The organism is Propionigenium maris DSM 9537, assembly GCF_027925155.1.
Classification (GTDB): domain Bacteria; phylum Fusobacteriota; class Fusobacteriia; order Fusobacteriales; family Fusobacteriaceae; genus Propionigenium; species Propionigenium maris.
The window spans coordinates 115344-230686 of the sequence record NZ_BSDY01000004.1; the positions used below are offsets into that span (position 1 = coordinate 115344).

Annotated in this window: 116 protein-coding genes (2 of these 116 cut by a window edge); 20 read left to right on the plus strand and 96 right to left on the minus strand. The window is 42.0% G+C overall.

Annotated elements, in window-relative coordinates; translation table 11 throughout:
• Positions 1–230, plus strand: the 3' portion of a protein-coding gene (locus QMG11_RS05245; protein ID WP_281834064.1) for a hypothetical protein. 148 nt of this gene lie to the left of the window's left edge; only the last 230 of its 378 coding nucleotides appear in the window; its start codon lies beyond the left edge, outside the window; the stop codon is at positions 228–230.
• Positions 231–409: 179 nt separating this feature from the next.
• Here QMG11_RS05245 and rbsB read toward each other — a convergent pair whose 3' ends face one another.
• The 6 genes from rbsB to QMG11_RS05275 are packed head-to-tail and all read right to left on the minus strand — an operon-like array spanning position 410 to position 6154.
• The gene (gene rbsB / locus QMG11_RS05250; protein WP_281834066.1) at positions 410–1291 is read right to left on the minus strand and encodes a ribose ABC transporter substrate-binding protein RbsB; all 882 of its coding nucleotides are present in this window, start codon (positions 1289–1291) and stop codon (positions 410–412) included.
• Between the two features lie 17 nt (positions 1292–1308).
• Positions 1309–2277 carry a ribose ABC transporter permease gene (rbsC, locus tag QMG11_RS05255; protein WP_281834068.1) on the minus strand — a complete coding sequence of 323 codons (969 nt, stop codon included), beginning with the start codon at positions 2275–2277 and terminating at the stop codon, positions 1309–1311.
• Positions 2270–3772, minus strand: a complete 1503-nt coding sequence (gene rbsA / locus QMG11_RS05260) for a ribose ABC transporter ATP-binding protein RbsA (RefSeq protein WP_281834072.1) — start codon at positions 3770–3772, stop codon at positions 2270–2272. The genes rbsC and rbsA overlap by 8 nt, the downstream gene beginning before the upstream one ends.
• 16 nt (positions 3773–3788) lie before the next feature.
• Entirely contained in the window at positions 3789–4196 is a 408-nt protein-coding gene (rbsD, locus tag QMG11_RS05265; protein ID WP_281834076.1) for a D-ribose pyranase, read from the minus strand.
• Positions 4196–5113, minus strand: coding sequence for a ribokinase (gene rbsK, locus QMG11_RS05270; RefSeq protein ID WP_281834078.1), 918 nt, complete (start codon positions 5111–5113; stop codon positions 4196–4198). The genes rbsD and rbsK overlap by 1 nt, the downstream gene beginning before the upstream one ends.
• A gap of 12 nt (positions 5114–5125) precedes the next feature.
• Complete coding sequence (locus QMG11_RS05275; RefSeq protein WP_281834079.1) at positions 5126–6154, minus strand: LacI family DNA-binding transcriptional regulator; 1029 nt, start codon at positions 6152–6154, stop codon at positions 5126–5128.
• A gap of 480 nt (positions 6155–6634) precedes the next feature.
• On the opposite strand from QMG11_RS05275, the gene QMG11_RS05280 reads away from it, so the two are divergent.
• The gene (locus tag QMG11_RS05280; protein WP_281834081.1) at positions 6635–7432 is read left to right on the plus strand and encodes a Cof-type HAD-IIB family hydrolase; all 798 of its coding nucleotides are present in this window, start codon (positions 6635–6637) and stop codon (positions 7430–7432) included.
• A gap of 40 nt (positions 7433–7472) precedes the next feature.
• Here QMG11_RS05280 and QMG11_RS05285 read toward each other — a convergent pair whose 3' ends face one another.
• On the minus strand, positions 7473–8312 hold the full coding sequence (locus QMG11_RS05285) for a PhzF family phenazine biosynthesis protein (protein WP_281834083.1): 840 nt from the start codon (positions 8310–8312) through the stop codon (positions 7473–7475).
• 143 nt (positions 8313–8455) lie between these two features.
• Here QMG11_RS05285 and ppdK point away from each other — a divergent pair, with 143 nt between their 5' ends.
• Positions 8456–11149 carry a pyruvate, phosphate dikinase gene (gene ppdK, locus QMG11_RS05290; protein ID WP_281834085.1) on the plus strand — a complete coding sequence of 898 codons (2694 nt, stop codon included), beginning with the start codon at positions 8456–8458 and terminating at the stop codon, positions 11147–11149.
• A gap of 52 nt (positions 11150–11201) precedes the next feature.
• Here the strand turns inward: ppdK and QMG11_RS05295 are convergent, their stop codons facing one another.
• From QMG11_RS05295 to QMG11_RS05305, 3 genes are read right to left on the minus strand one after another with little or no spacing between them, the layout of a single operon-like run.
• Positions 11202–11582: a hypothetical protein gene (locus QMG11_RS05295; protein ID WP_281834087.1), complete on the minus strand. Its 381-nt coding sequence runs from the start codon at positions 11580–11582 to the stop codon at positions 11202–11204.
• A gap of 27 nt (positions 11583–11609) precedes the next feature.
• Positions 11610–12110: a peptide-methionine (R)-S-oxide reductase MsrB gene (msrB, locus tag QMG11_RS05300; protein ID WP_309302083.1), complete on the minus strand. Its 501-nt coding sequence runs from the start codon at positions 12108–12110 to the stop codon at positions 11610–11612.
• Positions 12110–12577: a hypothetical protein gene (locus QMG11_RS05305; protein ID WP_281834088.1), complete on the minus strand. Its 468-nt coding sequence runs from the start codon at positions 12575–12577 to the stop codon at positions 12110–12112. Before QMG11_RS05305 ends, msrB begins: the two co-directional genes overlap by 1 nt.
• A gap of 150 nt (positions 12578–12727) precedes the next feature.
• On the opposite strand from QMG11_RS05305, the gene QMG11_RS05310 reads away from it, so the two are divergent.
• The gene (locus tag QMG11_RS05310; protein ID WP_281834089.1) at positions 12728–13039 is read left to right on the plus strand and encodes a DUF496 family protein; all 312 of its coding nucleotides are present in this window, start codon (positions 12728–12730) and stop codon (positions 13037–13039) included.
• Between the two features lie 45 nt (positions 13040–13084).
• Positions 13085–13678 (plus strand): recombination mediator RecR, encoded by a 594-nt coding sequence (gene recR / locus QMG11_RS05315; protein ID WP_281834091.1) that lies wholly within the window; start codon positions 13085–13087, stop codon positions 13676–13678.
• 55 nt (positions 13679–13733) lie between these two features.
• Here recR and QMG11_RS05320 read toward each other — a convergent pair whose 3' ends face one another.
• From QMG11_RS05320 to QMG11_RS05365, 10 genes are all read right to left on the minus strand, one after another.
• The gene (locus tag QMG11_RS05320; RefSeq protein ID WP_281834093.1) at positions 13734–13895 is read right to left on the minus strand and encodes a hypothetical protein; all 162 of its coding nucleotides are present in this window, start codon (positions 13893–13895) and stop codon (positions 13734–13736) included.
• Between the two features lie 79 nt (positions 13896–13974).
• Positions 13975–14628 carry an N-glycosylase/DNA lyase gene (locus QMG11_RS05325; RefSeq protein ID WP_281834095.1) on the minus strand — a complete coding sequence of 218 codons (654 nt, stop codon included), beginning with the start codon at positions 14626–14628 and terminating at the stop codon, positions 13975–13977.
• A gap of 140 nt (positions 14629–14768) precedes the next feature.
• The gene (locus QMG11_RS05330) at positions 14769–15506 is read right to left on the minus strand and encodes a sulfite exporter TauE/SafE family protein (RefSeq protein ID WP_281834098.1); all 738 of its coding nucleotides are present in this window, start codon (positions 15504–15506) and stop codon (positions 14769–14771) included.
• Between the two features lie 151 nt (positions 15507–15657).
• A complete protein-coding gene (locus tag QMG11_RS05335) occupies positions 15658–16005 on the minus strand; it encodes a RidA family protein (RefSeq protein ID WP_281834100.1) in 348 nt (115 codons plus the stop codon).
• Between the two features lie 23 nt (positions 16006–16028).
• A complete protein-coding gene (gene cdd / locus QMG11_RS05340) occupies positions 16029–16427 on the minus strand; it encodes a cytidine deaminase (RefSeq protein ID WP_281834101.1) in 399 nt (132 codons plus the stop codon).
• A 63-nt stretch (positions 16428–16490) separates the two neighbouring features.
• Positions 16491–17195 carry a purine-nucleoside phosphorylase gene (gene deoD / locus QMG11_RS05345; RefSeq protein WP_281834102.1) on the minus strand — a complete coding sequence of 235 codons (705 nt, stop codon included), beginning with the start codon at positions 17193–17195 and terminating at the stop codon, positions 16491–16493.
• Positions 17196–17246: 51 nt separating this feature from the next.
• The gene (locus QMG11_RS05350) at positions 17247–18422 is read right to left on the minus strand and encodes a phosphopentomutase (RefSeq protein WP_281834104.1); all 1176 of its coding nucleotides are present in this window, start codon (positions 18420–18422) and stop codon (positions 17247–17249) included.
• 52 nt (positions 18423–18474) lie between these two features.
• Positions 18475–19140 carry a deoxyribose-phosphate aldolase gene (deoC, locus tag QMG11_RS05355; protein WP_281834106.1) on the minus strand — a complete coding sequence of 222 codons (666 nt, stop codon included), beginning with the start codon at positions 19138–19140 and terminating at the stop codon, positions 18475–18477.
• 19 nt (positions 19141–19159) lie between these two features.
• Positions 19160–20146 (minus strand): adenosine deaminase, encoded by a 987-nt coding sequence (add, locus tag QMG11_RS05360; RefSeq protein WP_281834107.1) that lies wholly within the window; start codon positions 20144–20146, stop codon positions 19160–19162.
• Positions 20147–20160: 14 nt separating this feature from the next.
• Positions 20161–21474: a thymidine phosphorylase gene (locus tag QMG11_RS05365; protein WP_281834109.1), complete on the minus strand. Its 1314-nt coding sequence runs from the start codon at positions 21472–21474 to the stop codon at positions 20161–20163.
• Positions 21475–21618: 144 nt separating this feature from the next.
• On the opposite strand from QMG11_RS05365, the gene QMG11_RS05370 reads away from it, so the two are divergent.
• Together QMG11_RS05370 and QMG11_RS05375 are read left to right on the plus strand one after the other, a co-directional pair.
• Positions 21619–22272, plus strand: a complete 654-nt coding sequence (locus QMG11_RS05370; RefSeq protein ID WP_281834111.1) for a Crp/Fnr family transcriptional regulator — start codon at positions 21619–21621, stop codon at positions 22270–22272.
• 124 nt (positions 22273–22396) lie between these two features.
• Positions 22397–22936 (plus strand): type II secretion system protein, encoded by a 540-nt coding sequence (locus QMG11_RS05375; RefSeq protein WP_281834113.1) that lies wholly within the window; start codon positions 22397–22399, stop codon positions 22934–22936.
• A 128-nt stretch (positions 22937–23064) separates the two neighbouring features.
• On the opposite strand, the gene QMG11_RS05380 is transcribed toward QMG11_RS05375, so the two are convergent.
• The 6 genes from QMG11_RS05380 to accD form a co-directional block, all read right to left on the minus strand.
• Positions 23065–23997, minus strand: a complete 933-nt coding sequence (locus tag QMG11_RS05380; RefSeq protein ID WP_281834114.1) for a TRM11 family SAM-dependent methyltransferase — start codon at positions 23995–23997, stop codon at positions 23065–23067.
• 210 nt (positions 23998–24207) lie between these two features.
• Entirely contained in the window at positions 24208–24855 is a 648-nt protein-coding gene (gene fsa / locus QMG11_RS05385) for a fructose-6-phosphate aldolase (RefSeq protein WP_281834116.1), read from the minus strand.
• A 484-nt stretch (positions 24856–25339) separates the two neighbouring features.
• On the minus strand, positions 25340–26752 hold the full coding sequence (gene pykF, locus QMG11_RS05390) for a pyruvate kinase PykF (protein WP_281834118.1): 1413 nt from the start codon (positions 26750–26752) through the stop codon (positions 25340–25342).
• An 83-nt stretch (positions 26753–26835) separates the two neighbouring features.
• Entirely contained in the window at positions 26836–27801 is a 966-nt protein-coding gene (gene pfkA / locus QMG11_RS05395; RefSeq protein WP_281834123.1) for a 6-phosphofructokinase, read from the minus strand.
• A 30-nt stretch (positions 27802–27831) separates the two neighbouring features.
• Positions 27832–28773, minus strand: a complete 942-nt coding sequence (locus QMG11_RS05400) for an acetyl-CoA carboxylase carboxyltransferase subunit alpha (protein WP_281834125.1) — start codon at positions 28771–28773, stop codon at positions 27832–27834.
• 36 nt (positions 28774–28809) lie between these two features.
• Entirely contained in the window at positions 28810–29670 is an 861-nt protein-coding gene (gene accD, locus QMG11_RS05405; protein ID WP_281834341.1) for an acetyl-CoA carboxylase, carboxyltransferase subunit beta, read from the minus strand.
• Positions 29671–30019: 349 nt separating this feature from the next.
• Between accD and QMG11_RS05410 the strand changes: the two genes are divergently transcribed.
• Complete coding sequence (locus tag QMG11_RS05410; protein ID WP_281834127.1) at positions 30020–30727, plus strand: hypothetical protein; 708 nt, start codon at positions 30020–30022, stop codon at positions 30725–30727.
• Positions 30728–30757: 30 nt separating this feature from the next.
• On the opposite strand, the gene QMG11_RS05415 is transcribed toward QMG11_RS05410, so the two are convergent.
• The 18 genes from QMG11_RS05415 to QMG11_RS05500 all read right to left on the minus strand — a co-directional run bounded on the left by QMG11_RS05415 (position 30758) and on the right by QMG11_RS05500 (position 52832).
• Positions 30758–31624, minus strand: a complete 867-nt coding sequence (locus QMG11_RS05415; RefSeq protein WP_281834129.1) for an RluA family pseudouridine synthase — start codon at positions 31622–31624, stop codon at positions 30758–30760.
• Positions 31625–31632: 8 nt separating this feature from the next.
• Positions 31633–32739, minus strand: a complete 1107-nt coding sequence (rodA, locus tag QMG11_RS05420; RefSeq protein WP_281834131.1) for a rod shape-determining protein RodA — start codon at positions 32737–32739, stop codon at positions 31633–31635.
• A gap of 14 nt (positions 32740–32753) precedes the next feature.
• Positions 32754–33194 (minus strand): dUTP diphosphatase, encoded by a 441-nt coding sequence (gene dut, locus QMG11_RS05425; RefSeq protein WP_281834133.1) that lies wholly within the window; start codon positions 33192–33194, stop codon positions 32754–32756.
• Positions 33195–34421, minus strand: a complete 1227-nt coding sequence (locus QMG11_RS05430; RefSeq protein ID WP_281834136.1) for a M16 family metallopeptidase — start codon at positions 34419–34421, stop codon at positions 33195–33197.
• Between the two features lie 16 nt (positions 34422–34437).
• The gene (locus QMG11_RS05435; protein WP_281834138.1) at positions 34438–35514 is read right to left on the minus strand and encodes an LptF/LptG family permease; all 1077 of its coding nucleotides are present in this window, start codon (positions 35512–35514) and stop codon (positions 34438–34440) included.
• On the minus strand, positions 35515–36591 hold the full coding sequence (locus QMG11_RS05440) for an LptF/LptG family permease (RefSeq protein ID WP_281834139.1): 1077 nt from the start codon (positions 36589–36591) through the stop codon (positions 35515–35517).
• Positions 36588–37136, minus strand: coding sequence for a CvpA family protein (locus QMG11_RS05445; RefSeq protein ID WP_281834140.1), 549 nt, complete (start codon positions 37134–37136; stop codon positions 36588–36590). Before QMG11_RS05445 ends, QMG11_RS05440 begins: the two co-directional genes overlap by 4 nt.
• Positions 37137–37154: 18 nt before the next feature.
• Positions 37155–38336, minus strand: coding sequence for a class I SAM-dependent rRNA methyltransferase (locus QMG11_RS05450; RefSeq protein WP_281834142.1), 1182 nt, complete (start codon positions 38334–38336; stop codon positions 37155–37157).
• A 215-nt stretch (positions 38337–38551) separates the two neighbouring features.
• Positions 38552–39673, minus strand: coding sequence for an alanine racemase (alr, locus tag QMG11_RS05455; protein ID WP_281834143.1), 1122 nt, complete (start codon positions 39671–39673; stop codon positions 38552–38554).
• Between the two features lie 160 nt (positions 39674–39833).
• Positions 39834–40727 carry a protein translocase subunit SecF gene (gene secF / locus QMG11_RS05460; RefSeq protein ID WP_281834145.1) on the minus strand — a complete coding sequence of 298 codons (894 nt, stop codon included), beginning with the start codon at positions 40725–40727 and terminating at the stop codon, positions 39834–39836.
• A 2-nt stretch (positions 40728–40729) separates the two neighbouring features.
• Positions 40730–41950 (minus strand): protein translocase subunit SecD, encoded by a 1221-nt coding sequence (gene secD / locus QMG11_RS05465; protein WP_281834147.1) that lies wholly within the window; start codon positions 41948–41950, stop codon positions 40730–40732.
• Between the two features lie 30 nt (positions 41951–41980).
• Positions 41981–42400, minus strand: coding sequence for a Holliday junction resolvase RuvX (gene ruvX, locus QMG11_RS05470; protein WP_281834148.1), 420 nt, complete (start codon positions 42398–42400; stop codon positions 41981–41983).
• 152 nt (positions 42401–42552) lie between these two features.
• A complete protein-coding gene (gene alaS, locus QMG11_RS05475; protein WP_281834150.1) occupies positions 42553–45165 on the minus strand; it encodes an alanine--tRNA ligase in 2613 nt (870 codons plus the stop codon).
• Positions 45166–45313: 148 nt separating this feature from the next.
• Complete coding sequence (gene lptB, locus QMG11_RS05480; RefSeq protein ID WP_281834152.1) at positions 45314–46039, minus strand: LPS export ABC transporter ATP-binding protein; 726 nt, start codon at positions 46037–46039, stop codon at positions 45314–45316.
• A gap of 11 nt (positions 46040–46050) precedes the next feature.
• Positions 46051–48747 carry an OstA-like protein gene (locus tag QMG11_RS05485; protein WP_281834154.1) on the minus strand — a complete coding sequence of 899 codons (2697 nt, stop codon included), beginning with the start codon at positions 48745–48747 and terminating at the stop codon, positions 46051–46053.
• Between the two features lie 10 nt (positions 48748–48757).
• Positions 48758–51343, minus strand: coding sequence for a DNA mismatch repair protein MutS (gene mutS / locus QMG11_RS05490; protein WP_281834343.1), 2586 nt, complete (start codon positions 51341–51343; stop codon positions 48758–48760).
• 49 nt (positions 51344–51392) lie between these two features.
• On the minus strand, positions 51393–52331 hold the full coding sequence (gene dusB / locus QMG11_RS05495; protein WP_281834156.1) for a tRNA dihydrouridine synthase DusB: 939 nt from the start codon (positions 52329–52331) through the stop codon (positions 51393–51395).
• A 324-nt stretch (positions 52332–52655) separates the two neighbouring features.
• The gene (locus QMG11_RS05500) at positions 52656–52832 is read right to left on the minus strand and encodes a YqaE/Pmp3 family membrane protein (protein ID WP_281834158.1); all 177 of its coding nucleotides are present in this window, start codon (positions 52830–52832) and stop codon (positions 52656–52658) included.
• Between the two features lie 201 nt (positions 52833–53033).
• Between QMG11_RS05500 and QMG11_RS05505 the strand changes: the two genes are divergently transcribed.
• Entirely contained in the window at positions 53034–53516 is a 483-nt protein-coding gene (locus QMG11_RS05505; RefSeq protein WP_281834159.1) for a GNAT family N-acetyltransferase, read from the plus strand.
• Between the two features lie 77 nt (positions 53517–53593).
• On the opposite strand, the gene thrS is transcribed toward QMG11_RS05505, so the two are convergent.
• The 4 genes from thrS to trxA all read right to left on the minus strand — a co-directional run bounded on the left by thrS (position 53594) and on the right by trxA (position 63356).
• The gene (gene thrS, locus QMG11_RS05510; RefSeq protein ID WP_281834161.1) at positions 53594–55510 is read right to left on the minus strand and encodes a threonine--tRNA ligase; all 1917 of its coding nucleotides are present in this window, start codon (positions 55508–55510) and stop codon (positions 53594–53596) included.
• Positions 55511–55821: 311 nt separating this feature from the next.
• Positions 55822–58917 carry a diguanylate cyclase gene (locus tag QMG11_RS05515; RefSeq protein WP_281834162.1) on the minus strand — a complete coding sequence of 1032 codons (3096 nt, stop codon included), beginning with the start codon at positions 58915–58917 and terminating at the stop codon, positions 55822–55824.
• Positions 58918–58945: 28 nt separating this feature from the next.
• Positions 58946–62632 (minus strand): LPS-assembly protein LptD, encoded by a 3687-nt coding sequence (locus QMG11_RS05520; protein ID WP_281834163.1) that lies wholly within the window; start codon positions 62630–62632, stop codon positions 58946–58948.
• A 409-nt stretch (positions 62633–63041) separates the two neighbouring features.
• Positions 63042–63356, minus strand: coding sequence for a thioredoxin (gene trxA / locus QMG11_RS05525; RefSeq protein WP_373877214.1), 315 nt, complete (start codon positions 63354–63356; stop codon positions 63042–63044).
• Between the two features lie 210 nt (positions 63357–63566).
• Between trxA and QMG11_RS05530 the strand changes: the two genes are divergently transcribed.
• The 3 genes from QMG11_RS05530 (at position 63567) to QMG11_RS05540 (ending at position 65215) form a co-directional block, all read left to right on the plus strand.
• The gene (locus tag QMG11_RS05530; RefSeq protein ID WP_281834165.1) at positions 63567–64277 is read left to right on the plus strand and encodes a tRNA threonylcarbamoyladenosine dehydratase; all 711 of its coding nucleotides are present in this window, start codon (positions 63567–63569) and stop codon (positions 64275–64277) included.
• Between the two features lie 31 nt (positions 64278–64308).
• Positions 64309–64809 carry a flavodoxin gene (locus tag QMG11_RS05535; protein WP_281834166.1) on the plus strand — a complete coding sequence of 167 codons (501 nt, stop codon included), beginning with the start codon at positions 64309–64311 and terminating at the stop codon, positions 64807–64809.
• A gap of 253 nt (positions 64810–65062) precedes the next feature.
• Positions 65063–65215: a hypothetical protein gene (locus QMG11_RS05540; RefSeq protein WP_281834167.1), complete on the plus strand. Its 153-nt coding sequence runs from the start codon at positions 65063–65065 to the stop codon at positions 65213–65215.
• A gap of 56 nt (positions 65216–65271) precedes the next feature.
• Here QMG11_RS05540 and QMG11_RS05545 read toward each other — a convergent pair whose 3' ends face one another.
• From QMG11_RS05545 to QMG11_RS05585, 9 genes are all read right to left on the minus strand, one after another.
• Positions 65272–66990 carry a proline--tRNA ligase gene (locus QMG11_RS05545; protein WP_281834168.1) on the minus strand — a complete coding sequence of 573 codons (1719 nt, stop codon included), beginning with the start codon at positions 66988–66990 and terminating at the stop codon, positions 65272–65274.
• A gap of 140 nt (positions 66991–67130) precedes the next feature.
• Positions 67131–68234 carry a type IV pilus twitching motility protein PilT gene (locus tag QMG11_RS05550; RefSeq protein ID WP_281834169.1) on the minus strand — a complete coding sequence of 368 codons (1104 nt, stop codon included), beginning with the start codon at positions 68232–68234 and terminating at the stop codon, positions 67131–67133.
• Between the two features lie 9 nt (positions 68235–68243).
• Complete coding sequence (recG, locus tag QMG11_RS05555; protein WP_373877215.1) at positions 68244–70304, minus strand: ATP-dependent DNA helicase RecG; 2061 nt, start codon at positions 70302–70304, stop codon at positions 68244–68246.
• Between the two features lie 181 nt (positions 70305–70485).
• A complete protein-coding gene (locus tag QMG11_RS05560; RefSeq protein ID WP_281834170.1) occupies positions 70486–70686 on the minus strand; it encodes a cold-shock protein in 201 nt (66 codons plus the stop codon).
• Between the two features lie 238 nt (positions 70687–70924).
• Positions 70925–71677 (minus strand): YebC/PmpR family DNA-binding transcriptional regulator, encoded by a 753-nt coding sequence (locus QMG11_RS05565; protein ID WP_281834171.1) that lies wholly within the window; start codon positions 71675–71677, stop codon positions 70925–70927.
• 277 nt (positions 71678–71954) lie between these two features.
• Positions 71955–73427: a mechanosensitive ion channel gene (locus QMG11_RS05570; protein ID WP_281834172.1), complete on the minus strand. Its 1473-nt coding sequence runs from the start codon at positions 73425–73427 to the stop codon at positions 71955–71957.
• 201 nt (positions 73428–73628) lie between these two features.
• Complete coding sequence (locus tag QMG11_RS05575) at positions 73629–74216, minus strand: uracil-DNA glycosylase (protein WP_281834173.1); 588 nt, start codon at positions 74214–74216, stop codon at positions 73629–73631.
• A 5-nt stretch (positions 74217–74221) separates the two neighbouring features.
• Positions 74222–74998, minus strand: a complete 777-nt coding sequence (locus tag QMG11_RS05580; RefSeq protein ID WP_281834174.1) for an MBL fold metallo-hydrolase — start codon at positions 74996–74998, stop codon at positions 74222–74224.
• Positions 74999–75158: 160 nt separating this feature from the next.
• Positions 75159–75365, minus strand: a complete 207-nt coding sequence (locus QMG11_RS05585) for a hypothetical protein (RefSeq protein ID WP_281834175.1) — start codon at positions 75363–75365, stop codon at positions 75159–75161.
• Between the two features lie 173 nt (positions 75366–75538).
• Between QMG11_RS05585 and QMG11_RS05590 the strand changes: the two genes are divergently transcribed.
• The gene (locus QMG11_RS05590) at positions 75539–76240 is read left to right on the plus strand and encodes a helix-turn-helix domain-containing protein (RefSeq protein WP_281834177.1); all 702 of its coding nucleotides are present in this window, start codon (positions 75539–75541) and stop codon (positions 76238–76240) included.
• A gap of 91 nt (positions 76241–76331) precedes the next feature.
• Here QMG11_RS05590 and QMG11_RS05595 read toward each other — a convergent pair whose 3' ends face one another.
• Both QMG11_RS05595 and QMG11_RS05600 read right to left on the minus strand, forming a co-directional pair.
• Positions 76332–76742, minus strand: coding sequence for a VOC family protein (locus QMG11_RS05595; RefSeq protein ID WP_281834179.1), 411 nt, complete (start codon positions 76740–76742; stop codon positions 76332–76334).
• A gap of 88 nt (positions 76743–76830) precedes the next feature.
• Positions 76831–77394, minus strand: a complete 564-nt coding sequence (locus QMG11_RS05600; protein ID WP_281834181.1) for a (2Fe-2S)-binding protein — start codon at positions 77392–77394, stop codon at positions 76831–76833.
• Positions 77395–77787: 393 nt separating this feature from the next.
• On the opposite strand from QMG11_RS05600, the gene QMG11_RS05605 reads away from it, so the two are divergent.
• Both QMG11_RS05605 and QMG11_RS05610 read left to right on the plus strand, forming a co-directional pair.
• On the plus strand, positions 77788–78219 hold the full coding sequence (locus QMG11_RS05605) for a MarR family winged helix-turn-helix transcriptional regulator (RefSeq protein ID WP_281834182.1): 432 nt from the start codon (positions 77788–77790) through the stop codon (positions 78217–78219).
• A gap of 426 nt (positions 78220–78645) precedes the next feature.
• Positions 78646–79551, plus strand: coding sequence for a hypothetical protein (locus QMG11_RS05610; protein ID WP_281834183.1), 906 nt, complete (start codon positions 78646–78648; stop codon positions 79549–79551).
• 139 nt (positions 79552–79690) lie between these two features.
• Here QMG11_RS05610 and QMG11_RS05615 read toward each other — a convergent pair whose 3' ends face one another.
• The 11 genes from QMG11_RS05615 to QMG11_RS05665 all read right to left on the minus strand — a co-directional run bounded on the left by QMG11_RS05615 (position 79691) and on the right by QMG11_RS05665 (position 89839).
• Positions 79691–80122, minus strand: coding sequence for a winged helix DNA-binding protein (locus QMG11_RS05615; protein WP_281834184.1), 432 nt, complete (start codon positions 80120–80122; stop codon positions 79691–79693).
• 102 nt (positions 80123–80224) lie between these two features.
• A complete protein-coding gene (locus QMG11_RS05620) occupies positions 80225–80953 on the minus strand; it encodes a basic amino acid ABC transporter substrate-binding protein (RefSeq protein WP_281834185.1) in 729 nt (242 codons plus the stop codon).
• A gap of 2 nt (positions 80954–80955) precedes the next feature.
• A complete protein-coding gene (locus QMG11_RS05625) occupies positions 80956–81066 on the minus strand; it encodes a hypothetical protein (RefSeq protein ID WP_281834186.1) in 111 nt (36 codons plus the stop codon).
• A 75-nt stretch (positions 81067–81141) separates the two neighbouring features.
• The gene (locus QMG11_RS05630) at positions 81142–82350 is read right to left on the minus strand and encodes an argininosuccinate synthase (RefSeq protein ID WP_281834187.1); all 1209 of its coding nucleotides are present in this window, start codon (positions 82348–82350) and stop codon (positions 81142–81144) included.
• A gap of 3 nt (positions 82351–82353) precedes the next feature.
• Entirely contained in the window at positions 82354–83736 is a 1383-nt protein-coding gene (argH, locus tag QMG11_RS05635) for an argininosuccinate lyase (protein ID WP_281834188.1), read from the minus strand.
• Between the two features lie 27 nt (positions 83737–83763).
• The gene (locus QMG11_RS05640) at positions 83764–84873 is read right to left on the minus strand and encodes an NAD/NADP octopine/nopaline dehydrogenase family protein (RefSeq protein ID WP_281834189.1); all 1110 of its coding nucleotides are present in this window, start codon (positions 84871–84873) and stop codon (positions 83764–83766) included.
• A gap of 3 nt (positions 84874–84876) precedes the next feature.
• Positions 84877–85623: a basic amino acid ABC transporter substrate-binding protein gene (locus tag QMG11_RS05645; protein ID WP_281834191.1), complete on the minus strand. Its 747-nt coding sequence runs from the start codon at positions 85621–85623 to the stop codon at positions 84877–84879.
• Positions 85624–85662: 39 nt separating this feature from the next.
• Positions 85663–86829, minus strand: coding sequence for a M20 family metallopeptidase (locus QMG11_RS05650; protein WP_281834193.1), 1167 nt, complete (start codon positions 86827–86829; stop codon positions 85663–85665).
• A gap of 186 nt (positions 86830–87015) precedes the next feature.
• Positions 87016–88362, minus strand: a complete 1347-nt coding sequence (locus tag QMG11_RS05655) for a YjiH family protein (protein ID WP_281834194.1) — start codon at positions 88360–88362, stop codon at positions 87016–87018.
• 48 nt (positions 88363–88410) lie between these two features.
• Positions 88411–89139, minus strand: coding sequence for an amino acid ABC transporter ATP-binding protein (locus tag QMG11_RS05660; protein WP_281834195.1), 729 nt, complete (start codon positions 89137–89139; stop codon positions 88411–88413).
• A complete protein-coding gene (locus QMG11_RS05665) occupies positions 89132–89839 on the minus strand; it encodes an amino acid ABC transporter permease (RefSeq protein WP_281834196.1) in 708 nt (235 codons plus the stop codon). The genes QMG11_RS05660 and QMG11_RS05665 overlap by 8 nt, the downstream gene beginning before the upstream one ends.
• Before the next feature lie 522 nt (positions 89840–90361).
• Between QMG11_RS05665 and QMG11_RS05670 the strand changes: the two genes are divergently transcribed.
• Positions 90362–90970, plus strand: a complete 609-nt coding sequence (locus tag QMG11_RS05670) for an LA_2272 family surface repeat-containing protein (protein ID WP_281834198.1) — start codon at positions 90362–90364, stop codon at positions 90968–90970.
• A gap of 132 nt (positions 90971–91102) precedes the next feature.
• Here QMG11_RS05670 and QMG11_RS05675 read toward each other — a convergent pair whose 3' ends face one another.
• Together QMG11_RS05675 and QMG11_RS05680 are read right to left on the minus strand one after the other, a co-directional pair.
• Positions 91103–91540 carry a hypothetical protein gene (locus QMG11_RS05675; protein ID WP_281834200.1) on the minus strand — a complete coding sequence of 146 codons (438 nt, stop codon included), beginning with the start codon at positions 91538–91540 and terminating at the stop codon, positions 91103–91105.
• A gap of 12 nt (positions 91541–91552) precedes the next feature.
• Complete coding sequence (locus tag QMG11_RS05680) at positions 91553–92080, minus strand: LPS-assembly lipoprotein LptE (protein ID WP_281834202.1); 528 nt, start codon at positions 92078–92080, stop codon at positions 91553–91555.
• 211 nt (positions 92081–92291) lie between these two features.
• Here QMG11_RS05680 and QMG11_RS05685 point away from each other — a divergent pair, with 211 nt between their 5' ends.
• Positions 92292–92930 carry an LA_2272 family surface repeat-containing protein gene (locus QMG11_RS05685; RefSeq protein WP_281834203.1) on the plus strand — a complete coding sequence of 213 codons (639 nt, stop codon included), beginning with the start codon at positions 92292–92294 and terminating at the stop codon, positions 92928–92930.
• A 32-nt stretch (positions 92931–92962) separates the two neighbouring features.
• Here the strand turns inward: QMG11_RS05685 and QMG11_RS05690 are convergent, their stop codons facing one another.
• The 11 genes from QMG11_RS05690 to QMG11_RS05740 form a co-directional block, all read right to left on the minus strand.
• Positions 92963–93352: a hypothetical protein gene (locus QMG11_RS05690; RefSeq protein ID WP_281834204.1), complete on the minus strand. Its 390-nt coding sequence runs from the start codon at positions 93350–93352 to the stop codon at positions 92963–92965.
• A 9-nt stretch (positions 93353–93361) separates the two neighbouring features.
• Entirely contained in the window at positions 93362–94069 is a 708-nt protein-coding gene (locus QMG11_RS05695) for an NAD-dependent protein deacylase (RefSeq protein WP_281834205.1), read from the minus strand.
• A 1175-nt stretch (positions 94070–95244) separates the two neighbouring features.
• A complete protein-coding gene (locus tag QMG11_RS05700) occupies positions 95245–95415 on the minus strand; it encodes a 4Fe-4S binding protein (RefSeq protein ID WP_281834207.1) in 171 nt (56 codons plus the stop codon).
• Between the two features lie 36 nt (positions 95416–95451).
• The gene (locus tag QMG11_RS05705; RefSeq protein WP_281834209.1) at positions 95452–95622 is read right to left on the minus strand and encodes a 4Fe-4S binding protein; all 171 of its coding nucleotides are present in this window, start codon (positions 95620–95622) and stop codon (positions 95452–95454) included.
• 361 nt (positions 95623–95983) lie between these two features.
• A complete protein-coding gene (locus tag QMG11_RS05710; protein ID WP_281834211.1) occupies positions 95984–96316 on the minus strand; it encodes a DUF2023 family protein in 333 nt (110 codons plus the stop codon).
• Positions 96317–96327: 11 nt separating this feature from the next.
• Positions 96328–96600 (minus strand): DUF2325 domain-containing protein, encoded by a 273-nt coding sequence (locus QMG11_RS05715; RefSeq protein WP_281834212.1) that lies wholly within the window; start codon positions 96598–96600, stop codon positions 96328–96330.
• A 111-nt stretch (positions 96601–96711) separates the two neighbouring features.
• Positions 96712–97200: a flavodoxin gene (locus QMG11_RS05720; protein ID WP_281834213.1), complete on the minus strand. Its 489-nt coding sequence runs from the start codon at positions 97198–97200 to the stop codon at positions 96712–96714.
• 97 nt (positions 97201–97297) lie between these two features.
• Positions 97298–97456: a FeoB-associated Cys-rich membrane protein gene (locus QMG11_RS05725; protein WP_281834214.1), complete on the minus strand. Its 159-nt coding sequence runs from the start codon at positions 97454–97456 to the stop codon at positions 97298–97300.
• Between the two features lie 23 nt (positions 97457–97479).
• Positions 97480–99681 carry a ferrous iron transport protein B gene (feoB, locus tag QMG11_RS05730; protein WP_281834216.1) on the minus strand — a complete coding sequence of 734 codons (2202 nt, stop codon included), beginning with the start codon at positions 99679–99681 and terminating at the stop codon, positions 97480–97482.
• A gap of 17 nt (positions 99682–99698) precedes the next feature.
• Positions 99699–99920: a FeoA family protein gene (locus QMG11_RS05735; RefSeq protein ID WP_281834217.1), complete on the minus strand. Its 222-nt coding sequence runs from the start codon at positions 99918–99920 to the stop codon at positions 99699–99701.
• 94 nt (positions 99921–100014) lie between these two features.
• Entirely contained in the window at positions 100015–100239 is a 225-nt protein-coding gene (locus QMG11_RS05740) for a FeoA family protein (RefSeq protein ID WP_281834218.1), read from the minus strand.
• A 235-nt stretch (positions 100240–100474) separates the two neighbouring features.
• Between QMG11_RS05740 and QMG11_RS05745 the strand changes: the two genes are divergently transcribed.
• Together QMG11_RS05745 and QMG11_RS05750 are read left to right on the plus strand one after the other, a co-directional pair.
• Positions 100475–101872, plus strand: a complete 1398-nt coding sequence (locus QMG11_RS05745; RefSeq protein ID WP_281834219.1) for an aminopeptidase P family protein — start codon at positions 100475–100477, stop codon at positions 101870–101872.
• A gap of 218 nt (positions 101873–102090) precedes the next feature.
• Entirely contained in the window at positions 102091–102315 is a 225-nt protein-coding gene (locus QMG11_RS05750; protein WP_281834220.1) for a hypothetical protein, read from the plus strand.
• Positions 102316–102345: 30 nt separating this feature from the next.
• Here QMG11_RS05750 and QMG11_RS05755 read toward each other — a convergent pair whose 3' ends face one another.
• The 3 genes from QMG11_RS05755 to QMG11_RS05765 form a co-directional block, all read right to left on the minus strand.
• On the minus strand, positions 102346–102513 hold the full coding sequence (locus QMG11_RS05755) for a hypothetical protein (protein WP_281834222.1): 168 nt from the start codon (positions 102511–102513) through the stop codon (positions 102346–102348).
• A 133-nt stretch (positions 102514–102646) separates the two neighbouring features.
• Positions 102647–103594 (minus strand): tRNA 2-thiocytidine biosynthesis TtcA family protein, encoded by a 948-nt coding sequence (locus QMG11_RS05760; protein ID WP_281834224.1) that lies wholly within the window; start codon positions 103592–103594, stop codon positions 102647–102649.
• A complete protein-coding gene (locus QMG11_RS05765; RefSeq protein WP_281834347.1) occupies positions 103575–104402 on the minus strand; it encodes a tRNA lysidine(34) synthetase in 828 nt (275 codons plus the stop codon). The genes QMG11_RS05760 and QMG11_RS05765 overlap by 20 nt, the downstream gene beginning before the upstream one ends.
• Positions 104403–104679: 277 nt before the next feature.
• On the opposite strand from QMG11_RS05765, the gene QMG11_RS05770 reads away from it, so the two are divergent.
• On the plus strand, positions 104680–105012 hold the full coding sequence (locus tag QMG11_RS05770) for a hypothetical protein (RefSeq protein WP_281834225.1): 333 nt from the start codon (positions 104680–104682) through the stop codon (positions 105010–105012).
• Positions 105013–105077: 65 nt separating this feature from the next.
• Here QMG11_RS05770 and QMG11_RS05775 read toward each other — a convergent pair whose 3' ends face one another.
• From QMG11_RS05775 to QMG11_RS05820, 10 genes are all read right to left on the minus strand, one after another.
• The gene (locus QMG11_RS05775) at positions 105078–106499 is read right to left on the minus strand and encodes a monomeric [FeFe] hydrogenase (protein WP_281834227.1); all 1422 of its coding nucleotides are present in this window, start codon (positions 106497–106499) and stop codon (positions 105078–105080) included.
• Positions 106500–106801: 302 nt separating this feature from the next.
• Entirely contained in the window at positions 106802–108208 is a 1407-nt protein-coding gene (locus QMG11_RS05780) for an alpha/beta hydrolase (RefSeq protein ID WP_281834229.1), read from the minus strand.
• 110 nt (positions 108209–108318) lie between these two features.
• Positions 108319–108597: a DUF1294 domain-containing protein gene (locus QMG11_RS05785; protein WP_281834230.1), complete on the minus strand. Its 279-nt coding sequence runs from the start codon at positions 108595–108597 to the stop codon at positions 108319–108321.
• 497 nt (positions 108598–109094) lie between these two features.
• Positions 109095–110096, minus strand: a complete 1002-nt coding sequence (locus tag QMG11_RS05790; protein WP_281834232.1) for a 7-cyano-7-deazaguanine synthase — start codon at positions 110094–110096, stop codon at positions 109095–109097.
• Positions 110097–110167: 71 nt separating this feature from the next.
• The gene (locus QMG11_RS05795; protein ID WP_281834234.1) at positions 110168–111097 is read right to left on the minus strand and encodes a nucleoside recognition domain-containing protein; all 930 of its coding nucleotides are present in this window, start codon (positions 111095–111097) and stop codon (positions 110168–110170) included.
• Positions 111098–111102: 5 nt separating this feature from the next.
• Positions 111103–111633, minus strand: a complete 531-nt coding sequence (locus QMG11_RS05800; RefSeq protein ID WP_281834237.1) for a cell division protein SepF — start codon at positions 111631–111633, stop codon at positions 111103–111105.
• A 10-nt stretch (positions 111634–111643) separates the two neighbouring features.
• Complete coding sequence (locus QMG11_RS05805) at positions 111644–112333, minus strand: YggS family pyridoxal phosphate-dependent enzyme (RefSeq protein ID WP_281834239.1); 690 nt, start codon at positions 112331–112333, stop codon at positions 111644–111646.
• A gap of 9 nt (positions 112334–112342) precedes the next feature.
• A complete protein-coding gene (hemW, locus tag QMG11_RS05810) occupies positions 112343–113422 on the minus strand; it encodes a radical SAM family heme chaperone HemW (protein WP_281834241.1) in 1080 nt (359 codons plus the stop codon).
• 654 nt (positions 113423–114076) lie between these two features.
• A complete protein-coding gene (locus tag QMG11_RS05815; RefSeq protein ID WP_281834243.1) occupies positions 114077–114715 on the minus strand; it encodes a helix-turn-helix domain-containing protein in 639 nt (212 codons plus the stop codon).
• A gap of 86 nt (positions 114716–114801) precedes the next feature.
• Positions 114802–115343, minus strand: partial view of a GGDEF domain-containing protein gene (locus QMG11_RS05820; RefSeq protein WP_281834246.1) — the 3' end only. The gene runs 553 nt beyond the window's last position; only the last 542 of its 1095 coding nucleotides appear in the window; its start codon lies off the right edge, out of view; it ends in the stop codon at positions 114802–114804.

Consider the following 115343-nt stretch of genomic DNA (forward strand, 5'->3'; position numbering starts at 1 on the left):
ACATAAAATATAGGGAAAGAAGTGTAGGTTTCGATCACCACATAAAACTCGCTGCTGGAGACAGGATCCTGGATATACAGGAGTTTAATATCCTCTCCTCAGTGGATAATACCAACCAGAGAGCCCTGGTTCAGATAAGGATTCCTAAAAACTTTGCCAACATAAACTTTGACGGTATCTGCTTTATCAATAAGAAAACCGGAGAGATTGAAAAAATATACAGTATCTAGAGAAGAGAAGGACTACGCCCCCTTTAAACAGGGAATAAACTGGCACCTCTTTTAAAAAGCAACGTGAAATTGCATCCTGATAATCAGTGGGAGCACTGATTACTTTGAGTAAATATTTTATAGTTTCTATACTTTCCTAACAATAAAAAAAGGAAGCCAATTAGGCTTCCTTTTTATGATTACTTTATTAACTCAAGCTCTACTGGGATGAACTCCTCAGTCTTTTCTCCATTGATTACCTTTACTGCTGCCTCTACACCCATAGCTCCGATCATCTTAGGCTGCTGTGCTACAGTTGCTCCAAGTCCTCCACTCTTAACAGAAGCTACTGCATCATCTGTTGCATCGAATCCAACTACAAGGATCTTCTTTCCGCTGTCCTCTACAGCTTTTAAAGCTCCTAGAGCCATCTCATCGTTGTGAGCAAATACTGCATCGATCTCAGACTCTGCCTGAAGAATGTTTTCCATTACAGTAAGTCCCTTAGCTCTGTCGAAGTCTGCTGCCTGCTTAGCTACTACATCTAGGTTCCCCTTAGCTACGTTGTTGAATCCCTTACCTCTGTCTCTTGCTGCAGTAGTTCCTGGAATTCCTTCTAACTCTACAACCTTAGCTCCCTTTCCAACCTTCTCAAGGATGAACTTTCCAGCCATCTCTCCACCAGCTACGTTATCTGAAGCTATGTGAGTTACAACCTTTCCTCTGCTTGCTCCTCTGTCTAGAGTGATTACAGGAATATTATTTCTGTTTGCCTGCATTACTGCTCTAGCTACTGCATCTGAATCTGTTGGGTTGATTAGGATTACATCTACTCCTTTTACCATAAGGTCCTCTACATTTGCCAGTTCCTTAGCAGGGTCGTTCTGTGAATCAAGAGCGATAAGCTCAATTCCAAGCTCTGCTGCCTTGTCCTCAGCTCCCTCCTTTAGGTTTACAAAGAACGGGTTGTTAAGTGTTGATACTACAAGTCCTACCTTCTTTCCGTCGTCCTTCTTTCCAAAGAATGCAAAGGATGTAGTGATAACCATAAGTGCCATTAATGATACTAAGATTTTTCTCATTTTTTTCCCCCTTAAGTTTATTTTTTAGACTTTCTGTCCATTAACACCGCTACTAATATTACAAGAGCCTTTATCATCATCTGGTAGTATGAAGATACATTTAGTAGGTTAAGGGCATTTGATAGTACCCCTATAATAAGTGCTCCTGTTATTGTTCCTGTAATTCTTCCCAGTCCACCAGCTAGGCTTGTTCCTCCCAGTACTACCGCTGCGATGGCATCTAGTTCATAACCAGTTCCCGCTGTTGGCTGAGCTGAGAATAGTCTTGCTGTTACTATTATTCCTGAAAGTGCTGATAGAACACCACTTATTGCATATACCTTTACCTTTACCTTGTCTACATTTATACCAGATAGTCTCGTAGCTTCCTCGTTTCCTCCCACAGCATATACATATCTACCAAACTTTGTGTGGTTTAAGATATAGTATGAAACTGCATATACAGCCAGCATTATATAGATTGGTGTAGGAATTCCTAGGATAGTACCTGCTCCAATTGTATCGAAGAGGTATGTATTCTCCTCAAATCCTATGGAAATAGGCTTTCCGTCGGTAAATACAAGGGTTGCTCCCCTGAGTAGGGTCATCGTTACAAGGGTAGTAATAAATGCCTGTAACTTTCCAAAACTTATAAACATTCCGCTGGCCATTCCAAATATTGCTCCCAGTACAAGGGGCACCAGTATAGCTACAAAAGCACTTGTCCCTGCTGCCAGAAGACTGGCTGATATAGCTCCGCATAGAGCCAGGATAGACCCTACTGAAAGATCTATTCCCCCAGTAAGTATTACAAAGGTCATTCCAGCTGCAATTATTGCATTTATAGATGTTTGTCTCAGTACATTCAGTATGTTGGCAGCGGATAAAAATCTTGGATTTAAAAATGTTACTATTATTGAAAATATAATAAGCCCTATTAATGGTTTATTGTGAAGTAAATTTATCTTTTTCTTGTTTTCAGCCTTTATTGCAGCCGTATTACTCATTTGTTTCCTCCTTTATCCCTACAGCACATCTCATAATTTTTTCCTGATCTGCCTCACTTGCAGGGAACTCCCCTGTCACTTTATTTTCATGCATTACCATTATCCTGTCACTTAATCCCAGCACCTCTGGCATCTCCGATGAGATCATGATGATACTCAGCCCTTCCCTCTTAAGTTCATTGATAAGGTCGTAGATCTCCTTCTTTGCTCCTACGTCTACTCCCCTTGTAGGTTCATCCAGGATAAGTATCTTAGGATCCGTCATCAGTGCCTTGGCAATGGCCACCTTCTGCTGGTTTCCACCACTGAGGTTCTTTATAATCTGAGCCATTCCCGGAGTCTTTATATTAAACTTCCCGATATAGTCTTGAACCTGAGCCTCCTCCTGGCTCCCGTTTAACTTCTTCAACGAGTTCTCAAAGAGTCCTAGAGATGAGATGGACATATTTTCCTTTACTGAAAGCCCCAGTACAAGCCCGTCTCCCTTTCTGTCCTCGGATACATATGCTATTTTGTTGGCAAGGCCCTCCTCTGGAGATTTTATCCTTACCTCCTTGCCTCCTACCCTTATGCTTCCAGATGTTGCTCTATATGCTCCGTAGATAGTCTTGGCAAGCTCAGTTCTTCCTGCTCCCATAAGTCCTGCTACTCCCAGGATCTCTCCCTCGTGAAGGGTGAAGCTTACCCCATCAACATGCTCTCCGATAAGATCCTTTACCTCTAGGCTTACCTCTCCAGGCTCCACTACTACTCTGGGGAACTGGTCCTCAAGCTTTCTACCTACCATGTTTTCAATGATGTGGTCCTCATCTATATTCTTTACCTCATTCTCACAGATAAACTTTCCGTCTCTCATTATGGTTACATCGTCGCAGACCTCAAAGATCTCCTTCAGTCTGTGGGAGATATATGCAATACTCTTCTCCTCAGCCTTTAACTCCCTTATTACCCTGAAAAGGCTCTCTGCCTCTTCATCTGTAAGGGCATCTGTAGGCTCGTCCATCACTATTATCTTAGCATTCTGGGAAAGAGCCTTTGCTATCTCTATCATCTGCTGCTCTCCCACACTTAGGTTTCCAACAAGCTCCCTTGCTGAGTGACCAACTCTCAGTTTAGCAAGGATCTCATCTGCCTCAGCATACATACCCTTCCAGTCTATCCTTCCAAACCTTGTTCTCTCTCTTCCAAGGAATATATTTTCCGCTATGGTCATGTGAGGTATAAGGTTTAGCTCCTGGTGGATTATAGCTATTCCCGCTTCCTGAGATTCCTTAGGACCTGTAAACTCAACCCTTTCACCGTAGAGGGTCATCTCTCCCTCATCTCTCTTATATATACCTGTCATGACCTTCATCATAGTAGACTTCCCTGCTCCATTTTCTCCCAATAGAGCCATTACCCTACCCTTATACAGGTTGAGCTGTGCTCCGTCTAGAGCCCTTACTCCCGGAAATTCCTTTACTATTCCTGTAAGTCCTAGTACCTTTTCCTTCACTACATCTACCTCCAGACTAAAATACAACACCTGATTTTAAAATTATATTTGCATAGGGAGTACACTCTCCCGTTCTTACCACTGCCTTGGATTCCCTTGTTATAGCTTTGAATCCTTCGTGAGATACACTTTTCACCACTACCTTACTGCATCTCTCCTCCAATACCTTCATAAGCTCGGTATAGAGTTCAGGGCTTACCTCTTTCATCTCCTCAGCTACTACCACTTCCTCTACCTGCATCTCTGAAAGAACTACGTCCAGAGTTCCCATAAATGTAGGTACATTTTTCTCCACAGCCAGGTCTATCCTCTTAGGTCCGTTTGGAATAGGAAGTCCTGCATCCCCAATACATATATGGTCTGTATGTCCCAGTTTTGCAATCTCATATGAAAGTTCACTGTTTAATAATCTACCCTTTTTCATTATCTCCTACCTCCAAAATTTTCTACTTCCTCTAGCCTTGGAAGTGATGTCTGAGCTCCCCTTCTTGTTACAGTTATGGCTCCTACTCTCGCTGCAAACTCCATAGCTTCCTCGAAGTTCTTTCCATTAGCCAGAGCTGTGGCAAGGCCTCCTATGAATGAGTCTCCTGCTGCTGTTGTGTCCACAGCATCTACTTTGTAAGCGTTTACTTTTTTTGTTTCATTTCCATCTATATAGATGGCTCCCTTGGAACCAAGTGTTACTACAAGCTTCTCAACACCCTTGTTCATAAGGACTTTAGCTGCCTTCAACACATCTTCCTCATCCCTTACATCCATTCCAGAGAGAAGCTCAAGCTCCGTCTCGTTGGGAATAAGGTAGTCCACATTGGCTATCATCTCATCTGAAAGCTCCTTTGCAGGTGCCGGGTTAAGTATTGTAGTTTTTCCTAGGTCTTTAGCCAGCTTAAGTGAAGCTTCCACAACATTTAGAGGCGTTTCCAGCTGATGCACCACTATATCGCTCTCCTCATACATCTTCCTATGTCTTTCAAGATCCGCTTCATCTATCTCAAAGTTAGCTCCAGGTACTACGATAATAGAGTTGTGAGCGCTGTCATCCACTACGATGCTTGCAATTCCAGTGGATACTCCCTCTACTTCTTCTATGCCATCTGTTTTAAGGCCGTCTCTTCTCATCCCTTCTATTAGAACCTCTCCAAAGGAATCTTTTCCAACTCTTCCGATCATAGAAACATCTGCTCCCAGTCTTGCCATGGCTACAGCCTGGTTTGCTCCCTTACCTCCGGGAATCTGTGAAAATGTCTTCCCCAGTACCGTCTCACCTATCTTTGGAGTCTTTGATGTGTAGGTTACCAGATCCATATTTATACTTCCAACTACTAATATCTTCTTCATGCTTCCTCCTGTTTATCTCCCGTAAAATTTCTCAGAACCTTTTTTCTCTATCTTCGGAGAGAGGATTATCCTCTTTACCTCATCCCCCTCTGTAAACTCTTCCTTCTTCTCTATCCTCTCAAGAAGTATCTCAGCTGCCTTTACCCCCAGGGTCTTAACCTCTGTGGATACCGTAGTCAGCTTTATCCCGAATACCTCTAAAAGCTCCACCTTATCAAAGGATGCTATGGCTATATCCTCTGGGGTTTTATATCCTGCCTCACCCATGGCCTTTATAAACCCAAGGGTCATCTGGTTATTGCATATGAAGATCCCAGTAGGTCTCTCCTTCTTGGCAAGTATCTCCCTTCCCAGAAGGTAACCGGAGTTCATCTGGAAATCCCCCTCATATATATTTTCTTCCCTTACCTCTATATTGTTGTCCCTCAGGGCACTCTTATATCCCCTAAGTCTGTCCCTACCTGGCTTTGAGGTAAGGGGACCAGTTATTATTCCTATATTTTTATGGTGGGATTCAATGAGGCTTGAAACTCCCTCATATGCTCCTCCTATATTGTCCATGAATACTCCGTCCAGTACCGAGTACTTTATATCTCTATCCACAAGTACTGTGGGAACACCCCTCTTCTTTAGCTTATTTAACTGCTGACCTCCCCCCTCGTAGGAATCACCAGTTACAGATATAATTATTCCCTGTACCCTCTGCTCCAGAGCCATCTTCACAGCCTTTTCCTGTTTCTCCAGAGATTCATTGGTACTGAATAGTATTACTCCCAAGCCCTTCTTATCCGCTTCCTGGGTTATTCCCTCTACAATCTCTGAGAAGAATGGGTTGGATATATCAGGTACAATTGCAGCTATTATATTTGTCTCCTTTTTAGAGAGGTTTCTACCCACTGCACTGGGGGTATACTCATACTCCTTTATTATCTTAAGGACCCTCTCCCTTGTTTCCTTCCTCACGCTCTTCTCATCGTTGATGACTCTAGAAACAGTTGCTATGGATACTCCTGCCTTTTTGGCTATATCTGTCATCTTCATCTTTTCACCCTCTATTTGAAAACGTTTACATTTATTTTATAATATATTTTTACACTAATTTTTATGTAGTTGTCAAGTTTTTGTATAAAAAATACCATTAGTGTACACTCGAAGTTGGTGCTTTTTGTTTTTAAGCTTATTTTTTATCTTTCTCTCCATATAGAGGGGACTTTTTTTCTATCCCCTAAAAAATCTAACTCTCTCTAAATTAATTATTTTTTTCTCATAATTACCACTGTTATTTTTCATCCTCAATAAAAATTTTAATATTTTTATTTTTTTTAATTCAAGGAGAAGCTCTGAAAAGAATTTTCCATCTAATGTTAAATAAGTAACAAATATCTATTATTATTATCTCAAGATATTCCTTTTGAATTTCCCGTAGTTTCAGATATAATAGTGTGATAGGATTTATAAAAAGGTAGAAATCTTTAGAGGGTTATACCCTTAAAGAAACTTACCCTTAGCAGGAGGACACCTATGAATGAACAGGTTAAAGTTGTAGCACTTGATTTAGACGGAACTCTCCTTAACTCAAATAACGAGATCTCCGATTTCAATAAAGATATATTGTGGAGACTCAAGGAGAGGGGAGTCCATATAATTCTTTGCACTGGAAGACCCTATAACGCCATGAAAAAGTTCAGGGATGAACTTTCCCTAGATGACCATGTAATCTGCTTCAATGGAGCTAATATAGTGGATAAGGATGAAAAGTTAGTCCTGGATACCTCCCTTGATACTGAAACGAGTCTGGAGCTGGTTAAGGTAGGAAGGGGAAGAAACACTTACTTCCACGGATTTATGGAGGATAAGTGGCTGGTTCCATATACCAACGAGATCAGTGAAAAGTATAAGGCAAGAACCGGTCTTACAGAAACTGTAGGAGCCCTGGAAGAGGTAGAGGGACTGAGGTTCACGAAAATGATGTATATAGGGGAAAACGCCCTTCTCAGGGAGATCTATGAGGAACTGGAAGAAAAACTGGGAGAGAGGGTCTATAAAGCCTTTTCCAACCCCAACTTCCTGGAGGTCTTAAGCGGAAGCTCCTCCAAGGCAAAGGCTCTGGACTTCTTTTTAAAGAAGAAGGGACTTACCCCTGATAACCTCCTGGTAATGGGGGATAGCTACAACGACTTGGAGATGCTTAAGTTTGCCAAGTATGGGGTTGTTATGGAGAATACTCCAGAGGAACTAAAGGAGCAGTTTGATCTCATCGCTCCTGGGAATGATGAGGATGGTGTAGGAAGATATCTCAAGGATTTCTTTGAACTATAGATAAAAGGGGGTCCCACCAGGGACACCCTTTTTTAATTGATTAAACCTCTATAGTAAACTTCCTTGTAAGAGCTGCTTCTCCCCCTACCATGGGGCTTTTCCCATCCATCCTTACATCTACCCTGGAAGGATTCCCCATATAGTCCCCCTGCTCAAATCTCATTTTTTTATCCTCTACAACCCCATACTTCCCAAGATAGCATGCCAGGGCTCCATTGGAGGTTCCCGTTGCCGATTCCTCATCTATCTCATAGAGGGGGGCAAAGTTTCTCGTAAAGGCAGTGTTCCCCTCTATACTCTCAAGGGTGAAGAGGTGATACCCCACCACACCATACTCCCTGCTTATCTCCTCTATCCTCTTAAAGTCAGGTTCTATGTTCCTCATAACCTCCAGGCTTCCTATGGGAACCAGTATATCCTTCAGTCCCGTGGAAACTATCTCAGGGGACAGATCCCCCAGATCCTCTACAGATATATTTAAGCTTTCAGCTATCTTCTTTCTATCTACCTCACCGTAGAAGGCTGGCTCATTCTGCTCCATAAAGATGGCCTCCCTGCCTACCTCTACCTCCAGCCTTCCCGCTCTGGTTTCTATGGTATAGCTCCCCTCCTCTAATCCCTCTACCTCCTTTAGGACATGTATTCCTCCTATGGTCGCATGACCGCAGAGGTCCACCTCACTGCTGGGAGTGAAGTACTCCAGATGAAACTCCCTCTCACCTGTCTCCTCTATAAACACAGTCTCTGAATACCCCAGCCTCTTGGCTATCCCCTGCTTCAGATTATTGTCTACTCTCTCAAGAACAACCCCTGCAAGGTTGCCTCCCGCATCCCCCCTAGAAAAAGCTCTTACCTCATATACATCTACACTTTTTTTCATTCCTTTCCCCCCTTAAATATCCTTACCTCCAATTATATCCCCATCTCCTCCTGAGAAAAAATTTTTATCCCTCCCTCTAAAAGGATGTTGGAGGCAAGGTGGTAAAGTATAGATGATGATTTTTATAAACAAAGGAGGCCGCTATGAAATATATCTATTATTTTGGAAACAAGGAAGCTGAGGGTAGCGCTAAGATGAAGGATCTTCTGGGGGGTAAGGGGGCCAATCTGGCCGAGATGAGTAAGATCGGTATACCTGTGCCTCCTGGTTTTACAATAACAACTGAGATGTGTGAACTCTACAACCAAAAGGGGAAGGATGAGGTTATCTCTATCCTTAAGAAGGACCTCAAGAGCAACATCAAGAGGGTAGAGGAGATAATGGGTAAACAGTTTGGAAGTGCAGAGAACCCCCTATTGTTTTCAGTAAGATCTGGTGCCCGTAAATCCATGCCGGGTATGATGGATACCGTACTAAACCTGGGATTAAACGATGAGATCGTAGAGGGGCTTGGAGCCAAGATGAACAACCCTAGGTTTGCCTGGGATTCCTATAGAAGACTTATTCAGATGTATGGAGATGTGGTGCTGGGGCTAAAGCCTGCAGATAAGGAATCTGTTAACCCATTTGAAGAAATAATTGAAAAGATGAAGGAGCAGTTGGGTATCAAGAGCGATGTAGATTTTACCACCGATGACCTGAAGTTCATGGTAAGGCTCTTTAAGAAGCTCATCACAGACCAAGGGTACTCCTTCCCGCAGGATCCATGGGAGCAGATGTGGGAAGCTATACTGGCTGTATTCAGAAGCTGGATGAATGAGAGGGCTGTCATCTACAGAAGGATAGAGGGAATCCCCGATGCCTGGGGTACTGCTGTTAATGTGCAGACCATGGTCTACGGTAACCTCAATGAGAGAAGTGGTACTGGAGTTGCCTTTACAAGAAACTCTGCCACTGGAGAAAACTTCTTTAATGGTGAGTTCCTCATAAATGCCCAGGGAGAGGATGTTGTAGCAGGTATACGTACCCCTGGACAGATTACCAAGAAGGAAGCGGTAGAGTGGGGAAGAAGAAATAATATCCCAGAGGAGATAAGGCAGAAAAAAAATCCGTCTCTGGAGGAGCTTCTTCCAGATATCTACAAGGAACTCTACTCCATCCAGGAAACCCTTGAAAACCACTACAAGGATATGCAGGACCTGGAGTTTACCATAGAGGAGGGAAAACTGTGGCTTCTTCAGACAAGAACAGGTAAGAGAACTGGTGAGGCCATGGTTAAGATTGCCATGGACCTCTATAGAAGCAAGGCTATAAATGAGAGAGAGGTATTTGAAAGGATAGATGTAGAGAAGATAGAGGAGCTTCTTCACCCGGTATTTGAGGGTCAGGCTCTGGCTAAAAACGAACCTATCACCAAGGGACTTCCTGCAGCTCCAGGAGCTGCTGTGGGACAGATAGTGTTCTTTGCCGATGAGGTAAGTAAGTATGAGAAGGCCATCCTTGTGAGACTGGAAACCTCTCCTGAGGATATTGAGGGAATGAACCTGGCTCAGGGATTCCTTACAGTTAGAGGAGGAATGACATCCCATGCTGCTGTAGTTGCTAGAGGAATGGGTAAGTGCTGTGTGGCTGGTGCGGGAAGTATCGTTGTAGACTATAAGAAGAGATCCTTTACCGTAGGTGGAAAGACCTATGTTGAGGGAGAATGGCTCTCCCTGGACGGCTCCACTGGTAGCGTATATGAGGGATCCCTCCCTACAATAGATGCTGATATCCGAGAGGACTTCAAGGAGCTATTGGAACTGGCTGACAGGGTATCAAATATCAAGGTCTATGCCAATGCCGACTCCCCTACAGATGCTCATACCGCTCTTAAATTCGGTGCCAAAGGGATAGGACTCTGCCGTACCGAGCACATGTTCTTTGAAGCAGATAAGATAAAACCTATGCGTGAGATGATCCTGGCTTCAGATACAGAGGGAAGGGAGAGAGCCCTTGCCAAGCTTCTGCCTCTCCAGAGAGAGGATTTCAAGGGAATCTTCAGGGCTATGAATGGTCTTCCAGTTACCATAAGGCTTTTAGATCCTCCCCTTCATGAGTTTCTTCCACATACCAAGGAGAAACAGGAGGAGCTGGCTCTCAACCTCCAGATCAAGGCTGGTCAGGTAAGGGAGATGGTGGAACACCTCAAGGAAGCCAACCCTATGCTGGGACACAGGGGATGCAGACTGGGAAATACCTATCCTGAGATAACTCGCATGCAGACCAGAGCAATAATAGAGGCTGCCATTTCCGTCAAGGAGGCAGGAATAAGTATCCTTCCAGAGATAATGGTCCCCCTTGTGGGGGAGGTAGAGGAGTTCAGACTCCAGAAGCAGATTATCCTTGAAACTATAGAGGATATCTTTAGAGAGAAGAAGACCACTGTAGATTATAAGGTGGGAACTATGATAGAGATCCCGAGAGCTGCCCTCACTGCACACAAGATAGCTTCAGAGGCAGATTTCTTCTCCTTTGGTACCAATGACCTCACTCAGATGACCTTTGGTTACTCAAGAGATGACGCCAACACCTTCCTTCCAATCTACTTGGAGAAAAATATCCTCAAGAACGATCCATTCCAGGTATTGGACAGAGACGGGGTAGGTGAGCTCCTCAGCACAGCATATACCAGAGGAAAGGAAGCAAAGCCTGCTCTGGAGGTGGGAATCTGTGGTGAGCACGGTGGAGAACCTAGCTCCATAAAGTTTGTAGCAGATATAGGCTTTGACTATGTAAGCTGCTCTCCATACAGGATACCAATAGCGAGGATAGCTACGGCTAAAGCTAAGAAATGAACTGATGAAGATAAAAAATAAAAAAGGAAGGGAATTTCTCCCTTCCTTTTTTCTAATTTATCATGCTCTCCCTTAATTTAATTTCCTCCTTAACCTTCTTGGCCACATCCTCCTCGAGGCCTCCCACACTTATAAATAACCTTACAATCATATTTCCTATCTTATCAAAGGCTGTTCTCTCAAAACTTTTACTACTTGAAATTTTTTGGACAATTTCCAGTGCTTCACTCAGAGGTAATACCGGCGTAGGGGCTGTATCAGCCTTGGTCACCTCAGCTATAGAGCCGAATACATGGGTGGTACTTCCATCCTCACCCTCTACCTCTCCCAGACAATACCCTTCAGCATTCAGTGCTGCCAAAAGAGGTAGTATAGTTTCCAAGATACCATCAAGTTCCTTATCATTAAGCGGTCTTAAGTTGTTTTCTGCCATTGTCATCGTCCCCCTTATGTATAAGATTTATTCAAATTCTTCTAAATATAACTCATATCCTCTTTCCTCCATATCTTCCACAGCTATAAATTCCAGTGCAGCTGAGTTTATACAATATCTGAGACCAGTAGGTTCCGGTCCATCCTCAAAGACGTGTCCCAGGTGGGAATCCCCGTACCTGCTCCTTACCTCGGTACGCCTCATAAAAAACTTTCTGTCTTCCTTAGTAACTATATACCTTTCATCTATGGGTCTTGTAAAGCTTGGCCACCCCGTTCCCGACTTATACTTATCCTTAGAGGAGAAAAGGGGTTCTCCCGATACGATATCTACGTATATTCCCTCCTCCTTGTTGTCCCAGTACTCATTGTCAAAGGCCCTTTCTGTTCCGTCTTTCTGTGTCACCTTATATTGAATCTTTGTAAGCTTCTCCTGCAGCTCCCTATCTGAAGGCTTCTTAAACTCTTCAAACCTTTTACCAAAGGCTATTGCAGGTATTATTAGGAGTAATACTATAAATAACTTCATTACTTCCTCCTCTCTCTCTTCTTAATAGAGGTAAAACTTCCTCCAAGGAAGGCCGCCCCTGCAAGGGCTATCAGCCACTTTAACCCAGCTGAACCTTCTCCTTCTTGAGCTTTCTCCTCTATCTTCTTAGCTTCCATTATCCTCTTGCTCTCCCTCTCATCCAGCAGCTGCTTATCTCTCAGATCTCTGGCTATTCCCTCCTCTATGAGGTTCCAGTCTACCTGAGGCAGTTCCCCTCCTAAGATCTCCTCAACTTCGAAACTCTCCTCTCTCTCCTCCTCCTGATAACCTTCCTCCTGGAGTTTATCCTTTCCTCTTCCGTCATCAGTTAGACGGTCGTAGTGGAGTCTTAGGTCGGAATCCCACACTGTTATCGTTTTTATCTTTTCCGGTCCCTCTAAGATCTCAGTTTGCACACAGCCTGCCGCCAGCAAGATAATCAGAACCATAATCATTCTCTTTCCCATACTTCCCCCTGATCGCTTGTTCTTCATTACTCCCTCTATGTTATTTTCTATCCCAAGGCTAAATTCCTTTTAAAATAATGAATTGCAAAAAAATTACATATAATATAAAATATTAGTAGGGTAAAGAATATATTTTTAAGGGGTGAAGACATGGATAGCGTTTTAGAGATAGTTAGAAAAACTAGAAGAAAAAACAAGATCAAAAGAGATATGCAGGATAACGAGAGAAAGATCAGAGATAACAGAAAAAGAGTTGATCTGCTAGATAACCTAACTCAATATATAAAACCAGATATGAAGTATGATGACATCATGGATATCCTTGAGAATATGAAGTCCGACTATGAGGACAGGGTAGATGACTACATCATTAAAAATGCTGAACTTGGTAAGGAAAGAAGAGAGATAAACAAGAGTGTTAAGGGAATGATGAGAGTTCAGAAATCAAAGGTAGAGAAGTAAAGTTAAAGCTGGTGAAAGCCAGCTTTTGTTTTTTAAGGAGGTAACATGGCTACAAAGTCGCTGGAAAAACTTATAGATGAGTTTAATCGTCTTCCAGGTATAGGAAGAAAGAGTGCTACTCGTCTGGCCTTTCATGTACTGGACATGGAGGAGTTTGAAATAGAGAGGTTTACAAAGGCTATTCTGGAGGTTAAGGAGAATACCAAAAGGTGCAGGATCTGTCACAACTTCAGTGAAGAAGAAGTCTGCGAGGTGTGCAGTGATGAGCACAGAAACAAGGGAATCATCTGTGTGGTAGAGGATACCAAGGATATCGTTTCCCTTGAGAGAGCCAAGTCGTATAGAGGGGTCTACCATGTACTAAATGGTAAGATAGCTCCCCTCAATGGTATCACTCCAGACAAACTTAATATAAAATCCCTCATGGAAAGGGTAGCTGCCGAGGAGATCTCCGAAGTTATCCTTGCTCTCAACCCAGATCTAGAGGGTGAAACTACTGCCATGTATCTTACCAAGCTTTTAAAGCCCTTTGGTATCAAGGTTACAAGGATTGCCAGCGGGATACCCATGGGAGGAAATATTGAGTTTTCAGATATTGCCACCATATCGAAGGCCATGGACGGAAGACAGGAACTATAAAAGGAGCCCTAAAGGCTCCTTTTTCTTAGTATTATTCCAGCTATTTATAAGCAGACTACTGAAGAAAAACTTCATAGTCCAGGTCGGTATTCTTCTCTCCCTTTTTCTTAGGGGTTTTCTTCTTCCCCTTATTCAGCTCCCCCTTGAGTGCCTCCTCCTGGGTTCCCCCTCTTCTCTTGAGTATCCTTCCCTTCAGGCTTTCCTTGGTGATCTTCATCTACATCACTCCCTTATAGTTTTCCACTATCTTCTCCTGCCCTCTGCCAACCACAAAATTCCTCGCCCTATTATGAATCCTACTTAAATATTTCTCCAGCTTCCAGATACCACAGAAGGAGATCAAACTCATCCATAGGCACACCGATCTTCTTACAGTACCTCATCATCTTGGCCTCTATCTCCTTATACCTCTTAGGTGTAATAGTTTTAGGAAGCTCATCTATTACACCAAGTCTCACGAGGTTTCTCAGGATATGCCTGTCCAGAATTGCGATCTCATCTCCAAACCCTACATTCCTTAAGAAGTGGCTGGCCTCCTTATGTGCCATACCCCTTACATTTTTAACTATCCACTCCCTAACCTCAAATACATCCCCCAGTATCCTGAAGAAGTCCTTGGTTATGAGCTCTCCCAGGGAATCCTTCATCTTTTCCCTGAGTATCACCAGATTCTTAGCCTTATTATTTTTAAACCTCACCACATTGAGATACTTTACTATCTCCTCTTCATCTCCGTTAAAGAGAAGCCCTGCATCCCTAAGCTTGGTTATTGCACTCCATGCATTTCTTGCTTTAGATTGTGGCGTAAGGATACAAAAGGACAGCTCCACATGGATATCCTCATTGTTCCCCTCCATCCAGATCTCCTTGAAATCCTCCAACCTTCTTCTTATATCTGGTTTTATTTCCTCATATATCTCTAAGATCTTACTTAAATATTCCTTCTCCATACCTCCACCACCCTCAATACAAATATACTATTTTTTTATGATTTTCTTTTTTCAAAATTTAAAAATCCCCACTGAAAATCGGTAACTTCTCCATCCAATAAAAGAGGCTCCCTAAATTTCCAGGGAGCCCAACCTTTTGATTATTTTATCATCTTTACTGCCATTACCACAGACATAGCTACAAAGATGGGTTTTATAAACTTAGCTCCATTCTTAATGGCCATCCTGCTTCCTATCTTAGAACCTGCTACCATGAAGATAGATGAGAAGAGTCCATACTTCCAGTTGATCTGTCCATTGTAAAGAAAGGTTAAAAGGGCTGCAAAACCAGTGGTGAAGTTAAGCACCTTGGTATTGGCAGTGGCTACAGTGAAATCAAACTTAAATATCTTTACCAGACCAAACATAAAGAAGGTTCCCGTTCCAGGTCCAAAGAACCCGTCATAGAATCCCAGTACAGAGGTTAAAAGCTTACCTTTAACCTTGTTTCCCGAGTGAAGGCCATCATAGGAATCCTCCATTCCTACCCTCTTAGAGATAACTGTGTAGATAGCCACACCAAATATCATAAATGGTATAAGCATCTCAAGTAATCTCGGTGAGATAAACTGAAGGGTCGTAACTCCTATTACAGCCCCTGCAAAGGCAAAGGGTACAAGCATCTTAAGAAGCTCTTTATTGAGTTTGTTGCTCTTAAAAAATTCATGGCTGCTAGTTAGTGTCCCCAATGAAGCTGCCACTTTATTTGTCCCCAAGGCTATATGTGGTGGTAACCCTGCCAGTAAAAGTGAAGGAGTACTGATAAGACCTCCCCCTCCTGCTATAGAATCTACAAAACCTGCCAAAAACATTCCTACACACAATACAATTAGTTCCAACCTTAATCCTCCAAACTAACATTTATTTCCATATATAGTACCATATTTTTATAAATATATTAAGTGAGATAGTCCTTCTTAAATTCATTTAAGGCCCTCTTAATTAATGTTCCATAAAATAAAAAACCGGAGAATCCTCTCCGGTTTAGATCTATAGGGCTGCTACTACAGAAACTTCTACTAGAAGCTCCTCTCTTGCCATCTTTGCCTCTACACAAGCTCTTGCAGGTGCAAATCCTTCATTTACCCAGTTATCCCATACATCGTTCATATCTTGGAACATCGACATATCCTTGATGTAGATCGTTGCAGATAGTATCTTATCTCTGTGGCTTCCAACACTTTCAAGTAGCTCGTCTACCTTCTCAAGAGTAGTTATAGTCTGCTCCTTGATCCCCTTAGTAGAATCCTTAGCCACCTGACCACAAAGGTAAACTGTATTATTATGAACTACCGCTCTGCTCATTCTCTTCTTAGTTTCAAATCTTTTAATTTCCATGCTCTCTCCTTAAAGTATTAATATTATAGTTCAAATCCGTATGGAAGTAACTCCTCCATGGTAAGTATTTTATAATCTTTTTTAAGATTTGCCAAGATAATTATGGTATCATCTGTGGAAAACTCCTTTATTACCTGTCTGCAGGCTCCGCAAGGGCTCACTGGACCACTTGTATCTGCCACGATACATATCTTATCTATCCTCTTCATTCCCTTGGTTACTCCTGTAAAGATAGCCGTTCTCTCACCGCAGTTACTCAGTCCGTAGGATGCATTTTCCACATTAGCTCCCAGGTGGTGGTTTCCATTTTCATCCACTACTACAGCTCCCACCTTGAATCCTGAATATTTTGTGTAGGCATTTTCACGAGCCTCTATCGCCTCATCTATAAGGGTAAATATTTCCCTCTCCTCTATTCTCATATTTTCCTCCTCAATAGGGCAATGAAAGGCATACTAAAAATTAGTATGCCTTAAATAGTCCCATTATTTTTCAAGTACTCCCAGTGCCACCTCAATCATCTCTTTGAAGGTAGTCTGTCTTTCCTCTGATGTCGTCTCCTCTCCAGTTACAAGAGAATCAGATATTGTCAGTATAGTCAGTGCCTTTGCTCCGTGCTTTGCAGCAACTGTATATAGTCCAGATGTCTCCATCTCTACACAAAGCACTCCAAAGTCTGCCCACTTCTTATATGAGTTAAAATCATCCTGATAAAACTCATCTGAAGTGAATACATTTCCTGCCTTTATCTCGATATTTTTTTCCTTTGCAGATTCCACAGCCTTCATGAACAGGTCGAAGGAAGCTGTAGGAGCATAGTTAGCTCCGTTAAATCTGATATTGTTTACACCAGAGTTTGTAGATGCAGCCATAGCTATTACAATATCTCTTACCTTTACGTCCTCTCTGTATGATCCTGCAGATCCTACTCTTATAAGGTTCTTTACTCCATACTCCATGATTAGCTCATTGGCATAGATTGAGATAGATGGTACTCCCATTCCAGTTCCCTGTACAGATACTCTCTTTCCCTTGTATGTTCCAGTATATCCATACATTCCTCTTACTTCATTGTAGCAAACAACGTCCTCTAAAAACGTCTCTGCTATCCACTTGGCTCTAAGAGGATCTCCTGGTAGTAGTACAGTTTCCGCTATCTCACCTTTTTTTGCTCCTATATGTATGCTCATCTTATTCCCTCCACGATTAATTTCTGTGGCCTTTTGGCCTCTATCTTCCTTCTAGTAAAGATCCTTGGCGAAACTTCCCTCTCCTTCATTTCCTAGGATTAGCTCCTCCAGTGTAGCAGCTATATCTGCAAAGGTAGTTCTTGTTCCAAGATCTATATTTCTCTTAATATTCTTTCCATATACAAGGATAGGTACATACTCCCTTGTGTGATCGGTTCCCTCATATGTAGGGTCGCATCCATGGTCTGCAGTAAGGATAAGGATCTCATCCTCCTTCAGGTTTTCCATGATCTCAGGAAGATATGAGTCAAACTCCTCTAGAGCTGCCTTATATCCTGCAGCATTTCTTCTGTGACCGTACTTCATATCAAAGTCCACAAGGTTTGTAAAGATAAGTCCCTTACTGTCCTCCTTAAGAGCTGCTAGAGTCTTTAATATACCGTCCTTGTTGTCCTGGTTTGTTCCTCTGCTGTCGGTAACTCCCTGTCCAGCAAAGATATCACTTGTTTTTCCAACAGCTACCACATCTAGTCCGGCATCCTTAATCTTATCAAGTACCGTTGCTCTAGGTGGTACTACAGAATAATCATGTCTGTTTGCTGTTCTGGTAAAGTCCCCCTTACCGCTTCCGATATATGGTCTTGCAATTACTCTTGCCACTGGAGACATCTCTCCGCAGATCTCTAGAGCGATCTTGCAGGCATTGTATAGCTCCTCAAGAGGAATGTGCTCCTCGTGAGCTGCCACTTGGAAAACAGGATCAGCTGATGTATACACTATCCATGCTCCCTTTTCTATCTGCTCCTCACCGTAGTCATCTAGAACTGCTGTTCCAGAGTATGGTTTATTGCAAAGAACCTTTCTTCCGGTTCTTCTTTCAAACTCAGCCAGAACCTCTGCTGGGAATCCCTCTGGATAAGTTGGGAATGGTTTATCTCCTATTACTCCTGCTATCTCCCAGTGTCCTGTAGTGGTGTCCTTTCCCTGAGCTTTTTCAGCTGCTCTACCATATGCTCCGTCAGCATCCTCTGTGGCAGGAGTTCCTGCTATCTCAGTAAGGTTACCCAGTCCTAGTTTCCCCATATTTGGAAGCTCTAGAGTTCCACACTCCTTGGCAATGTTTCCAAAGGTATTCGACCCTACATCTCCATATTTATCAGCATCTGGAAGGTACCCTACTCCGGCACTGTCCAGTACTATTACTGTTGCTCTCTCTATCTTCTTCATGGTTTAACCTCCATCTACCTTAGAAAATTAAAGGGGCATAAGCCCCTTATTTTTAGTACTCTCCCTCTTTTGCTTTACCAGTAGTTACCAGTGATACTCCAGAAGAAGTTCCTAGTCTTGTTACACCCATCTCAATATACTTTGCAGCTGTTTCGTTGTCTCTTACTCCACCAGCTGCTTTGATCTCAGCCTTGTCTCCTACTACTTCCTTCATAAGAGCTACATCCTCAAATGTAGATCCTCCAGTTCCAAATCCAGTAGAAGTCTTTACAAAGTCAGCTCCTGCATTTAGTGAAAGCTCGCATGCCTTTCTCTTCTCGTCCTCAGTCAGGTAGCAGTTCTCGTGGATAACCTTAAGAACCTTGTCTCCCATAGCTTCCTTTATCTCTCTTATCTCCTGCTCCACTTCAGCGTACTTTCCAGACTTCATGAATCCGATGTTGATTACCATATCTATCTCGTCTGCACCATCTTCGATACACTTCTTAGTTTCAAATACCTTAGCATCCTTGGACATTGCTCCTAGTGGGAATCCGATTACTGCTGCTATCTTTACATCTGTACCCTCTAACTCCTTCTTTGCCAGTGGTACATATGATCCATTTACACATACTGAGAAGAACTTGTACTCCTTAGCCTCTGCACAAAGCTTCTTGATATCCTCCTCTGTAGTTGTAGCCTTTAATACCGTGTGGTCGATATACTTGTTTATTTCCATTCCATTCCCTCCTAGGTTTTTATATATAAAGTTTCTTTAATAATCTCTCTTTTTCCTCATTGCTTATAAAGGCTCCCCTGATTGCATTTTCAGACATCCTGCAGATATCCTCCTCTGTAAGGGGGGTATAGTCCTCTAAAAATTCTATCTCTTTATTGTAGTTGGTGTTGGATACGGTTTTGTTGTCTGTATTGAGACATACCTTCAAACCATAGTCCAGATATGATTTCAATGGGTAGCTCTTAAAATCCTCCAGAGCCTTTGTCTGATAGTTACTGATGGGACAGCACTCTAGATATATCTCATTGTCTCTCAGGTACTCCATAAGCTCTCTGTCCTCATAAGATCTTATCCCGTGCCCTATCCTGGATGCTCCCAGTCTGATGGCCTCCCAGACGCTTTCAGCCCCTAGGGCTTCCCCAGCATGGATGGTAAATGGTATCCCCGCCTCCTTGGCATCCCTGAAGGTTTCCTCAAAGAGACTAGCTGGATATCCCTTCTCGTCCCCTGCAAGGTCTATTCCTACAACACCCCTCTTGGAGTATTTTTTAGCCAGATCCAGTACATCCCTTCCGCTCTCTGTTGGACGGTGTCTCAGAATACAGAGGAGAAGGTTACACCTTATATCATACCTTTCCATAGCTCTTCCAAAGCCTTCCAGTGCAGCTTCTACGACCTCTTCCAGTTTTAGCCCTCCCTTTATGTGTAGGTGGGGGGCAAACCTTACCTCGGCGTAGATATATCCTTCCCTAGCCAGATCCTCAGCCAGTTCATAGGCTGTTCTCTCCAGGCTGTACTTGCTCTGCATTACCTTGCATGGAATATCAAACTTTCTCAGGTACTCTACAAGATCCTTGTTTTCCCTGTCTACCCTGAGGTATTCCACTATCTCATCTATATCATAGGTTGGAATCTCAATATTTTCAAGCTTAGCTATATCTATAACACTTTCAGGTCTTAATGAGCCATCTAAATGTAGATGCAGCTCCGCTTTTTTACACTTCATCCTCCAACTCCCTACTAAATATTTACTGAGTGAACTTCAAGGATAACATTTCTATCCTCTACCTTGTCACTTACGATCTCAAACGCTCCATCCAATAGCCTTATAGAAGATTCAAGGTTGATATCCTCGTCAAAGTAGATCTTTGCCAGTACCTCTCCAGCCTCTACCCTGTCTCCAATCTTCTTTGTAAGTACTACTCCCACACCGTGGTTTATAAGGTCTTCCTTGGTAGCTCTTCCTGCTCCAAGCACCATAGCAGACTTTCCTACCTCTTCAGCTTCTATCTTACCTATGTATCCGCTGTTCTCTGCCTTAAATTCTATCATATTTTGAGCCATAGGTAGAAGAGAATAATCATCTACTAATCTAGGGTCTCCTCCATACTCTCCGATGAACTCCTTAAGCATCTCAACTGGCTTGCCGGATTTAATCATCTCGTTAACCATAGCCTTTCCTTCCTCTATAGTTGCAGCATCCCCCTTTATCTGAAGTGCCACAGCCACAAGAGTCTCTACAAGCTCTGTGAAGTCTGCAGGACCGTTCCCCTTAAGGGTTTCTATAGCTTCTATTACCTCTAATGAGTTCCCCACTGCAAGTCCCAGAGGCTGATCCATATCTGTAAGTACTGTTACTACCTTTCTGTCAAAGGAATCACCGATCTGAAGCATTGTCTTAGCCAGATCCCTAGCCATATCAAGGTCCTTCATAAAGGCTCCCGATCCAACCTTAACATCTAAGATTATCCCGTCTGCATATACAGCCAGCTTCTTACTCATGATAGAGCTTGCAATTAGTGGAATACTCATTACAGTTCCCGTTACATCTCTTAGAGCGTAGATCTGCTTATCAAGGGGAACTACCTTATCCGATGCACCCATTATTCCAGTACCAGTCTTGTTTATTACCTCTACCATTCTCTCCTTTGTCTGAGGGAAGTTGAATCCCTTTATAGATTCAAACTTATCTATAGTTCCTCCAGTGTGTCCCAGTCCTCTTCCTGAGAGCTTAGCTGTTCCTATATCAAAACTTGCAAATAATCCTGCAAGAGCTATTGTAGTCTTATCTCCCACTCCCCCTGTAGAGTGCTTATCGATAAGAAACTTGTCTATACCATCAAACTTGATAAGATCTCCAGAATTCATCATCTTTCCAGTGAAGGTCTTTAATTCATCCTTCTCCATCCCGTTAAAGTATGTAGCCATTAAAAATGCTGACATCTGATAGTCGGGAATGCTTTTATCTAAATATCCATCCAACAGAAAGTTTATCTCCTCCTCTGTCAGTGTCTTACCATCTCTCTTTTTTTGGATCAAATCAACAGCTCTCATCTATATCCTCCTTAAAAAACCATCATAATAATTCTATACCAGTTTTTTACCTTTTTCCCTACTTTTTCCCTACTTTTTGTAGGTTATTCGACAAAAATATGATATAAAATTTCTATATAAAAAAATAGGACAGGTGACTCATATATGATTAGTAAAAAAAGTATCAAGGATTTCATTACAGATTATCATTTGGACGATATACTCACCGACGAAGTAATACCGCATTTAAAATTAAAAAGCTACAAGAAGGATGAACTTATACTCAATGCCCACGAACCTGTAAAAAACATCTACTTTCTCGTAGAGGGGATGGTGGAGATCAGCTCTATGATGCTTTCAGGTAACAAGATCTTCATCAACTACCTCTATCCCCTGGAGATCTTCGGAGATGTGGAGTATGTAAATAAGAAGGTGCCTATGTTTGATGTATTGGCCGCTGAGCCCTCTCTCTGCATAGTGCTTCCCTTCCCTATAATCGAGCAGTACCTGGAGACCTCCTACCACTTCTGGAAGCTCCTTGCTGTTGAGGGAAATACAAAGCTTCTGAGAACAAACAAGGCAACTATCTTAAAGGGAACCTACTCACTAAAGACCGTTCTTTCAAACTATATTATAAAAAGCGGCTACTCCATCACCTTTAACTCCATGGCAGAGCTTGCTCTTCAGTTCAATGTAAGCTACAGAAACCTTTCAAGGGTTATTAAGGAACTTGCTGAAGAGGGTGTCATAAAGAAGGAGAGAAAGAGGATTACCACCCTGGACAGGGAGAAGCTGGAGGATTATTCAGCAGATCTGTAGAAAAAGAAGACCTAATGTCTTCTTTTTTTTGTTCATTTTTATGACTTTATCAATTGTTTTTGATTCCTTCCCTTGATATAACCTTCTTAACGGTGGAATTTTTTTTATGAAAAGGGAGGAAAGTATGAAAAAAAATGGATTTACCTTGATCGAGCTCATGGTTGTTATAACTATTATTGGTCTTATCTCATCCATTGCACTACCTAGGTTTGTAGAGATAACTAACTCTGCTAAAGTGGCCAATGTCCAGGGAAATCTCTCTTCTATGAGGACAGCTATTGGGATGTATAACGTTAAAACAGGCGAATATCCAAGGGAATCTCAGATAATCAGAAACAATAATGGAGAGGGACCGGATCTAGATGCGATTTTTGGAGGTACAGATACTAAAAGTAGGGAGTACAAATGTGCTCTCAGTGATTTCTTTAGTAAAACTAAGTTTTCAAAAACTCCTGCATTTTTTTCAAATAATATTGTGGAGATCTATGAAACTGCAGAAGTTATCTATCCTGCATCTAACTACAGAACCGGAAATGCTCTATATCCCTTCACTCCTGGAAATGGAACTGGTGGATGGATCTACAGAGAGGGTGACGGGGCATTGAGGGCTTACCTGGCTAAGGGGGCTTATGGAAATTCCAAAATTAATTGTCCAGAATTTTAAAAATGGGTGACTTAGTCACTTATTTTTTGTTTTTTTTAATGCTATACTAAAATGAAATCTTTTCAAAACTTAAATCTTTTTTAGTTTAAAGGCAGTTTCCTTCCCCGAGGAAACTGCCTTTTCTCATTCTACTCACATATTAAAACTTCTCTTATGAAGTTCCCCTTACCTACACTACACCTTTCAGTTATCTTAAAGCCTGCCTTTAGTATGAGATCATCCAGCCCTTCAAAGGTAACCATTATCATCCTTTTGGAGATCCTTCTGGCTGTCTCTATCATCTCTAGCTGAAGTTCCTTAGTTGTGTGGCTGAATATTCCATAGGGAATATCTAAAATAGAAACATCATACTCCTCCCCTATCTCATTCATATCCTGATTTACCACCCTCTCCTCCAGGCCAAAGTACCTGAGGTTTTCCTTAGCATTTGCTGTTGTCTTGGGACTCAGCTCATACCCGCAGATATCATACCCTGCAGATAGTCCCTCTATAAGGGTTGTTCCTACTCCGCAGCAGGCATCCACTACCCTGGTTTCAGGATTCCCCATAGTTGCTATATTCACTATGGCTTTTGCTGTTCTTATTCCCAGGGAGTTTGAGTAGGTACAGGGCTTATTGTCATGCTCCTTCCACCTATAATCATTGTTTACACATATACCAAATAACCACTTCTCCCTGTACTTGGTTATTCCTAGCCTTATCTTAGGTGCTGTCATAGATGGGAACCCTATTACTCTGAGGCCTATTTCTCTCACACTCTTCAGCCTCTCCTCATATGGGATATTCCCACTTTCCAGTCTTAAATACTCAGCCTTAAAGCCTTCCATACGTATCTGGGCTTTTTCTAGCTCCCTCAGTATCTCTTCAAATGTATCTTTTTCATAGAGGATCTCCAGCCTTCTCTTTATAAAGGGACTGTTAGAGGGATTAAACTCTCTTTCAGAAATTAATACTTTATCTTCAGGAGTATCATCAAATAGTGTTCTCATCTCCATCATACAAAGGTCTCTCTCATAGACCGGGTAATTTATCACATATAGATATTTTTTTATGTCCTTCACTGCTTCCTCCTTGAAATCTCCTCATAAAATAATAAGCCCAACTCTGGTTGGGCTTATTATTTATTCTGTTAATATCCTATCATAGTTTAAGACTCTAGGCACATTATTTTTAGATATTCTTTCCTATAGCCCTCAGCTCCACTCAATTTAAACCCTATCCAAATTCTGTCTCAAATTAAAAAGAGGGAGGCAACTCCCCCTAACTCCACTCTACCTCTCTGAAAACTTCTTCCAGTCAGCCAGGAACTTCTCAAGTCCTGCGTCTGTAAGGTGATGGTAAAGCATCTTCTCTATTACCTTAAATGGAAGCGTTCCTATATGAGCACCTGCTTCTGCCGACTCTATTGCTGCCTGAGGACTTCTTATGCTGGCTGATATAATCTCTGCTTTAATATCGTGGAGCTTAAATATCTCAGCTGTTCTTCTTACTACCTCCATACCTCTTTCTCCTATATCGTCCAGCCTTCCGACAAAGGGGCTCACATATGCTGCTCCTGCTCTTGCTGCAAGAAGAGCTTGAGATGGAGTAAATATAAGTGTTACATTTACTCTTATCCCCTTACTACTCATTATCTTGGTTGCCTTCAGCCCCTCCTCTGTAAGGGGAACCTTGATAACTATATTTTTATGGATGGAAGCTAACTCTACTCCCTCCCCTACCATACCCTCTGAATCGGTAGACACTACCTCTGCACTTACAGGTCCACCCACTATCTCAAGTATCTCCTTCAGGGTCTCCTTAAAGTCCCTTCCCTCCCTTGCCACAAGGGAAGGATTTGTTGTTACCCCTGCTACTATCCCCATATCTGCTGCTCTTCTAATTTCATCGATATTTGCAGTATCTATAAATATCTTCATAACTACACCTCTCCTTAAAATAACTTATTTAATACCTTCTCTACTGATTTACACCTACTAAAGCAAGGCTTAATTTCTTTTAAATCTTATCTTTAAATTTTAGCTATCAATTCTCTACAGGACCTGTAAAATAAAAATCAGCATGACGTTGCATCCTAAATAATCAGTTGGTATACTCATTACTTTAATCTAAGTTGCAACTTAAGAAATAACCACTAAAAATTCTTAAAACCAAAGTTTTTTAGCCACGAATTTGCAAAAATTTTCTAAATAAAAGTACTTTAGCCAGTTGAGCAAATTAAAAAACCTCATTTGTGAAAATTCTTCCCACTTGTTTTACATTCTAATTTGTATCATTAGTGGCAGATGTTTTGAAGCTCACCTAAAGGTAACAACTTAAATTACTTTATGTTGTTTTTTTATAAAAACTATACTTTCCTTAACAATAAAAAAAGAGGAAGGCTTCTCCCTTCCTCTAATAATCTTACTTTACTCTTACAACCTTGAATGAATTAGTTGTTCCAGGCTTATATATCTCATCTCCACAAGATACCACCATGATATCCCCTGATTCTACAAGCCCCATCTCCTTGGCCCTTCTCTCAGCTGCCTCACAAAACTCCTCTATAGTCCTGATTTCAGGTTCTACTATTGCTGTAGTTCCCCTTGTTAGAGCAAGCTGTCTAGAAGTCTGCTCATTGTTGGTAAGAGCCAGAATCTGTGATGTAGGGAAGTACTTTCTCAGAGCTTTTGCTGCCCTTCCTGTCTCAGAGGCACTTACAATAAGCTTGGCTCCCAGAGTTTCAGCTGCTTCCACAGTTCCGTGGGATACTGCTTCAGTTATAGGCATCTTCCCTTCAAACTCCATCTCATATGATGGGATTATAGCATCTGTTCTTTCAGCGATCTGTGCCATGATAGTCACAGCCTCTACAGGATATTTACCCTTTGCAGTTTCTCCAGATAGCATTACTGCATCTGTTCCGTCGATGATAGCGTTTGCTACGTCTCCAGCCTCTGCTCTTGTTGGTCTTGGGTTCTTTATCATTGAATCCAGCATCTGAGTTGCTGTAATTACTGCCTTACCTGCCTCATTACACTTTTCGATCATCATCTTCTGTGCAAATGGTACTTCCTCTACAGGAATTTCTACTCCTAGGTCTCCTCTTGCTACCATGATTCCGTCGGAAAGCTCTAGGATCTCATCGAAGTTGTCTACTCCCTCTTGGTTCTCTATCTTAGAGATGATCTGGATGTTCTTTCCACCATTCTCATCTAGTACTCTTCTTACTTCTCTTACGTCGTCACCCTTTCTGATGAATGAAGCCGCTACGAAGTCTACTCCCTGCTCACAACCAAACTTAAGGTCGCTCTTATCCTTTTCAGAAAGTGCTGGTAGGTTTACAGATACATTTGGAAGGTTTACTCCCTTGTTCTCTCCAAGCTCTCCAGTGTTGTTTACAGTACAGTGAACATTATTACCCTCTACAGCAGTAACAGTCAGTCCAACAAGTCCGTCATCTAGAAGGATTGTGTCCCCTTCTTTAAGGTCCTCAGTTAGTCCCTCATAAGTTACAGCTACCATGTTCCTGTTTCCTACTACACCCTTATCAGTAGTGATTGTGAACTCCTGACCAGCCTCTAGAAGTACGTCATTTCCACCCTCTAGCTTTATAGTTCTGATCTCCGGTCCCTTAGTGTCCAGTAGGATAGCTATTTTCTTACCAGTTTCTTGCATCACTGCTCTCATATTGTTGATTCTTCCACCGTGCTCCTCATAGTCACCATGTGAAAAGTTCAGTCTCATTACATTCATTCCAGCTTCCACAAGCTGCTTCAGTGTTTCCTTCCCCTCAGTTTTAGGCCCTATTGTACATACTATCTTTGTCTTCTTCATAAAATCTCCCCCTTTGTTCTTACCAGTCAACAAGGGGAGCCTAAACTTAATTTAAGCTCCCCTCTCTAACTTAATTTATCTGATTACTTTGAAAGAGTCAGTGCAAGATCATAGTCCTCTTGCGACAGCCTTCTCTCTCCCTCCCATGCATGGGAGATAGGATGAGTAACCAGTTTGTTACCTTCCATTCCTATCATTACACCTGATTTTCCTGCATCCAGGATCTCCACAGCCTTAGCTCCCATCTTAGTAGCTAGTATTCTGTCGAATCCAGAGGGGTTCCCTCCTCTTTGAATGTGAGCAAGAACTACCGGTCTTATATCTGTATGTACCTTCTTCTTAAGCTCCTCTGCGATCTCAATAGCCGATCCTACACCCTCAGCTACAAGTACGATATCGTGAAGTTTACCATTTTTTCTTCTCTGAGCGATCTGGTAAGCCAGTACATCGATTGGATTTTCCTGCTCAGGAATCATAAGTCCGTCTCCACCACCAGCTAATGTAGCGTATAGAGCCAGGTCTCCGGCATCTCTTCCCATTACCTCAACAAGAATTGTTCTCTCATGAGATGTAGCTGTATCTCTTATTTTTGTAATTGCATCTAGGATCGTATTTAGACAAGTGTCAAATCCGATTGTATAGTCTGTTCCAATGATATCGTTATCGATTGTTCCTGGAATTCCCACTACCTTGATACCGTGCTCCTTAAACAGAAGGTCCGCTCCGTGGAAGGATCCGTCTCCTCCAATTACTACAAGTCCCTCTATTCCTCTCTTCTTTAGGTTCTCAGCAGCTATTGCTCTGATCTTAGGGTCCTTGAACTCTGGGCATCTCGCCGTTAAAAGAGTTGTACCTCCTCTGTCTATGATTCCGCTCAGGTCTCTTCCGTCCATTCTGAAGATTTCATCATTAAGCATACCTAGGTATCCTCTTTTTATTCCGTATAGATCTATGCCCTTGCTGAGTGCTACCTTTCCTGCTGCTCTAATTGCAGGATTCATCCCTGGAGCATCTCCACCACTTGTTAAAATTGCTATACTTTTGATCATTTGATTTCACCTCTAATTAAATTATATTATTTATTGGGTAAATCTGCCCATACTTCTAAATTTATTATATCTATTTGTCAGTAGAACGTCCACACTTAATTCATTCAATTCAGAGATTGATCTTAAAATTTGCTCTTTAAGGTTAATTGCTGAGCATTTAGGATCTCTATGAGCTCCTCCTAGAGGCTCCTTTATGATCCCGTCTATTATTTCAAGGTCTAAAAGGCTGTTTGCTACTATCTTAAGGCTCTCAGCTGCTTCTGGTGCCTTGCTGGCATCCTTAAACAGTATTGCAGCACATCCCTCTGGAGAGATTACCGAGTAAACTGAGTTCTCAAGCATATATACCTTGTCAGCTACTCCAAGAGCAAGAGCTCCTCCACTTCCTCCCTCTCCTATAACAGTGGCTACGATAGGTACCTTTATTCCAGCCATCTCAAGGAGGTTTCTTGCAATTGCCTCTCCCTGACCATGCTTTTCTGCTTCCAGTCCAGGATAAGCTCCCGGTGTATCGATAAGGGTTACAATAGGAATATTAAACCTCTCTGCCATCTTCATAAGCCTTAAGGCCTTTCTGTATCCCTCTGGGTTTGCCATTCCGAAGTTTCTGTAGATCTTCTCCTCTACTTCACGTCCCTTTTGATGTCCAATAATCATCACTTTTACTCCGTCTATCTTTCCCAGTCCAGCTACTATAGCAGGGTCATCCGAGCAAAGTCTGTCTCCGTGAAGCTCTACAAAATCATCACATAGCTCCTCAATGTAATCTAGAGTATATGGCCTCTCTGGGTGTCTTGCAACCTGAACCCTCTTCCAAGGACTCAGCTCCTTGTAGATCTCTTCTAGCTTTTTTTCATACTCTACCTTAAGTTTTTCAATCTCCCCCGATAGATCTATACCCTTACTCTTTGAAAACTCCTTTAATTCAACTATCTTTTCCTCTATATCTAATATATCCTTTTCAAATTCCATCTTAAAAAGTCCCTCCAATCAGTTTTATGAGTATCTTTACAGTAGATTCCCCAGCAGTGTTGAAATCGTATCCTTCATTTCCTCTCTCTTAGCTATAACGTCTACCATACCGCACTCAAGAAGAAATTCACTCTTCTGGAATCCCTCAGGCAGCTTCTGCTTGATCGTCTGCTCGATTACTCTTGGACCTGCAAATCCAATAAGAGCGTTTGGCTCTGTAATAATGATATCCCCAAGCATTGCAAATGAAGCTGTTACTCCACCTGTCGTTGGGTTTACTGGTACCGATATAAACGGCATCCCCTTTTCTCTGAGCTTCTCAAGAGCTGCAGAGGTCTTGGCCATCTGCATCAGTGAAAGGATCCCCTCGTGCATTCTAGCTCCTCCAGAGGTAGCTACAATAACTACAGGTAGATTTTCCTCTACTCCTCTTTCAATGGCTCTTGTAAGCTTCTCTCCCACTACAGAACCCATACTTCCCCCAAGGAAGGAAAATTCCATAGCTGCAAAACTTACCTTTATTCCATTCATATCACCAGTTCCAGAGATAACTCCCTCATTCATTCCCGTCTTTTCAGCTGTTTTTATGTACTTGTCTCCATATCCTGGAAACTCAAGAGGGTTCCCCGATGTGAGGTCTTTGTCTAGCTCTACAAATGTTCCAGCATCTATCAGAAGATCTACCCTCTCTAGGGCAGTCATACCAAAGTAGTGGTCACAGTTGGTACACTTCTTTAGATTCCCCTTTACATCTATCTTATATAATATTTCATGGCAGCTAGGGCACTTCTCCCAAAGACCAGATCCTGCACCTGCTCCCTTACTCTCGATTGACTTGGACGTTTTACTTACCGATACCGTTGCATACTTCTTTTTATTTTTTGAAAAAATTCCCAACACACTCACTCCTTCCGGATTCTTTATTATTACACATGTATTTTTATCTAAATCTTATTTTACACAATTTTATTTTAACTTTCAATAATATTTTCATTAGCTGTACATCATATTATAGGTTAAAATAACCTTTTTGTAAAACAATCTTACCAATCTCCCTCGCTATTCCTCTAATATTTTCGTCTATCTATTATACCTTATAAGATACTCCTATTTCTCAAAAATTACATCAAAATTTATAAGAAAGTATTTATTTTTTCTTACACAATTGAAATTTTCCTGGATTTTATTTATAATTTGGGATATAACTGTATAAATTATACAAGTTTTTTGAAAGAGGTGAGTAATAATGAAGAAAAGGATGATAATGGGATTTTGTACAGCTCTTCTTCTTATGACTGGTTGTACAAGTCTGGAAGGTTTAGGAAGTTCTTCAAGTAGCAAGTCTCCTATGTCACAGGAAAGGATCGCCGCATCGGTGGATGTCAATGATGAGATCTTCGGTATCGGATCTGCTCCCATTGTAGAGAGCGGACAGGGCGTGGCTAAGATGAGGGCCAACAAGGAAGCCAGAGAGGATATCAGAAAGAAGCTTCAGAAGGAAACGGAAGATGTATTAACAGCTTACCTCGTAGAGATCGACTTCTACAGCAAGAAGATCTCAGATAACGTTATGGAGGACTTGAGCGAATATATTTCAAACAATATGCTTAACGATACTGAGGAGAAGGATAGCTGGGTTGAAAATGACAGGATATACACAGTTATCGCCATCGACAGAGATGAGGTTCCTCTAAGGTCCAGAGATACCTTTGTGACTCATATCGACAGCATCATAAAGAAGCTTACAGATCTAAAGGGGCAGATTTTGAATATCCCTATTGAAGCAGTGCAGAAGGAACCCGTTGTTACAACAAGCGAGAAGGTTGAAGTAACGGAGGAAGCAGCTCCAGTTGTAGAGGAAACTCCAGTTAAGGAAGAAGCTGCACCGGCAGAGACTCCTGAAAGTGTTGAACTGTCAGATACAGATGAAGATATTATAGATGTTCAGTTATAAAAAAAAGACAGCCTAGGCTGTCTTTTTTATCTATTTAAGTATACCTAGAAACTTCTCTGGAATATCCAGGTTTAGCTGGATACCATACTTCTCTATATCCACCCAGTGGGAGAAGAGGCACATAGCATGATCTGCTCCCCTTCCATACTTGGCATCTCCAGTTATGGGATGCCCCAGGTTAGCCAGGTGAACTCTAAGCTGGTGGGTTCTTCCTGTTCCAAGCTTCCCCTCTAGGAGAGTTTTGTTCCTTCCCCTCTTCACTACCTTAAAGTAGGAGATGCTTTCCTTGGCCCCCTCCTCATACTCATCCAGTTCCACAACCTTGGTCTCAGTCTTCTTCAGGTATGATCTTATCTCAAACTCATCCCTCTCCACCGGTCCATCCACAAGGATGTAGTACTTCTTCTCTATCCTTCTCTCTCTCATCTCTTCAGAGAGATCTCTGGTTATAGGAAGACTCTTGGCTCCTATAATCATCCCAGAGGTAGCCTTGTCTATCCTGTTTATAAAGGTAAACTCCTCTATCTTCAGGTATGATTTCAGCATCTCAGAGAGGCCGTAGTCGTGGCCGCTTCCCTTGTGCATTACCATATCAGCTTCCTTATTGAAGACAAGGATCTTTTCATCCTCATAGACGATTCCCTTCTGGATATACTCTACCTCCCTAGGGGAAAGCTCTATAAACTCCTTCTTCTTGGTTTCTCCACCTGTAGAGAATACCTTTACCACATCTCCCTCCTGGAGTCTGTAGTTCTGCTTTACCTTTTTTCCGTTTACCTTGATCTTTCCCTTACGGATCATCTTGAATATTCCAGTAAGGTTAACTCCCTCATACTTTCTTCTTATAAACTTATCCAGTCTTGTATCGTGAAAATTACTATCTATCTTATATTCCATTGGTTCTCCTAATCTTTAAATACCTTTACACTCTGAACTATCCCCAGCATCATAAAAGTAAAAATATATGAACTTCCTCCATAACTCATAAGGAGAAGAGGCAGTCCCGTTACAGGCATTATCCCCATTATCATTCCCATATTTACAAGGGTATGAAAGAGTAGTATTGCCGCTATCCCAAAACATATGAGCTTCCCATACTTGTCACTTGCATTGGCTCCCATCCTGCATATCTGAAGTATAAGGCCAAGGTAGAGTCCCAGAAGGATCATCCCTCCCACAAACCCTGTTTCCTCTAAAAATACAGCTCCTATAAAGTCTGTATGGGATTCAGGGAGAAACCTCAGCTTACTCTGAGTTCCCTGTAGAAATCCCTTTCCATAAAATCCTCCAGATCCAACCGCTATCATAGACTGTATTACATTCCATCCACTTCCCAACATATCCGCTTCGGGATTTAGGAAGGTAAGAACCCTCTGCTTCTGATAGGGCTTCAGCAGGAAGTGAAATGCTATGGGTACCATAGCTATTGCAGGGACGCTCAAGCCTATTATAGTCTTCCAGTCTATGCCGTTTAGAAAGATGAGCACAGCAAAGAGGAATATTATAACCAGGGCTGTTCCCAGATCCGGCTGCTTGGCTATAAGAAGAAATATAGGAACTATGTGTATCCCCGAAAGGATCACAGCTTTAAGTCCCCTGAAGTTATCCTTAAACTTATTGGCAAGAACCTCTGAAAGGGTCAGCACCAGGAATAGCTTTGCAAACTCCGACGGCTGTATATTGATGGGTCCAAGGGGGATCCATCTCTTGGCTCCAAGCCTTGTGGCTCCAAACACATATACAGACAGAAGGAGTATTACATTGAAGAGGTATACCAGCTTAGAGTACTTGGCATAGGTTCTGTAGTTAATAAAACTAAATCCAAAATACGTTGCTACTCCCAGAGCTGTCCATACTATCTCCTTGTATATAAAACTGTTGGTCTTATGATGTGTTGCACTGTACACTGCAAACATACTTACCACAGTAATCATGAGAGCGTTTATAAGAAGAGCATGATTCATCTTTCTCACCCTCTTCATTCCCACTCTCAGGCTTCTATTGTTCTTCATCTACTACCTCACTTCTACTTCCCTGTATGACCAAACCCACCTGCATCTCTCACTGTTTCCGTTAGCTCATCGCACTCCACAAAGTTCATCTTATATACCTTCTGAAGAACAAGCTGCCCTATCCTCTCTCCTGGTTCTATGGTATATTCATCCCTGCTGAGGTTTATGAGGATTATCTTTACCTCGCCTCTGTAGTCTGAATCTATGGTTCCCGGAGTATTTACAAGGGATATCCCGTGCTTTGCTGCAAGACCGCTCCTTGGTCTTACCTGCACCTCATATCCAAAGGGGATCTCCATCTTGATTCCTGTTGGAACCATTGCCCTCTCAAGGCTTCCAAGGGTTACCCCCTCCTCTATATGAGCATAGACATCCATCCCTGCAGCTCCCTCAGTCATATAAACTGGCAGCTTAACACCGTCTTCCCTTACAACCTTTACATCCACTCTTTCCATCTATAGGTCCCCCAGTACTGTATATGAATAATACTTTTCATCAAAGATATGAGCTGCTGCTTTCTTTATATCTTCCAAGGTAATTGCCTCTATCTCAGCTATTATCTCATCTACACTTCTCACTCTCTTATAAACTAGGTATGAGCTGGCCATCCTGCTCATTCTGGACTTACTGCTCTCCAGACCAAAGGTAAGCATACTCATAAACTGATTCTTTGCCTTCTGCAGTTCCTCAGCAGTTATTCCCTCTTCCCTTATGGATTTAAACTCATCCTTTATAAGATCAACTACCTCCATATAGTTTTCCTTGGTAGTTCCAGCATATACAGTGAAGAGTCCTCCCTCCTCATAGGATGAGTTGTAGGAGTAAACCGAGTATGCCAGCCCTCTCTCCTCTCTTACCTTCTGGAATAATCTTGAACTCATATTTCCACCCAGTATATTTGAGATTATAGAAACTGAGTACTTAAGATCATCTGTAAGAGAGATCCCCTTTGTATTAAAGCAGAGGTGAATCTGGTTTGTCTCCCTCTTGATAAGGTTTTCTCCTGGATTTATAACTATCTCTCCATTGTAGTCCCTTACAATGCCAGCTTCCTCCATTGTACCGATTCCCTCATTCAGCTGAGCCATTACCTTCTCTACATCCACTCTTCCTGCTACAGATACTACCATTCTCGATGGAGTATATCTTTCCTTAAAGTAAGCAACAAGCTTCTCCCTAGTCATGTTCTTTACACTGTCCATAGATCCAAGAACTATATTTGACTGAACTCCCTTTAGGGCAAAGGTCGCATTTTCCTCGTGCACCTTCTCCTCAGGAATATCCTCATACATCTTGATCTCTTCAATTACTACATTTTTTTCCTTCTCCAGAGCTTCCTCTGAAAATGTAGAGTTAAGAAACATATCATTTAGTATATCTATTCCTATCTCAAGCTTATTGGAAAGCATCTGTACATAGTAAGCTGTAACCTCCTTACTTGTGTAGGCGTTGTTCATTCCTCCAGCATTGTCGATTATCTCAGATATCTCCTTGGAGGTTCTCCTCTCAGTCCCCTTGAACATCATGTGCTCAAGAAGATGTGAGATCCCCTCCTCCCCAGGAAGTTCATTCTTAGAACCTGTAGCCACAAAAACTCCAAGAGTTGCTGAATTTAAATTTTCTATATTTTCTATCAATACCGGTATTCCGTTCTTTAGTTTCCTTATCTCTACCTGCACCACATCATCTCCCTGTTATCTAAAATTCTGCTCTATGCATTGCATAGATTCCTATTCCTAAGAATATTACATTGGGCAGCCAAAATGCCACAAATGGATGTATCAAACCGCTAAGACTTATAGCTTCAAGGGATGCCTGAAGAATATAGTATCCATACCCCAGAGCCACACTCATAGCTATACTCAGGGCATTAGCCCCCCTAACATATCTACTTCCAAGAGCAAGCCCCAGGAAACACACTACAAAGCTTGCAAAGGGAAAGGCTCTCCTGTTAGCTATCTCAGCCAGGATCTCCCTGGAGCTTCCACCGGTTCTCTTAATTATCGTGAGAACATCCTTCAGCTCCTTTACCGTCATCTCCTTTACCTCTATTTTCGGAGTTAGGAAGAGTTCTGGTTCCTCGTGATACTCCTTGTCCTCATAGCTTGCAAGGGTTTCAACCCTCTCCTTCTGTACGGTGTTTATAGTTACATTCTTTAGCTCCCATAGAGATTTCTCCCTGTTATATTGAGCACTTTCTGCATTTATTATTCTTTCGATCCTCTCAAACTTGCTATCAAGATCTATTATCTGCAGGTGAGTAGCTGTTCCCTCTACTCTATTTATCTCTCCAGCATGGTACACATAGTCACCTACTCCCCTCAGGAAGGCATTTGCCTTCTTCTCTGGAAGGGTGTTCTCCTCATACTTACCCCTTCTTATAGCCCTTGACTTCACTATAGAACGAGGATATACCTTATCATACATATAGAAGATTGTCAGGGATACCATAAAGGATATGATTACTGGAAAAACAACTATCCTCTTAAAACTAATTCCCGATGTCTTAAGGGCTATTATCTCCAGATTACTGGCCATCTTATTTATGGTCATCAGTCCCCCAAGAAGCACTGCAAGGGGAGTTATCTTTATGAGAATATCTGGAAGAAGGGCTATTATATAGTGTACCGCTTCTATCTCATTCATCCTTCCCTCAGTTACATACCTTATTATCTTAAAGAGCTGACTCACTATAAAGATATTTATAAAACCAAAGAGACTTAAACCTAAAGATTTTATGAAGTTAATGGTTATGTACTTATCAATTCTTTTCATCTAACCTCTCCTTGTTTTCTTAATATACATATAAAGGGTAAGTGCTGCTAAAAACAAATTGGAAGTCCATACTCCAACCACTGGTGACACTGCTCCCTTATTGGCCATTACCATTCCAACATTCAGTGAAGATATATAGATAAATATTACTCCCAGGCTGATTCCAAAACTTACACTCTTACCTGTTCTGTGGTGTCCCACGGAAAACAATACTCCAAGTATCCCAAGCATAATCGTTGAGAGAGGGATAGCCAGCTTCTTGTTTATCTCTACCTCATATGGAATCTTCTCCTCTTCAGACTTATCCTTCATCTCTTTCAGAAGAGTTCCAATAGCCAGTGCCTCTATCTCATCCACCTTTATCTCTATATCCTCAAAGAAGGAGTTTAGTGGAATCTTCTGGCTGAGAAACTTTCCTCTGAGCTTTTCCTTCCCCACCTCATCGGACTGGTAGAACTCTGCATCCTCAAGGATCATAGATGCCTCCGCCCACGATGTTCTCTTAGCTGTTACTACAGTAGGGTATGGAGAGTTCTCCTCATTCTTAAAAATTATAAGGTTCTCTGCCACTCCGTCCTCATTGTTCACATCATCCACATAGATACTGTACTCATCTATCTCATCTATATACATCTTTTCTCTCAGTTGAAATGCCGGCTTCTCATAGGCTATCTTATAGGTAATCTCCTCCAGCTTCTTAAATGATCTGGGAATAATAGATTCCTGAAGAAAGAAAACAAAGAAGGTTATAGCAGTTGCCAGAAGCACCGCTGGCTTCATCATACTGTTAAGACTCATACCCATTGCACTCATGGCTGTACTCTCACTGGTGCTTGTAAGCTTGGAGTAGGTTATCATTACCCCCAGAAAAAATCCCATGGGAATAGTCTGGGAAAGTATTGGAGGAAGGTAGAAGGAGAGTATCCTCACCACATCTATTATGGAAACCCCCTTTACCAGAACATTTTCCATCATCTGAACCATTATATCTATTAGAAAGATAAAGGTAAAGAGGCTCACTCCAAAGAGAACCGGCATCTTCATCTCACCCAATATATATTTATGTATTATCTTCATTCACCCGACTCCTTCAAGATATTATCTAGATATTTTTCTACATTTTCCCTGTATTTCCTGCTCTCTATCCTGTCTCCTATCCTCTCGGGAAAGTAATCCCTCACATAGGGAATGGCCCTTTTAAAAGCTACATTTGCTTTAGAACCCTCTCCATACCTTTTTATGTTATGGAAGTTCTCTCCTAAGAGGTTGTAGAAGAGCAGAAGAATAAAGGAGATCGCCACTCCCTTTAGAAAGCCCAGAAGGATCCCCATGAATCTGTCTGTTCCAGACCTCATACTGTCCTTAATAAAGGACTTTAACAGGGCAAGGAGGAGACCAATGAGAAAATATAGACCTAAAAAGATCAGGGCATAGAAAAGGTAGTAGGTACCCTCCTTCCCGTCTATCTTCAGAAGTTCCATCACTTTAGGGGTGGCTAGCTTTGCTATCACAACATTTACTACTATACTAAAGAGTGATATAGCCCCCACAAAGAAACCGCTGCTGTACCCCTTCAAGATTGTAAAAAGTAATATTACTCCAACTAGTATATCAAGATACACACTATCGCCCCCTTAAGATTATTCCTCTACTATCCTTACCCATAGAGATTTAAGGTAAAGAGTCTCCGGTACATGAAGTATCCAAGGGTGATCCTCCGGCTGGTAGTTTACCCCTAGAACCTGAAGCTTCATTCCATTATTTGATGCAGCCATCCTTGTTACCTCGATAAGGTCCTGTAGTGAGATATGGTAAGCACACGTAATTACACCAAGTATTCCTCCTATCTCCATCATCTTAAAGCTCTCATTACAAAGGTCGTAGAAGAAATCTCTTCCCCTTCTTACATCTACCTTCTTCTTTATCAGAGATGGCGGATCAAGGGTGATTATGTCATACTTTTCTCCCCTAGCTGCCATTGCCTTTAGAAGCATAAAGGCATCTCCCTCTACAGTTGTAAATTCATTAGTAAATCCGTTTAACTCATAGTTTTCCTTACAAAGCTCAAGGGCATGGGCATTCTTATCTACAGCCACTACCTTCTTAGCTCCCTCTGCAAGAGCTGCCACAGAAAATCCACCACTGCTTGAGAACACATCTAAAAATCTTGTATCCTCATCGATATGAGGTCTTATTACCTTTCTCGACTCCCTCTGATCCAGGAAGAATCCTGTTTTCTGACCGTCTATTATATCCACAGTATACTTAAGTCCATTGTCTTCCATAACTATTCTGTCAGGGATATCTCCATAGATAACTCCTGTTTTCTGATCTACACCCTCGTGGGTTCTGTTTTCTACATCACTTCTCTCATATATTCCCTTAGGCTTAGCCACCTTTTTAACTGCGTTTATGATTTCCTGTCTAAACTTCTCCACTCCAGAGTTTCTGAACTGAATAGATATATACTTGTCAAACTTATCTATAATAAGCCCTGGAATTCCGTCTCCCTCTGAGTAGAACATCCTTACACAGTTAGTTTCCTTAAAGAGATGCTTTCTTCTGTCATAGGCATTCTTTATCTTCTTCTGAATAAACTTTTTATCTATGGGCTCATCCTTAGTTGTCAGTACTCTTACAAGGGCGTTGGTCCCTTCAGTTACATAACCCCTTCCTACAAAGGTAAGGTCCTCAGCACAAACATCCACTACATCTCCTGTTGCTATGCTTCCCATGATAGACTGTATCTCGTCCTTAAATACATTTGGGTAGAAGTTTTTTGTCTTCTTCTCCTTACCCCTTTTTAATATTACTCTGCTCATTTTATCCTCTCCAAACTTTTCTTTTAATTGTCTTTTTATACTCTGTCTTTTTTTCAGAGCCTTCCTTCAAGCTCCTTATTTATCTAGGATTAAATATTATACCCCATCAAAAAATTATATCATATCAGTGTCTATTTATCAAACATAGAGGTACACAAAAAAAGAGGGAAAGTACTCCTACCCTCCCGTCTGCTTCTACCTTTATTAAATGACGGCTAGACTCTTCTCTCCACTTCCACTAGAGACTTCACCTTAACAATCTTTCCACCCTTGATATAACATCTGCTAACCCTTCTTCCCACTCCCGTCATTATCTCATAGGGAATAGTTCCTATCTCCTCGGCCTTTGCTGCTATATCTTTTCCTATAAGGGTTACCTCTGTTCCAACTCCCACTTGAGATACCAATTCCCTTGGGATCTTCACCATGGTCATATCCATACAGACCTTTCCTACCACCGGGCACCTGTGTCCCTTTATCATTACGCTTCCACCATTGGAAAACTTCCTGTTAAATCCGTCTGCATACCCCACTGGAAGTGTTACTATTACATCTCCTTCATTACCCCTGTAACTCTTCCCATAGGAGATATATGCCTCATCCTCCAACCTCTTAATATAGAGTATCCTGGTCTTCAGCTCAAACACATATTTAAACTTCTCCTGGAGATCGGTGTCGTAGGGAACTATTCCCTGAAGAAGGATTCCCGGCCTCACATGAGTGCTATAAGTCTTACCTCCAAACCTTATGGAACCGCAGCTGTTTAATATGTGAATATACTTTATTCCCTCAAATCCCTCAAAGGTTCTGAACTTTTCCATCTGCTCCAGGGTATAGACATCCTCTGTGGGATCATCTGCCACTGAAAGGTGGGTGTATATCCCTTGAAGATCTGCTATATCATTTTCTCTGATATAATCTATGGCTTCCAGAGCCATCTCTGAGGTAAATCCTACCCTACCCATCCCAGTATCTACCTTTATATGTACCTTGGGATAGTAGTTATTTCTCTCTAAAAAATCTATCTCTTCCATAGAATTTATTGTTAGGTGAAACTTCTTTTCTATGGCGGTTCCTACACTTTCTGGAGGAATGCACCCAAAAATAAGTATGTCTTCCTCTATTCCTGCTGCCCTAAGCTCACAGGCCTCCTCGTAACACGCCACTCCCAGTATCTTTACACCACATTCAGCAAGCTCTCTTGCGTACTCAACAGCTCCCATACCATAAGCATTTGCCTTTATTACTCCTAGTATCTCCTTACCGCCTGACAACTCCCTTATCATGCTCACATTGTGACTCAGATTATCTAGATTTATCTCCGCCCAAGTTCTCAATCCCTATACCTCCCTCTACAAAAATTATGGACTTTTTCATAAAATTTCACCAGATACTTCAATAGCCATTATAATACAAAAATACTCCTTGTCAAAAAGAAGTATTTTTGTATTAAGCCCTTTCTATATCTTTAGTACAGAAAGGGCTTTTATTACTATTTTATTGTAGGTGCTCCACAACCTCTTCCTTCTTACCCTTCTCAAGAAGGTATACCACAGGACTGGCTACAAAGATTGATGAGTAAGTTCCTGCAATTACACCAAACAGTAGAGTTGTGATAAATGTCTTCAGGCTGTCTCCTCCAAATACAAGGATTGCAACAACAGCTAGGAAGGTAGTTAATGACGTATTTATAGATCTTGTCATTACCTGGTTGATACTCTTGTCGATGCACTCTCCAAGAGTTCCAGAGTTCTTTCTTCTAACTGTTTCTCTGATTCTGTCAAACACTACAATGGTATCGTTTATGGAATATCCCAGTAGTGTCAGCACTGCTGCAATAAATGGAGTATTTACCTCATACCCAAGTAGTGCTATCGCTCCTACAGATATAATGATGTCGTGTATCAGAGCTGTGATTGCTGCCACAGCAAACTTAAATTCAAATCTAAGTGTTATGTAGAGTACAATAAGAGCTCCTCCAATAAGAAGTGCATAGATAGCTGAGGTTTTCAGCTCCTCTCCCACTGTAGCTCCTACCTTATCAGATCTTTCAAGATCGTATTTTCCAAGGCCATTTAGGTCATCTAGAAAAGCATTCTTTGCTTCCTCGGTCATCTCTGGAGTTCTGATTATTACCACTCCTCCACTTGATACCTGTACCTTTCTACTGTTGGCATCTACCTCTCCGTAAGTTGATGAAAGTTCATCTAAATAACCGTTAACTTCAGCTAGGCTCACTTCCTTTTCAAAGTTTACCTGATAGAGGTTACCCCCTGTAAAATCTATTCCGTAGTTTAATCCCTTAAATAAAAGTCCTACTAGAGCAACTGTTACTACTATGGCTGATATCCCCAGCCATTTCTTTACGTTATCTACCACATTTATTCTCACAACTAGTTCCCCCTAACACCAAATAATTCAGGCTTATTTACTTTAAATACTATTACAAATCCTCTTAGGAATATCTTTGTTATTGTAATTGCTGTAAACATAGATGCTAATATTCCGATTGTCAGAGTAACTGCGAATCCCTTTACCGGTCCAGTTCCCAGAGTGAATAGTATCATCGTGATAATTAACGTAGTTATATTGGAGTCGATAATAGCTGAGAATGCCTTGGCAAATCCGGCATCTATTGAAGCCACTATTGAGTTTCCAAACTTCAGCTCCTCCTTGATCCTTTCAAAGATTATTACATTGGCATCAACGGCCATTCCCACTGAAAGTATAAATCCTGCAATTCCAGGAAGAGTAAGAGTGGCATCTAGGAAGTTAAGAGTTCCGAAAGCTATAAGTCCGAAAGCTACCAGTGCCATATTAGCCATAAGTCCCGGAAGCTTGTAGAATATTACCATGAATACCGCTATAAGAGCAATAGCCACCTTAGCTGCCATAGCACTCTTTGCTATAGATTCATCTCCAAGAGATGCTCCTACCGATCTTGTTTCAATAATTTCAGCCTTTACTGGAAGGGCTCCTGCATTTAGAAGTGTTGCTGTAGCCTGAGCTTCCTCTACTGTATAGTTTCCAGTTATTACTCCGTTTCCACTTGGGATCTCAGAGTTTATCCTTGGCGCTGTCTGTACCTCTCCATCTAGAGTTATTGCCAGCTGCTTTCCTATATTGTTTCTAGTTATCTCTGCAAACCTAGCTGCTCCCTCTGGATTCATCTCAAACTGAATCTGAGGTCTTCCCATATTGTCATAGGAAACTGCCGCTTTATTTAGAGCGCTACCTGTAAGAAGAGTTTCTCCCAGGGTACCGTCATCATTCATTATCTTAAACTCCATAAGAGCTGTCTTACCAATAAGCGAGATCGCTTCCTCTGTATCTGTGATTCCAGGAAGCTCTACAATTACTCTATTCTCTCCAGCTTTCTGTACCACCGATTCAGCTACTCCGATACCATTTATTCTTCTGTCCAGTACTTCGATAAGTCTTGTCATTGCCTCGTCATCTATCACTTGATTCCCCTCAGGTACAGCTTCTAGTACTGCATACACTCCACCCTTTAGGTCCAGTCCAAGCTTTGTAGACTTTACAAATGTAAGCCATCCTGCTCCCACTAGTATCGCCAGTACTAGCAGCAATCTAATCTTAAATCCTTTCTTCATCCTTCCTCCCCTTCTGCTTCTTCTATGTTTCTATCTCTTCATGTCAAGGTAGGTCTGTAATATTATTGCTGCTGCTATTTTATCTACTACCTTCCTCTTACCCTTGGCATCCTTATTAGTTGTTTCCTGTAGCATCCTGTCGGCAGATACTGTGGACAATCTCTCATCCACCTCAATTATCTCCACTCCAGAGATATTCTTCTCCAGCTTAGCTATAAAATCTCTTACCTTCTCAGCCTGCACCTTTTCAGTCCCGTCCAGACTCTTAGGTATCCCCACAACAATGCTCTTTGTATTTTCCTGGGCACAGAGTTCCTTTATCCTCTTTATAGCCTTTGTTTTCTTACGGTCTATAACTTCTAAGGGGTGTGCAAACATTCCCATTCCATCGGATCTGGCTACCCCTATCCTTACATCTCCCACATCGAGACACAGGTACTTCTTAAACATACTTCCTCCTTGTTTCTTCTCCCTTGAGAGATATCCCAAGGATCTGCCCCCCTTTAGGGGCTAATAATAATCTGCAGTATGCGGCAGTCCCTACAGACTACCACACCTGCCATATACTTTTTACTTAAATCTTTGTTACTTTTTAATTAATTTTACAGTGCTTCCTTTAATAGACCCATACCGTGAGCCAGTGCTTCCTCTACCTTGCTTCCGTCCTTACCTCCAGCTTGTGCGAAGTCAGGTCTTCCACCACCTTTACCACCTGCGATGGTAGCTATCTCTCTTACAAGGTCTCCTGCCTTTACCTTGCCGATAAGGTCCTTAGTTACACCCACAGCAAATACTGCCTTTTCATTGTCTGTTCCAAGGATTACAACACAGCTCTGCAGCTTGTCCTTAGCCTTGTCCACGATATCTCTAAGAGATCCCGCTTCCTTACCTTTAAATGCCTTCATAAGAACCTTTACTCCGTTTACATCCTCTACATTTTCAAATAGAGAGTTAGCTTCAAATCCTGCTAGCTTTGCCTTAAGAGCCTCTATCTCCTTCTGAGCTCCTTTAAGCTCCTCCATTACCTTGGTAGCCTTAGTTATAAGCTGACCGTGAGATGCATCTGCCTTCAGTACCTTAGAAAGCTCTATGATTCCCTCTTCCATCTGGTTTACTACCTTGTATGATGTAAATCCAGTTGTAGCCTCTATTCTTCTTACTCCAGCTGCGATACCAGTTTCAGTAAGGATGTTGAATAGTCCTATCTCACCAGTTCTCTCTACGTGAGTTCCTCCGCAAAGTTCCATAGAGAATCCAGGAACGTCAACTACTCTTACCTTATCTCCATACTTGTCTCCAAATAACATTGTAGCTCCCTTTTCCTTAGCTTCCTCCATAGTTAGCTCAGCTACGTCTACCGCTGTATTCTTAAATACTTCCTCATTTACTATCTTCTCTATTTCCTTAAGCTGCTCTCTGTTTACCCCCTCATAGTGAGTGAAGTCAAACCTTAGTCTGTCCTGAGATACAAGGGATCCAGCCTGCTGTACGTGGTCTCCCAGTACCTCCTTAAGCGCCTTATGAAGAAGGTGAGTAGCAGTGTGGTTTCTCTTTATCTCAGCTCTTCTGTACTTGTTTATTGAAAGCTCCAGCTCCATACCTGCTACAAGCTTGTGACCTCCCTCAGCCATCTTCACTGTGTGCATGTAGATATCCTTTTGCTTCTGTACATCCAGTACAGTTCCGAAGATATCCTCTCCTACGATCTTTCCAGTATCTGCTGCCTGTCCTCCCGACTCAGCATAGAATGGAGTCTTATCGAAGATGATTGTGTAGTTCCCCTCATTGTTGTCCTTTACGTGAAGGATCTTAGCCTTAGTACTGTGCTCGGTATAGCCAGTAAACTGAGTTTTACCGTGCTTGTCGAAGAACTCCTCGATAAATGTATCCTGTCCCTTCTCCTTTACTACCTCTCTAGCAGATCTTGCTCTCTCCTTCTGCTCCTCCATCTTCTCAAGGAACTCAGCATGGGTAACCTCTACTCCCTTCTCCTCACAGATCTCCTCTGTAAGCTCATATGGGAATCCATATGTATCATATAGCTTAAATGTTACCTCTCCAGAAAGCTTCTTCTCTCCAGCTTCAATTGCCTTCTCGATCTCCTCGTTTACTATGTTCATTCCCTGGTCAAGAGTATGAGAGAACTTCTCCTCCTCTATTCTTACCATCTTCTGGATGTGCTCCTTGTTAGTTCTTATCTCAGGGTAAGCTCCTCCCATGATCTCCACTACCTTATCTACCAGTACATTTAGGAAGTTTTCCTTTGTTCCAAGAAGTCTTCCGTGTCTTACTGCTCTTCTGATGATTCTTCTAAGAACATATCCTCTTCCCTCATTTGATGGAAGTACTCCGTCATTTATAAGGAATGTGATTGCTCTGATGTGGTCTGTAATTACCTTCAGTGAGAAGTCTGATTTTTCAGATGCCCTATACTTGGTATCTGTCAGCCTTCCAGCTTCCTCTAGGATTGGGAATAAAAGATCCGTCTCAAAGTTGTTTGCCTTTTTCTGTACCATTGCAGCTACTCTTTCAAGTCCTGCTCCAGTATCTATATTCTTCTTTGGAAGTGGCTCTAGGCTGCCATCCTCCATTCTGTTCCACTCTGTGAATACAAGGTTCCAGATCTCGATAAATCTGTCATCTGTTCCTGGGTCTCCCAGCTTAGAGTTTTCGTCTCCTCCATACTCTGGTCCAAGGTCTACGTGGATCTCCGAGCAAGGTCCGCAAGATCCCACAGGTCCAGCTGACCACCAGTTATCCTCTTCCCCAAGTCTTACGATTCTCTCCATAGGTACTCCGCACTTCTCATTCCAGATTCTTTCAGCTTCATCATCTGTTGTGAATACAGATATCCACATCTTATCCTTATCAAGACCAAGTACATCAGTTACAAACTCCCAAGACCATGCGATAGACTCCTCTTTAAAGTAATCTCCAAAGGAGAAGTTTCCAAGCATCTCAAAGAATGTGTGGTGTCTGGCTGTTCTTCCAACATTTTCAAGGTCATTTGTTCTGATACATTTTTGGTGTGTAGTTACTCTCGGAGTCGGTGCCTCTTTCTGTCCTAGGAAGAATGGCTTAAATGGTACCATTCCCGCCACTGTTAGAAGTAGCGTGGGATCATCTGGTATAAGTGATGCACTCTCATAGTGCTTGTGTTCCTTCTCCTTAAAAAACTCTATAAATTTCTGTCTAATGTCATTTCCGCTTAGCATTCAGACTCCTCCATTCAAATATCTATTTTTTTAATTTTTAATCTACTTACTTCTCTGGTCTCCCAGACTTATCCTGAGAACACCTCTACTATCTTACCCCATAATCTGGGATTATGTTACTCTCCAGGAGATATTTCCCTCTCTAGAACTAGTCCAGTTTGAACCCTTCTCCAAGGTATATCTTTCTGGCCAGCTCATTTTCAGCGATCTCCTTTGGAGTCCCGCTGATAAGCACTTCTCCCTGAGCCATTATATAAGCTTTTTCAGTTATACTCAAGGTCTCCTTTACACTGTGATCGGTTATAAGGATTCCCAATCCCCTCTTCTTCAGGTACCTGATTATCTGCTGAATATCCTCTACGGCTATGGGATCTACCCCTGCAAAGGGCTCATCCAGAAGGATAAAGTCCGGGTTGTTGGCGATAGTTCTGGCTATCTCCACCCTTCTTCTCTCTCCTCCAGAAAGGGAGTACCCCAGAGATTTAGCCACGTGTGTCAGCTTAAATTCCTCTAGAAGTCTCTCCATGGTCTCCTTCTGCTCCGCTGCAGAGATATTTCTCATCTCCAGTATGGCCTTCATATTTTCCTCTACTGTTAAGTTTCTGAATACAGAGGGTTCCTGGGCCAGGTATCCTATCCCCATATTTGCTCTCTTGTACATTGGGTAGGTGGTTATATCCTGCTCATTTATCCATACCTTTCCCGATTCAGGCTTAACTATACCTGTTATCATATAGAAGGTAGTGGTCTTACCGGCACCGTTGGGTCCCAGCAGCCCCACTATCTCCCCCTTCTCCACTTCCAGAGAGACACCATTTACTACTCTTCTCTTCTTGTAGCTCTTGCAGAGATCCTGTGCTATTATACTCTTCATGCATCCTCTCCTTAATTGATATTATAATTTATAAAGACATTTCCCATCGCTCTGAACCTGTCGGTATTCATGTCATAGATACCCCTGTCAGCATCTATTGTAGCTGTATCTGTTTCAGCACGCACTCTGCCCTCTAGCTCTGCAACCTGTTCCTTATTTCTTATTATTCCCTTGTCTGCAGTGGCCTTTTTGTATCCGTTTTTAGGATCCAGACTGGTTATCTCCACATCGTTAAGGAGCTCCACAACCTCTGTATTCAGATTCATATCTGCTATCTCAGATACAATATCCGTTCCATTGTCCATAAGAATCCTGCTTCCCTGTCTTCCCAGAGCCAGGTTGTCCTGGAAGTCAACCTCTACATAGTCTGAGTAGAGAGTCATCCCCTGATACTTGAAAACCCCGTTGTCCCTGATCTCACTTCTGGTTGCCTTATATCCGTTGTCATCTATGAAGTAGACCCTTGCTGTATCTCCATTGTAGTCCACTCTTTCCCTCTTTCCGGTTTTTTCATCTATATTATAGAGCTTTGCCCTTACATCTCCAGTGATATCAACCTTCTTCTCCAGGAAGCTTCCGTAAACCTGGTTCCCCTCAAGTCTTTCATCCTTGTCCGTTACAATTACCACATTTTCACCATCCAGGTTCTTGCTCTTTAGGTTGAACTTACCCCTTGTGGAGTCTATTACCATATTGCTGTAGTAGATTGTAAATGGTTTCTGGGCGTAGACATCACCGTTCTGGGTATGATACTCTGCCTGCTCCCCTGTAATCCTTGTTTCAGGATCTCTTATATCCAGGTTTCCTATAAGCTCGAAGACCTCCCTGTCAAGGTAGTACTTTATTACATCTCCCTTGGCATCTACACCTTCAGTCTTCCCTACAAAGTTCTTTCCAGTATAGGTATTGGTAGCCAGCTCAAAGACACCGTCGTACATAGTCCCCTTGGCTGAGTCCTTCCCGTCTATCCTTATCTTTCCTGGGATATATACTTTCCCTTCCTTCTCCCTGTAATCTGCTTCATTTCCATAGGCTGTATAATCCTCACTCTTAAGAACTACATTCCCCATAAGTTTAGCATACTCGCCCCTCTTAAATTCACTTCTGTTTCCAGTAAGGGTGGTACCGTCATCCCTGTTTCTCAGCTTTACATCCCTTTCAATACGCCCCTCTCCTGTGAGGTTGTTGTAGTGAAGGTCAATTCCGCTAAAGGTATACTGAGGATTCTCTCCGTTCACCCTTCCTGGCGAGTAGAGGGCTCCGCTTACAGTATTGTAGGTAACTCCCCTTCCTCTGAACTTCTCTCTTTTACCAGGGTTTACCACCAGATACTCCTCTGGAATATTGGCTTCATTAGCAGCCTCATTGTAGATAACCCTATCCCCTGTGAGTTCATATTCTCCCTGCTTAAAGTATCCGTTTCCAGTAACCACGTGATACTTCTTAAAGGTGTCAAAATCTATGACATCTCCTCTACCATAGAAATCTCTTCCCTTTATATCTCCCTTGGTAGCTCTACCCTTTCCAGTGAGGTTGTTGTAGTAGAGCTTCTCTCCTACGCTCACATACTCCTCATCTTCAAAGGTATATTTCTGATCCAGGAACAGCTCCTCTGTCTCGGTGTTGTAACGGGCTTTCTTCGACACGACCTTACCCTCTGGAGAGGTGTAGATTACATCTCTGTTTACTCCCACAGCCACCAGTTCATTGCTCTCGGTATCATAGGTTCCTTTGTCTGCAACTATCTTCTTCCCGTCTGTACTTGTTATTACAATATTCCCCTTGAGTTCAGCTACCTTGGTAAGGGTATTGTAGTAACCGTTGTCAGCTTTTATCTTGTAGATGTCATCTCCTCCGTGAAGCTTCCCCTTGAAGGTAACAAGGTTTTCAGCTTCCACATAGTCGATCTCATCCATGTAGAGAACAAATCCGTCCTGCTCTGCTCTCACATTCTCCCACACTCTGAAATTTCCTGTATTCTCATCATACCAGAGTCTTTCACCATAGAGATCTATGCCGTTATAGTTCATTACAAATGGTTCCCAGGCTTCCAGTATCCCTGTTTCCGTATTGTACTTCGCCTTCTTGAACTCTCCGGTAATATCCCCCTTGGCATCATCACTCATGTTTTTGGCATTCACCACAATGTTGTCCTCTATATCCACTACCTTCGTAGCGTCATCGTAGTAGGCCTTATCTGCATTAAGGGTAAACTTTTCACTCTTCACCTCTATGGCTTCCTGCAGCTTAACATAACTCATCTTATTGTCTGTTTCAAAGTTCAGTCCGTAGATCCTCAGATCCTTCTCCTCATTGTAGGCAGTTACCCCCTCTGTGGAGTAGATCTTCTCCTCCTCATTGGAGTATCTGGCTTTTTCAGTGTTAAACTTCCACCCATTGGTACTTACTCCCATGATGTTGTTTTCAAGGATAAGGTTCTTCACACTATCTATAAAAACATTGTCTCCGCTGAGGTTCATGTCCTCAAAAAGAGCTCTGGCCTTGGCAAACTTTGTCTCATCCTTATCCAGATCATCTACCTGTTTCTCAGCCTCTATCTGATACTCCCCAGATTCATATACCACATCTGAGGTCTCCACGATATTTTCCCCGGTACCCTCTATGGGAGTTTCCTCCCTATAGTAGTTAAGGTATCCTAGGACTAGTGCTACTAAGGTTACTGCTGTATAGATATATTTTTTTTGCATCTTCGCCCCCTTACTTTAAGAGATTTTTGATTTCATTCAGCTTCATCAGTGCATCAAGAGGGGTCAGGTTATTCAGGTCTATCCCCTTCACTGCTTCTACTACCCTTTCCTCATCTGGAAGGATCTCTCTTACCTCTTCCTTCTCCTCTTGAACTACCTCTATCTGTCCGCCAAAAAGGGATAGCTGCTCCCCCTTCATCTTCTCTTCAATTATTGCCCTCTTAGCTTCCAGCTTCCTCAGCATAGCCTTGGAGGTCTTCAGTATCTCCCCAGGGAGTCCAGCAAGCCTTGCTACCTCTATACCATAGGATTTATCCGCTCCCCCACGCACTATCTCTCTCAGGAAAACCACCTCATCCGATGTCTCCTTCACCTCTATACGATAGTTTACAGCTCTTTCCAGCTGCTTCTCCATCTCAGTAAGTTCGTGGTAGTGGGTTGCAAATATCGTCTTAGCTCCTATCCTGTCGTGGATATATGTAGTTATAGAGCTGGCTATGGATATTCCGTCAAAGGTAGATGTTCCCCTTCCTACCTCATCCAGTATAATAAAGGATTTAGCTGTGGCGTTATTTACTATGTTGGCCACCTCGCTCATCTCCACCATAAAGGTCGACTGCCCGCTTACAAGGTCATCCGATGCTCCTACCCTTGTAAATATCTTGTCCACAACACCTATTGTTGCAGCACTTGCAGGAACATAGGATCCTATCTGAGCCATTACAATAATAAGGGCCAGCTGCTTCATATAGGTTGATTTACCTGCCATGTTAGGCCCTGTAAGAATAAGCATATTCTTCTCTGAATCCAGGGATACTCCGTTTCTTACAAACTCCTCTCCCTTAAGGAGCTTCTCCACTATTGGGTGTCTTCCCTCCTCTATCTCAAGGGCATACCCCTCAGTGAGCTCAGGTTTCACATAGTTATTCCTTATAGCCACATCTGCCAGAGAGGTGGACACATCCAGGTAAGCTATATTCAGAGCCAGGGTCTGAAGCATATTCTTCTCCTGCTTTATCTGTCCGCTTATCTCCTTAAATAGCTGATACTCCAGCGCCTCTATCTTCTCCTTGGCATTTAATACCTTGGATTCATACTCCTTCAGCTCCTCGGTGATATATCTCTCGGAGTTTGTGAGAGTCTGCTTTCTTATATAGGTTTCAGGAACCAGTGGTACATTGGCCTTGGTCACCTCGATAAAGTACCCAAATACCTTGTTGTATTTCACCTTAAGGTTCTTTATTCCCGTAGCCTGCTTCTCCCTGCTCTCTATATCAAGGATATAATCCTTTCCTGATTTTGAGATTGTGTGCAGTTCATCCAGCTCGGTATTATATCCCCTCTTTATGATATTTCCCTCTCTTATGGAGAAGGGGGCTTCCTCTAGGATAGATCTCTCTATGAGGTTATAGACCTCAATAAGCTTCTCCACTGGAGCTTCAAAGATCTTTCTTCCTCCCAAGGTTCTCAGGATCTCAAGAGTGCTTCTTATGGATTTCTTAAGGGAGATAAGGTCCCTTCCATTTTCAGTTCCCAGGATTACCTTACCGATAAGTCTTTCGATGTCGTAGACTTCCTTCAGAAGTTCCCTGACTTCCTCCCTGACTATTACCTCATCTATAAAAAACTCGATATCCTCCTGCCTCTTTTTGATCTTCTCGATATCCAGCAGGGGATTCTTTATAAAGTTCTTCAGAAGTCTGGTTCCCATGGAGGTCTTACATGAATCCAGTACCCAAAGGAGGCTTCCCAGAACGGATTTCTCCCTCTGGTTTTGTACAAGCTCAAGGTTTCTCTGGGTTGTAAGGTTCATCTCCATATACTCATCCCTACTCACATAGGAGATCTTGTTTATGGGAAGGTCGCCGTATTTCTGAAGTTCCAGTACATACTCCAAGGTAAGAGCACTGGATCTTATGGACATCTCCTTATCATGAAGACCGTAGCTCTCCAAAGACAGTACCCCAAAGTAGGTCTTCAGTATATTTTCAGAGCCTCTTATCCCTGGAAGGGGGTGGATATTTACCTCCCCTAAACTTCCATAGTTTGACAGCTCCTCCTTATACCTATCATAGGTCTTCTCCTCTACAATTATCTCATTGGGAGATACCTTGTGTACCTCATTTAATACTCTGGATATTATATTGTCTCCCTCTACCTGGGTTGTCTTAAACTCCCCGGTAGTTATGTCCACATAGGATATTCCAGCCACATCATCCTTGATGTGCAGCCCCAGAAGGTAGTTGTTGCTTTTTTCATCCAGGTAGTCTGTATCGATGACAGTTCCAGGAGTAACTACCTTTACTACCTCTCTCTTTACAATACCCTTGCTTGCCTTAGGGTCCTCCGTCTGTTCACAGATAGCCACCCTGTACCCCTTCTGCACCAGCTTGGATATATAGGTAGCCGCCGAGTGGTAGGGCACTCCTGCCAGTGGTACCTCCTGACCCTTCTCCTTATTTCTGCTTGTAAGGGTTATTCCCAGCTCCTTGGAGGCTATTACTGCATCCTCAAAGAACATCTCATAGAAATCTCCCAGCCTAAAAAATAGGATACTCTCCTGATTTTCAGCCTTTATCTCCTTATACTGCTTCATCAAAGGAGTTTCTTTTGTTTTTTCCTTCAAATCTCTTCTCCTTCTGTTTCTATCTATTGGCTTCTCTCACCTTTTCAAGTAGTTCTACTATCTCATCATACGATTCTGTCTGGTTGATACGAGCCTTCACTGCGCTTGCATGTCTTAAGCCCTTGAGGTACCAGCAAAGGTGCTTTCTTATCTCAAAGTGGAACTCCTTCTCTGGGAAATCCTCCCTTGCAAACTCCACATGCTTTATAGCCATATCGATCTTATCATCTACTGTGTAATGGGTCTTCACCTCACCCTCATTGAGGATCTCCTTTACCTGAGCTATCAGCCATGGGTTACCGTAGATCCCTCTGGCAAGCATTACTCCGTCTACTCCTGTTTTTTCAACCCTCTCAAGGGCATCCTCTGGAGTAAAGATATCTCCATTCCCTATTACAGGAAGCTCAGATACCTCCTTTATCTCTCTTATAATCTCCCAGTCAGCAGTTCCAGAGTACATCTGTTCCCTGGTTCTTCCGTGTACAGTTATATGGGTACACCCTGCTTCCTTGGCTATCTCAGCCATCCTGACAGGATCTTTGTGCTCCTTATATCCTATCCTGATCTTCATAGAAAGATTTGTCTCTGGGTTCAGGCACTCCCTTAGAGCCAGCATAAGCTTCCTTGCATGCTCTGGATCCTCAAGCATGGCAGCTCCGTAGCCATTTTTTGTTATCTTAGGCATAGGGCATCCCATATTTACATCTATATGCTTTACCCCTAGGCTCTCTACAAACTTAGCACTTCTCTTCATAATCTCTATATCTTTACCAAATATCTGGACCGAGTCATTGGGCAATAGTCTAAGGATCTGCTTGATCGTCTTATCATTTGCCATCTCCACTGCATTTACACTTACCATCTCAGTAAATATAAGATCCGGGTTAAACTGACTCATTATCCTTCTATATGTATAATCTGTCACCCCTGCCATAGGAGCTACATATACCTTTTTCATTCCTACCTCCAAAAAGAAAGCTTACTAGGCTCCCTCTGCTACATTAACTTAACACTTTACATCTTACCTGCTGCTCATTAAACAATATTTTTTCCGAGTTTTCAGCCATTATAAATATTTACTCTAATCAAAAAATTATATCATATTAGAGTAAATTTTTCAATTTGTACAGGCCTATTTCCCTGGTATAAAACAAGGGCAGGAAAGTGTATAAAATTACACCTTCCTGCCCCTCAAAAGTGTTCTTTGTACTTTTTTATCCAACCAGAAACTCATATCACCTCTAACAGTCCATTCACTCAGGATTCTCCCCTTAAAGCGCCACTATTTAAACTTTATAATTACCCATACTGCATGAACTATCCCTGGGACATATCCCAGAAGGGTAAGTAATAGATTGATCCAGAAATGCATCCCTAGCCCCACCTGAAAGAAAACTCCCAGGGGTGGAATAAATATTGCTAAGAGTATTCTCAGTACATCCTTTGTTCTTTCATCCATAGTATTCTCCTTTCCTATACCTTATGAAGACATCTCCTGCCTTCTGCAACAAACCTTTCCATCACACCACCTTAAAGGCGCTCTAATTAAAGATACTTTACAGGGACGGTAATTCCTGCCTTCCTATCCCATTCCTCACAACTTCTCTTGACTACTAAGGCTCTAGGGAGTAATCTACTATTAAAACAAAAGGAGGGTTCTATGATACGAGATGCTAAAATAGAGGATGCTCAGGATATATGTGGAATCTACAACCACTATATAAAAAACACACCTACCACCTTTGAAACAGAGAGGGTAAGCGAAGATATTATGGTAGAAAGGATTGTGAATATTTCAGAGAATTTTTTCTGGATAGTCTACGAGAAGGATGGAAGGATTCTGGGTTATGCCTATGCCTCCTCCTTCAAGAGCAGAAGTGCTTATAATAACAGCGTAGAATGCTCTATCTATATAAGGGCCGACGAAAAAGGAAAGGGAATCGGCTCCACACTACTTTCTCAGCTCATTAACAGATGCAGGGAAAGAGGCTTCCACACTATCATCGGGACTATTACCCTTCCAAATGAGGGCAGCATTGCCCTCCATGAAAAGTTTGGATTTAAAAAGGCGGCCCACTTTAAAGAGGTGGGGTATAAGTTTAATACCTGGATAGATGTGGGATCCTGGCAGTTACTCCTTTAAATATTAATAAAAAGAATACCCTGTAAAATATCTATCTTTAAAACAAAAAGAGGTCAGCTCACGCTGACCTCTCATCTTTACTTGTCAAACTTAATCTTTGCTTCCTCAGAGATCATAGTCATGAAGTCCTCTAACTTCATAGTCTCCTGATCCTTGGAACCAAACCTTCTTACATTTACCTCTCCATTTTCTACTTCAGACTTACCGATGATAAGCTGTACAGGTATCTTATACTTACCGTTAGCTTCTCTGATCTTATATCCGATCTTCTCTGCTCTTGCATCGATTCCTGTTCTGATTCCCATATCCACAAGCTTAGCCTCTATCTCCTTAGCATATGGGAGTACCTCATCATTTAGAGTCAGAAGTTTTACCTGAGTTGGTGCAAGCCATGTAGGGAATGCTCCTGCATAGTGCTCGATTAGGATTCCGATAAATCTTTCGATAGATCCGTATACTACTCTGTGGATCATTACCGGTCTGTGCTTCTCTCCGTCCTCTCCGATGTAGTTGATATCAAATCTCTCTGGAAGGTTGAAATCCAACTGGATAGTTCCACACTGCCAAGTTCTTCCGATAGCATCCTTTATCTTGAAGTCCAGCTTAGGACCATAGAATGCTCCGTCACCTGGATTGATCTTATACTCCTTGCCAAGCCTCTTCATAGCACCCTCTAGAGCCGACTCCGCCTTCTCCCAGATATCATCCGATCCGATAGCCTTCTCTGGCTTAGTAGACAGCTCGATGTGGTATTCAAATCCAAATAATCCGCTGTAGAACTTGTCGATTAGCTCGATTACTCCGATGATCTCATCTTCGATCTGCTCTGGAGTCATAAAGATGTGAGCATCGTCCTGAGTAAATGATCTTACTCTCATAAGTCCGTGAAGTGCTCCTGAAAACTCATGTCTGTGCACAGTTCCAAGCTCTCCTGCTCTTATTGGAAGATCCTTGTATGAGTGCAGCCCCTGCTTAAATGAAAGTACTCCTCCAGGACAGTTCATTGGTTTGATTGCAAACTCAGTCTTATCTATCTCAGATGTGTACATATTCTCTCTGTAGTTGAACCAGTGTCCAGAAGTCTCCCAAAGCTCCTTGTTAAGCATGATAGGAGTCATTATCTCCTCATACCCTGCCTTTACATGCTCCTTCTTCCAAAGGTCGATAAGCACATTTCTTATTGCCATCCCCTTAGGCTGGAAGAACGGGAATCCTGGTCCGTAGTCACTCATAAAGAAAAGGTCTAATTCCTTTCCTAATTTTCTGTGGTCTCTCTTTTCTGCTTCCTCTAGGAACTTAAGGTGAGCTTTAAGCGCCTTATCGTCTGCAAAGGCAAATCCATAGATTCTCTGAAGCATCTTCTTAGAGGAATCTCCTCTCCAGTAAGCGCCTGCCACAGACTTCAACTTGAATGATTTAAGGTATTTAGTAGATGGAACGTGTGGTCCTCTACAGAGATCCATAAACTCACCCTGCTTATAGAATGAAAGCATCTCGCCCTGAGCGATATCAGTGATGATCTCTACCTTATACTCCTCACCAAGATCCTCAAAGTGCTTGATTGCATCCTCTCTGCTCATCTCAAGTCTCTCGATCTTAATGTCTTCCTTAACAAGTCTCTTCATCTCTTTTTCGATCTCTTCAAGGTTTTCCTCTGTGAACTGCTCCTTTGGATCGAAGTCATAGTAGAATCCATTTTCAATAGCAGGTCCTATAGCTACCTTTGTTTCAGGGAACAGGTTTATAACTGCTTGAGCCATCAGGTGAGCTGTTGAGTGTCTTATGATCTCTACTCCCTCTTCAGTCTCTGGAGTAATGATCTCCACACTTGCATCTCTGTCAATTACATGACTCATCTCTACGAGGTTTCCGTCTACTCTACCAGCTACCGCCTTTTTTGCAAGGGAGTTACTGATACTTTTTGCCACTTGAAAAATATTAAGTTTTTCGTCAAATTCTTTGATATCTCCACTAGGAAGTGTAATCTTAATCATAGTCATCTCCTTCTCTATATACATTTTATTTATTCATATAAAAAACTATGGCCGTCTAGAGTGTTTCTAGACGGCCATCTACTAAAGCTCTTATAGATCCAATCACCAACTCCAGATACAATCCTTATTTTTACAATTAAAATTCGGGCTGTACCATTCCTCTTCAGAATACAGACCCCTAACTGGTGGTTGATGTGGTTGTAGTTGATTTAATCATATAAGAGTTCATATTATTTCTCCTTACCTTACATATCTTATTAAAAGGTTACCAAAATCTTCTCAGTTTGTCAAACTTTTTACATAAGGGAATCCTATTCCAAAAGAAAAGTTTGATTACGTCCCAGCTTCTTAGCTGAGTACATGGCCCTATCAGCTTCACCTATAAACTCCCTGAGAGCTTTAAACTTACAAGGATCTCCTACATAGACCCCTATACTTAGGCTCAGATGTCCATGTCCCTCTATTTCTCCTGAGTACTCTATCTCCTTAGCTTTTACCCTTATCTCCTCGGCTACTTCTAAGAGCTCTCTTGAGGTGTACCCAGAGAATCCTCCGATAAACTCATCTCCTCCATACCTTCCAAAGAGACCACTTCTGTCTCCATACCTTTCATAGGACCTCAATATAGCACTTATCCTCTTCAGCACCCTGTCCCCCTCTAGGTGGCCAAAGCTATCATTTACCTGCTTGAAGTAATCTAGATCAATTATCACTATCCCCAGGGGTCTCTTCTTTTCTGTGGCTCTCTCCCACTGTGGAAGAAACTTTTCATAGAAAGCCCTTCTATTAGGAAGTCTTGTCAGTTCATCTGTAAGGGATCGCTTTTCAAACCTAGTTTTAGCTCTTTCAAGCTCCTTAGCCTTAAGGGAGTTGTTTAGGGCTATTCCCAGCATGCTCACAAGGGAATCCATCCCCCCCATGGACACTCCCTCTATAAGGTCCCTACTTTTACCCTCTACAACCATAAGCCCCAGAACCTCTCCAGAAAACTTGATGGGATAGTAGAGACTGGAAGCCACCTCGCCCGCAGATATTCCTGTCACCTGTAGATCCTCCTGTCTTTCCAGATGTTCCTCTCTGCCCCTTAAAATAATTGGTTCTCCAGTATTTATCACTTCTCTTACAATACCGCTTTTAAGAAGATTCCCCTCTCTTCCTGGAAGCTCCCTCTCCCCTGTATAGATATACTCATACTTTATCTCTCCCGTATCTATATCTTTCACAGCAATTCCAAAGGGAGTTTCCTTTGTGGATTTTTTATAGTAGGAAAAAACCGTTCTACCTATGGAGTAGATATCAAAGGTGGCTCCCATCTTCTTACCTATACTTCCAAGAAAATTTAATCTGCTAAGGGCTGCCTGCTTGGATTCCCTGAGCCTCTCCTGTCTTATTGCATACTTCTCAAGAGCCTTGGCTTCATCTGAGTTGGAAACTGCTATGGATATAAAGTTAGCCATCTGCTCTAAAAACTCCCTTTCATAGAGTTTTATCTTCCTCTTGGCTTCAAAATACATAACCCCTATGAACCTCTCCTCTACCCGCAAAGGTATAAGGGCATAGGAACCCGTTGAAAAGAACTTTGGCCCTTGAGAAAATATACCCTCTCCACTTCCAAAGACTTCTTCTACCTCATCAGGAATAGGACACTCCTCGCTACCCCTCCATCCGAGACAACTCCTGTAATAGAAGGTGTCATCCCGACGACTCCTTGCTATGATGCCAAAGAGATATTCGCCAAACATCTCCTCCACACGGCGGCCCACACCTTCAAGGGCTCTCCATACGTCCAGGTTAGAGGTCAGCTCCTTTCCAATGAGGGAGATGAGCTCCATATTATCCCTGAGCTGCCTTTCTGCCTCTACCTTTTCTCTGAGCTCTATCTCTACCCTCTCCCTTCTGGCAATCTCCCTCTTCATTATGTTAAAGTGCCTCAGAAAGAGAAAGAGAATCACCATGAAGACCAGAAGAACATAGAGCACTGGAGTGTAATCCTTTTCAACATAGAGGGGGTTCAGGGTATCTATCTCTCCCCCTGAATAAACATGCTCCCCCATCTTGTCCATAAGCTTATCCAAGATCTTCTTAAAGAGGAGCTCCTCCTCCTCTACATAGATGCTGTAGATCAACTGCTCATTTAGATATCCAGCCACCTCCATCTTATCCAGAAGGCCCTTCTTATATATAGATCTTCCTATTACGTTGATATCCCCCAGAATATAGTCAGCCTCTCCCTTGCCAACCCTTTCAAGGGCTTCATCTACACTTTCAGTGAGTACCTCTAAATACTCTATACCTGACCCTGCCTCCTCTTCATCAGTAAAGAAACCTCCATAGAAAGCTAACCTCTTCCCCTTGAGGTCCCTTTTATGATCTATCCCGGGAGCTCCTCTCCTGCCAACTACTCCAAGCTTTAACTTATAGAAGTCTCCTGTTCGCAGAAGACTCTTCCTGTCATATTTGCTCCTGCTTCCAATAACTACATCTATACTGTCCTTTCCGCCAGACCTGACTGCTTCTAAGGGATTCTTGCTTCTTACAATATTTATCCCTACTCCTAAGATTCCCTCAACCCTTTTTAAGTAGTCTACCAGATACCCTTCAGCCTCCCCCCTTGTATAGCTTATATATGGAGGGTAATCCACAAGAGGGATATGCACGTTGATCCTTCTTCTCTCCTTCAGATACTCCTCTTCTGCCTGGCTGAGCTTCAGTTTCCAACGGTAATACTTCTGTCTCTCCTCTGGAATTATTTCTACCAGAAAGGCTTTTAGCTCCCTTTCTATATACCTGTCTATCCTCCTTCGGAGTTCATCCTCCCCCTCAGGAGTTTTAATATAGAGTTTTTTTGTGACGTTTATGGGAAGTATATTTTTTCTCATATACTCCCAGTCTAGCTCATAGTTTTCCTCTAAAAAGACACCCTCTAAGACCCCTCCCTTGAGGAGTCCCTTGGCATATCTAATCTTCTCCAGATATATCTGCCTTATACCCCTCTTATCAAAATAATCTCTATCGAGGGAACCTATCTCCGCTCCCTCTGGAAGGGCTACCTCACTGTCCACAAAGACAGGGCCCTTTGGGGTGATATAGGGATCTGGGTAGGTGTGATAGTAGAGGGGCAGAGTCATCAGTGCTCTTCCTGTTTCCCACCCCTTTTCTCCATTCCAGCCTATTCTCACCAGGTCCCCTTCTCCCTTACCTCCTCTTTCCAAACCGAGGTTCATTCCCAGGTCCCTGTTAAGCTTCTCAACTATTCTGGGATATACTCCAGCGGGATCCTCCCCACCTGGATAGTAGAGGTAGTACCCCTCCTTAGAGGCTGCCACCCTGCCACTCTCCTTTAAACTTCCTCTTCCATATAAAAAGGAGGAAGCTATTAAAAGTAGTGTAATTATTACTCTTTTCATGCTTCCCCCTCTCATAATTTATAATTCCTTAATCTAGATCATCTACGTTTACACCATCAAACAGATAGGTCTCAAAGGAGGTGCTGCTATCCTCTCCACCGTCGTCAGATGCTCCCACACCGAAGATCGGCATATTCGGGAATGTAAGCAGAGTGAATTGGAAGGCAACTTCCCACTCATAGTCATCTGTTCTACTTACATATTTTTGTGTAAAGGCAGTACTCCACATGTAGTACCCCTTCTCCTTACCTACCTCAAACCCTATTCTATCGAGGGTTCTTCTCGTCTTCTGACCATCTGCTGTTCTATCTGTGTTTCCATCTAGGCTTTCATTTATTCCTACGAAGGTCTTGAATCTCCATCCCTCACTTGGCTTCCCAAACTTCATATGAAGACTTAGCTCATGGTCTCTCTCACTTTCTACCCAGTCTCCGCCACCATCAGGTGTGTAGCCCTTCCAGTCAGCTTCCTGGTCAAAGGTATACCCTACTCCCCATCTGTTGTAGGAGTAATATATTCTTGCCTGGATCTCTTCTAAGGAGTTGAAGTAATCGCCACTTCTTTCATATCTCTCCTTGTTCCTCTGGAGCATTAGATATAGCTTTAAGCTTCTCTTGTACTCAGGGGTACTCATCTCCTCATCCCTGATGCTACGAAGGTTGAAGTCCAGGGATTTTCTTTCCCTGTCTCTCAGGATCTCCTTAACCCTCTCTATATCTGCAGGGCTTAGTTCATCTGTAGGCTTATCAAACTCCAGCTTACCAAACTTTTCCAGATCCTCCTCTGTAAACCTCTTATCTCTATACTCATACCTGAAGGAAACTACATCTGTTGAGTACTGCTTATTGGCTTCCTCATCCTGGTTGTACTCCTCGTAAGTAGCCTTATAGTAGTGCTCTACATCTCCACCATTCAGGTAGGATACACTGTAGATCTTGTTGTCTGTATCTATCTCCTGTTCACCCTGAGTCTCATTGTACCTGTCGTCCTTACCTCTTATAAATTCAAACTGCCACTTGTCCAGACCATTTGTATACTCATATCCGTAGATATCTTCACTGATTCTTTCATTGGCGTCATCTACACTAGAGGAGTTTAGAGATGTTTTGGCATCACGTATGTCATAATCTATCTCCTCCCCCTTGTAGTAAAACTTATGGTTTCCAATATAGTAGTCTGCTCCATACTTTTTATTGGTCAGATCATTGTAGTTCTTTCCAGACTCAGTTTCATCTGTATAGTGCTCATCTGTAGCATAGTGAAGAACCAGGGATTTCTTCTCGTCGATCTTAAACTCCACATTGTTGCCTATCATCTGATTCTTCTTTCTCTCTTCATCAGATGCATCATAGACATTCTTGTAGTCGAAGGTATAGATCGTCTGAGTATTCCCTAGATCCATAGTTAACTTATCTGTATATCTGAAGATCTTATCCTTGTTCTTCAGTCTTATATCTCTGGCATCACCACTGGAACCTAGATCGTTATCTCCCTCCTTGTAGTGATAGTCCTGATAGAAGTAGGTAAATTCATTTCCAAGTCTGAAGTCGGTATCTCTCCAGTAGTAGTTTGTGTTGTCAAAGAAGGTCTTCTCATGGGTCAGTGTCAGCTGCTTTCTCAGAGTTTCATCTCCCCCGCTGGTATACCTCTTGTTGGCCTGGTCATATCCCTTGTCATACTTGTCGTGTCTCAGGTTAAACTTAGCTCCAACATCTCCCAGGAACCCAAGATCGATGTCCTTCTGCTCTACCTCAGCCTCATAGAAGTCCGACTCATTTACATACTTGTTGTAAGCGTCTCCCTCCTCGAACTCATTGTAGTTATAGATACCCTCTCTATCCCAGAACTCCTCTTCTGTACGTCCTGCTGCAAACATAAATCTGGTATCCTCTGTGAAGAACTCCATAGAGAGTCTGTCCTCTCTGGTATCCTCATAGACCACATTTTCAAACTTATTGTACTCCTGGTCTCTCTTATTGTTTTGAACAGTTCTCTGCCTGAACGGATCCTCTATAATCGAGAGCTCCTTCTCCGCTGTATTAAACTCATAGTCCATCTTAAAATCAAAGTCGGTATTGAGGACACTGTATTCCCCCACTCCCACTTTTAGGTTCTGGCTGTCATTTTGATCATACTTACTCACTGTCCAAGGAACATACTCCAGGTCTGTTATCTTATCCAGGTTAGCTGTTCTCTCCCAGGATCTCAACCTTCTGTACTCATCCTCATTCTTCTCATCATACTTTAAATGAAGCTTATTGTTCTTGTCCTCTAGTTCAAAACCAAAGTTTTCTACCCTGGTCTTCAGGTCGTCCTCAGATGATCCCGGATCCATATCATAGAGGTACTCATAGTAGGCCCCTATCTTATAATCCTCATTGTCCTTGGTGAATCCAAACTCCGAGAACAGTTCGTGATCTCCCTGAGTATCGTAGTCTATATCGTCCAATCTGTCATCTACGATCTCCTGGTATGCATCCTTGTCATCTAGGAGCTTCATCCTTCCATAGAAGCTTATATCATTTCTCTCTCCCAGGTTTTCAAACTTAGTATCCAGGCTATAGAAGTTTATATTGTCTCCACCATCTGGTCTATCCTCCCCTATATAAGCAGGGTGGTTTGGGTCATACTTTCCGTCATCCTCATTGTCATCTCTGATGTCTTCCAGTTCCTTCACCATATTCTGGGTAGCATTTCTATAGTTAAAGTTCAGGTATCCCTTGTTACTGCTGTAGGTATGGCTATAGTCTGCGTCCCATCTATTCTCCTCATCGGAGTCCTTCTTGGCGATGAGGGCATCTGTTACATTTAACTTGGCTGTTCCATAGTTATCTGTCTTATACTCATTTTCCCATCTTCCTACGAGCCATCCCATGGTATCTGCAAACTTAGGAGCAAATCCTCCCTTATACTTGCTGTTGCTGTCTCCGTAGAGCATACCCCAGCTTGTATACCAACCATAGTCATCGTCGCTTCCCCACATTGGGAATACCGGCACTTGGGAACCTGGTCTTATGTTCACTGCATACCAAGGTACACTGAATGGTATAACATCCTTCTCTCCCAGGTATAGGTTGGATGATCTGAAGTTAACCTGTTTATCGGGGATTATCTCTAACTCCCTTGACTTTATGTGGTATCCCGCTTCCTCTGGAGTTTCAGTCTCAAGAACCTCCGGGTCGGTACTGAACCAGGCATTTTTAAGCTTCAGCCTGCTCCCCACATACTCGGTAACCTCTCCACCAAAGTATATCTTATCATTGGGCGCCTCTGCTTCAGTTATATGACCTACCTTAATATAAGATTTACTGTCATAAAACCTTGCATAATCTCCGTCCTGGGAGATCTCAGCATCCCTTGTATCTATCTTAGCTTTATTGGGACCGTCCTCTACTTCCAGGAATACATCTCCCTTGGTCCTTATCATATTATTTTCATCGTCTTTTTGAAACTCATAGGTCTTCATCTTGAGGTTTCCATACTGGATATTTACTCCCTCCTCCGATTTCAGAGTTTCATTGGCAAGGTCTATCTCTACCTCATCTGTGGCTATCTGAGCACTGTCTCCACCCTTTACTCCAGGAGTGTTCTGAGTACTCTCTCTTACCATACTATCTGCATCCTTCCTCAATACATCAAAGGTATTGGGATCTTTAGCAGAGTATACGCTCATACACGTCACTATGTAAGCTGCAATTGCAATCTTCTTCTTCATCACACATAACTCCCCCATTTTATTCAACTATACAAGTATAGCACAATTTACGTTCGAGTTAAATAAATTCCCCCCTAGAAAATAACTTTCTATTACCTAAATAATGGAGGCAGGATGATCATCCTGCCTCCATTTAAATCGACCTATACTATCTATTCACTGATTGTCGTTCTCTTCCTGAGGTTCTGTTTACTATAATAGCTATGGCTCCCTCTTCAGTCACATTATACACTGCCCATAAACTGCCTTGAGCCAGTTAAAGGTCTAGTATGAGGGGGGGAAGGGCAGAAGTAAATCCAAGCACGATTCCCAGGATCCCAAGAGTCACCATTGCTACTCCTCTGACACTTCAGTGGTTACTCCCAGTATAGAGAATAAAAAAAAGCCTCCCTTAAGGGGAGGCTCCTACTTAATACTGCTCTAGCTTTTCCTTGATTGCACCTTTTTGCATAAGACCGATAAGCTGATCAATCTTCTCTCCATCCTTGAAGATAATCATAGTAGGAATACTTCTTATTCCATAGTCTGCTGCTATATTTGGATAATCATCTACATTTACCTTAGCTATCTTAACAGAAACCTCTTGAGATAACTCATCTAAGATAGGTCCTAACATCTTACAGGGTCCACACCAAGATGCCCAGAAATCAACCAGTACAACACCAGTCCCCTCTAACACCTCGCTCTTAAATGAATCTACATCTAAATGAACTACTTTACTCATCAATACTACCCCCTAGACTTTATCTGTACCTTTTTTTGTTAATCCTATCATAATAGTAAAGTTTTTGCAAACACTACTACTCCCTCTAGATACTTATATGACACAGATTCTTTTTTCCTCTTTATTCCCAGGAAATCTTCTTATTGAATAAATGCCACATTTGATGTATAATCTTTATTAAAAAGATAAGTAATAAAGATAGGTGATTTAATGCAATTTCAAAGACAGGAACTTTTAATAGGAAGAGACAATGTGAATAAGCTTAAAGACTCCCACGTTATAGTCTTCGGACTTGGAGGAGTAGGTGGGTTCACTGTAGAGGCCCTTGTTAGAGCTGGTGTAGGAGAGCTTACTGTTGTAGACTTTGACACAGTGGATATTACAAACCTTAACAGACAGATTATAGCTACCCACAAAAGTGTCGGTAGAGATAAGGCGGAGCTGATTAGAGAAAGAGCTCTTGCTATCAATCCAAATATAAGGGTCAATGCCTTTAAGGAGAAGTTTAACAAGGAAAGCGAGGCTACCTTCTTTGAAGACAAGACCTATGACTACGCTGTAGATGCCATAGACCTTGTTACCTGTAAGCTGGACTTAATTGCCATATGTAAGGAGAAGAATATACCTATTATTTCCTCCATGGGAACTGGTAACAAACTTAACCCTACTATGCTAGAGGTAGCTGATATCAACAAAACCTCTGTCTGTCCCCTTGCCCGTGTTATGAGAAGGGAGTTAAAGAACAGAAGGATTAAAAAGTTAAAGGTAATCTACTCCAAAGAGGAGCCTAAGAAGCCATTTAATGACTCTGGCAGCAGAGAAAAGATGAGAAATGTAGGAAGTGTTTCCTTTGTTCCTTCTGTGGCAGGTTTGATTATCGCCAGCGAAGTGGTTAAAGACATCTGTGAAATAAACTCATAAAAAGACACCCCCTGCAGGGAAAGGAGAAACAATGAAGAAAATTGGACTTTTTTACGGTACTACCTCTGGAAGAACTCAAGGAGTTGCCGACGAGATAGAATTCAACCTAGGAAGCGATGTAGAGATACACAATGTAGCTGATGGTATAGATGCCATAGCTTCATATGAAAATCTAATTTTAGCCCTTCCAACATATGGAGTAGGAGAACTTCAGGAGGACTGGAATGACAAGTTTGATTCCTTCAAAAAGCTGGACCTCAGTGGAAAGGTAGTTGCTCTTGTGGGAGTAGGTAACCAGACAACCTTTGGTGAGTCATTTCTTGGAGGACTAAAACTCCTCTATGAAGCTGTAGTTGCCCAAGGTGGAAGAGTTGTAGGTCTTACCTCTACCGACGGTTATCACTTTGAGGAGTGCGATGCCATTGTAGACAAGAAGTTTATGGGACTAGCTCTAGATGAGGATAATCAGGATGATATGACACCAGATAGGATCTATGACTGGCTTGAGAATATAAAGCCTGAGTTCAACTAAGATTTTAATAATTAAAACAGAGACCCTTGGGTCTCTGTTTTTTTATGCTACACCTTCCATCACCAAAAGTCCTACCACCCCTTCCTCTACACAGGTCTGCCCCGCACTAGTCTCCAGTTCTATTTTCATATCATAGTTACTATTTTACGACACTTTTAAACAGAATTTTTGATTTTTTTTGAAATTCCCCTTAGAAAAGAGAGTTTTATGGGGTAATATCTTACTATAGGAGAATTAGTTAGGGGGGATGTTTATGTATTTCTTAGGAGGAGCCATCTTTTTAGGCACATTTGTAGTTGCCTTCAGAGCTGTCATGGGAGATCTTTCAAATAAATTTATTTTTACCTCTTTGGCTCTACTTACACTTTGTTTTCTTCTTTTAGTTAACACTCTGTACTACAGCTAATTTGGAATAGATCTAAAAATTAAAAGAGGAGGTGCTCAGGCATCTCCTCTTTTTTACTATCTTACTTTAGTCATAAGGTCCTTAATAACCCCTACAACCTTTTCAGCTTCTACTTCCATAGATTCACCGGTTCTTCTTACCTTTACCTCTACCTTCCCTTCAGCAGCCAGCTTTCCTGAAACTACCTTGAATGGGAATCCGATAAGGTCCGCATCCTTAAACTTGAATCCTGGTCTTTCATTTCTGTCGTCCATTACAGTATCGATACCAGCTGCAGATAACTCTCCATAGATCTTCTCAGCTAGAGAAACCTGATCTGCATTCTTCATATTAGCAGGGATCACATCTACGATATATGGCGCTATTGCCACTGGCCAGATAATTCCGTTTTCATCGTTGTTCTGCTCGATAGCAGCTGCTACAGTTCTAGATACTCCGATACCATAGCATCCCATAGTCATAGTATTTGATTTACCATTCTCATCTAGGAATGTAGCTCCCATGCTGTCAGAATACTTCTTTCCCAGCTTAAATACGTGCCCAGCCTCTATTCCTCTAGCGCTTTCAAGTTTTCCACCACTACATCTAGGACACTCCTCTCCTACAACAGCGTTTCTAACATCTCCTACGATGTGAGCCTCATAGTCTCTACCGTAGTTAACGTTTATGTAGTGAGTATCCATTCTGTTTCCACCAGCTGTGTGGTTTACCATCTTAGTTACAGTCTCATCTGCTACAAGGATGATATCTCCAAGTTCGATATCATATGGCCCCATATATCCCTTCTTCAGGTTGTGTGCTTCAAGGTCTGCGTCACTTAGCATTACAAGCTCCGTTTCATTCAGAAGGTTCTTTAGCTTAACCTCATTGATCTCATAGTCTCCTCTTTGAAGAACCATGTACACCTTTTCAGAAACTGTATCCATATACATGATTGCCTTTACAGTCTGAGATGTTTCAATTCCAAGGTGAGCAGCAATATCCTCTATCTTCGATACATTTGGAGTATCTAAAAGCTCAGCTGGCTTCATCTCCTTCTCATACTCAGGTATCATTGCCACACTCTCAGCCTTCTCAAGGTTAGCTGCATATCCACATGTATCACAATAGATGATCTCATCCTCACCAGATTCAGCCAGTACGTGGAACTCCTGAGATCCGCTTCCACCGATAGCTCCAGAATCTGCCTCTACCGATCTGAACTTAAGTCCGCATCTCTCAAAAATTCTAGAGTATGCATCTCTCATATTTTCAAACTCTGCATCTAGACACTCGTCAGTTGCGTGGAATGAGTAAGCATCCTTCATCAGGAACTCTCTTCCTCTCATCAGTCCAAACCTAGGTCTTCTCTCATCTCTGAACTTAGTCTGAATCTGGTATAGGCTCATAGGCAGTGACTTATATGAAGATATATCGTTTCTGATGATATCTGTGATTACCTCTTCGTGGGTAGGTCCTAGAATGAAGTCTCTTCCGTGTCTATCCATAAGTCTCATCATCTCAGGTCCCATTGCGTCCCATCTTCCAGTCTCCTTCCAGATCTCTGCTGGCTGAAGTACAGGCATGAATAGCTCCTGGGAACCTGCTCTGTCCATCTCTTCTCTTACGATGTTTTCTACCTTTTTAAGCGCTCTATACCCAAGGGGAAGGTAGGTATACACTCCACTTGCCAGCTTCTTGATCATACTAGATCTAAGCATCAGCTTATGACTCTCTACAACAGCTTCCTTAGGAGTCTCTTTTAGAGTTTTTACATATAGTTTGCTAAATCTCATTTCCACTTTCCTCCATCATCTTTTATTTATATTTAAATTTTTAAATTTAATATTTCACTTTTTAACCCTTGAAATACAAGGGATTTAATCTGCCTGATTTTAAGGTCGGCAGACTAGTAATTATACTATATTTTTAATTTTTATTCAAACATATCGTTATACATATCGGCCACAGAGGAAACATTTATCCCCCTCTTTAGTAGCTCTATATCCTTCTTTACTGTGGCAAATTTCAGGGCTGTTTCATAGGAGATCACCTTCTCCTTATACTTATCAGCTATATCCTGATCAAAGGTCTGGGTTTCATAGGTGGTCCTTCCCTCAGCCAGATACCTAGGTATATCAGCTACTCCCTCTGCTGATAGGATGCACTCCTTTATTACCGGGGTATTTATAAGGATCTCATTTACTGCAACTCTTTTGTTATCCAATGTAGGCAGCAGCCTCTGGGAGATAATGGCCCTCATACTTTCCGACAGCTGATATCTCAGTTGCTTGTGTCTCTCCTCAGGAAAGAGGTCCAGTATCCTGGAAACAGTCTGGTATGCATTTATAGTATGCAGGGTAGATATTACAAGGTGCCCGGTTTCCGCCGCTTTAAGAGCTGCCTCCACCGTTTCCCTGTCTCTTAGTTCCCCTATGAAGATAACATCTGGATCCTGCCTCAGGGCAAATTTCAGGGCTTTTTCAAAGCTCACAACATCGGATCCCAGCTCCTTTTGGGATATCATACTCATAAGATCCGAGTAGAGAAACTCTATGGGGTCCTCTACAGTAATTATATTTTTAGACTGGGTCTTGTTTATCTCATTTATCATAGAGGCCACCGTTGTGGACTTTCCGCTTCCTGTGGCTCCAGTTACAAGGATGATTCCATTTTTTTCATGGATAACCTTTCTCAATACATTGGGCAGATTCATATTATCGAGGTCTGGAACTTCGCTTGGGATTACCCTGGCAACCAGCATATGAGTCCCCCTCTGAAGGGAGAGGTTCATTCTGAATCTTGCCACTCCATTTATAGAGTAGGAGAAGTCACTGGCCATATACTTTTCTATATCTGCTTTTCTCTCTTCATCTATAAGGGGAGCCAGCATCTCATTTACGTCGTTAAGTGTCAGCTTCTCCTCCCCCAGAAAGTTTAGCTTTCCATTTACTCTGACAACTGGAAAGCTTCCTACCTTTATGTGAAGGTCGGACCCCTCCATCTCAACTAATCTTCTTAGATAACTTTCAATCTGCATCTCTTCCTCCTAATTATTTTCTATATTCATAAACTTTCTCTTGATATCTTCCTTGAGATAGATATTCTCAATCCTTCCAAGGTTCTCCTTGAGATACTCCTTGGAGAGGTCCCTTACCATCTTTATAGTTTTTACATCATGAACTATATCCACAAACTTAAGGTCACTTACTCCGCTCTGCTTGGTTCCGAAGATCTCTCCAGATTTACGCAGCCTCAGGTCCTCCTCAGCTATCTCAAAACCATCTGTGGTCTCCTCCATAACTCTTAGCCTGGACTTAGAGCTATCATTTTCAGTGTTTGACAGAAGGAAGCAGTAGGATGCATGCTCTCCCCTTCCGATCCTTCCCCTTAGCTGGTGAAGAGCCGACAAACCAAACCTCTCGGCACTGCTTATCACCATCACTGTGGCATTGGGAACATTCACCCCTACCTCTATAACTGTGGTAGATACCATTATCTGAATATTGTTTTCCTTAAACTCACCCATGATCTCATCCTTCTCGGAGTTCCTCATCCTTCCGTGGAGGATTCCCACCTTGTAGTTGCCAAACCTCTCCTCTATCTCCCTGTGAAGTTCAGTGGCCGACTTGGTGGCCATCTTTTCACTCTCCTCTATGAGGGGAGCCACAAAGTATGCCTGCCTTCCCTTGGCCAGCTGCTTCTCTATAAAGGTATAGGCCTTCTCCAGATCCGGCTCATTGTCTATCCACTTTGTCTTTATGGGCTTTCTTCCCGGGGGAAGCTCATCTATTACAGATACATCCAGGTCCCCGTAGATACTCAGAGCAAGGGACCTCGGTATAGGAGTGGCACTCATTACCAAGAGGTTGGCTAGAACCCCCTTCTCCCTCAGCTTCTTCCTCTGGACTACTCCGAACCTGTGCTGCTCATCTATAACAATGAGTCCCAGCTTATGAAACTCCACGTTGTCCTCTATAAGGGAGTGGGTTCCTATGACTATATCCACCTGTCCGTCTTTTATCTCTTCAAGGAGCTTTTCTTTGGCCTTCCCCTTTACACTTCCAGTAAGGAGAGCTGTTCTGATTCCCATCTTTTCAAAGATCCTTCCTATGGAGAGATAGTGCTGCACAGCCAGAATCTCTGTGGGGGCCATCATCACTCCCTGGTAGGAGTTTTCTACCATATAGAGAAGGACTATCATGGCCACCATGGTTTTTCCGCTCCCTACATCTCCCTGGATCAGCCTGTTGGTTATCCTTCCCTGGTTGAGGTCCCTGTATATCTCAGTTACCACTCTCTTCTGGGCTCCTGTGAGCTGGAAGTGAAGTCCCTCTAAAAACCTCTTTACCAGGTGTTTATTGTCCTGGAGCTTATACTGCTCCTTATTTGCAATATCTCCCAGATACCTCTTCTCCTGGATTCCCATCTGAAGCACAAGAAGCTCCTCCACAGCAAATCTGTTTTTGGCTCCCTCTGCCCCCTTGGTACTTTTAGGAAAGTGGATCTCTCTGAGAGCTCTTTCCCTCTCCATTATCCTGTACTCCTTAAGGATCTCAGCAGGTATATTTTCCTTAAAGTAGCCCTCATAATTATTCAGAGCCCCCTCTATTAACTTTCTCAGAGTGGACTGCTTCATACTCTTGGTGAGGCCGTAGATAGGAAGGATCTCCCCCTTAAACTCCTTCTCTTCCTCTACCCTCTTATACTCGGGGCTTACCATCTGAAAGTTATAACCCCTTTTGATATTGCCAATAAATATATATTCCTCTCCCACCTTGAGGGAGTACTTCAAGTGGGGCATATTAAACCAGACTACCTCCAAGAAGCCCGTAGGATCTGACACCCTGGCCTTGGTGATATTTTTTCTGTACCCCAGTTTCCTGTTTTCTATCCCCACTATCCTTCCCTTAACCACAGCATACTCGTCCTGCCTGAGGTTAATTATATCCTTGAAATTAGTTCTGTCCTCATAGGCCCTTGGAAAGTAGTAGATTAGATCGTAGAGGGTCTCTATCCCCATACTTCTCAACTTATCCAGGGTCTTTTCCCCCAATCCCTTTATCTTAAAGGTGTTTAGAGGATTATATATCTTTGAATACTCCGTCACCCTCTTCTCCTTTCCTCTAACTTTTTCTATGAAAATTTTATACCACTTGCTGCTTTTTTGTCAAAACAATATGAAGGTTTTATTTCCCTGAACAGTCACAGAAAGAAAAAGGAGGGCCCTCCCTCCTTTTTCCTTCCTATTCCATATAAAAAAACCTGCCAATAAGGCAGGTTTTGATTAATTATCTAGGTGTTACGTTTGAAGCTTGAGGTCCTTTAGCACCTTCAGTGATTTCGAAAGTTACTTCTTCGTTCTCCTCAAGAGTCTTGAATCCAGGCTTGTTGATCTGTGAGAAGTGTACGAATAGGTCGTTTCCTTCCTCAGATGTGATGAATCCAAATCCTTTTTCAGCGTTGAACCACTTAACTGTTCCGTTTAACATTGTTATACCTCCATAAAATACTTTTAATTAGATACAAGTGCTTATGTATTTACTAACTTTTCTTAGTATTTATAAAAATATAACATACGGCAAAAATTAGAAATAACTACTAAAGCTAAATATCCTAAGCTTAGTATACCCCACCATTTTTTTTTTGTCAATTTTTAAAGATAATTTTTAAGAGCTTACTTCAATAAAAACAGGGGCCCCAGTCTCTTCGACTGCTGCCCCGTTAATATTAAGCCATTGCCTCTTCCATGATCTCATCTGAGATCTCAAAGTTAGAGTATACATCGTTTACATCGTCGATATCCTCTAGAGTTTCATATAGTGCAAGTACCTTCTTAGCTGTATCAACATCTGTGATCTCAACCTTGTTTTCAGGGATCATTGTGATCTCTGCTTCCTCATATTTGTACCCTGCTTCAGTCAGAGCACTTAATACCTCCTGGAAGTTTGCTGGATCAGTAAGCACTTCAAACATATCGTCCTCTGCCTTTACATCATCTGCTCCCGCTTCTAGTGCTGTCATCATTAGCTCTTCCTCATCTACACCCTCTGCTGCGATCTCGATAAGTCCGTTTTTGTTGAACATCCAAGCTACTGCACCGTCCGTTCCAAGATTTCCACCCTTCTTACTGAAGGTAGATCTTACAGATGAAGCTGATCTATTTTTATTATCTGTTACAACCTCTACGATGAAGGCAGTTCCTGCAGGACCATATCCCTCGTATCTCATCTCTACGAAGTCTACTCCCTCAAGCTCTCCAGTTCCCTTCTTGATAGCTCTATCGATATTGTCCTTAGGCATGTTTCCAGCTTTAGCCTTCTCCAGAGCCAGTCTCAGTCTAGGGTTGAAGTCGATATCTCCTCCACCCTCCTTCGCTGCAATAGTCAGCTCCTTACCAAGCTTTGTAAACAGCTTAGCTCTCTTCTTATCCTGCGCACCCTTTCTGTGCTTTATGTTAGACCATTTACTATGTCCTGCCACAATTATCCCTCCTGCTTCTATAAAAAATGAAATTTATTATATCTTATCACACTGTTTTCACTTTTTCAAAGGAGAAATTTCCACCTGGGATCTACCGAGAAAGAAGGATTCCTTTCCTCATCATATCAATTAAATTAATTTTTTTCTCCCTGCAATACCACGATAAATCAATAGTTTTACAGAAGCACCTGCCTCTATAGAGATATCAAACCTCTCAATATAAATCATACCAGGAATAAAAAGAGCCGCCCACAGGGCGACTCTTCATCTCATCCATCTACTCCTCCTTCCTCTCCTCCTTGAGACACTTCTCAAACTCCTCTAGCTTCTTGGCTGCAATATCTCTTCCACCAAAACCAAAGGCTATGGCAAGAGCTACAGCTATTGCTCCAAGGGTAAATCCAAAGGCCATATTTATTATCTCATTAGCTATTCCCATCTGTCTGAGACCCATTGCTCCCACAAAGACCAGTACAGCAATCCTTGCCACAGTGGCAATAAACTTCTTATTCCTTATATTGGTAGATGCTACAAAACCAGCTACAAAGTTAGCTACAAAAACTCCTATAGCTATTATAAATACACCCATGAGTATGGATCCTAAAAGTACAGTGAGGTTGTAACTTAGATCGGTAAGTACTGTAAATCCAAGAATCTCTATAGACTGAAGTAGTGCAAAGTAGATAAGAATATACTTTACTACCTTTCCGGCTACCTTGGAGTAGCACCCCTCCTCGGACTTCAGTCCAAGCTTTCCTAAGTGTTTATCGAAACCAAACCCCGATAGAAGGTTGGTTACCACCTTCTCCAGTATCTGACTGAAGAAGAATGCAACTGAAAGTATAATCAGTGCTCCTACTAGGTTAGGTAGATAGGAGAAAACTATTCCTATGGTATCCACCACTGGCTGGGTTATATACCCTAAACCTATATAGCTCAAACTTGCAGTAAATACAGGGATTAAGATTAATATATATACTATATTTGAAAGGATGGACGACAGCTTCCCTTCAAAGATCTTTCTTTCAGATATAACAAGTTTCTCCTCTACGTTGAGGGATTCCAATATCTCCCTCACAGCATCTCTTATCTTAAAGGCAATGAACCATCCAATAGCCAGTATCAGACCTGCTGCCACTATATTTGGAATAAATAGAAGGAACTTATCCAGCATATTGGTGATAGGAGAAAGTATACTGTCGAGCCTTAGGGCACTGAGCACTCCTGGAAGTAGAAGAACAAATACTATTATGTATACCAGATCACTCAAAGCCTTAGTCAGGGAGGTTCCCTCACCTAGCTTTAGCCTCTCCTCTATCCTCACTTTACTGAGCAGGGTCATTGTAAAGTATCCTGCTAACTTTGCCAGTACAAAGGCTATTAATAGGAATATCAGTCCACCTAGTATGTTAGGTACATAGAGGAATATGCTCTCTAGGAAACTGTTTAGAGGACTGGTAAACTTAGTCAGTCCAAGCCTTTCCGCCGCTGCCACTACAGTAAAAATTACTATAATATAGTAGATAAACTTTACTATAAGTCCCAGCAATATCCTCTCATGGCCATCTTCACACTGAAATACCTTGTGTTTAAGGAAATCAAACCCCTTAACCTTAGAGAGGAGTTTTCCCAGACTTTCTGCCAGTTTCTTCGCTACAAACATACCGATGAGGACTATAATAATAGCGCCTAATATGGGCAGAATCTTATAGAGTACTCCCAGTTCTATAAATTCACCAAAATCATTCATAACATACCTCCTTGTTTAGTGATAACTATAACCCTGTTTACCATCTGTTCACTATTTTTCCTCCAAGTTTTTTTTCATAAAATTACACTAATCTTTTAAAGATAGTTCAGATTATTAACAATATCTATATAACTTTTCCTCCATTAAAACTCATTCTGTCTACTAAAAAAGGCAGCCTCTCGGCTGCCTTTAACTGTTTTATTAATTCTCTATCTCGCCCTTTATCATCTTCAGGTCGTTCCAGAATTCTATTGCAGGTTTTGCCTTTCTTCCGCTGGCATCTCTGGTTCTCTTTACATAGCTTGGATCAAAGGTAGGGATTAATTTAATCCCCCCAAAGTAGGAGTGTATCCTTCCCCTTACCTCAGGTATCTTTATCTCCTTCCCCATAAGGATCCCAGTCACTTCCTGCCCCAGGCTGACTATAATCTTAGGCTTGATGATGGCTATCTGCATATCCAGATAGTCCCTCATATGCTCCCTTTCATTCCCAGTTAGCTCCCTCCACTTGAGAACACACTTGGAGAGATTGGTTATATAGTACTTTTCTGGAGATAGATCTGCCAGATCACAGAGCTTCATAAAAAACTCCCCGCTTGTTCCCAGGCTTACCTTTAACTCCTCGTCGTCATAGAGGTCCGGATCATCTCCTATAAAGAGGATATCTGCTCCCCTGTTTCCTGCTCCCAGAAGAAGTTTTTTGTCCTTCACTCCCTCTAGCTTATTTAACTTCATTCCGCCCAGTTCAAATTTCAATTCATCCCAAAGCTCTTTATTTCCCAAGTTCATCACCACTATATACTAAAAATTTCTGTTGCTCTGTCCTGATAGGCCATCTCCAGCTCTACCTCTATCTCTTCCCTTGCCAGTTGCTCCTTCACTGCTGAGAGAGCCAGATCATACTTATTACTGTCCCTGCTCACATGGGCCAGGTAGACCTTCTTCAGCCCCTCATGGTAGCTTTCGCATATAAACTTTGCAGCCGCCTCATTGGAGAGGTGACCATTGTTAGACTTCACTCTGTTCTTGAGGTCCCAAGGATAGGAACAAGTCATAAGCATGGAATGGTCGTAGTTACACTCTATCACCATTATATCCACACCCTTAAAGTAATCTCTTACCAGGTTATCCACATACCCTATATCTGTAGCCAGAGCTAGCTTCTTTCCCGTGGAGTTTACTATCCTAAACCCCATGGTTCTTTTTGCATCGTGCATTACATCAAAGGGTCTTATCCTTATATTGGGAGAAAGCTTAAAGTCCCCCTCTAAAAAGATCAGGTTCTTCTCCTCTATATTCCCCAGCTTCTTTATACCGGCCTCATAGCTTTCCCTGGTAATGTATATTGGTATATCGTATTTTCTAGATAGTATCCCCGCCCCCATTATATGGTCCCCATGCTCATGGGTTATAAGGATTGCCTCTATCTCCTCGATACTTTCACCTATACTCTCCAGTTTCTCCTTTAGCTTCTTTCCGCTAAAACCAGCATCTATAAGGAATTTTACTCCCTCAGTTTCTATAAAGGTAGCATTTCCACCACTACCACTTCCTAACATAGATATCTTCATATTTATCCTTACTCTTCCTTTCTAGATACTTCCTCCCCAAAATAAAAAAAGTAAGTAGTATCACTACTTACTATATATTAAGATTCTATTTTTGTCAAACGAAGTAAGCTCTATGTTTTCAAGCTCTAAAAGGTAGAGTAGAAGTGAAAATACTGCTACTCTAATAGTGCCTGGCACAGCTGTTTCTATCATATATCCCCTCAAGGACCCTAAAGGTCTCATCTAAGTTTCTCGTATGAAGACTTATCCTCTTTCCGTTAGCATCAAAGGAAACTATAAATTTGTTATCCACCTGATTTATATCACACACAAGTACCGCTTCGCTAAAAGCCACAAACCATTTTCCCCTTTTAAATACTATCTTCATAGATATGCCCCCTTAAACGTATTTTCTATCTATATTTATATATAACTAGTATAACCTCCCTACCTATAAATGTCAATAACTTATAATATTTTTTTGAAATATCCCTGAAACACTTGAAAAAATAGGAGAAAAAAACTATAATTAACTATAAACATCTATAAGGAGATGATTTTATGGATTTTAAGAGCTTTATCAAGGAAAGAAGAACTAAGCTAGGCTATAGTCAAAATAAATTTTCAAAATTAATCGGCATCACCCAGTCATACTTCAACTCTATAGAGAGGGGGGAGGTAAAAAATCCTCCCAGCGAGGAGGTCTTAGAAAAGATCGCCAAGGGGCTGGAGCTGGACACTAGAGAAACTGAGAACCTCAAGTATCTTGCTGCCATCGAAAGAACTCCCGATATTATAATGGAGGAGCTTTCAAGGATGAGAAGCGAGGTTAAGAACCTCAAGGAAAATGCTGGAAGCAATACCAGCCTCACAGACACCTTCCTTAACCTCAGCAATATCCCTATCTATGAAAGGGTAAGTGCTGGAACAGGGGCACTAAATGACGGCGAGATTACAGACTATCTCTCCATCCCGGGGATAAAAAACCCAGGGGAGACCTTCGGTGTCAATGTATGGGGAGATTCCATGGAACCCACTATAAAGGATGGTTCCATAATAATATGTAGAAAAGATGTGGAGATTAGGAACGGGGAGATCGGTGCATTTCTCGTAGACGATGAAGCCTATGTAAAGAGACTGAAGATCACCGAATCCTATATAGCTCTTATGAGTGACAATCCCAACTATCCTCCTATATTTATAGGACCAGGAGAGAAGCTGGTAGCTGTGGGAAAGGTTATCAAGGTACTAAGTGATATTTAATGCATTAAAAAAGACCTCTAATTTCGAGGTCTTTTTTTAATACTCTACCTTCTTTTCTCTTTAGTCTTCACTGAATCAAAAATTATAGCTGTTAAGGTTTTAAGTGTACTGAAGGTCCCTGCCCTCTAAACTCTATCAGCTCTCCATCTGGACCTGTAAATACAACTCTACGCCATCCCTCTTCCCCTGTTTCCCTTGCTTCAACTGGGTGAGGTTCAGTATCAATAGGTACACCGGCACCCTTTAGCCGGCTATAGTCTCCATCAAAGTCATCACTTTCAAGGCAGAAGTGAAATCCCTGGTCAGCTGAGCCTGAACTATCTGGCATATGTATCAGCTCTAAAATAGTATCCCCTAGCTTCAGGTAGGCTATCTTTTCCACCGTAGGAACAGGTACACCGTGTTCATAGTATCTTCTAAAACCCAGGTACTCCTCATAAAAATCAACAGATCTCTCCATATCTTTAACAGTAAATGCTACGTGATCGATACGTTTAAACATAGCTCCTCCTCAATAATAGACTAATCAAATAATATCCTAGACCCAGGAACTCTGATACCCTGAACCTCTATATAACTACAATGATTACTTATCTTTTTATATCAATAACATTTTGTAGCAGGGCTTTACACCTTCCACAGCCTGCACCGGCTCCTGTAACCTCTTCAACCTTCTCAGTTGTATCTGCTCCACCCTTTACTGCATTAAGTAAATCTTCCATAGAAACCCCTTTACCTCCACAGGCAACCGACAATATCTTCTCTATCTCTCCAGTACAGCCACCGCAGCCTGTTCCTGCTCCTGTGATCTCCTTTATCTCCTCTATAGTACGGGCACCACCAACCATTGCTTTCCTGATATCCCCATAGCTTACCTGTTTACACTGACATATAATTCTATTTACAGGTATAAGAGTAGCTGTCACATATATGTCTCCAGCACTTCTCATAGAATGCAGTGTTCCTGCTGGGGCAACAAATGTATCTCCTACCTTCAGCTCCACTTCTCTATCTTCTAATACTCCAAACCCTGAACCCTTTATACAGTAAAATACCTCATCCTGAGCTGCATGCTCATGGAGAGGAACCTTTGTGTCGGAAGAGACGTGATATACCTTAGTTTCAATACCTTCTCTAATTAAATCTAAATTCATAATTTTACTACTCCTTTTATAAATAAACATTAAATAATAATCGCCAAAGAGGAACCTAAAGCTTCCTTCTAAAATACATCTAACTAGATATATTTATCTAAAAAAATTTTAACATCCTACTTCTAGAATATTAACAGGTAAAGAGTATCTTCTAATTACCTTTAAACTCCTATCAAAATCTTCACACCCAAATAATATATCTAATTAGATATATTGTCAACATTTTGTTTTTTACTACTCCACTTATAAAACAGATTGTCCCTCTCAACCTCCCTCCTCTGCTACCTTTCATCCTTAAACCTAAAATTCCAAAGGCCTTTCCTCTTATAAGTTAGCTCAATGATTTTTTAAAAATTCCTTGCAGTTGCATATAATTACAGGTATAGTTTTTATATGGAATATATAGATGATAATAAATTAAACCTTAGACTGTATATAGCACTGAATAGGTGCCAGCAGACAGTCCTAAAAAAAAGTCAGGAAACATTAAAAAAGAACAACCTTACAGTAAGTCAGTTTGATGTATTGGAGATACTATACTACATGGGAGACCTGAAGGTAGGTGAGATAATAGAAAGAAGTCTCTCCACAATAGGAAATATAAGCCTTGTGATAGATAACCTGGTGAAACTATCCCTTGTGGAGAAGAAAAAGGGAGAAAAGGACAGAAGAATAACCTATGTATCCCTTACAGAGAAGGGACGAAAAAAGATTGAAAAGGTCCTTCCAGAGCGTCTGGGTGACCTCGATAGAATAATGGAACCCCTGGAAGCAAAGGACAAGAGAAATTTAATCATGCTCCTTCAGAAGCTCGGATTAAATTAAATACTAGAAACAACAGAAAATTACTACATCTAATCCATAGATAAAGGAACTAGAAAAAACAAATGGAAAAGATCCCTATTACAACTTTCCAAAAAAAACAGGCTGTTAATCCAGAAGGTAATCAAGGGAACAAAATATCACCATAAGATAGAAAATTGCATCGATAGATCACCTTAATCCCACCCTACTCCCAACATTAAGTTCACCAATAAAATAATAGTTTTAAGATAATAAGAGCTAAGGAGCAACCCTTAGCTCTTTTTTATGCATCATTTTGATTATCCTTTTTCAAGAAGTATAATTATTAATGGAGGGAAGTATCAGGTACAGTAGTTCATCAAAATAACTTCCAAAAGAATCTTACCTTATCTAGGGAGATGAATTTAAAAATAGAGCTTATAAAGAATACTTTTTATGGGGTGAGAGATGAAAAAGCTGAAGAACAGTTTAAAAAAGAGGTTAGCATTTATAAAGAAAAAAAGAGAACACTACTTTGAGTACAATAAATTATATAATGACTTTTTATCCTATGAAGCATTTAGATTAAAAATAGACTTAGAAAGCTTCATCTTGCGAAACTACAATGAAAAATTACAGGTAACCTACCTGCAGGATGTGATAAGAGACTTTTCTCTGGATAAAAAATCCAAAAGTAATATAATCACAGTGGATAAAAAATATAGAATTATTAAAAATCATGAAAGATTAATAGAAGCTATAAAAAATAATGAAGCAGATATTGAAATCAGCGTGGACCTAGATGGTAGATATAATAGTGGAGTACCTATAGATACCCTTCCTGTAGAAGAACTAAAAGTTTTAGAAGATATAATGAATAAAACAAGACACATATACACTGCAATCATCTGGGAACCAGCTTATAACTTTTTAGAAGATATAATAAAGGAGATAAAGGATGTATATCAGGTAATAAAAGTTTTAGATATAAAATTTGAAAATACCCAGGGTCTCATCGATTACGCCAACAAAGTATATGAGCATAACACAAGAAAAGAGTTTGTTCAAACTAAAGTTCAGAGACTGATAAAAGGACAAAATAGAGTATTGATGATATATTATGATATTGGGGATCCTAAGATTGATAAGGAGGGAACAGCCCAGGAGCAGGTACAGGAACTTAAAAATCATATCAGAAAAACTTTTAGAGACAGGATCGATGATTACATCTTTGACATATGCTATCATTCAGGGGTTAACCACAAAGAAATTGAAGATATAGAGGATGCTTTAAAAGAGGCTGTAAAGAACCCCAAAAACACAATAAATGAATTAGAAAATTTCAACAATACTCATTGGAAAAATATAAATTAATATAGTCTAACTCTTGAAGAACTTTCAAAATTTTCAAAATCACATTTAAAACAATACCGCCCTCTATATAGTAAGGTCCCTAAAATTCAGATAATTGTTATCTACATAAAAAACCGGCAGTCAAAGCTGCCGGTTTTGTTTAATTTAAAAGGTGATCTCCCTTTCCCAAAACATTTATATCGGAGATCTTCTGACTCAGTTCCCTGAGAAGTTCCTCATTCTTCTTGTCCTCCTCTGTGAGGATGTACTCAAAGAAATCCGTTGTTTCCCTTGTCATCTCCTTGAGAACTCCCTGTCCCTTCTCAGACAGCTTAAAGGTAGTACCTCCCCTGTAGATAACATACTCCTTTTCTATGAGTTTATCCATAGCCTTCAAGAATATATTGTGTCCTATATAGAGCTTATCCCTTATCTCATCTTCACTCTGACAATTGGAAAGCCCCATTACATTTAATACCAGAAATTCATTTACAGTAACCCCCAACTTTTTAGACAACCTTCTCACATAGTGCCTTATCTCATTGGAGAGACATATCATCTCGAAAACTATTTTTGACATATTATCTTTCATGGAGGACCACACCCTTTAGGCCAAAATTTCAACAATTTATTGCTACATCTAATGTATCATTCTAGCTGAAATTAGCTTTTCCTCCTGACTTCTTTCTTAAGTTTATTTCTTTTCCACTATATACTTTTCCAGAAGTCCCTCATAAAAATCACTTCCTACTATATTCTCCAGAGCTCCGTCTATGGTCTCCAAAAGTTCCGAGTTATTCTTTCCTATTGCCATAGCATACTCCTCCTTAGCAAGCTCCTTAGGCAGTATCTTCAGCCCGGGATTTTGCCCTACAAAGTTTCTTGCCTGCTGGTAATCCAGGATTATCGCATCGATCTTTGAAGTGTTCAGTGCAAGGATCGCCTCATAGGTTTTATTGTATTTAGTTAAGTTGATCCCCTCTATACTCTCAGCTAATGTATCACTGGTTGTTCCCAGAGCCACTCCCACACTCTTTCCAGGAAGGTCTTCCCCTCCCTGAATACTCTCCTCGTCCTCCTTTACTACGATTACCTGACTTACATTGAAGTATGGCTTAGAGAAGTTCACCGCCTTCTTTCTCTCCTCAGTCACCGACATTCCAGATAGGATTGCATCTATCTTTCCCGTCTGAAGAGCCGGAAGAAGACCTGCAAAGGCTATATCCTGAAGCTCCAGTTTGATCCCCGTCTGTTTCTCTATCTCCTTGGCAAGATCCACATCAAACCCAACTATCTCACCATTTTCTCTGTATTCAAAGGGAGCAAAGTCAGCACTCATTCCTACCACATATGTTTTCTGCTCCTCCTTTGCTCCGCATCCTGCCAGTAACATAACCATCAATATTACCAATATCTTCTTCATATTCATCCTCCCATAGTCTCTATCATAATCACTTTAATTGTATGCAGCCTGTTTTCAGACTGATCAAATACCCTTGACCTGTCTCCTTCAAATACCTCGTTGGTTACCTCCATCTCCTCTATACCATGCCTCTCTTCAGTTAAACGTATCCTCGTGCCAAACTCCTAGATGTTAATACTCCCTCTTCCCTACTTCATAGCGCTGATCTTACTTGGCAGGGAGAATAACTTTATGAATCCCTCTGCATCACTGTGGTTGTATAGGTCACTCTCACCGAAGGAGGAGATCCCTTCATCGTAGAGAGCATTTTTACTCCACTTTCCAGCCACCTTGACATTTCCCTTATAGAGCTTCAGCTTCACCGTACCACTTACACCCTCCTGAAGTTTTTCCACAAGGCAGTCCATAGCTTCCTTTAATGGACTGAACCAGAGACCGTTGTATGTTAACTCTGCATACTTCAGTGCCATCCCCTTCTTAAAGGCCCACGACTCCTTATCCATGCAGATACTTTCCAGGTCCTCCAGTGCCTTGTAGAGTATAGTTCCCCCTGGTGTTTCATATATCCCTCTGGACTTCATCCCCACCAGTCTGTTTTCAACTATATCTATTATTCCTATACCATTTCTTCCCCCTATCTCATTGAGCTTGGATACCAGCTCCACAGGCCCCAGCTTCTCTCCATTTACTCCCACTGGATTACCCTTGCAGAATTCCACCTCTACATACTCCTCTGCATCTGGAGCATCCTTGGGAGCAGTTGTCATCATATAGAACTCCTCCTCCTTATGCTCATTTCCAAGGCCCTCTATCTCTCCACCCTCATGGCTGATATGCCAGATATTCTGATCTCTGGAGTAGATCTTCTCCTTGGTTACGCTAAGCTCTATCCCCTTGGACTCAGCATAGTCTATGGCATCCTCTCTGGACACTATATCCCACTCTCTCCACGGAGCTATTATCTTTATGGTAGGATCAAAGGAGGCCACTCCCACCTCAAATCTCACCTGATCGTTCCCCTTACCTGTACACCCGTGACAGATATACTTAGCTCCCTCCTTGTGGGCTATCTCCACTAACTTCTTGGCCATAAGAGGTCTTGCATAGGCAGTTCCTAGGAGGTATCTTCCCTCATACATGGCCCCCGCCTTCAGCGCCTTAAACACATAGTCTGAGAGAAACTCCTCAGTTACCTCCTCCACATATATCTTGCTTGCCCCGGAAGATATGGCTTTCTTCTTTACCTCCTCCATGTCGTCATCCTGCCCCACATTTATACAGGCTGCTATTACTTCTAGATCATAGTTTTCCTTGAGCCACGGTACAATTATCGATGTATCCAGCCCCCCTGAATATGCTAGCACTACCTTCTCTTTAACTGTATTTTTTTCACCCATTTTCTATCCCCCTATTATATTTAAGTATTTTTTTCCGTTAGCCATCTGTACAGCAAGAGCTTCCCTTCCAGTTCCCCCGTAGGAGTTTCTCTCCCATACACAGTTTTCCAGACCTATCTTTTTATGGATATCCTCACCAAATTCAGAGTGAAACTCCTTGAACTTCTCCAGCTTAAGCTCCGATATCTTCTTCTTATTTATCTCACAGTGAACCACTATCTCTCCCACTACCCTGTGGGCTTCCCTGAAGGGAACTCCCCTCTTAGCAAGGTAATCAGCCACGTCGGTGGCATTTATAAATCCTCCCTCGAGGTTTTCATACATCTTATTCCTATTGATCTTCATGGTTTCAAACATCTCCTTGAAGATAAGAAGAGATATCTTTATGGTATCTATGGAATCAAAGACCCCCTCCTTATCCTCCTGGGTATCCTTGTTATAGGCAAGAGGCAATCCCTTCATTACCGTCATTATCCCCACAAGGTTCCCGTAGATCCTTCCAGTCTTCCCTCTTATGAGCTCTGCCACATCGGGATTCTTCTTCTGAGGCATGATGGAGGACCCTGTGGAGTAAGTATCCGCCATCTCAACAAAGGAAAACTCCGTGGTGCACCACACAACTATCTCCTCACAAAATCTCGACAGGTGCATGGAGATCATGGATATTACAAAGTTCATCTCTATGATGAAATCCCTGTCACTTACAGTATCTATGGAATTTTCAGTTACCTTCTTAAATCCCAGCTCCTTGGCCACAAACCCTCTGTCGATGTTGTAGGTGGTTCCAGCTAGGGCTCCCGCTCCCAGGGGCATCTCATCCAGCCTTTCCATCACCTGTTCCATTCTTTCATAGTCTCTCTTAAACATCTGAAAGTAAGCCATAAAGTGGTGGGCTGCCGATACAGGCTGAGCTCTCTGAAGGTGGGTGTAGCCGGGCATTATTACATCCTTATTTTCCTCGCTTTTACTGTGGATCCCCTCCATAACATCCCTTAGGAGATCCATTATAAGGTTCCCCTCCCTCTTGAGATGCATCCTTATATCCAGAGCCACCTGGTCATTTCTGCTTCTGGCTGTGTGAAGCTTCCCCCCCACAGGCCCTACCTTCTCTATGAGCCTCTTCTCTATTGCCATGTGGATGTCCTCATCCCCAATATTAAAGGTAAAGGCTCCCTCTTCTATCTCGCTCTTTACCTCTCCCAGGGCTTCCTCTATAAGTTTCTGCTCCTCCCCGGCAATTATTCCTTGTACAGCCAGCATTCTGCTGTGGGCTATGCTTCCCTCTATATCCTCTCTATACATACGCTTATCAAAGTTTATCGATCCGTTGAACTCCTCCAGTATCTTGCTGGAGTTCTCGGTAAATCTTCCTCCCCATAACTTCAAACCTATTCCCCCCTCTAAATTTTTCTCCTACTTCCCGTATTGAAGGTAGGCCGCAATCTCCTTCATGCTCATCTCCTCTAACCCCATCCTCTCAAGGGTTCTTCCCTCTTCAAAGTAGTTTTTCCCATTGTATGCTCCCGCTATTGTGATGCATGAGTACATCATAGGTGCCTTCACTCCCAACTTTTGTGCAAAGGAGTAGCAGGGAACCACCAGATAGGGAACATCCTCAGTGATATATCTGTGGTGGGAGTTTGAGGGAGCCCCTATCCTACTGTGGGCTGATGAGCTCCTGTTGAGCTCATACACACTCATATAATCTGTGTTATAGAGACAGTTCATAGCTTCCAGCTCGGGAGTCAGTCTCACTCCCATTGCATCTCCTATGGCTATCCTCTCCCCCTCCATAACATCCACTGCCCTTGATGTAGCAATGGAGCAGGTATCCCTGTAGTAGTTAAACTCTCCGTTGAAGTTTTCCATTACCCCCATATTCAGTACCGATAGAAGAGGATGTCCTCCAAAGTTTATATTCTCCATCCCTGCAGCTACCACATTATTCAAAAGCTTCAGGGGCAGGGGAAAGATCTTTCCTAGTTCTGCTACTACCTTTTCTCCCCTCACTGCCGGGAACACCCCCACAGGAAGGTGGGTCTTGGTTCCGTAGATAGCCACTCCCCCCTCACACTCGATACGGCATGCCCAGGGAATGGAGATAGCATCCACAAAGACCGCCTTCCTCTCCACTCCCTTCTCTGCAAGAAGCCTATTATATACAAGGGAAGCAAAGTTTCCTGGCATGGTTACAACTATATGGTCCTCCAGGTATGGATGGATCTTCTCAAAGATGATCTCCTGGGCATAGGAGGGAACTATGAGCACCAATATCTTGGAGTAGCTCATAGCCTCCTCTATGGAGGTAGTTATCCTGTCTACACGCTCTACTCCTGCAATGTCACACTCCATTCCCTCTACCTCTCCCAGGGCTTCTATGCTGTTTCCCCTGTTGATTACCCCGAATATATTTTCAGAGTACTCCATGGAATCATAGAGGCACACCTCATTCCCTACCTTGGTAAAGTGGTATGCTGCTGTGAGTCCCCCGTTTCCTCCTCCTATTATGGTAACTTTCTTCATAGACTACTCCTGTCCGCTAAAGTGCTTTTCTACAAGCTCCTCATACTTTCCGCTTGCCTTGAGTCCTGCTATCTGGCTGTTTAGCTTCGCCACCATATCGCTGCTTCCCTTCTTCAGAGCTATGGCTGATCCGTCGGAACTTCCGTCCACAATCATTGCCTTAACCAGTTTAGGATTATTGTCCAGGTATGGCTTTGCCACTGCATCTCCAACGATTACCGCGTCTATCTTATCCTCATTTAGATCAAGGATGGCACCGGTAAAGCTGTTATAAGACTTCACCTCTGCTGCTCCCAGGTCCATAGCTATCTTCTCCTGTATTGTTCCCAGCTGTGCTCCCACTACCATACCTGCAAGGTCCTCCTCAGATGAAACATTGCCGTTTACCTCTTTATTTACAAGTACCGCCTGACCACTGCTGTAGTATATCTCTGTGAAATCAACGGCCTTAGCTCTCTCCTCAGTAGGGCTCATCCCCGCTATTACCATATCCACCTTTCCAGACTGTAGTGCCGGAAGTAAACCATCGAAACTCATATTGTTCCACTCTATCTCATATCCCATAGACGCTGCCAGCTCCTCCATAAGGTCGATATCAAATCCAACTATCTTTCCATTTTCTAAGTACTCATAGGGCTTGTACTCTGCATTGGTGCCTACATATATTACCTTGGACTCCTCCTTGCTTCCTCCGCACCCTGTAAATAATAGTCCCACAGCTGCCATCACTGCTAATATCATCTTTTTCATATCTCTTCCTCCTGCTTTTAAAAATTTATATTAAATAATTTACTTACCCTCTATCTGAGAGAACTCAGCCTTAATCTCCCCCAGGATCTTCTCATCCACTATTACCTCTATACCAGTAAGGACCATGGCCATCACTGCTTCCTTCATCCCCCTCTTGGCTTCCTCTGTCTGAGTAGCTGCTGCAAACTCCACACTGTGTCCCGTTAGAGCCTCCTTACTTATGGGAAAGTAGGGGTGTATCACTGGACAACAATAGCTCACATCTCCCATATCTGTAGACCCTGTCTCCTTTCCCTCACCTATCTCCTCTACTCCTAACCTCTTTAGGTTATTTACATAGAGCTCCGACAGTTTTTTATTGGTTACCAGGTCTTCAAAGGTGTACTCATAGTTGGATATCTCCACCTGGGTACCTGTGGCAAGAGCCGCTCCTTTTGCGCAGTTCTTCACCCTCTCAACCAGCTCTCCAAGGTTCTTCCGTGTGTCGCTTCTCACATAGAAATCCGCTGCTGCATAGTCGGGAATTATGTTGGCTGCTTCCCCTCCCTTGGACACTATCCCGTGTATTCTCTCCCCGTCCTTAACCTGCTGTCTCATTGCATTTATGGAATTAAAAAGTGTTATCACTCCGTCCAGGGCATTTATCCCCTCATGGGGCATCCCCGCAGCATGGGCAGTTTTTCCGTGGTACTCAAACCTTATTGCCTCCATGGCCTGGGAGGTTCCGCTCTTCATATGCTTCTCCCCGATAGGGTGTACCGCCATGGCTATATCTAAGCCATCAAATAAGCCCGCCTTTGCCATATCCACCTTGGCTCCGTCTGTTTCCTCTGCTGGGGTACCGTAAACCAATACCTCTCCCCCTATATCATCTACAAATTCCTTTAATAGAAGTCCCGCCCCTGTACTGGCTGCTCCCAGGATATTGTGACCGCATCCGTGGCCTATCTCAGGAAGAGCATCGTACTCAGCCAGGAAGGCCACCTTGGGTCCCTCCTTCTTGGAGGTATAGGATGCAATAAAGGCAGTTTCTATTCCAAGTATCCCCTCATCTATGTCAAAGCCATTTTTCTTGAGGAGCTCCATGTGTGCCTTGGCTGCCTTTACCTCCCCTCTTCCCAACTCTGGATTTTCATAGATATATTTGCTGAGTTCATGCAGATCCCCTGCATACTTTTCATATAGCTCCTCCACCTTTTTTTTCATCTCTAACCTCCCAATAGTTGCTTTTTTCACTCATTTAACCTATTTTTTTGTATAAAAAAGGAGCCTGTCATCATCCAGGCTCCTACTCCAAGATAAATTACAGTTTCCTATACCGATATTCTATTTTTAGTTCTCCTGTGCCTCATCCTGATTTTCCTCATCTTATCTCTCCATTTCAATTAAATATTAAACAAATAGCTTAGCTATTATAATGATAATCGGTAGACTGATTGCCGTTCTTGCAAGGAAGAATCCCAGTACCTCTAAGAAGTTAAAGTTCATCTTCGTCTTAAGAAGGATCGATCCAGTCTCCGCCATAAAGATCAGCTGTGTAAATGACAGCGTCCCAACGATAAATCTTGAGATCTCATACTCAGATCCCTTGATAAAGATAGTAGGAAGGTACATATCTGTAAATCCTACTAGAGATGCTTCAGCTACAAGCTTGGCATCTGGTATATTTAAAAACTCAAATACTGGTACTAGCGGTGATGCAATTATGCTGAAGATTGGTGTTGCCTCAGCTACCATAAGCCCGCAAGTTCCTACAAATACAATTACAGGTATAAATGTCATGTGGATATTGAAGATCGATGGAAGCATCTTTGTGAATGCCCCTATATCTGCTCCCTGTGCCTTATCCACAGCTATATCAAATGCTTCATCTACACTTACCTTTTTGTCGTCCTCCTTCAGCTGCTTCCCTACCCCTTCCATATACTCATCTGGATACTTGGTGATGATAGGCAGTCTCGACATGATAAGTGCCACTGTAAAACTTGTAAATACTATTGTTCCGTAGAACAGCGGAAATCTCGATGAGAATCCAAGCTCTCCAGCAACAAAGGCTGTAAAAGCAATTCCTACTACCGAAAAGCATGTAGCTATAAGGGTAGCTTCTCTTTTTGTATAGTATCCCTGGGCATGCTGCTCATCTGTTACCAGTATTCCCAGTGTTCCGTCTCCTACAAATGAAGCTATAGCATCTACAGCACTTCTTCCTGGTACATTGAATAGCTTTCTCATTACCGGCTTAAGAAGGTTCCCCAGAAACTCCAGAAGACCAAAGTCCAGAAGGAATGGCAGGATAAGATTTCCAACGGTAAATGTTACAAAGAGTGATCCTATAAAATCGTTTACCACAAGCCCTCCAGTGTCTCCACCGATAAGAAGCTGAGGTCCCACCTGGAAGTAAACCATCATATACATAATAGCTCCTGCTACTCTCACAAGCAGTGATAGCGAACCTGTTACAAAGGCCGACTTTAACACCTTGTTCTCGGTTATAAATGAAAGGTTAAATACACTTCCCAGGATACTCATAACTATTGTAGCTGCTGAAGCTATCACTCCATAGAAAAGTACTCCCTCTGTAAGGTGGTTCTTTACTATTCCATTGATATGCCCCAGCATTACTGTTGTCTGCCCCTTATATGGTATTGGCAGCAGGAATAGCGCTATCCCCAGTAACGAAGGTATTATAAACTTTGCTTTACTCTTATTTTCAACTTGATTCATCGATATTGTGCTCATCTTTTTCTCCCTGTTCTCTCTTTTTTTATCTTTCTATTAAAACTATCTCTAGTGGTTTAATACCTTATCTAAAAACTCCTTAGTTCTTTCATTCTTGGCACTTTCAAATACCTCTATGGGGTGTCCGTCCTCTACAACCACTCCCTCGTCCATAAACATAACTCTGCTGGCTACATTCTTGGCAAATCCCATCTCGTGGGTTACGATTACCATGGTCATTCCCTCGTCTGCCAGGTCCCTCATTACATCCAGTACCTCCCTTACCATCTCTGGGTCCAGAGCACTTGTTGGTTCATCGAAGAGTATTACGTGGGGGTCCATTGCAAGGGCTCTTGCTATGGCTATTCTCTGCTTCTGTCCCCCGCTCAGTTGGTTGGGATAAGCTCCCGCCTTATCTGAAAGTCCCACTCTCTTCAGTAGGCTCATGGCCTTCTTCTCTATCTCATCCTTCCCCTGCTTCTTCACCTTCATAGGTGCCAGAGTTAGGTTTTCCAGTACACTCTTGTGGGGGAAGAGGTTAAAGTGCTGAAACACCATCCCCACCCTCTCACGGAGGTTATTGATATTTGTTGTTTTCTCCATTATGTCTCTTCCCTCTACAAGGATGCTTCCCTTAGTTGGCTCCTCCAGCTTGTTTATACATCTGAGGAAGGTTGACTTCCCGCTTCCAGATGGTCCTATTACAGCTACCACCTCTCCCTTGTCTATCTGCTTATCTATTCCCTTGAGAACATGAAGTTCTCCAAAACTTTTATGTAGTCCCTCTATCTTAATCACTGACCTTCAGCCCCCCTTCTACACTTCTCATAAACTTTGTAAATATAGTTGTCAACATGAGATATATAAGTCCCACAGCCAGAAGAGGTTCCACTCCTCTATAGGTCTGACTGGTTATTATGTTAGCCGATCTCAGAAGATCCACCCCTCCGATAAATCCCACTATGGAGGTTTCCTTGAGAAGACTTATAAACTCACTTACCAGTGCCGGAAGGATCTTCTTTATCCCCTGGGGAATTATAATCTCCTTCATTGCAGTGGGATAGGTCATCCCCAGAGCTCTTGCTGCCTCCATCTGTCCCTTGGGCAGCCCCTCTATTCCCGCTCTTATTATCTCAGCTACATAAGCTCCGCTGTTCAGCCCGAATGCTATTCCTGCCACCACAAGGATGGGAGTATTTCTCAGGCTTCCCACAAATACTATGTTGGCTAGAACCATGAGCTGCACCACTGCAGGTGTTCCTCTCACCACATCCACATAGGTCAGTGCAAACCTTTCCAGTGGATTTATCTTTTCCAGCTTTCCTATTCCCTTGAAGGGATAGAAGTGTGACAGCCTCATCACCGCCAGGAGGGTTCCAAAGACCACTCCTATTACCGCCGCAAAGAGCGTTACCCCTATGGAGAAAGCCAGCCCCTTTAATATATACATGTATCTTGAATCCTTAAAAAATATCTCTGCCAGTGTCTGTAAATACATCTTTGCCCCCTTTTATGTTAAAACCCCTTAATTGCAATAAAAAAAGTCCAGTTAGCTTTGTATTCCTATCTACAATCTGCTAACTGGACATTCCCTTTGTAAAAATAAAAGCCAGCGGTTTATACTACCCCTGGCTTTAAAATCTACACTTCGTTATACTCATGGGAGGATCTTGCTTCTCCCAATCTTTGCACAAGAATTTAAATGTCAATTTAAGCCAATTGAATTAGATAAGAATTATTGTTTTTTGTCCTGCTTCTCCTTATCCTTCTTCTCCTTAGCTTAAGCATTTGAATTCCTCCTCTTCTCAAAATTTATATCTCTAAGATTTTCTCTCTGATATTTTCTTCTTATTTGATAAGGATGATACCAAGATAATCTCCTTCTGTCAACACTTTTTATTTATCAAATTTTATTTTTCCCACTTTTAAAAGACTTGATCCTTAAATTAATTTTGACCCTACATCACCGAAAATACACAATTCCAAGGTATAATTTAATGAATTTTTAAGGAGGTTTTTTATGAAAAAAAAAATAATTTATTTTTTGACCTTTGTACTACTATCTCTCTCTGCTGTGGGAGCTGAACCATTCCAGCTTTCCCTTCCTGGAAACAACAACTTTCCAGACAGCCAGGATGTCTCTGGAGCCAGGCTTTCCCTTCTCTATGGTGAAGCCCGTAATGTAAAGGGACTTAACGTTTCGATCTTTGGTGTCTCTGAGGTAGAGAACTTTACAGGACTGGAGTTTGACTGGTTTTTCGGTGCCAACAGGGTTAGAAATGAGTTTAAGGGAGTGGCCCTTGGATGGGTAAACTGGCACGAGGGACAGGATACAGGGGTCAACATTGGATTTGTAAACTTTGTAAATAACGTCAATGGTGTAAACCTTGGAGGTTTCAACTACTCCCAAGGGCTTACCCAGATAAATATAGGTCTTGTCAATGTAGGTCTCTATGAGAGCCTTATAGATATCGGCTTTGTAAACTACTCGGAGAGCACCACCTTCCAGATAGGTCTTATCAATGCCACAAAGAATCTGGACGGCCTTCAGGTAGGTATCATAAACTATGCTGAAAATGGTATCTTCCCGGTTCTTCCCCTTGTAAACTTTAGAAAAACTTTATATTAAAAAGCAACGTGACGGTGCATCCTGATAACCAATTGGAATACTAGTTATTTCATGTAAAACTTTTGCAAATTTTATACTTGCCTTAACAATAAAAAAAGCGGTCTTATAGGCCGCTTTTTAATTTTGCTCTATCTAGTTCTTGGCTTCCAGCTTTAGGATTCTCTCCTTGGCTCTTTCAAGCTCCAGCTTCTGCTTTATGCTTTCCTTGAGCTTCATATTATCCAGCTCTCTCTTTACCTCTGATATCTCGGTATTGTCCTGCATATCAGCTGATTTTTTTATCGGCTGCTCCAGGTAGATAGACAGATAGTTCTCGTTAAACTCTTTCTCGATAACCTTATTGCTTGTACCTGTTTCTCCCTTAAGCATTACTACACTTACCTCATCTTTAGGTACCCTCATCTGCAGTCTTCCACCGTAGATCCTTCCATAGTACTCACCATTGAGGAAAACCTCTGCCTCCTGAACGTTGGTAATAACAGTTACCTCTCTCTCTGGTCTCTTGGATGTTGAAGAACATCCCATAAAACTCAATACCATAATCAGCGCTAACATCGTTTTTTTTATCATCTTCTCTCTCCCCTATGAAGCTTCCAGTTTAAGAACTCTCTCCTTTGTTCTTTCCATCTCCAGCTCCTGCTTTATACTTTCCTTCATCTTCATCTTTTCAATTTCGCTCTTCAGCTTCTCTATCTCCGTGTCCTTCTCTGCAGAACTCTTCTTTCTGGAGAACCCTGGAACAGAGTAGTTTGTCTTGGACAGCCTTCCCGTTCCTCCCGTAGGATAGTCGATTATATATGTAGCTCCATACCACAGAAGATTCCAGGTGGCCCATGGATTATACTCCCTCTCTAGATACACCTTTCTCACATTCTCTGGATTATCTATCTCCCTAAGAAGGATGTACTCATCCCCGTGTCTGCTTCTGTTGGATGCATCAAATACTATTAGGTTTCCTTCACCTATATAGTTATTTCCGTCTGAATATGCCTCTACCGGTGTGGCAGACTGCAGTGTAACAGTTTTTCTTGCTGGTTCCATCATAGTTCCGCACCCCGTCAGCAGAAGCACTAGGGAAACCACAGCCATTGTAAATATCTTTTTTCTCATAAACTCTCCCTCGTCACTTTTAATTTTAAGTTAATTTTCACAAAATTAAATAACCTTAAAATTATACACCAACTGACTTAGGGGTAACCTATGACTTTATCCATAGATTAAGAAAAATTAATTTTTTAAGTATATTGTGGTTTTCTATTTAAAGGATTTCTTAATTTTGTTATAATAACTAAATTAGAACGACTACTAGAGGAGGATCAAGATGAAAAAAATACTAGCTCTTGCAGCAGGACTTACCCTTGCTGCTACTACAGCACTGGCTGCACCGGCACAGCTTTCCGTTCCCGGGAAAAACTTCCCAGAGGGGGATGTATCTGGTGTGAGACTTTCACTTCTAAATGGTAAAACTGAAAATGTATCAGGGGTTAACTTCTCTGTTCTTGGACTTTCTGAAGTTGAAAACTTCAAGGGTCTTGATTTCGGTCTTTTCTTTGGTGCAAGTAGAGTCTCTGGAGACTTTACAGGGGTGGGAATCAACTTCCTAAACTGGCATGAGGGAAATTCCAAGGGTGTTAACTTTGGTCTTGTGAACTACGTTAACAACATGAAGGGTGTTAACTTTGGTTTTGTAAACTTTGCTGAGGGAGACAGCCTTATCAACCTTGGTGCTGTAAACGTTATAAAGGGAGATGCACTGGTTAACTTTGGTGCTGTAAACTACACTGAGGGACACTCCACAGTGGATCTTGGATTTGTAAACTACGCTCAGTCAACTACATTCCAGCTTGGATTTGTAAATGGAACTAAGAACCTGGACGGTCTTCAGGTAGGTCTTGTGAACTACGCTGAAAACGGTGTCTTCCCGGTTCTTCCCCTTGTTAACTTCAGAAAGGGTCTTTAATAAAAAAAGCCGTCCCCCTAGGGACGGTTTTTTTATAGTTCATCTTCATAGGTAAAGTCCTTTACCTCATAGGTGGTTTTTCTCAGCTTTCCAGTGGCTCCAGTGAGATAATCCACTGGATAACCTATAGTTCCGAAAAGTATAGGAAGGTTTAGTAGGGTCATCCTGTTAAATTTTCTGTCCAGCTCTATCCTATGCTCTCCATCTCCATCTACCTCCCTTACAAGGAGATACTCGCTCCCCCTTCTTGCCCTGTTACTTACCTTCACAGAGTTTACCTTTCCCCTTGCAACAAGCCTCTCTCCGTCTACCCATATCTCCACTGGCTTTTCAGAGTTGATATTCACTACCTTTTCCCTGGGAGTAAGCACAGTCCCACACCCAGTCAAAAAAACTACAAATAATATCAGTAATATCTTCATAGATACCCCCTATTCCTCTGAAATTTTACTGAATACCTCTCCCAGCCCCCTATTGATAGTCATATTAGCTCTGCTGCAGCAGAAGTTTGCCTCTTTGTTTATGACCACCATCCTGCTTCCCCTGTAGTAATCCATCAGGCTGGCTGCAGGCTGAACAACTAAGCTTGTTCCTCCCACTATAAGTATTTCTGCATCTCTAATATATTCTATAGCTTTTTCAAATTCCTTCATATTTAGTGGTTCCTCATATAAGGTTACATTGGGCTTTACTACTCCCCCGCATACCTTACACCTAGGCACCCCTATACTCTTTATCACATACTCCAGTTCATAGTGTTTATTACACTTCATACAGTAGTTGTCTCTTATCCCTCCGTGAAGTTCTATTACATTTCTACTCCCTGCCTGCTGGTGAAGACCATCGATATTCTGAGTTATCACAGCTCTCACCTTTCCCCTCCTCTCCATCTCAGCCAGCACTCTGTGAGTCGTGTTGGGCTTGGCATGGGTATATATCATATGCTTCCTGTAGAAATCAAAGAACTCCTCAGTATTGCTGTCAAAGTAGGTTCTGCTGAGCATATACTCCGGTGAGTGGGCATAGAGTCCTCCGGCACTTCTAAAATCCGGAATACCACTTTCAGTGGAAACTCCCGCTCCTCCAAAAAATACTATATTATCGCTTTCCTCTATCCACTCCTTGAGCTTATCTATCAACTTATTACCTCCTCCAATATCTTTAATAAAAGTATAATCCCCATTTTCTAATTAAACAACCTCACAAAACAAACATTCTCTTTTACGTCAGTTGACATTATATATTCCTCTGAAATAAGTTACTATATCTTTGTGGAGAGAGATCTCCCGCCAATAACTTTTTCATTAAACTCTCAATAAAAAGGCAGCCATTCTCCCCAAGATCTAGGCTGTCTTTTTATGTATAAAGGTTAAAATAAAAGGAACAAAAATTATCTTTTGTGACAATTGTCGTTACCGGAATGAAAAAAATGGTGTATTATAATCCCATAAGCAATAGTAATTGCTTTTTCATCAATTTCTCTCAAAAAAGGCAGCCATTCTCCCCAAGATTTAGGCTGTCTTTTTTAGTTTTTGCTTTCCTTTTCCTACTTCACCTGCACTTTAACTACTTTTTTCCTTAAATGGGAAAACTTTTCAAAATATTAAAGTTCATTTCTTGTCTCGTGAAAAGTAAGTAATTTTTAATTACTACACTTTATCCGCAACGTTAAAGCAATTTAACGTTGTTACCTTGAATGTTTCAACGTGATATGAATATCACGTTGTGGAGAAACATAGTCGCTCTGAAAGAACTCTTTATTTCTCACAAAGATCAAGACTTCCGGTAATCATCTTCCTAGGTAGGGCAAGACTCCCGTTTCTTTTCATAGGCTCTAGGTAAGCATACTCCCATATCTCTGGAATTTATTTCATAAATTAAAAGCTAGTGGGATAGATAGAACCTATACTGTTTGACGAAACGAAGCTAAAATAATGAATAAAGTTCAACGATGACCTGCAGTCAGCCTTTAGATTCTTACTTCAAGGAACTAAAAAGGGCCGAAGTAGTCGATGTGACCTTGTACCCAATGCCTAACCTAGACCGCCATACAGATTAAGTTTATCATAACGTTTTACATTATTCTTTTCTTAACAAAGTTATGATTGTAGCTATCAAAGGTCGTATATTAATTCCTAACACCGAAGACATTACGCAGGACTAGATCTTCTTTGGGTACTTTCTTGCATCATGGTAAGAAAGTACCTCTTATTGGAAATTAAAAAATATTTATCTCTACCTAAAAAATTATAAAAACCTCAATAAACAAAAAAAGAGGACTCCCCTGAGTCCTCTTTCAAGTCTTTTTTAGTAATTATCCCGCTGCGATAGCGTCAACTGGACATGCACCTGTACATGCTCCACAGTCGATACAAGCGTCAGAGATTACATACTTTCCTTCGTCGTTAGCAGAGATAGCAGCTACTGGACAAGTCCCCTCGCAAGCTCCACATCCGATACAAGTATCTAAATCAATAATATGCATTGCACTTCCTCCAAAAATAGTTTTTTTATTTAAAAATTACTGAGCTGAGATACACTCTACTGGACATACTCCTGCGCATGCTCCACAGTCTACACAAGCATCAGAGATCTCATACTTTCCATCAGCGTCAGCTGCGATTGCAGTTACTGGACAAGTTCCTTCACAAGCTCCACATGAAATACAAGTTTCTTTATCGATTACGTACATTATACATTCCTCCCTGAGTTTTTTATAGTTTTCATTAATAACTATACAATCTACCTCAACCAATGTCAAGAGGAAAACAGAAAGAAATGTCTCTTTTGAGAACGTTAAACTTTGACACTCAAAGTTTATGCCACCTTATTATGTTATTTTTTTAACTTAAATTTTATATAAATATTTACAAGCGTTAATTCCAGCTTAATTTTACTAGTTTATCTCCCCTCTGTCTGAACCCCCTTCCAGCTTTCCCTGTTTTTTTTTCACAAAAAGCTTTGAGAGATAAAACTTTTTAGACATCCAGAGATCTTACTCCCCTTAAACTTTTTTCGTCAAAAAAAATAAAAACAGCCTCATCTTTAAAAGATTAAGCTGTTTTAGAGAAACTATTCTTTAGGTTTAGGTACCTTTCACACTGCCTTCTTCTGTCGTATCCCAGCATTATTCCCAGCATGAAGTCCTCCTCTGGGGTGTAGTCCACCAGGTTCCTCTTTCCGATTCTTTCAATTACCTCTACACACTCTGGACTTCCGAAGAACACATTGATCCTTCCCCTTCCGATCTCATAGATCTTATATGCTATCCCCCTGTTATTTAACTTACCTATAATCAGATGCATATTTTCATCCGATGTAGTGTGCAGCACCAGGTTTCTGATCCCCTTCTCATACTCATATATGTGGTGTACAAATACTTCCATTTCCTTACCTCCTATATCTGGTGGATGCTCTCCTTCAGCTTATTGATGCTGCTAGAGTGCAACCGTATCAGCTTTATATTGTTCTTCTTACAGACCTTGCTGCACGATGAAGACAGCTTGTGGCTAACTGTGTTGGTAAATAGTATACAGGCCTCACAATTCTTTATCTTCTTCTCAAAGTTTGGACAATTTTGATTAAAGATCTTGCACTTAAGATCATTGGCCTTCATTATCTCCTTATACTCCCTCTCAATTCCCTTTACTCCGCCTATTATTGCAATCATGATGCTCCCCCTCTTTTTCAGTCAGTATTTCCTTTTTTTAGCCACAGGCTACACCTGGATCTCTCCTGTAGCCTGTGACGCTGTTTTAATCACTTATTGCCCTTGCTGTTTTTAGAACTCCTTTTTAAGGGTATCTATCCAGGCTTCTACCCTCTCCTCTGTGAGGTTATCCTGGTTGTTTACGTCGATGGCCAGCCCTATCAGCTGATCTCCCTCTAGAGCTCTGCTGTCGCTGAAGTCATACCCCTCTCTGGATGTTCTGCCGATTATCTCAGCTCCTGCCTCTGCAGCTGCCTCTGCGATGATTCCAAGGGCATCACAATATGTGTCCGAGTACCCCATCTGGTCACCAGTTCCAAATACCCCTACCTTCTTTCCTAAAAGATTTGCTCCCTTTAGCTCATCTATAGCTGTGTTCCAGTCATCCTGAAGCTCTCCCCATCCCCATGTGGAAGATCCCAGTAGGATCAGATCATATGAGGTCATCTCCCCTAGTCCAGCCCCTGCTGTAAACAGGTCTCCTCCCACCTTCTCAGCTACTAGCTTTGCTACTCTTTCTGTGTCTCCTAACGTACTTCCGTAAAATACTGCTGTTTTCAAATCCTCCACTCTCCTTTTGTTTATTTTTTCTTATATTTTGTAAATCAAAATATATTTTTAAAGGAATATGCAGCCAGGCTGCATATCCAGTTGTTAATTATTTTTTCTTATTCTTGCTTGGGCAGCTCTTCTTTATGGAGCAGTCATCGCTTTTAGAGCAGCTGCATCCTCCCTCTCCCTTAAGACTTTTAATGAGGCTTCTTATGGAGAAGAAAACTATTACTCCCACTACTGCCAATACTATTATCGTCTTCATTGTCTTAAGCCTCCTCTAGACTATTAAATAATTAGTCTTCCAATCTGATATATTAATGTTGAAGCCACATAAGGTACCACTAGAAGTATCCCTATTACCTTCCACATAAATGTTGTTCCAAACTCCTGCTTGATTGCAGCAAGGGTTACTACACAAGGCACCACTAACAGGATGAATGCCATGAATGAGTATGCCTTCAGCGGCCCCTCTGGGTCATTCTCCCACATTCTAGCTGTGGCTGCTACAACTCCAGCTCCCTCTTCCTCTACTTCCTCAGCACTTGGAGTAGTAAATAGCCCGGCTATGTCTGCTCCTACTATTGCCACTACTGAGTCCTTAAGAGCTACTGCTAAGCCCTGAACCTGGTCCATTGTATCCTCTGCAAATGTTGTTACCTCTTCCTCTTCCTCGGCTTCTACTCCTTCTCCCAACGGAAGAACCTGAGCCATGTATCCTACAACTACTTCCTTAGCTGCAATACTTGGCGGGATAGCTGATACTGCTTCCCATCTGTCTCCAAATCCTGTAGGAGCCATGATAGGTGCCATTACCTTACCGAATCCAGCCATAAACGATTTGTCTGCTTCACCGTTATTTGGGAAGTATACAAGAGCCCATAGAAGGATAAGGATTCCCATGATTACTGTAGTTGCTTTCTTCAGGTATGATCCTGTTCTTGTGATAGTAGATGACCATATCATCTTAAAGCTTGGTACTCTGTATGGAGGCAGCTCTATAAGAAGAGCTCTGTCCTCAGCTTTAAACTCTGGATGGTTCTTAAGTGCCATTCCAGTAAGGATCGCTACTACTATTCCAAGAAGGTATAAACTCATTACTACAGCTCCACCTCTAGGACCGAAGAATGCTGCTGCAAACAGTCCGTATACTGGAAGTCTGGCTCCGCAGGACATAAATGGTGCCATTACTGCTGTAAGCTTTCTCGACTGATGATCCTCAAGGGTTCTTGTGGCATAGATTGCCGGTACAGTACACCCGAATCCAAGTACCATAGGTACGAAAGCCTTACCGTTAAGACCAAGTCTTCTCATGATCTTATCCATAAGGAAGGCTACTCTGGACATATATCCGCTCTCCTCTAGAATTGCTAGGAAGAAGTACAGGAATAACATAAGAGGTACGAATACAACTACTCCTCCTACTCCTCCTATAATACCGTCCATTACAAGGGAGTAAAGCCAGTCTGGAGTCCCCTCCACAGCCATTCCCACATACTTACCGATGTAGTCTCCTATAAATCCGTCTACCCAGTCCTGAAGAGGGGCAGCTCCGTTAAATACTGTTCCCATAAGCAGTGCTATAACCACAAAGAACAGCGGCAGTCCAAGATACTTGTTCAGAAGAACCTTGTCCACCTTATCTGTAAAGTCAAGCCTTGATTTCATAGAGGTAGTAAATGTAGTGGCAAGGATACCCTTTACCGCTCCATATCTTCCCTCAGCAAGAATAGTTTCTGCATCCTCATCAAACTTGTTCTCTATCTTTTCTACATTTTTCTTAGCAAACTCAGCCATATCTATAGAGTGGTCTCTAGCTAATACCTCTCCAAAGTATGAATCCTGCTCCAGGAGCTTTATAATGATAAAGTCCATGGAGTACTTAGATCTTACAGCATCAAATCTACCGTCTCCCTCAACCATTCCCTTGATCTCAGCCAGCTCCTTCTCGATAAAGCTGTCAAACCTCAGCTCATACTTCAGGTGCTTCTGACCCTGGTGCTTCTCAGCTGTTTTAAGGGCTTTGTCCAGCAGCTCCTTGATCCCCTTGTTCTTAAGGGCACTTGTTGCCACCACTGTCATCCCCAGGTGAGATTCCAGCTTCTTCATATCTAGCTTATATCCAAGGTTCTCGAACTCATCTATAAAGTTTAGAGCCATTATCATAGGCTTTCCAAGTTCCTTTAACAGCATCGTCAGGTATAGGTTTCTCTCAAGGTTAGTGGAGTCCACCACGTTTATAACTACATCTGGATCCTCATTTAGGATATAGTCTCTTGTTACCTTCTCCTCTATTGTATAGGGACTCAGGCTGTATACACCTGGAAGGTCTACAAGCTTAATCTGCTGCCCATTGTGCTCAAACTCTGCTTCCTTCTTTTCTACAGTTACTCCAGGCCAGTTACCTACCTTTAGCTTGGCTCCTGCAATTTCATTGATAAGTGCTGATTTTCCTACATTGGGATTTCCAGCAAAAGCAATCTTAATCATCTCTCTTGTATCCCCCTCTATTTAGAAACTTCTATATTTTGTGCGTCTTCTTTTCTTATGGCTATTCCAGTCCCCTTGATGATGTACTCCTGGGGGTCTCCTAGGGGGGCATTTCTTTCAAGTTTGATTACCTCTCCCGATGTGATTCCCATATCCACCAGTCTCTTCTTCAGCTCTCCGATTCTTCCAATCTTTACAATCTTAGCTGATTCGCCTCTCTTTAATTCTGTAAGCTTCATTCTTTATCCCCCTAAAATCATTTCTATAAATTATTTTGATATTCAAAGTATTTTTTTGAAATAATTCAGCCTCTAAAGGCTGATATTTATCAGTTTAAGCTTCCTCTACCATTATCTTGTTGGCAAGGGAAAAGTTCAATACATATTTACATTCATTTACCTTTACTACTAAGTTACAGTCCTGGTCGGTCAATACGCAGAGCTTCTTTCCAACACAGAAACCCCTCTCTAGAAGCTTGGATTTAGTTCTCTCGCTTCCAACTAGGTTTCTTATTACGAAGTCTTTATTTTTTTCTGCAAATGTCATAGCTCTTACCATAGTGTTCACCTTCCATTTAAAAATGTCAATATAAGACTTATCATCATAACTTCATCAACAATTATATCTCCTCAGTAAAAAAATGTCAAGCTAAAAAAATACACTAGTGTAATTGTTTGAATATAAAACTATATCATAATTTTAATTTCATTCCCCTGAAATCCATATGGTTTTTTTCTCTGAATTATTATATACTACCTAAAACAACTTTTCATTTAAGTAAAAGGGGGAAAATATGTTTAAAAGAGATACCTACATGGAAAGAAGAAGAAAACTCAGGGAAGCAGTGGGAGAGGGGCTCATCCTTATCTGCGGAAATGATGAATCACCTATGAGCTATGCCGACAACTGCTATCCCTTTACCCAGGACTCCACATTCCTTTATTTCTATGGAATAGACAGAGCTGGTCTCTTTGGAGTTATAGATCTTGATAACAATAAGGAATATATCTTTGGTACCGATTTTACAATAGATGACACTGTATGGATGGGACCACTTTCCTTCCTAAGAGAGGAGGCTAAGAAGTGTGGCATCGAGGAAACTGGGGAGATCTCAGACCTGACTGCACTCCTTTCTGAAGCTAAGTCCCAGGGAAGAAGGATCCACTACACCTCCCAGTACAGACACCTGAATATAATCAACCTCTCCAAGTGGCTTAACCTTGGGGTAGATGAGGTCAATGAAAATATCTCTGAGGAGCTTACCTATGCAGTGGTAAACCTGAGAAATGTAAAGACCCAGGAGGAGATTGCAGAGCTGGAAAGAGCTACTAATGTTACTAGAGAGATGCACCTGGCTGCCATGAAATATGCAAAGCCTGGAATGAAGGAGCATGAGGTTGCTGCCAAGGTTGCTGAGGCTGCCAAGAAGTTCAACGCTACCCACTCCTTCTTCACCATCTGCACAAGAAACGGGCAGACCCTCCACAACCACAACCACTCCAACACCCTTCAGGAAGGAGATCTTCTTCTTCTGGACTGTGGTGCCAGACTGGATAACGGGTACTGCGGAGATATGACCTCAACCATGCCAGTGTCCGGTAAGTTCACAGAGAAGCAGGGGGATATCTACTCCCTTCTTATGGAGATGTATGACAGTGCTGAGGCTGTATTAAAGGCCGGTATCACCTTCAAGGAGGTTCACCTAAAGGTGTGTAGAACCCTGGCTGCGGGAATGGTAGATAGAGGTCTTATGGTCGGAGATATCGATGAGATAGTAGCTTCTGGAGCTCACGCCCTCTTCATGCCCCACGGTCTGGGACATATGATCGGAATGGATGTCCATGATATGGAAAACTTTGGGGAAAAGATAGTTGGATACAACGGTGAGGAGAAGAGCACTCAGTTTGGTCTTAAGTCCCTCAGACTTGGAAGGGAGCTGGAGGTTGGCTTTGCCTTTACAGTGGAGCCTGGTATCTACTTCATCCCTGAGCTCATAGCCAAATGGAAGAAGGACGGTACAAATGCAGAGTTCCTGAACTTTGACAGGATCGAGGAGTACCTTGACTTTGGAGGTATGAGACACGAGGGAGACTATATCATCACAGAGGATGGTTACAGACGTCTGGGAGATAGGATGCCAAAGTATATAGATGAGATAGAGGAAGTGAGAAGGGAAGCTTTCACTAACTAAATTATTTAAGGCAGGGTGACTTTACCCTGCCTTCTTATTTAGAACAGCATAGATTTATAAATTGATTCCATTATAAAAATTACATAGGGTTAAATAGGGTGGAGCGTCACGCTCCCTTTTTCTGTTGCATACACTACAGTTTTTTTCCCTCCTATCTACTATAATATTCCTATAGTAATTAGAAAGTATTTAGCGCTCTTTTATTTTAGGAGGTAGATATGAAGAAAAAAACTCTGAGATCAAGTTTTAATTGTGGCGTGGCTGAGGTTAAGAGATCTATGGATACTATGGAGTATACCCCTGCACTTACTGAGCTTCTCAACCTTAAAACCTCTAGAGGAAGATCCTCTAACATAAGCAAGAGAGTTCCATCCCATAAAATGGTAGTGCCTCCCAACTTATGTTATCCCTCAAATCCTGAAGGGATACCTATGTTTATATAAAAAAGATCCGTCTCTCCCTAGACGGATCTTTTATTTTTTACCTTCCCTTCTGGAAACATCCCAATTATAGTGACTTCTATCTCTGTCCTCCTTAGGTTCCCAGTCATAGACTGCCCACAACACAATGACCACTATAAATACAATAAATACCACTATCCCCATATTGGTAAGATCATATATATCAGGTCGGTAATACATCCTTTTCCCCCCTTTTCCAATCAAAAAAGACCCTTGATCACCTCTATAAAAAGTACAACACTTTTCACAGATAATCAAGAGTCTTCACTTATTTTTTGTTATAATGGTACCATCATTATGGACTTTGTCTATCTTAAACCAGCAGATCCTTTATTCCGTTTAGGATAACACTTCTGATCTCACTATTGTCCTCAGACAGGTCCTTGATAAGGTTCTTCATCTTCAGCCTTCTGGAGTTCTCATTGGTCTCATATGGGCACTCAGAGACAAGAATTGGTATATTCAGCCTCTTCACATACCTGATGATGTCCTTCTCCTCCACAAGAGCCAGAGGTCTTATCACCTTCACTCCATACTCCTCAGATTCATAGGCAGGCTTCATAGCCAGCATATTCCCCTGATAGAAGATATTCATAAGGAAGGTCTCTATGATGTCATCCTTATGATGACCCAGAGCCAGCTTATTTATATTCTGCTCCTTCATTATCCTGTAGAGCATCCCCCTTCTTATCCTTCCGCAGAGGAAACAAGGGTTCTTAGGTTTCTTCTCCTCAAAGAGGAACTTAGCCAGATCCGTTTCAAACACCTGAAGTTCAAGGCCCAGCTTCCTGCAGTAATCCTCTACCATCCCGTACTTTGCGCTGTCCACACTTGGATGGATGTGCATCGGCAGGATCTCAAAATCAAAGTTTACTATCTTCTTTATCCTCACTAGGGCATTGAGGAGGGTCATGCTGTCCTTTCCTCCAGACACTCCAACTGCTATTCTGTCCCCAGGCTCCACCATATTATACTTGTGCATGGCCTTACCAATGGGGTTCCACATTACCTTGTTAAACCCCTTATCCTCTATATAGGACAGGACCTCCCTGTCCCCCAGTTCAGCCAGCTCTATCTTAAGTCCCGTATACTTCTCGATGGTCTTTGTGGTCTTCAGCCTTCTGCTCTCATTGAACTCTATGTTGAACTCTATCTTCTCCCTGGAGTTAACTACCTTGAGGGTCTCTCCCTCTACGGTAAACCTGTAGTTCTCGTGCTTTAACCCGTGAAGATCAGCTATATTACTTATTCTCATTGCCATCTTTAGCCACGTCCCTCTTATTTCCTCTGGTATATCCCATTACATAGTCCAGGTTGATATTCTTCAGGGAGTTAAAGATACTCTGCTTTATATTTGGGTTTACCTTGGTAAGCTCAGCTAACAGGTTCTTTATCTCCCTTCTCTTGGAGTCCACCTTACCAGACTCGATAGGACATCCGCATGCCATAGCCACTATACCATTTCTCTTGGTATAGTTAATGATGTCCTCCTCCTTTACATAGATAAGTGGCCTTATAAGCTCCATCTTTCCAGATGTGGATTTTACCTTAGGTATCATAGTCTTTACTGTTCCTGCATAGAACTGGTTGATAAGAGCTGTTTCAACCACATCGTCAAAGTGGTGTCCTAGAGCCAGCTTGTTGTATCCTAGCTCCTCTACCTTGTTGTAGAGCACTCCCCTTCTCATCTTAGCACACAGGAAACACGGCTTTTCAGGATCCTCCTTAAAAGCTACCTCCCATACATTGGCTTCAAATACCTCGCATGGAATGTCCAGCTCCTCCAGGTTCCTCTTAAACTGCTCCATATCCATAGCTTCAAAACCGGGGTTCATAGAGATAAATGCTACCTCAAACTTTCTTGTTCTGTCCTTAGCCAGCTCCTGGAATAACTTACACAGCAGAAGACTGTCCTTTCCACCGGATACTCCAACAGCTATCTTGTCTCCGTCCTCTACAAGATCGAAGTCCTTTATAGCCTTTACAAACTTAGTCCAGATCTTCTTTCTATATGTCTTTCTGAGAGATTCAGTGGCAATGGCCCCACGGCTTATACCTTCCTCCCTCATTCTCTCCTCTATTGATTCATACACCTTCTTTTCCTTCTTCTCATTCATGTCCTTGTCTTCCTCCGTGAATATAATAATCCTAAAATATAACCAGCCACCAATCAAAACCAACAAGACACTTAGCGGAGGCCAGTCTTCCCCTTCAATATCATAAAAGGAAATATCAGGATTAATTATACCATAAATCTCTTATTTTTTTGATAATTTTTTACCACAATACTAAGGAACCTTGACATCCCCACCCCAGATGAAATACAATCTATTTAAGGAGGTTCATATGAATAAGGAAATTAAACTGCTAAAGCTCCTTCTCTCCTCAGAGGTCACCACCGAGGATGAGATTATGGAGGTAATGGATATAGATAACACTGAACTGGAACTTCTCTTTGATAGGCTGGAGGATCTGGGATATTTAGAGGTAGACAACGGCTACTTCGAAAAGACCTGCGACAACTGCAACAAGGGAGGAACCTGCTCCACTGCTCCCTACAGACCGGTGGATAAGGTGAAGAAGATAAGGGTTCTTACGTGGAAGGCTATAGAGGAGTATGGGGATGCCCCCCAGCTGAGTGAAAACCATGAAAATCCCGATTTTAAACCTGAAAAATAAATAAAATAAAGAGAGCACAGGATTAAAAAATCCTGTGCTCTCTTTATTTTTATCTTTTCTTATACCTATCTCTTCAGCTTTGTAAGCATAGCTTTTGCAACAAGGGGTTTCTGGATTACACTTGGTCCGCATATACATCCGCCCTTACACCCCATTCCCTCTAACAGGGTATTGGTTTTAGCCAGTCTGAACTGCTTGAAGGCCTGGGCTCCCTCCTTAATTCCGTCCATCTGAATCAACTGAAGCTCCTTCTCACACTTATTTACCACAGCCTGGGCAACCCCTCCGCTTCTGGCAAAGTTCCAGCCGTCATAGCTTCCCTCTATATCCTCCCTTGAAAGAGTATCTATATCTATCCCCCTGGCATCTATCCACGACAATATATCTGTAAAGGTCAGTACATCATCCACTATCCCGTACTTTTTCGCCTCTACCTTCTTGGCAGTACAAGGCCCTATAAACACTATCTTATACTCTGGGTCCTCATCCTTAAGTCTTTTGGCAAGAGCCATCATAGGGGAGTCTACGTGAGATATATACTCCACCATATCCGACTGATGGAGCTTTATATACTCATAGAAGGCCGGACAGCAGGATGTGGTCATCTTCTCATCCCTTGTGTCCATTACATGAGCCTCCTCCTCTATTACCATATCTGCTCCGATGGCCACCTCTACTGCTCTGGTGAACCCCAGCTCTAAAAATAATGATTTTATCTTCTCCAGAGTAGTCCCTGCCCCAAACTGAGTAATTATAGCTGGAGCAAACATCGCCACAACCTTTTTATTGTTTTTTATATGGGATACAACATCTATCAGATGAGTGGGAGACTCCACTGCTCCAAATGGACAGGCTGAGTGACATGCTCCGCAGGAAACACACTTGTTCCTGTCTATACTTGCTACACCCCTTTCATTGGCCTTTATTGCTCCCACACCGCAGGCCTTCTCGCAGGGTCTCGACAGTTTAACTATGGCGGAGAAGTCACAGGCTTTTTCACAGAGCCCGCATCCCACACACCTTTCTGCATCTATTACAGCTCTCTCATTGACAAAGCTTATGGCATCCTTGGGACATATTACCTCACAGGAGTGGGCTATACAGTTTCTGCACAGGTCGGTGGCATAGTACTGACCCGTTGGACACTGGTCACAGGCTTCCTCCACAACCTCCACAGCGTGGTCCCTTCCCTCATACTCAGCGGGAATCTGCTCACCCTTAAACTTCTTCTGCAGCAGTTCCAATAGCTCATATAGCTCCATATCTCTCACCTTATACAGGTTCAGATTTAGGTATACCTTTATCCTCTGTTTTAAGATCTCCCTCTCCCTGTAGATGGAGTCTCTGTAGGTCGGCTTCTCTCCGCTAAGGAGCATCTTGGGCAGCTTAGGAAGTTCCTTCAGCAGTTCCCCGGTTTCATAGAGATCCACTATCGCCTGGAGAGTCAGCTTCCTTAGCTCCTTCACTGAATTCAATTTTATCTTCATACTTCCCCCTGTTCACTAATGATTTTTAGATTTCCCCCATTATATAATCATCAACCCCTTGCGTAAAGTATAAAGAAACTTTTATTAACCAACAATTAACAATTTGAAGTAAATACATTTTAGAACTCAGTGCATTTTATGTTTGTTATCTATTTGTTTTAATAGCATTTATTTCTGTTTATATACACCTACCACTGAAGATTTACCGTATAAAATAAAGGGAATGGAGCTATAAAATATCTCCATTCCCTCAGATTTACTACATTCATTTTAGCTCCCCTTACCTAGGGTGAGCAGGCCTGCTAATCTATCTTCTCCTCTATATTTCTCTCAAGGTAGTCGAAGAACTCATTGTATCTCAGCCTGAGAAGCATATCTGGGGATACTGTAACTATCCCCTTCTCCCCCTTGATACTAAGCTCCCCCAGAAGGGTTCCCCTTCCATAGAGGAGGTTTTCAGGAGAGATAGGCAGGGAGATGTGGGCCAGACAGAAGGTGAATCCCGACCACTTGAGATCCAGATCTGCATCCTCCTCTTTGGCCCTTCCGTCGGTCACCCTCACTACAGAAACCTCCTCCGTCCTGTTTCTCATATTGCTCACCACCACTATATCACTGACGATACCAGACTCCTTAATACCCCTTGCAAAGTCGATCTCTTTTATCTTAGACTTATAAAAGTCATTGTACTTCCTGTTGGCATCAAAGATGATAACTTCTCCGGCCTTATTCCCCATCTCACGGATTACCTTAAAGAGTGCCGTAGCATCCACTGTAGCATCCTGGATAGATGTATAAGCGTATACTGGAGGAAGGCCTTCCCTCTCCTCCTCTGTAAGCTTTGAGAGGTTTTTTCTGGCATTTTTTATAATATTGTACACCTGGATCCCCGGGTTCTTAGCAAAGGAGTTGTACTTGGCCATATCATACTCTGGGTATATATCCAGCCATGCAAACTTCTCAAAACCAGGAATCTTACTGGTGAGAATATCCAGGAATCCAAACTTAGCAGCAGGATTCACACCCATTGCAGGGGATATCCAGAATACCCCGTCTGGTTTTGGAAGATCATTGTCCTCCTTCATATCGTGAGCGATATACTGGAGAGTGGTGGTTGCCCCTGTGGAGTACCCCATCATATAGAACTTACCTCCCTCTATCCCCTCAAGCTTCCTCTTGACCATCCTTGCCCCAAACCTTGCAGTCTTGGAAAAATCCTTCCAGCTCAGCTTCAGGAGCTCCCCTGGATAGGTCCCGTGGTAGGGATACCTCAGAGCCAAAACATAGTATCCCTTGTCATAGAATGTCTTAGCCATATCCCTCATGGAGTAGGGTGAGTCTGTAAGTCCGTGGAGCATGAGAACTCCTCCCTTTATCTTCTCAGGTATCATCTCAAAGGAGGCATTCACATCTGTGTCCAGATGACCATAGGGGGAGCTTCCCGACTCCCTTATATACCTGTTGTAGAGGCCCTTCTCCTTCACCTCTACCTCCTGATACCTCTCCTCCAAGAACAACTTCTCATCCCTTAGGTAGCTCTCCACATCCCCATAGGTATCGTAGTCCAGCTCAGCTACCTCACTCACACCGTGCCACGGCATGAGCTTCAGATCGTTATTCACAAAGAGGTAGCCCCTGGTTACCTGAATTACCGCCACTACCACTATTAACTTTACTATACTCTTAACTATAAATTTAATCCCCTTCAACTTCATCCCCCTCAGTTTCTCTCTATTCCCTATCACACTATCAAGAAGTCCCTCCCCTTATAGGATTCCTCTTCCTTTACTTTATTCCATCAAAATGCCCCTATCCTTTCCTACTCCATAAAAAAGGTTATATATAGGGCTGCTGCCCCCTGAAGGCTCACTATAGTGGGAATACCATACCTAAAAACTCCCTTTCTTGTCTTGTGTCTCCACACCTTCATCCCGGCAATTCCTCCCAGCCCACCTCCAAGGATAACAGATAAAAAAAGAGTTCTTTCAGCTATCCTCCACCTATTCCTCCTGGCCTGCATCTTATCCCATCCAAAGATGAGAAAGGTTAATATATTTATAGATATCAAATATATCATTAAAATTTTTCTTCCATCCACAATTTACTCCTCCCTGATCAATTTTAAAGATTATATCATACTTTTCCACCTAAGATACACTTTGCACCTTACTCTTGAAAAAAAGGTGTCCGAAGTAGTAGATATTACTTTGGACCTTTAACGTTTACTAGACCGTTATACAGATTAAGTTTATCATAACGTTTTACACACTTCTTCTCCTGCAGAGGTATGATTGCAGCTTCCAAAGGTCGTAAGTTAATATTCTACTTGTAAGACATTACGAAGGACTAGATCTTCTTTTGTTCCTTTCACAACAAAAAAGAACATAGGACCTTTACATCCTATGCTCTTAATATTTTTTAATCGACCGAAGATAGTCGTCCGGCTTCACGCCAAAAGTCTGCTTCGTTCCGTTTTACTCTTTAGGTTCAATCTTGAGCCCTTAAAAGGAACGAAACCTCTGCTTAACTATTAAAGACAATTATCGTAGGTCTTGATTTTTTGATTCTTTTGTATCAAGACAAAAGAACTGTAAATTACTTAATCTTCTGCCCAGTATACTGGTACTTACCGATCTTTTCAGCCAGGGCTTCCAGATCCACTGCCTCTACCTTGGTAATTACACCGTCTAGTAACAGTTGAATCTCTTCCTTCCCCTTGCTCTTAGAGTATCTGGAGAATAACTCCATAGCAAACTTTCTGTCCTCGTCAGTCATCTCTCCAAATCCTAGTATTGCAGGTCCCGGAGTTCCGGCTCCAACAATATAAAGGCTTGCGTGAGCTTTCTGCTCAGAAAGCTTCAAGTTGTCCTCATTTTCCCTTCCTACGAAGAGGTACTTCCCCTCATCCATTCTGAACATTCTTCCTACCTTGGCAAGGTGGAAAAGGAATGAATGCTCCTCGTCCAGGAATCCGTCCTTCTCTATGAGCTTCAATCTATTTGAGTAGTTTGGATCTGTCAGTAGACACCCTCCACCTGGGCTTGGGTACTCCACAAGGCCAAACTCATCCATCATAGCCATCTGTCTCTTTCTGCTTCTTCCCTGAATATCCAGTAGCTGAGCTCTGTCTATCCATCCTTCCTTCTCAGGCTTTGTCTCTGGAAGACACTTAGCAGATAGCGGTCTCACGATAATATCGTCCACCTCAGCCAGCTTCTGTACCCTTCCAAGAGCGTTGTAGTTCTGCGACATAGGTCTCTGTCCCAGTACCTCTCCCGATATTAAAAACTGTGCATCATACTTTTCCAGTAGACCAGCTGCCACTTTAAACATAAGGGCATGACAATCGATACAAGGGTTTATATTCTTTCCTCTCCCACTTGGAGGATTCTTAACTATCTCTGTATGGATAGCCTTAAAGTCCACATACTCCAGCTTGATCCCCAGCTGCTTTGCCATATTCTCAGCCTTCTCGTTCTTTCCCCCGAAGAAGTGAGATACAAAGTTTAATGCGATAACCTCTATCCCCTGCTCCTGTACTACTCTTATTGCCAGGGCACTGTCCAGTCCTCCTGAAAATAATGCTAATGCTCTCATTCTATCATCTCCTTTAAATGCATAAGGCTCCTATGCTACAACTAGCAAGTTTCCTTAAAAAATATCCACTGCTAGCTATGGATCCCTTCCACAGCTTCTTGTTTACTCTCCCTGGGCATAATCTTATTAAATACCAGGGTAAATATTACCGCAAAGACTATCCGCGCCCAGAATATCCCCACCATCTTAGCTCCTATGGGTACCATGAGAAGGGTATCCTCTATGAGGGCATGGCAGAGACTCATAAACACCGCCACAAGGAAAAGGTCCCTCGGGCTGTACTTCCCTCCCTTGGTCTCCCTTATGATAAGTCCGCTTCCATAGCTTATTCCCATGGTAAGCCCCACTATACAGGTTAGTGATAACCCCGGATCTATCCCCATAAAGGACATAACAGGGGAAAACTTCCTGTTTATCCAGTCTATTACACCGATCCTCTTGAGAACCTCCATTACCGCCAGAAGAACAAAAATTATCATAAAGATAGTAAGGTACTTTCTCACCTCTCCAGATATCCAGTTGAGAACTCCCGGTTTAGATTCCTTCACAGTAAATCTGAATACAGCAGTTTCCTGATACATATTAAAAACTTTGAATATAAAGTTTAAAAATGCTCCTGCTATTATAGCACACAATACCCTAATTGCTAAAATTTTTGAGGTCTTTGCTCCCGTCTCTCCAATAACCTTGAGCTCCACAGGAAGGGAGTGGGCAAATAACATGAGACTTGCAACTATTGTTATCTCTGCCACAGTGAATACATTGTTCTGGGTCATGGTGAATAACACCAGCAATCCGCCGTAGATATTGGTTACCATTGCAGTGGCCCACACAATTCCCAGTTCTCCGCTGAGTCCCACAAACCCCATAAGGGGAGATATCCCCTTGGCTACGAGATCTATGATCCCCAGATGCCCTGCCACCTTCACCAGTATGCTTATAGGCAGCATTATCTTCAGAAGCTTCAGGCTAATAGCCGCACTTTCCTTTAATAACTTCATCTAGACTAATCCTCCAGGTCTATACCGTTATTCCCAGGCTCAGTCACCTTCCCGTCAAAAACTATCTCTACACTCTCAGGTACTACAACATATACCCTCTTACTTACAGGGATGAAGTTGGCTCCCTTTATGCTGCAGGCTCCGCTTAGGAAATCCAGGATCCTCTGAGCTATTCCACCATCTACATTTTCAAGGTTTACCGTTACAGTCTTGTTCTCCTTGATGTAGTTGGCTATCTTCTTACACTCACCGTAGTTTTTAGGCTCCACAAATACAGTCTGGTTTCCGCTGAGGCCGGTCTTCTTGGCTTCAGGCTTCTTCTCCACCACTGCAATGGGCTCCTGTACCCCTACTCCCTCGTTCTTAGTAGCTATAAACTCTGTCTTCAGCTCCTCTACTGTACCTCTGCCCACATCAGCTATATCGTCCACTACCAGGTCGTCCACAGCATTTTCCAGCTGTCTCTCCTCCTCCTCGGTAACTCCTACCCCCAGCATATCCTTAAATGTACTGTTTATCTTCTCCTTTAAACTCATATCCAACCTCCTAAGAAAATATCTTGCTTCCAATCCTTATTATTGTAGATCCCTCTTCCAGAGCAATCCTATAGTCATTGGTCATTCCCATGGACAGCTCAGTCATCTGTCCCTCAAAGTACCTTGTGTTAAGCTCCTCCTTGAGCTCCCTCAGTCCTCTGAATACTCCCCTTATCATCTCCTCGTCCTCCGAGTAGGGAGCCATGGTCATGAGACCTCTATATCTTATGTTTTTTAACTTAACCAGTTCCTCTATTTCCTTGTACAAACTTTCCACTGTATATCCTTCTTTACTCTCCTCACCGGACACATTCACCTCTAGGAGCACCTCTATAGTCCTTCCTATCTGGGCCGCTCTCTTATCCAGCTCCTTTGCTAAGGACAGCTTGTTTACCGAGTGCACAAGGTCTATATAGTCGATTATATACTTAACCTTGTTCTTTTGAAGGTTTCCGATGAAATGCCATTGGATATCCTCCCCTATGGCTGTTGTATCAAAGTGCTCCTTCTTCTCCCTTATTATCTGTACCCTGTTCTCTCCAAAGATAGGATTTCCCGCCTCAAAGGCTCCCTCCATCTCCTCGGTTCCCACATACTTGGTTACAGCTACAAGCTTTACCTTCTCAGGGTGGGATGAATACTTTGCAATATCCTCTCTGATCTCCTCTATATTCTGTCTGATAACATCCTTCTTGCTCATCTTTTCCCCCTAATCCAAAAATTCTTCAAAGACATCGTTTGCCAGGAAGACTCCTTTCTGGCTCAGTACAAATCTTTTCCCTCTTCTCTCAAGGAGCCCATTTCTCTCCAGCTCCTCACACCTTTTAAGGTATCTGCCGCTGGCCTCTACTCCCTCTTCCAGGAGCCTGAGTCCAAGGATAAATCTGTACTCCTCCTCTGCCTCTGAATCTACCCTCTCTTCACTTTCCACAGGTTTTATTTTTTCATCTATTTTATCATAATAAGGGATAAATTCCACCAAGTTTTTATACCTTATCCCGTCTACATACCCCGATGCTCCAAGGCCTGCTCCCACATACTCCCTGTTTTCCCAGTACTTACTGTTGTGTCTTGCAGCCATCCCTGGGAGGGCAAAGTTTGAGATCTCATAGTGGACATATCCTGCCCCTCTCAGCCTCTCTATTATCCCCTCATACATATTAGCTTCCAGGTCGTTATCCGTTTCCTGGTAGACCCCGGCACTTAGCTTCTCAAAGAAGGGGGTTCCCTCCTCCCAGATAAGGGAGTAGATAGAGATGTGCTCCGGCTTCATCCCGATAATCTGATCCAGATCCTCATTTAGCTCCCCCATGGTCTGGTCTGGCAGGGAAAACATAAGGTCGATACTTATATTCTCAAAGCCCGCCCTTCTGGCTGCCTCATAGGTAGCTATAGCCCTATCCCTGTCGTGGAGACGCCCTAAGGTCTTCAGGTGCTTCTCATTGAAGGACTGCACCCCTATACTCACCCTGTTTATTCCCGCCTCCCTGAAGGCTTTCAGCTTATCGTAGTCCACAGTCTTGGGATTTACCTCCAGGGTCACCTCAGCTCCCACAGCTATATGGAGCTTCTTCAGCACCCCCTCAACATCCTCCGGCTTTAGAAGGGATGGAGTCCCTCCTCCAAAGTAAACTGTGTCGTAGCTATAGTCTGGGTAGAGTTCTATCTCCCTCTTGAGGTACTCCACATATTTGTCCCTCTCGCTTCCGCTGCTCTTAAATGAGAGGAAGTCGCAGTACTCACACTTGTTGACGCAGAAGGGTACGTGTATATATATTGCATCGCACATAGTTATTCTCCTTACTTTATATTTCGTTACTCTGCTCACAGCGAAAGTAACCAAAACTTCAAAAACTTCGATACCTTTGTCTTGATACAAATGTATCCGAAAAATCAAGACTTCCGACAATTGTCTTTTCAGGCTAACACAGGGTTACCATTCCTTTTCCAGGCTCAAGATTGAACCTGCATAGTCCGACGGAATGACGCTTGATCTTTCCTGTGTTGCCCGACGACTGTCCTCAGTCATAGTTAAATATTTTTTATACTCTATTCCTAATTATATCACACCCTTACTTTTTTATGCTAACTTAAAAGAGCCTCTGATTAGAGGCTCTTTATTACAATTCTATTTATTCTTTAATCCTACAAAAACTGAATCAAAAAAATCCAATTCGTTACTTCTCTCTTGAAAAAGAAGTAGCCAAGAGTTCAAGACTTCCGACAATTGTCTTTTGGAGCTGAAACAAGGTTTCCATTCCTTATGTGGGCTCTAGATAGAACCTGCATAGTTCGACGGAATGAAGCTATGCCTCTCCTGTGATGTCAGACGACTGTCTTCAGTCAGGTGTTAATATTTCTTATCCTCTATTCCTAAGTTCTATCATTCCCTGACTTTTTTATTTCAGGTTAAAAGATCGCACTTAAAACTTCTATGCACCAATCAATAAGTATATTTTTTATATACATCAATTAGTCCTCTTTTATTTTTAATTATTATCTCATTTTTTTCTTTTTGAATTAAGCCTTCTCTAACAAACTTTTTTATTATTCGATAAAGCATACTTCTACTTATCCCTAGCCCTTTAGCTAAATTAGTGTAACTTTCAAAAGCAACCCTTCCTTTGTCTTCATTATTAACTAATCCATAAGCAAATAGAGCTTCTGATCCTCCATATATTCTTAAAAAAAATGACGTCATTCCTCTTTCTACAGCATCCATTGTATTTAAAACAAAATACTTAAATGCTTTAAGGTCATTCATTATATATTTCTCTATAATACTTGGATTAAAAACAATAACTTCAACTGTTTTTGAAACTACTACCACCTCCCAATTTTTTTCATAAGGCTTCAAAGAATAGAGAAAACCTATAGAATCTCCTGGCTTAAATAAAAATGGGTAATAAATCTCATTCATCCCATGAAACCGTATTCCTCTAACTGTTCCTTTGAGAACTACATAAATATTCTTATCCTCCCTTGTACAGAAAAGATCTCCCTTGTGATATTCTTTTATAGACAGGTTATTGAGAACATCTTCAGGTATATATTTCTTTAATTCTTTAAATACCCTCTCCATACTTTCCACCCCACTTTTCTTACTCTTACCATTTATAATAAATTTTCTTAGGTACTGCCTCCATAACATTCCAAAGCCTTTTAGCTTCAAACCCTTGTTATGCTGTATTCCCCATGTTTTCTACCTTTCACCATATAGAGATTTCTATCCACTTCATCAAAATATTCCCTAAGAGGCTTTTCAGAAACAACCTCTACAATTCCAATACTTATCCCTATAAATCTTCCTTCTCTATCATACGGGATCCTTAGTTTTCTTACCTCTTCACATATTACAAGAGCCTTTTCTTCTGCTTCACTAAGCGATATGTCTATAAAACCTCCTATAAATTCATCTCCGCCATATCTTCCTACCTCACCACTTTTAAATACTTCTTTTAAAGTAACAGCTATCCTTTTTAAAGCTTCATCCCCAAATCTATGTCCATAATTATCATTTGCTCCCTTAAAATTATTTAAATCCATAAAAAACATAAAAACCCTTTTATTTTTTTTCAGGGCATTCTCATAATGAAAAGTAAATTTCTCATAAAATGCTCTTCTATTGTACAACCCTGTTAAGTCATCATAATCAGAAAGAAGTTTTAACTTTTCATTTATCTCTATAAGCCTCTTATTCTTAATGTAGT

Excerpts from the sequence above, each read along its gene's own strand:
- ruvX (WP_281834148.1), bottom strand. The coding sequence starts at position 42,400 with ATGTTTAAGAAGTACCTGTGTCTCGATGTGGGAGATGTAAGGATAGGG.
- QMG11_RS05585 (WP_281834175.1), bottom strand. The coding sequence starts at position 75,365 with ATGAAGATAGTATTTAAAAGGGGAAAATGGTTTGTGGCTTTTAGCGAA.
- QMG11_RS05760 (WP_281834224.1), bottom strand. The coding sequence starts at position 103,594 with ATGGCAATGAGAATAAGTAATATAGCTGATCTTCACGGGTTAAAGCAC.
- pfkA (WP_281834123.1), bottom strand. The coding sequence starts at position 27,801 with ATGATCAAAAGTATAGCAATTTTAACAAGTGGTGGAGATGCTCCAGGG.
- hemW (WP_281834241.1), bottom strand. The coding sequence starts at position 113,422 with ATGTGCGATGCAATATATATACACGTACCCTTCTGCGTCAACAAGTGT.
- QMG11_RS05440 (WP_281834139.1), bottom strand. The coding sequence starts at position 36,591 with ATGAAGATAATACATAAATATATATTGGGTGAGATGAAGATGCCGGTT.
- cdd (WP_281834101.1), bottom strand. The coding sequence starts at position 16,427 with ATGAGAATAGAGGAGAGGGAAATATTTACCCTTATAGATGAGGCGATA.
- QMG11_RS05400 (WP_281834125.1), bottom strand. The coding sequence starts at position 28,773 with ATGGAATTTGAAAAGGATATATTAGATATAGAGGAAAAGATAGTTGAA.
- rodA (WP_281834131.1), bottom strand. The coding sequence starts at position 32,739 with ATGAAGAACAATAGAAGCCTGAGAGTGGGAATGAAGAGGGTGAGAAAG.
- QMG11_RS05530 (WP_281834165.1), top strand. The coding sequence starts at position 63,567 with ATGCAATTTCAAAGACAGGAACTTTTAATAGGAAGAGACAATGTGAAT.
- QMG11_RS05485 (WP_281834154.1), bottom strand. The coding sequence starts at position 48,747 with ATGCAAAAAAAATATATCTATACAGCAGTAACCTTAGTAGCACTAGTC.
- QMG11_RS05735 (WP_281834217.1), bottom strand. The coding sequence starts at position 99,920 with ATGAAGCTTACAGAATTAAAGAGAGGCGAATCAGCTAAGATTGTAAAG.
- QMG11_RS05680 (WP_281834202.1), bottom strand. The coding sequence starts at position 92,080 with ATGAGAAAAAAGATATTTACAATGGCTGTGGTTTCCCTAGTGCTTCTG.
- fsa (WP_281834116.1), bottom strand. The coding sequence starts at position 24,855 with ATGAAGATATTTATAGATACTGCAAATATCGATGAAATTAGAAGAGCA.
- QMG11_RS05640 (WP_281834189.1), bottom strand. The coding sequence starts at position 84,873 with ATGAAGAAAGTTACCATAATAGGAGGAGGAAACGGGGGACTCACAGCA.
- QMG11_RS05540 (WP_281834167.1), top strand. The coding sequence starts at position 65,063 with ATGTATTTCTTAGGAGGAGCCATCTTTTTAGGCACATTTGTAGTTGCC.
- QMG11_RS05575 (WP_281834173.1), bottom strand. The coding sequence starts at position 74,216 with ATGAACTTGGGAAATAAAGAGCTTTGGGATGAATTGAAATTTGAACTG.
- QMG11_RS05605 (WP_281834182.1), top strand. The coding sequence starts at position 77,788 with ATGGAATATATAGATGATAATAAATTAAACCTTAGACTGTATATAGCA.
- QMG11_RS05570 (WP_281834172.1), bottom strand. The coding sequence starts at position 73,427 with ATGAATGATTTTGGTGAATTTATAGAACTGGGAGTACTCTATAAGATT.
- dusB (WP_281834156.1), bottom strand. The coding sequence starts at position 52,331 with ATGAAAAAGGTATATGTAGCTCCTATGGCAGGGGTGACAGATTATACA.
- QMG11_RS05750 (WP_281834220.1), top strand. The coding sequence starts at position 102,091 with ATGAAGAAAAAAACTCTGAGATCAAGTTTTAATTGTGGCGTGGCTGAG.
- QMG11_RS05435 (WP_281834138.1), bottom strand. The coding sequence starts at position 35,514 with ATGAAAAGAATTGATAAGTACATAACCATTAACTTCATAAAATCTTTA.
- feoB (WP_281834216.1), bottom strand. The coding sequence starts at position 99,681 with ATGATTAAGATTGCTTTTGCTGGAAATCCCAATGTAGGAAAATCAGCA.
- QMG11_RS05615 (WP_281834184.1), bottom strand. The coding sequence starts at position 80,122 with ATGAAAGATAATATGTCAAAAATAGTTTTCGAGATGATATGTCTCTCC.
- QMG11_RS05320 (WP_281834093.1), bottom strand. The coding sequence starts at position 13,895 with ATGAAGATCACCAAGGAAAGCCTGAAGGGAAGGATACTCAAGAGAAGA.
- QMG11_RS05620 (WP_281834185.1), bottom strand. The coding sequence starts at position 80,953 with ATGAAGAAGATATTGGTAATATTGATGGTTATGTTACTGGCAGGATGC.
- QMG11_RS05550 (WP_281834169.1), bottom strand. The coding sequence starts at position 68,234 with ATGCAGATTGAAAGTTATCTAAGAAGATTAGTTGAGATGGAGGGGTCC.
- rbsD (WP_281834076.1), bottom strand. The coding sequence starts at position 4,196 with ATGAAAAAGGGTAGATTATTAAACAGTGAACTTTCATATGAGATTGCA.
- QMG11_RS05370 (WP_281834111.1), top strand. The coding sequence starts at position 21,619 with ATGATTAGTAAAAAAAGTATCAAGGATTTCATTACAGATTATCATTTG.
- QMG11_RS05515 (WP_281834162.1), bottom strand. The coding sequence starts at position 58,917 with ATGAAAAGAGTAATAATTACACTACTTTTAATAGCTTCCTCCTTTTTA.
- QMG11_RS05295 (WP_281834087.1), bottom strand. The coding sequence starts at position 11,582 with ATGGCAGAAAACAACTTAAGACCGCTTAATGATAAGGAACTTGATGGT.
- recR (WP_281834091.1), top strand. The coding sequence starts at position 13,085 with ATGGCTACAAAGTCGCTGGAAAAACTTATAGATGAGTTTAATCGTCTT.
- QMG11_RS05535 (WP_281834166.1), top strand. The coding sequence starts at position 64,309 with ATGAAGAAAATTGGACTTTTTTACGGTACTACCTCTGGAAGAACTCAA.
- mutS (WP_281834343.1), bottom strand. The coding sequence starts at position 51,343 with ATGAAGCAGTATAAGGAGATAAAGGCTGAAAATCAGGAGAGTATCCTA.
- QMG11_RS05610 (WP_281834183.1), top strand. The coding sequence starts at position 78,646 with ATGAAAAAGCTGAAGAACAGTTTAAAAAAGAGGTTAGCATTTATAAAG.
- msrB (WP_309302083.1), bottom strand. The coding sequence starts at position 12,110 with ATGAAGTTATTTATAGTATTACTCCTAATAATACCTGCAATAGCCTTT.
- QMG11_RS05350 (WP_281834104.1), bottom strand. The coding sequence starts at position 18,422 with ATGAAGAAGATAGAGAGAGCAACAGTAATAGTACTGGACAGTGCCGGA.
- QMG11_RS05375 (WP_281834113.1), top strand. The coding sequence starts at position 22,397 with ATGAAAAAAAATGGATTTACCTTGATCGAGCTCATGGTTGTTATAACT.
- QMG11_RS05595 (WP_281834179.1), bottom strand. The coding sequence starts at position 76,742 with ATGTTTAAACGTATCGATCACGTAGCATTTACTGTTAAAGATATGGAG.
- QMG11_RS05645 (WP_281834191.1), bottom strand. The coding sequence starts at position 85,623 with ATGAAAAAGATGATATTAGCAGTGATGGCAGCTGTGGGACTATTATTT.
- QMG11_RS05580 (WP_281834174.1), bottom strand. The coding sequence starts at position 74,998 with ATGAAGATATCTATGTTAGGAAGTGGTAGTGGTGGAAATGCTACCTTT.
- QMG11_RS05685 (WP_281834203.1), top strand. The coding sequence starts at position 92,292 with ATGAAAAAAATACTAGCTCTTGCAGCAGGACTTACCCTTGCTGCTACT.
- QMG11_RS05335 (WP_281834100.1), bottom strand. The coding sequence starts at position 16,005 with ATGGAAATTAAAAGATTTGAAACTAAGAAGAGAATGAGCAGAGCGGTA.
- QMG11_RS05670 (WP_281834198.1), top strand. The coding sequence starts at position 90,362 with ATGAAAAAAAAAATAATTTATTTTTTGACCTTTGTACTACTATCTCTC.
- QMG11_RS05805 (WP_281834239.1), bottom strand. The coding sequence starts at position 112,333 with ATGAGCAAGAAGGATGTTATCAGACAGAATATAGAGGAGATCAGAGAG.
- dut (WP_281834133.1), bottom strand. The coding sequence starts at position 33,194 with ATGGAAAGAGTGGATGTAAAGGTTGTAAGGGAAGACGGTGTTAAGCTG.
- QMG11_RS05815 (WP_281834243.1), bottom strand. The coding sequence starts at position 114,715 with ATGGAGAGGGTATTTAAAGAATTAAAGAAATATATACCTGAAGATGTT.
- ppdK (WP_281834085.1), top strand. The coding sequence starts at position 8,456 with ATGAAATATATCTATTATTTTGGAAACAAGGAAGCTGAGGGTAGCGCT.
- QMG11_RS05740 (WP_281834218.1), bottom strand. The coding sequence starts at position 100,239 with ATGGTAAGAGCTATGACATTTGCAGAAAAAAATAAAGACTTCGTAATA.
- thrS (WP_281834161.1), bottom strand. The coding sequence starts at position 55,510 with ATGATTAAGATTACACTTCCTAGTGGAGATATCAAAGAATTTGACGAA.
- QMG11_RS05505 (WP_281834159.1), top strand. The coding sequence starts at position 53,034 with ATGATACGAGATGCTAAAATAGAGGATGCTCAGGATATATGTGGAATC.
- QMG11_RS05500 (WP_281834158.1), bottom strand. The coding sequence starts at position 52,832 with ATGGATGAAAGAACAAAGGATGTACTGAGAATACTCTTAGCAATATTT.
- alaS (WP_281834150.1), bottom strand. The coding sequence starts at position 45,165 with ATGCTAAGCGGAAATGACATTAGACAGAAATTTATAGAGTTTTTTAAG.
- QMG11_RS05410 (WP_281834127.1), top strand. The coding sequence starts at position 30,020 with ATGAAGAAAAGGATGATAATGGGATTTTGTACAGCTCTTCTTCTTATG.
- deoD (WP_281834102.1), bottom strand. The coding sequence starts at position 17,195 with ATGAGCATACATATAGGAGCAAAAAAAGGTGAGATAGCGGAAACTGTA.
- QMG11_RS05590 (WP_281834177.1), top strand. The coding sequence starts at position 75,539 with ATGGATTTTAAGAGCTTTATCAAGGAAAGAAGAACTAAGCTAGGCTAT.
- QMG11_RS05795 (WP_281834234.1), bottom strand. The coding sequence starts at position 111,097 with ATGAAGTTATTAAAGGAAAGTGCGGCTATTAGCCTGAAGCTTCTGAAG.
- QMG11_RS05625 (WP_281834186.1), bottom strand. The coding sequence starts at position 81,066 with ATGGAGGTAACCAACGAGGTATTTGAAGGAGACAGGTCAAGGGTATTT.
- add (WP_281834107.1), bottom strand. The coding sequence starts at position 20,146 with ATGAAGTGTAAAAAAGCGGAGCTGCATCTACATTTAGATGGCTCATTA.
- QMG11_RS05450 (WP_281834142.1), bottom strand. The coding sequence starts at position 38,336 with ATGAGCAGAGTAATATTAAAAAGGGGTAAGGAGAAGAAGACAAAAAAC.
- QMG11_RS05800 (WP_281834237.1), bottom strand. The coding sequence starts at position 111,633 with ATGAGTTTAAAGGAGAAGATAAACAGTACATTTAAGGATATGCTGGGG.
- QMG11_RS05310 (WP_281834089.1), top strand. The coding sequence starts at position 12,728 with ATGGATAGCGTTTTAGAGATAGTTAGAAAAACTAGAAGAAAAAACAAG.
- QMG11_RS05790 (WP_281834232.1), bottom strand. The coding sequence starts at position 110,096 with ATGAGAGCATTAGCATTATTTTCAGGAGGACTGGACAGTGCCCTGGCA.
- QMG11_RS05325 (WP_281834095.1), bottom strand. The coding sequence starts at position 14,628 with ATGGAGAAGGAATATTTAAGTAAGATCTTAGAGATATATGAGGAAATA.
- pykF (WP_281834118.1), bottom strand. The coding sequence starts at position 26,752 with ATGAAGAAGACAAAGATAGTATGTACAATAGGGCCTAAAACTGAGGGG.
- QMG11_RS05710 (WP_281834211.1), bottom strand. The coding sequence starts at position 96,316 with ATGGAAGTATTTGTACACCACATATATGAGTATGAGAAGGGGATCAGA.
- QMG11_RS05415 (WP_281834129.1), bottom strand. The coding sequence starts at position 31,624 with ATGGAATATAAGATAGATAGTAATTTTCACGATACAAGACTGGATAAG.
- QMG11_RS05665 (WP_281834196.1), bottom strand. The coding sequence starts at position 89,839 with ATGTATTTACAGACACTGGCAGAGATATTTTTTAAGGATTCAAGATAC.
- rbsC (WP_281834068.1), bottom strand. The coding sequence starts at position 2,277 with ATGAGTAATACGGCTGCAATAAAGGCTGAAAACAAGAAAAAGATAAAT.
- deoC (WP_281834106.1), bottom strand. The coding sequence starts at position 19,140 with ATGGAAATAAACAAGTATATCGACCACACGGTATTAAAGGCTACAACT.
- QMG11_RS05305 (WP_281834088.1), bottom strand. The coding sequence starts at position 12,577 with ATGGGAAAGAGAATGATTATGGTTCTGATTATCTTGCTGGCGGCAGGC.
- QMG11_RS05690 (WP_281834204.1), bottom strand. The coding sequence starts at position 93,352 with ATGAAGATATTACTGATATTATTTGTAGTTTTTTTGACTGGGTGTGGG.
- QMG11_RS05520 (WP_281834163.1), bottom strand. The coding sequence starts at position 62,632 with ATGAAGAAGAAGATTGCAATTGCAGCTTACATAGTGACGTGTATGAGC.
- QMG11_RS05770 (WP_281834225.1), top strand. The coding sequence starts at position 104,680 with ATGAATAAGGAAATTAAACTGCTAAAGCTCCTTCTCTCCTCAGAGGTC.
- QMG11_RS05755 (WP_281834222.1), bottom strand. The coding sequence starts at position 102,513 with ATGTATTACCGACCTGATATATATGATCTTACCAATATGGGGATAGTG.
- trxA (WP_373877214.1), bottom strand. The coding sequence starts at position 63,356 with ATGAGTAAAGTAGTTCATTTAGATGTAGATTCATTTAAGAGCGAGGTG.
- QMG11_RS05775 (WP_281834227.1), bottom strand. The coding sequence starts at position 106,499 with ATGAAGATAAAATTGAATTCAGTGAAGGAGCTAAGGAAGCTGACTCTC.
- QMG11_RS05655 (WP_281834194.1), bottom strand. The coding sequence starts at position 88,362 with ATGAGCACAATATCGATGAATCAAGTTGAAAATAAGAGTAAAGCAAAG.
- QMG11_RS05715 (WP_281834212.1), bottom strand. The coding sequence starts at position 96,600 with ATGATTGCAATAATAGGCGGAGTAAAGGGAATTGAGAGGGAGTATAAG.
- QMG11_RS05285 (WP_281834083.1), bottom strand. The coding sequence starts at position 8,312 with ATGAAAAAAAGTGTAGATGTATATGAGGTAAGAGCTTTTTCTAGGGGG.
- QMG11_RS05630 (WP_281834187.1), bottom strand. The coding sequence starts at position 82,350 with ATGGGTGAAAAAAATACAGTTAAAGAGAAGGTAGTGCTAGCATATTCA.
- QMG11_RS05765 (WP_281834347.1), bottom strand. The coding sequence starts at position 104,402 with ATGAGGGAGGAAGGTATAAGCCGTGGGGCCATTGCCACTGAATCTCTC.
- QMG11_RS05560 (WP_281834170.1), bottom strand. The coding sequence starts at position 70,686 with ATGTTAAACGGAACAGTTAAGTGGTTCAACGCTGAAAAAGGATTTGGA.
- rbsB (WP_281834066.1), bottom strand. The coding sequence starts at position 1,291 with ATGAGAAAAATCTTAGTATCATTAATGGCACTTATGGTTATCACTACA.
- QMG11_RS05280 (WP_281834081.1), top strand. The coding sequence starts at position 6,635 with ATGAATGAACAGGTTAAAGTTGTAGCACTTGATTTAGACGGAACTCTC.
- QMG11_RS05650 (WP_281834193.1), bottom strand. The coding sequence starts at position 86,829 with ATGAAAAAAAAGGTGGAGGAGCTATATGAAAAGTATGCAGGGGATCTG.
- lptB (WP_281834152.1), bottom strand. The coding sequence starts at position 46,039 with ATGAAGAGTATAATAGCACAGGATCTCTGCAAGAGCTACAAGAAGAGA.
- QMG11_RS05600 (WP_281834181.1), bottom strand. The coding sequence starts at position 77,394 with ATGAATTTAGATTTAATTAGAGAAGGTATTGAAACTAAGGTATATCAC.
- QMG11_RS05275 (WP_281834079.1), bottom strand. The coding sequence starts at position 6,154 with ATGAAGATGACAGATATAGCCAAAAAGGCAGGAGTATCCATAGCAACT.
- QMG11_RS05700 (WP_281834207.1), bottom strand. The coding sequence starts at position 95,415 with ATGCATATTATTGATTTAGATACTTGTATCGGATGTGGAGCTTGCGAG.
- secD (WP_281834147.1), bottom strand. The coding sequence starts at position 41,950 with ATGAAGAAAGGATTTAAGATTAGATTGCTGCTAGTACTGGCGATACTA.
- rbsK (WP_281834078.1), bottom strand. The coding sequence starts at position 5,113 with ATGAAGAAGATATTAGTAGTTGGAAGTATAAATATGGATCTGGTAACC.
- QMG11_RS05545 (WP_281834168.1), bottom strand. The coding sequence starts at position 66,990 with ATGAGATTTAGCAAACTATATGTAAAAACTCTAAAAGAGACTCCTAAG.
- QMG11_RS05675 (WP_281834200.1), bottom strand. The coding sequence starts at position 91,540 with ATGATAAAAAAAACGATGTTAGCGCTGATTATGGTATTGAGTTTTATG.
- QMG11_RS05365 (WP_281834109.1), bottom strand. The coding sequence starts at position 21,474 with ATGAGAGCTGTTGATTTGATCCAAAAAAAGAGAGATGGTAAGACACTG.
- QMG11_RS05725 (WP_281834214.1), bottom strand. The coding sequence starts at position 97,456 with ATGAAGACGATAATAGTATTGGCAGTAGTGGGAGTAATAGTTTTCTTC.
- QMG11_RS05745 (WP_281834219.1), top strand. The coding sequence starts at position 100,475 with ATGTTTAAAAGAGATACCTACATGGAAAGAAGAAGAAAACTCAGGGAA.
- QMG11_RS05705 (WP_281834209.1), bottom strand. The coding sequence starts at position 95,622 with ATGTACGTAATCGATAAAGAAACTTGTATTTCATGTGGAGCTTGTGAA.